This is a genomic window from Micromonospora sp. NBC_01796 (assembly GCF_035917455.1).
GTDB lineage: Bacteria > Actinomycetota > Actinomycetes > Mycobacteriales > Micromonosporaceae > Micromonospora_G.
Window position 1 is genome coordinate 8,184,583 of record NZ_CP109078.1, and the last position, 114,095, is coordinate 8,298,677.

104 protein-coding genes (2 of these 104 only partly in view) are annotated in these 114,095 nt (G+C 70.2%); 52 read left to right on the plus strand and 52 right to left on the minus strand.

Going from position 1 to position 114,095, the window contains the following annotated elements; all coding sequences use genetic code 11:
- The 3 genes from OIE47_RS36415 to OIE47_RS36425 all read left to right on the plus strand — a co-directional run.
- Window positions 1-894: the 3' portion of an MFS transporter gene (locus OIE47_RS36415; protein WP_326559095.1), read on the plus strand. The gene continues 606 nt to the left of window position 1, outside the view; the window shows 894 of its 1,500 coding nt (coding positions 607-1,500); the start codon falls outside the window, past its left edge; its stop codon occupies window positions 892-894.
- A 110-nt stretch (window positions 895-1,004) separates the two neighbouring features.
- Window positions 1,005-1,316, plus strand: a complete 312-nt coding sequence (locus tag OIE47_RS36420) for an EthD family reductase (RefSeq protein ID WP_326559096.1) — start codon at window positions 1,005-1,007, stop codon at window positions 1,314-1,316.
- Window positions 1,317-1,526: 210 nt separating this feature from the next.
- Complete coding sequence (locus tag OIE47_RS36425) at window positions 1,527-1,979, plus strand: hypothetical protein (protein WP_326559097.1); 453 nt, start codon at window positions 1,527-1,529, stop codon at window positions 1,977-1,979.
- Window positions 1,980-2,114: 135 nt separating this feature from the next.
- Here OIE47_RS36425 and OIE47_RS36430 read toward each other — a convergent pair whose 3' ends face one another.
- On the minus strand, window positions 2,115-2,582 hold the full coding sequence (locus OIE47_RS36430; RefSeq protein ID WP_326559098.1) for a nuclear transport factor 2 family protein: 468 nt from the start codon (window positions 2,580-2,582) through the stop codon (window positions 2,115-2,117).
- 221 nt (window positions 2,583-2,803) lie between these two features.
- Between OIE47_RS36430 and OIE47_RS36435 the strand changes: the two genes are divergently transcribed.
- Window positions 2,804-3,082 (plus strand): hypothetical protein, encoded by a 279-nt coding sequence (locus OIE47_RS36435; protein WP_326559099.1) that lies wholly within the window; start codon window positions 2,804-2,806, stop codon window positions 3,080-3,082.
- A gap of 21 nt (window positions 3,083-3,103) precedes the next feature.
- Here OIE47_RS36435 and OIE47_RS36440 read toward each other — a convergent pair whose 3' ends face one another.
- The 4 genes from OIE47_RS36440 to OIE47_RS36455 form a co-directional block, all read right to left on the minus strand.
- Window positions 3,104-4,807 (minus strand): amidase, encoded by a 1,704-nt coding sequence (locus OIE47_RS36440; RefSeq protein WP_326559100.1) that lies wholly within the window; start codon window positions 4,805-4,807, stop codon window positions 3,104-3,106.
- Window positions 4,800-5,060 carry a hypothetical protein gene (locus OIE47_RS36445; protein ID WP_326559101.1) on the minus strand — a complete coding sequence of 87 codons (261 nt, stop codon included), beginning with the start codon at window positions 5,058-5,060 and terminating at the stop codon, window positions 4,800-4,802. The genes OIE47_RS36440 and OIE47_RS36445 overlap by 8 nt, the downstream gene beginning before the upstream one ends.
- Window positions 5,061-5,176: 116 nt before the next feature.
- Window positions 5,177-5,506: a putative quinol monooxygenase gene (locus OIE47_RS36450; protein ID WP_326559102.1), complete on the minus strand. Its 330-nt coding sequence runs from the start codon at window positions 5,504-5,506 to the stop codon at window positions 5,177-5,179.
- Between the two features lie 92 nt (window positions 5,507-5,598).
- Window positions 5,599-5,937, minus strand: coding sequence for a hypothetical protein (locus OIE47_RS36455; RefSeq protein ID WP_326559103.1), 339 nt, complete (start codon window positions 5,935-5,937; stop codon window positions 5,599-5,601).
- 350 nt (window positions 5,938-6,287) lie between these two features.
- Here OIE47_RS36455 and OIE47_RS36460 point away from each other — a divergent pair, with 350 nt between their 5' ends.
- Window positions 6,288-6,596 carry an SRPBCC family protein gene (locus OIE47_RS36460; protein ID WP_326559104.1) on the plus strand — a complete coding sequence of 103 codons (309 nt, stop codon included), beginning with the start codon at window positions 6,288-6,290 and terminating at the stop codon, window positions 6,594-6,596.
- Window positions 6,597-6,600: 4 nt separating this feature from the next.
- Here OIE47_RS36460 and OIE47_RS36465 read toward each other — a convergent pair whose 3' ends face one another.
- Complete coding sequence (locus tag OIE47_RS36465; RefSeq protein WP_326559105.1) at window positions 6,601-8,316, minus strand: IlvD/Edd family dehydratase; 1,716 nt, start codon at window positions 8,314-8,316, stop codon at window positions 6,601-6,603.
- 45 nt (window positions 8,317-8,361) lie between these two features.
- Between OIE47_RS36465 and OIE47_RS36470 the strand changes: the two genes are divergently transcribed.
- From OIE47_RS36470 to OIE47_RS36480, 3 genes are all read left to right on the plus strand, one after another.
- Window positions 8,362-9,162: an IclR family transcriptional regulator gene (locus tag OIE47_RS36470; RefSeq protein WP_326559106.1), complete on the plus strand. Its 801-nt coding sequence runs from the start codon at window positions 8,362-8,364 to the stop codon at window positions 9,160-9,162.
- A complete protein-coding gene (locus OIE47_RS36475) occupies window positions 9,159-10,172 on the plus strand; it encodes a zinc-dependent alcohol dehydrogenase (RefSeq protein WP_326559107.1) in 1,014 nt (337 codons plus the stop codon). Before OIE47_RS36470 ends, OIE47_RS36475 begins: the two co-directional genes overlap by 4 nt.
- A 129-nt stretch (window positions 10,173-10,301) precedes the next feature.
- A complete protein-coding gene (locus OIE47_RS36480; RefSeq protein WP_326559108.1) occupies window positions 10,302-11,060 on the plus strand; it encodes a hypothetical protein in 759 nt (252 codons plus the stop codon).
- A 114-nt stretch (window positions 11,061-11,174) separates the two neighbouring features.
- On the opposite strand, the gene mmsB is transcribed toward OIE47_RS36480, so the two are convergent.
- The 8 genes from mmsB to OIE47_RS36520 all read right to left on the minus strand — a co-directional run bounded on the left by mmsB (window position 11,175) and on the right by OIE47_RS36520 (window position 21,492).
- A complete protein-coding gene (gene mmsB, locus OIE47_RS36485) occupies window positions 11,175-12,437 on the minus strand; it encodes a multiple monosaccharide ABC transporter permease (RefSeq protein ID WP_326559109.1) in 1,263 nt (420 codons plus the stop codon).
- A gap of 5 nt (window positions 12,438-12,442) precedes the next feature.
- On the minus strand, window positions 12,443-13,975 hold the full coding sequence (gene mmsA / locus OIE47_RS36490) for a multiple monosaccharide ABC transporter ATP-binding protein (protein WP_326559110.1): 1,533 nt from the start codon (window positions 13,973-13,975) through the stop codon (window positions 12,443-12,445).
- Window positions 13,976-14,083: 108 nt separating this feature from the next.
- A complete protein-coding gene (gene chvE, locus OIE47_RS36495) occupies window positions 14,084-15,211 on the minus strand; it encodes a multiple monosaccharide ABC transporter substrate-binding protein (protein WP_326559111.1) in 1,128 nt (375 codons plus the stop codon).
- Window positions 15,212-15,353: 142 nt separating this feature from the next.
- Window positions 15,354-16,895, minus strand: a complete 1,542-nt coding sequence (gene araA, locus OIE47_RS36500; RefSeq protein ID WP_326559112.1) for an L-arabinose isomerase — start codon at window positions 16,893-16,895, stop codon at window positions 15,354-15,356.
- 3 nt (window positions 16,896-16,898) lie between these two features.
- Entirely contained in the window at window positions 16,899-17,576 is a 678-nt protein-coding gene (locus OIE47_RS36505; RefSeq protein WP_326559113.1) for an L-ribulose-5-phosphate 4-epimerase, read from the minus strand.
- A complete protein-coding gene (gene araB / locus OIE47_RS36510) occupies window positions 17,573-19,291 on the minus strand; it encodes a ribulokinase (RefSeq protein WP_326559114.1) in 1,719 nt (572 codons plus the stop codon). The genes OIE47_RS36505 and araB overlap by 4 nt, the downstream gene beginning before the upstream one ends.
- Before the next feature lie 325 nt (window positions 19,292-19,616).
- Window positions 19,617-20,603 (minus strand): LacI family DNA-binding transcriptional regulator, encoded by a 987-nt coding sequence (locus OIE47_RS36515; protein ID WP_326559115.1) that lies wholly within the window; start codon window positions 20,601-20,603, stop codon window positions 19,617-19,619.
- Between the two features lie 442 nt (window positions 20,604-21,045).
- Window positions 21,046-21,492, minus strand: coding sequence for a hypothetical protein (locus OIE47_RS36520; protein ID WP_326559116.1), 447 nt, complete (start codon window positions 21,490-21,492; stop codon window positions 21,046-21,048).
- Between the two features lie 204 nt (window positions 21,493-21,696).
- Here OIE47_RS36520 and OIE47_RS36525 point away from each other — a divergent pair, with 204 nt between their 5' ends.
- On the plus strand, window positions 21,697-22,197 hold the full coding sequence (locus tag OIE47_RS36525; protein WP_326559117.1) for a Calx-beta domain-containing protein: 501 nt from the start codon (window positions 21,697-21,699) through the stop codon (window positions 22,195-22,197).
- On the opposite strand, the gene OIE47_RS36530 is transcribed toward OIE47_RS36525, so the two are convergent.
- A complete protein-coding gene (locus tag OIE47_RS36530; protein WP_326559118.1) occupies window positions 22,191-25,370 on the minus strand; it encodes an AfsR/SARP family transcriptional regulator in 3,180 nt (1,059 codons plus the stop codon). The two genes, OIE47_RS36525 and OIE47_RS36530, sit on opposite strands and share 7 nt — an antisense overlap.
- A gap of 178 nt (window positions 25,371-25,548) precedes the next feature.
- Between OIE47_RS36530 and OIE47_RS36535 the strand changes: the two genes are divergently transcribed.
- Window positions 25,549-27,006: an aminotransferase-like domain-containing protein gene (locus OIE47_RS36535; RefSeq protein WP_326559119.1), complete on the plus strand. Its 1,458-nt coding sequence runs from the start codon at window positions 25,549-25,551 to the stop codon at window positions 27,004-27,006.
- 12 nt (window positions 27,007-27,018) lie between these two features.
- Here the strand turns inward: OIE47_RS36535 and OIE47_RS36540 are convergent, their stop codons facing one another.
- Window positions 27,019-27,531: a PaaI family thioesterase gene (locus OIE47_RS36540; RefSeq protein ID WP_326559120.1), complete on the minus strand. Its 513-nt coding sequence runs from the start codon at window positions 27,529-27,531 to the stop codon at window positions 27,019-27,021.
- 54 nt (window positions 27,532-27,585) lie between these two features.
- On the opposite strand from OIE47_RS36540, the gene OIE47_RS36545 reads away from it, so the two are divergent.
- Window positions 27,586-28,086 carry a winged helix-turn-helix transcriptional regulator gene (locus OIE47_RS36545; protein ID WP_326559121.1) on the plus strand — a complete coding sequence of 167 codons (501 nt, stop codon included), beginning with the start codon at window positions 27,586-27,588 and terminating at the stop codon, window positions 28,084-28,086.
- A gap of 12 nt (window positions 28,087-28,098) precedes the next feature.
- Here the strand turns inward: OIE47_RS36545 and OIE47_RS36550 are convergent, their stop codons facing one another.
- Complete coding sequence (locus tag OIE47_RS36550; protein ID WP_326559122.1) at window positions 28,099-29,655, minus strand: DHA2 family efflux MFS transporter permease subunit; 1,557 nt, start codon at window positions 29,653-29,655, stop codon at window positions 28,099-28,101.
- A gap of 149 nt (window positions 29,656-29,804) precedes the next feature.
- Between OIE47_RS36550 and OIE47_RS36555 the strand changes: the two genes are divergently transcribed.
- From OIE47_RS36555 to OIE47_RS36580, 6 genes are all read left to right on the plus strand, one after another.
- Window positions 29,805-30,080, plus strand: a complete 276-nt coding sequence (locus tag OIE47_RS36555) for a DUF6289 family protein (RefSeq protein ID WP_326559123.1) — start codon at window positions 29,805-29,807, stop codon at window positions 30,078-30,080.
- A 116-nt stretch (window positions 30,081-30,196) separates the two neighbouring features.
- The gene (locus OIE47_RS36560) at window positions 30,197-31,408 is read left to right on the plus strand and encodes a glycosyltransferase 87 family protein (RefSeq protein ID WP_326559124.1); all 1,212 of its coding nucleotides are present in this window, start codon (window positions 30,197-30,199) and stop codon (window positions 31,406-31,408) included.
- 61 nt (window positions 31,409-31,469) lie between these two features.
- Window positions 31,470-32,579, plus strand: coding sequence for an endonuclease/exonuclease/phosphatase family protein (locus OIE47_RS36565; protein ID WP_326559125.1), 1,110 nt, complete (start codon window positions 31,470-31,472; stop codon window positions 32,577-32,579).
- A gap of 171 nt (window positions 32,580-32,750) precedes the next feature.
- A complete protein-coding gene (locus tag OIE47_RS36570; RefSeq protein WP_326559126.1) occupies window positions 32,751-33,779 on the plus strand; it encodes a glycosyltransferase family 2 protein in 1,029 nt (342 codons plus the stop codon).
- A complete protein-coding gene (locus OIE47_RS36575; protein WP_326559127.1) occupies window positions 33,776-34,792 on the plus strand; it encodes a lysylphosphatidylglycerol synthase domain-containing protein in 1,017 nt (338 codons plus the stop codon). The genes OIE47_RS36570 and OIE47_RS36575 overlap by 4 nt, the downstream gene beginning before the upstream one ends.
- Before the next feature lie 62 nt (window positions 34,793-34,854).
- A complete protein-coding gene (locus tag OIE47_RS36580) occupies window positions 34,855-35,523 on the plus strand; it encodes a class I SAM-dependent methyltransferase (protein ID WP_326559128.1) in 669 nt (222 codons plus the stop codon).
- A 53-nt stretch (window positions 35,524-35,576) separates the two neighbouring features.
- On the opposite strand, the gene OIE47_RS36585 is transcribed toward OIE47_RS36580, so the two are convergent.
- The 3 genes from OIE47_RS36585 to OIE47_RS36595 all read right to left on the minus strand — a co-directional run bounded on the left by OIE47_RS36585 (window position 35,577) and on the right by OIE47_RS36595 (window position 38,200).
- Window positions 35,577-36,383, minus strand: a complete 807-nt coding sequence (locus OIE47_RS36585; protein ID WP_326559129.1) for an AfsR/SARP family transcriptional regulator — start codon at window positions 36,381-36,383, stop codon at window positions 35,577-35,579.
- Between the two features lie 96 nt (window positions 36,384-36,479).
- Complete coding sequence (locus OIE47_RS36590) at window positions 36,480-37,193, minus strand: polysaccharide deacetylase family protein (RefSeq protein WP_326559130.1); 714 nt, start codon at window positions 37,191-37,193, stop codon at window positions 36,480-36,482.
- Window positions 37,190-38,200 carry a glycosyltransferase family 2 protein gene (locus OIE47_RS36595; RefSeq protein WP_442792204.1) on the minus strand — a complete coding sequence of 337 codons (1,011 nt, stop codon included), beginning with the start codon at window positions 38,198-38,200 and terminating at the stop codon, window positions 37,190-37,192. Before OIE47_RS36595 ends, OIE47_RS36590 begins: the two co-directional genes overlap by 4 nt.
- Window positions 38,201-38,468: 268 nt before the next feature.
- On the opposite strand from OIE47_RS36595, the gene OIE47_RS36600 reads away from it, so the two are divergent.
- The 7 genes from OIE47_RS36600 (at window position 38,469) to OIE47_RS38105 (ending at window position 45,469) form a co-directional block, all read left to right on the plus strand.
- Window positions 38,469-39,782, plus strand: a complete 1,314-nt coding sequence (locus tag OIE47_RS36600) for an aspartate aminotransferase family protein (protein WP_326563336.1) — start codon at window positions 38,469-38,471, stop codon at window positions 39,780-39,782.
- Window positions 39,776-40,795 (plus strand): NAD-dependent epimerase/dehydratase family protein, encoded by a 1,020-nt coding sequence (locus OIE47_RS36605; protein ID WP_326559132.1) that lies wholly within the window; start codon window positions 39,776-39,778, stop codon window positions 40,793-40,795. Before OIE47_RS36600 ends, OIE47_RS36605 begins: the two co-directional genes overlap by 7 nt.
- Before the next feature lie 15 nt (window positions 40,796-40,810).
- Window positions 40,811-41,782 carry a UbiA prenyltransferase family protein gene (locus tag OIE47_RS36610; protein WP_326559133.1) on the plus strand — a complete coding sequence of 324 codons (972 nt, stop codon included), beginning with the start codon at window positions 40,811-40,813 and terminating at the stop codon, window positions 41,780-41,782.
- On the plus strand, window positions 41,779-42,792 hold the full coding sequence (locus tag OIE47_RS36615; protein WP_326559134.1) for a glycosyltransferase family 2 protein: 1,014 nt from the start codon (window positions 41,779-41,781) through the stop codon (window positions 42,790-42,792). The genes OIE47_RS36610 and OIE47_RS36615 overlap by 4 nt, the downstream gene beginning before the upstream one ends.
- The gene (locus tag OIE47_RS36620; RefSeq protein ID WP_326559135.1) at window positions 42,789-43,826 is read left to right on the plus strand and encodes a glycosyltransferase family 2 protein; all 1,038 of its coding nucleotides are present in this window, start codon (window positions 42,789-42,791) and stop codon (window positions 43,824-43,826) included. The genes OIE47_RS36615 and OIE47_RS36620 overlap by 4 nt, the downstream gene beginning before the upstream one ends.
- 283 nt (window positions 43,827-44,109) lie before the next feature.
- Window positions 44,110-44,466, plus strand: coding sequence for a hypothetical protein (locus OIE47_RS36625; RefSeq protein WP_326559136.1), 357 nt, complete (start codon window positions 44,110-44,112; stop codon window positions 44,464-44,466).
- A complete protein-coding gene (locus OIE47_RS38105; protein ID WP_442792027.1) occupies window positions 44,453-45,469 on the plus strand; it encodes a T3SS (YopN, CesT) and YbjN peptide-binding chaperone 1 in 1,017 nt (338 codons plus the stop codon). The genes OIE47_RS36625 and OIE47_RS38105 overlap by 14 nt, the downstream gene beginning before the upstream one ends.
- Window positions 45,470-45,481: 12 nt before the next feature.
- Here the strand turns inward: OIE47_RS38105 and OIE47_RS36635 are convergent, their stop codons facing one another.
- Window positions 45,482-45,982, minus strand: a complete 501-nt coding sequence (locus OIE47_RS36635; RefSeq protein ID WP_326559137.1) for a MarR family winged helix-turn-helix transcriptional regulator — start codon at window positions 45,980-45,982, stop codon at window positions 45,482-45,484.
- 99 nt (window positions 45,983-46,081) lie between these two features.
- Here OIE47_RS36635 and OIE47_RS36640 point away from each other — a divergent pair, with 99 nt between their 5' ends.
- From OIE47_RS36640 to OIE47_RS36665, 6 genes are all read left to right on the plus strand, one after another.
- Entirely contained in the window at window positions 46,082-48,157 is a 2,076-nt protein-coding gene (locus OIE47_RS36640) for an MMPL family transporter (RefSeq protein WP_326559138.1), read from the plus strand.
- A gap of 71 nt (window positions 48,158-48,228) precedes the next feature.
- Window positions 48,229-48,960, plus strand: coding sequence for an ABC transporter ATP-binding protein (locus tag OIE47_RS36645; protein ID WP_326559139.1), 732 nt, complete (start codon window positions 48,229-48,231; stop codon window positions 48,958-48,960).
- Complete coding sequence (locus OIE47_RS36650) at window positions 48,957-51,533, plus strand: ABC transporter permease (protein ID WP_326559140.1); 2,577 nt, start codon at window positions 48,957-48,959, stop codon at window positions 51,531-51,533. Before OIE47_RS36645 ends, OIE47_RS36650 begins: the two co-directional genes overlap by 4 nt.
- A gap of 44 nt (window positions 51,534-51,577) precedes the next feature.
- Entirely contained in the window at window positions 51,578-52,813 is a 1,236-nt protein-coding gene (locus tag OIE47_RS36655; RefSeq protein WP_326559141.1) for a sensor histidine kinase, read from the plus strand.
- Window positions 52,801-53,457 (plus strand): response regulator transcription factor, encoded by a 657-nt coding sequence (locus OIE47_RS36660; protein ID WP_326559142.1) that lies wholly within the window; start codon window positions 52,801-52,803, stop codon window positions 53,455-53,457. Before OIE47_RS36655 ends, OIE47_RS36660 begins: the two co-directional genes overlap by 13 nt.
- Window positions 53,458-53,535: 78 nt before the next feature.
- Entirely contained in the window at window positions 53,536-54,141 is a 606-nt protein-coding gene (locus OIE47_RS36665; RefSeq protein ID WP_326559143.1) for a class I SAM-dependent methyltransferase, read from the plus strand.
- Window positions 54,142-54,236: 95 nt separating this feature from the next.
- Here the strand turns inward: OIE47_RS36665 and OIE47_RS36670 are convergent, their stop codons facing one another.
- The 3 genes from OIE47_RS36670 to OIE47_RS36680 form a co-directional block, all read right to left on the minus strand.
- The gene (locus tag OIE47_RS36670; RefSeq protein WP_326559144.1) at window positions 54,237-56,705 is read right to left on the minus strand and encodes a beta-N-acetylhexosaminidase; all 2,469 of its coding nucleotides are present in this window, start codon (window positions 56,703-56,705) and stop codon (window positions 54,237-54,239) included.
- A gap of 222 nt (window positions 56,706-56,927) precedes the next feature.
- Window positions 56,928-57,626 (minus strand): cation transporter, encoded by a 699-nt coding sequence (locus OIE47_RS36675; protein ID WP_326559145.1) that lies wholly within the window; start codon window positions 57,624-57,626, stop codon window positions 56,928-56,930.
- Complete coding sequence (locus OIE47_RS36680; protein WP_326559146.1) at window positions 57,626-57,955, minus strand: ArsR/SmtB family transcription factor; 330 nt, start codon at window positions 57,953-57,955, stop codon at window positions 57,626-57,628. The genes OIE47_RS36675 and OIE47_RS36680 overlap by 1 nt, the downstream gene beginning before the upstream one ends.
- Window positions 57,956-58,102: 147 nt before the next feature.
- Here OIE47_RS36680 and OIE47_RS36685 point away from each other — a divergent pair, with 147 nt between their 5' ends.
- Window positions 58,103-59,257: a magnesium and cobalt transport protein CorA gene (locus OIE47_RS36685; protein WP_326559147.1), complete on the plus strand. Its 1,155-nt coding sequence runs from the start codon at window positions 58,103-58,105 to the stop codon at window positions 59,255-59,257.
- A gap of 86 nt (window positions 59,258-59,343) precedes the next feature.
- On the opposite strand, the gene OIE47_RS36690 is transcribed toward OIE47_RS36685, so the two are convergent.
- Together OIE47_RS36690 and OIE47_RS36695 are read right to left on the minus strand one after the other, a co-directional pair.
- On the minus strand, window positions 59,344-60,129 hold the full coding sequence (locus OIE47_RS36690) for a peptidoglycan DD-metalloendopeptidase family protein (RefSeq protein ID WP_326559148.1): 786 nt from the start codon (window positions 60,127-60,129) through the stop codon (window positions 59,344-59,346).
- A 105-nt stretch (window positions 60,130-60,234) separates the two neighbouring features.
- On the minus strand, window positions 60,235-61,656 hold the full coding sequence (locus tag OIE47_RS36695) for a short-chain fatty acyl-CoA regulator family protein (RefSeq protein WP_326559149.1): 1,422 nt from the start codon (window positions 61,654-61,656) through the stop codon (window positions 60,235-60,237).
- Window positions 61,657-61,859: 203 nt separating this feature from the next.
- Between OIE47_RS36695 and aceA the strand changes: the two genes are divergently transcribed.
- Together aceA and aceB are read left to right on the plus strand one after the other, a co-directional pair.
- Entirely contained in the window at window positions 61,860-63,230 is a 1,371-nt protein-coding gene (aceA, locus tag OIE47_RS36700) for an isocitrate lyase (protein WP_326559150.1), read from the plus strand.
- An 11-nt stretch (window positions 63,231-63,241) separates the two neighbouring features.
- Window positions 63,242-64,843, plus strand: coding sequence for a malate synthase A (gene aceB / locus OIE47_RS36705; RefSeq protein WP_326559151.1), 1,602 nt, complete (start codon window positions 63,242-63,244; stop codon window positions 64,841-64,843).
- A 418-nt stretch (window positions 64,844-65,261) separates the two neighbouring features.
- Here the strand turns inward: aceB and OIE47_RS36710 are convergent, their stop codons facing one another.
- The 5 genes from OIE47_RS36710 to OIE47_RS36730 all read right to left on the minus strand — a co-directional run bounded on the left by OIE47_RS36710 (window position 65,262) and on the right by OIE47_RS36730 (window position 70,430).
- On the minus strand, window positions 65,262-66,101 hold the full coding sequence (locus OIE47_RS36710; RefSeq protein WP_326559152.1) for an aldo/keto reductase: 840 nt from the start codon (window positions 66,099-66,101) through the stop codon (window positions 65,262-65,264).
- A gap of 314 nt (window positions 66,102-66,415) precedes the next feature.
- Window positions 66,416-67,576 (minus strand): hypothetical protein, encoded by a 1,161-nt coding sequence (locus tag OIE47_RS36715; RefSeq protein WP_326559153.1) that lies wholly within the window; start codon window positions 67,574-67,576, stop codon window positions 66,416-66,418.
- Window positions 67,577-67,670: 94 nt separating this feature from the next.
- Window positions 67,671-68,171, minus strand: a complete 501-nt coding sequence (locus OIE47_RS36720; RefSeq protein ID WP_326559154.1) for an SRPBCC family protein — start codon at window positions 68,169-68,171, stop codon at window positions 67,671-67,673.
- 96 nt (window positions 68,172-68,267) lie between these two features.
- Window positions 68,268-69,278: a mechanosensitive ion channel family protein gene (locus tag OIE47_RS36725; protein ID WP_326559155.1), complete on the minus strand. Its 1,011-nt coding sequence runs from the start codon at window positions 69,276-69,278 to the stop codon at window positions 68,268-68,270.
- A 246-nt stretch (window positions 69,279-69,524) separates the two neighbouring features.
- The gene (locus tag OIE47_RS36730) at window positions 69,525-70,430 is read right to left on the minus strand and encodes a hypothetical protein (RefSeq protein WP_326559156.1); all 906 of its coding nucleotides are present in this window, start codon (window positions 70,428-70,430) and stop codon (window positions 69,525-69,527) included.
- Between the two features lie 170 nt (window positions 70,431-70,600).
- On the opposite strand from OIE47_RS36730, the gene OIE47_RS36735 reads away from it, so the two are divergent.
- The 6 genes from OIE47_RS36735 to OIE47_RS36760 all read left to right on the plus strand — a co-directional run bounded on the left by OIE47_RS36735 (window position 70,601) and on the right by OIE47_RS36760 (window position 75,443).
- Entirely contained in the window at window positions 70,601-71,149 is a 549-nt protein-coding gene (locus OIE47_RS36735) for a DUF4240 domain-containing protein (RefSeq protein ID WP_326559157.1), read from the plus strand.
- Window positions 71,134-72,267: a CehA/McbA family metallohydrolase gene (locus OIE47_RS36740; protein ID WP_326559158.1), complete on the plus strand. Its 1,134-nt coding sequence runs from the start codon at window positions 71,134-71,136 to the stop codon at window positions 72,265-72,267. Before OIE47_RS36735 ends, OIE47_RS36740 begins: the two co-directional genes overlap by 16 nt.
- A gap of 119 nt (window positions 72,268-72,386) precedes the next feature.
- Window positions 72,387-73,523 (plus strand): sensor histidine kinase, encoded by a 1,137-nt coding sequence (locus tag OIE47_RS36745; RefSeq protein ID WP_326559159.1) that lies wholly within the window; start codon window positions 72,387-72,389, stop codon window positions 73,521-73,523.
- On the plus strand, window positions 73,520-74,182 hold the full coding sequence (locus OIE47_RS36750) for a response regulator transcription factor (RefSeq protein ID WP_326559160.1): 663 nt from the start codon (window positions 73,520-73,522) through the stop codon (window positions 74,180-74,182). Before OIE47_RS36745 ends, OIE47_RS36750 begins: the two co-directional genes overlap by 4 nt.
- A 161-nt stretch (window positions 74,183-74,343) precedes the next feature.
- The gene (locus OIE47_RS36755; protein WP_326563337.1) at window positions 74,344-74,997 is read left to right on the plus strand and encodes a DUF2306 domain-containing protein; all 654 of its coding nucleotides are present in this window, start codon (window positions 74,344-74,346) and stop codon (window positions 74,995-74,997) included.
- A 71-nt stretch (window positions 74,998-75,068) separates the two neighbouring features.
- Window positions 75,069-75,443: a hypothetical protein gene (locus OIE47_RS36760; RefSeq protein WP_326559161.1), complete on the plus strand. Its 375-nt coding sequence runs from the start codon at window positions 75,069-75,071 to the stop codon at window positions 75,441-75,443.
- On the opposite strand, the gene OIE47_RS36765 is transcribed toward OIE47_RS36760, so the two are convergent.
- The 6 genes from OIE47_RS36765 to OIE47_RS36790 all read right to left on the minus strand — a co-directional run bounded on the left by OIE47_RS36765 (window position 75,378) and on the right by OIE47_RS36790 (window position 79,768).
- Window positions 75,378-75,887, minus strand: a complete 510-nt coding sequence (locus tag OIE47_RS36765; RefSeq protein ID WP_326559162.1) for a hypothetical protein — start codon at window positions 75,885-75,887, stop codon at window positions 75,378-75,380. The two genes, OIE47_RS36760 and OIE47_RS36765, sit on opposite strands and share 66 nt — an antisense overlap.
- A 63-nt stretch (window positions 75,888-75,950) precedes the next feature.
- Window positions 75,951-77,249 carry a vanadium-dependent haloperoxidase gene (locus tag OIE47_RS36770; RefSeq protein WP_326559163.1) on the minus strand — a complete coding sequence of 433 codons (1,299 nt, stop codon included), beginning with the start codon at window positions 77,247-77,249 and terminating at the stop codon, window positions 75,951-75,953.
- 183 nt (window positions 77,250-77,432) lie between these two features.
- Window positions 77,433-77,570, minus strand: coding sequence for a hypothetical protein (locus tag OIE47_RS36775; RefSeq protein WP_326559164.1), 138 nt, complete (start codon window positions 77,568-77,570; stop codon window positions 77,433-77,435).
- Between the two features lie 17 nt (window positions 77,571-77,587).
- Window positions 77,588-78,322, minus strand: a complete 735-nt coding sequence (locus OIE47_RS36780) for a hypothetical protein (protein ID WP_326559165.1) — start codon at window positions 78,320-78,322, stop codon at window positions 77,588-77,590.
- A gap of 208 nt (window positions 78,323-78,530) precedes the next feature.
- Complete coding sequence (locus OIE47_RS36785; RefSeq protein WP_326559166.1) at window positions 78,531-78,992, minus strand: nitroreductase/quinone reductase family protein; 462 nt, start codon at window positions 78,990-78,992, stop codon at window positions 78,531-78,533.
- Window positions 78,989-79,768 carry an SDR family NAD(P)-dependent oxidoreductase gene (locus tag OIE47_RS36790; RefSeq protein WP_326559167.1) on the minus strand — a complete coding sequence of 260 codons (780 nt, stop codon included), beginning with the start codon at window positions 79,766-79,768 and terminating at the stop codon, window positions 78,989-78,991. Before OIE47_RS36790 ends, OIE47_RS36785 begins: the two co-directional genes overlap by 4 nt.
- Window positions 79,769-79,892: 124 nt before the next feature.
- Between OIE47_RS36790 and OIE47_RS36795 the strand changes: the two genes are divergently transcribed.
- A complete protein-coding gene (locus tag OIE47_RS36795) occupies window positions 79,893-80,531 on the plus strand; it encodes a TetR/AcrR family transcriptional regulator (protein ID WP_326559168.1) in 639 nt (212 codons plus the stop codon).
- Between the two features lie 315 nt (window positions 80,532-80,846).
- On the opposite strand, the gene OIE47_RS36800 is transcribed toward OIE47_RS36795, so the two are convergent.
- The 9 genes from OIE47_RS36800 to OIE47_RS36840 form a co-directional block, all read right to left on the minus strand.
- Window positions 80,847-81,818 (minus strand): RBBP9/YdeN family alpha/beta hydrolase, encoded by a 972-nt coding sequence (locus OIE47_RS36800; protein WP_326559169.1) that lies wholly within the window; start codon window positions 81,816-81,818, stop codon window positions 80,847-80,849.
- A gap of 76 nt (window positions 81,819-81,894) precedes the next feature.
- Window positions 81,895-87,519 (minus strand): ThuA domain-containing protein, encoded by a 5,625-nt coding sequence (locus tag OIE47_RS36805; protein WP_326559170.1) that lies wholly within the window; start codon window positions 87,517-87,519, stop codon window positions 81,895-81,897.
- A 213-nt stretch (window positions 87,520-87,732) separates the two neighbouring features.
- The gene (locus tag OIE47_RS36810) at window positions 87,733-89,034 is read right to left on the minus strand and encodes a low temperature requirement protein A (RefSeq protein ID WP_326559171.1); all 1,302 of its coding nucleotides are present in this window, start codon (window positions 89,032-89,034) and stop codon (window positions 87,733-87,735) included.
- A 50-nt stretch (window positions 89,035-89,084) separates the two neighbouring features.
- A complete protein-coding gene (locus OIE47_RS36815) occupies window positions 89,085-90,854 on the minus strand; it encodes a thiamine pyrophosphate-dependent enzyme (protein ID WP_326559172.1) in 1,770 nt (589 codons plus the stop codon).
- A 103-nt stretch (window positions 90,855-90,957) separates the two neighbouring features.
- Window positions 90,958-91,137 (minus strand): hypothetical protein, encoded by a 180-nt coding sequence (locus OIE47_RS36820; protein ID WP_326559173.1) that lies wholly within the window; start codon window positions 91,135-91,137, stop codon window positions 90,958-90,960.
- A 97-nt stretch (window positions 91,138-91,234) separates the two neighbouring features.
- The gene (locus tag OIE47_RS36825; RefSeq protein ID WP_326559174.1) at window positions 91,235-92,656 is read right to left on the minus strand and encodes a WD40 repeat domain-containing protein; all 1,422 of its coding nucleotides are present in this window, start codon (window positions 92,654-92,656) and stop codon (window positions 91,235-91,237) included.
- On the minus strand, window positions 92,646-93,134 hold the full coding sequence (locus OIE47_RS36830; protein WP_326559175.1) for an RNA polymerase sigma factor: 489 nt from the start codon (window positions 93,132-93,134) through the stop codon (window positions 92,646-92,648). The genes OIE47_RS36825 and OIE47_RS36830 overlap by 11 nt, the downstream gene beginning before the upstream one ends.
- Window positions 93,135-93,217: 83 nt before the next feature.
- Window positions 93,218-94,588: an Nramp family divalent metal transporter gene (locus OIE47_RS36835; protein WP_326559176.1), complete on the minus strand. Its 1,371-nt coding sequence runs from the start codon at window positions 94,586-94,588 to the stop codon at window positions 93,218-93,220.
- Between the two features lie 223 nt (window positions 94,589-94,811).
- Window positions 94,812-95,846, minus strand: a complete 1,035-nt coding sequence (locus OIE47_RS36840; protein ID WP_326559177.1) for a hypothetical protein — start codon at window positions 95,844-95,846, stop codon at window positions 94,812-94,814.
- A 273-nt stretch (window positions 95,847-96,119) separates the two neighbouring features.
- Here OIE47_RS36840 and OIE47_RS36845 point away from each other — a divergent pair, with 273 nt between their 5' ends.
- The 5 genes from OIE47_RS36845 to OIE47_RS36865 are packed head-to-tail and all read left to right on the plus strand — an operon-like array spanning window position 96,120 to window position 101,901.
- Complete coding sequence (locus tag OIE47_RS36845) at window positions 96,120-97,163, plus strand: LacI family DNA-binding transcriptional regulator (RefSeq protein WP_326559178.1); 1,044 nt, start codon at window positions 96,120-96,122, stop codon at window positions 97,161-97,163.
- Between the two features lie 20 nt (window positions 97,164-97,183).
- On the plus strand, window positions 97,184-98,809 hold the full coding sequence (locus tag OIE47_RS36850) for an FAD-dependent oxidoreductase (RefSeq protein WP_326563338.1): 1,626 nt from the start codon (window positions 97,184-97,186) through the stop codon (window positions 98,807-98,809).
- Window positions 98,810-98,821: 12 nt separating this feature from the next.
- A complete protein-coding gene (locus OIE47_RS36855) occupies window positions 98,822-100,096 on the plus strand; it encodes an ABC transporter substrate-binding protein (RefSeq protein WP_326559179.1) in 1,275 nt (424 codons plus the stop codon).
- Window positions 100,097-100,106: 10 nt separating this feature from the next.
- Window positions 100,107-101,069: a carbohydrate ABC transporter permease gene (locus tag OIE47_RS36860; RefSeq protein WP_326559180.1), complete on the plus strand. Its 963-nt coding sequence runs from the start codon at window positions 100,107-100,109 to the stop codon at window positions 101,067-101,069.
- Window positions 101,059-101,901: a carbohydrate ABC transporter permease gene (locus OIE47_RS36865; protein WP_326559181.1), complete on the plus strand. Its 843-nt coding sequence runs from the start codon at window positions 101,059-101,061 to the stop codon at window positions 101,899-101,901. Before OIE47_RS36860 ends, OIE47_RS36865 begins: the two co-directional genes overlap by 11 nt.
- A 51-nt stretch (window positions 101,902-101,952) precedes the next feature.
- Here OIE47_RS36865 and OIE47_RS36870 read toward each other — a convergent pair whose 3' ends face one another.
- Both OIE47_RS36870 and OIE47_RS36875 read right to left on the minus strand, forming a co-directional pair.
- Complete coding sequence (locus tag OIE47_RS36870) at window positions 101,953-102,480, minus strand: GNAT family N-acetyltransferase (protein ID WP_326559182.1); 528 nt, start codon at window positions 102,478-102,480, stop codon at window positions 101,953-101,955.
- 107 nt (window positions 102,481-102,587) lie between these two features.
- Complete coding sequence (locus OIE47_RS36875) at window positions 102,588-103,865, minus strand: MFS transporter (RefSeq protein ID WP_326559183.1); 1,278 nt, start codon at window positions 103,863-103,865, stop codon at window positions 102,588-102,590.
- A 52-nt stretch (window positions 103,866-103,917) separates the two neighbouring features.
- On the opposite strand from OIE47_RS36875, the gene OIE47_RS36880 reads away from it, so the two are divergent.
- Both OIE47_RS36880 and OIE47_RS36885 read left to right on the plus strand, forming a co-directional pair.
- Window positions 103,918-104,793 (plus strand): winged helix-turn-helix transcriptional regulator, encoded by an 876-nt coding sequence (locus OIE47_RS36880; protein ID WP_326559184.1) that lies wholly within the window; start codon window positions 103,918-103,920, stop codon window positions 104,791-104,793.
- Window positions 104,790-105,230: an SRPBCC family protein gene (locus OIE47_RS36885; protein WP_326563339.1), complete on the plus strand. Its 441-nt coding sequence runs from the start codon at window positions 104,790-104,792 to the stop codon at window positions 105,228-105,230. The genes OIE47_RS36880 and OIE47_RS36885 overlap by 4 nt, the downstream gene beginning before the upstream one ends.
- On the opposite strand, the gene OIE47_RS36890 is transcribed toward OIE47_RS36885, so the two are convergent.
- Window positions 105,191-105,943, minus strand: coding sequence for a DUF899 domain-containing protein (locus OIE47_RS36890; RefSeq protein ID WP_326559185.1), 753 nt, complete (start codon window positions 105,941-105,943; stop codon window positions 105,191-105,193). The genes OIE47_RS36885 and OIE47_RS36890 overlap by 40 nt on opposite strands.
- Window positions 105,944-106,100: 157 nt before the next feature.
- Between OIE47_RS36890 and OIE47_RS36895 the strand changes: the two genes are divergently transcribed.
- Window positions 106,101-106,445, plus strand: a complete 345-nt coding sequence (locus OIE47_RS36895; RefSeq protein WP_326559186.1) for a YciI family protein — start codon at window positions 106,101-106,103, stop codon at window positions 106,443-106,445.
- A 17-nt stretch (window positions 106,446-106,462) separates the two neighbouring features.
- Here OIE47_RS36895 and OIE47_RS36900 read toward each other — a convergent pair whose 3' ends face one another.
- The 3 genes from OIE47_RS36900 to OIE47_RS36910 form a co-directional block, all read right to left on the minus strand.
- Window positions 106,463-107,731 carry an RNA polymerase sigma factor gene (locus OIE47_RS36900; RefSeq protein WP_326559187.1) on the minus strand — a complete coding sequence of 423 codons (1,269 nt, stop codon included), beginning with the start codon at window positions 107,729-107,731 and terminating at the stop codon, window positions 106,463-106,465.
- Between the two features lie 110 nt (window positions 107,732-107,841).
- Window positions 107,842-108,312 carry an SRPBCC family protein gene (locus OIE47_RS36905; protein ID WP_326559188.1) on the minus strand — a complete coding sequence of 157 codons (471 nt, stop codon included), beginning with the start codon at window positions 108,310-108,312 and terminating at the stop codon, window positions 107,842-107,844.
- Window positions 108,313-108,338: 26 nt separating this feature from the next.
- Window positions 108,339-109,427, minus strand: a complete 1,089-nt coding sequence (locus OIE47_RS36910; RefSeq protein WP_326559189.1) for an FAD/NAD(P)-binding oxidoreductase — start codon at window positions 109,425-109,427, stop codon at window positions 108,339-108,341.
- Between the two features lie 144 nt (window positions 109,428-109,571).
- Here OIE47_RS36910 and OIE47_RS36915 point away from each other — a divergent pair, with 144 nt between their 5' ends.
- The 4 genes from OIE47_RS36915 to OIE47_RS36930 all read left to right on the plus strand — a co-directional run.
- On the plus strand, window positions 109,572-110,426 hold the full coding sequence (locus tag OIE47_RS36915) for a helix-turn-helix domain-containing protein (protein WP_326559190.1): 855 nt from the start codon (window positions 109,572-109,574) through the stop codon (window positions 110,424-110,426).
- Window positions 110,427-110,557: 131 nt separating this feature from the next.
- Entirely contained in the window at window positions 110,558-111,733 is a 1,176-nt protein-coding gene (locus OIE47_RS36920; protein WP_326563340.1) for an RNA polymerase sigma factor, read from the plus strand.
- Between the two features lie 251 nt (window positions 111,734-111,984).
- On the plus strand, window positions 111,985-113,094 hold the full coding sequence (locus tag OIE47_RS36925; RefSeq protein WP_326559191.1) for a hypothetical protein: 1,110 nt from the start codon (window positions 111,985-111,987) through the stop codon (window positions 113,092-113,094).
- Window positions 113,095-113,180: 86 nt separating this feature from the next.
- Window positions 113,181-114,095, plus strand: partial view of an ABC transporter ATP-binding protein gene (locus OIE47_RS36930; protein WP_326559192.1) — the 5' portion only. Its footprint extends 39 nt past the window's final position; the window shows 915 of its 954 coding nt (coding positions 1-915); it begins with the start codon at window positions 113,181-113,183; the stop codon falls past the right edge of the window.

Genomic DNA, 114,095 nt, shown 5'->3' on the forward strand with positions numbered 1-114,095 from the left:
GTCCTGGCGGGGGGACTGTTCCTCGTCCTGTTCCTGGCAAGCCAGAGGAGCCTGTGGAGCCATCACCTCCGTGTGACGGTGGTCCTCGCCATCGGCGCTGTGCTCCTGCTCTGCATCTGGGTCGCCTCCGAATTGCGCAGCAAGACACCGCTGGTCGATCTCCGGGCCGTACGGCACCCAGCAGTCGCCGGGGCGAATGTCGCCATGTTCGTCGGCGGGAGCGGCATGTATCTGCTGCTCACCCTCATTACCCGGTACGCGCAGACACCGAACAGCGTCGGCTACGGATTCGGGCTGACCACCTTTGCCGCCGGGCTGGTCCTCGTCCCGTTCTCCGTGCTGGGCTTCATCGCCGGCAAGCTCACGCCCCGAGTCCGCGAACGGATCGACGCCCCCCTGCTCTTGGCCGGCAGCGCTGTCGTCGTCGGCGGTGGGTTCGTCCTGTTCGCGGCCGAACGGTCGAACCTAGCCGAACTGCTCACGGCCATGGGCGTGCTCGGCTTCGGCGTCGGCAGCTTCTCGGCTGCCATGCCCGGCGTCATCCTGGCCGTCACCCCCAAGAGCGAAACATCAAGCGCCATGAGCTTCAACTACGTCGTCCGCAGCGTCGGGTACTCCCTAGGCAGCGCTCTAGGCGGCCTGACCCTGGCCGCCGGCACCGAGAGCGGCCATCTCTTCCCAAACGACGGCGCCTACACCACGGCAGCGCTGATCGGCATCGCCGCGATGGCAGTCACGGCACTGACCAGCCTGACGCTCGCCCGCCAGCGCCAGCCCGAAATCAACCAGGGCACCGAACCAGCGTCAGTCAAGTCGATCCGATTACCGGAAGAGAGGCAAGCCGAACAAGAACTCCACACCCAGGTACGCCGAGGCGGCAACCCCATCGCCTGAGGCGGTTGCGCACTCCCACGTATGCGCCGCCGAGTCTCCGCTCGACACGGCAATGACCATACGCAAATTTCCGGCTGGATAGCACGCACCCGTAAGCAAAGGAACCGAACATGCACAAGTTGGTGGTCCTGTATCCCGAGCCCGCCGATCCCGACCACTTCCGCGACTACTACGTGACCCACCACCTCCCGCTGGTCACACTCATGCCCGGCCTGCTCGCCTGGCGCTACAGCTTCGACGTGGCAGCGACGCAGGGACAGGCGCCGTACTTCGCGGTCTTCGAAGCCGAGTTCGCTGACACTGCGGCAATGACCGCGTCGAGGTCGTCTCCGGAAGGCCGGCAGGTGGCCGCCGATGTCGCCAACTACGCCACCGGCGGTGCGGTCGTCATCCACTATCCCGTGCAGGACGGCACCGGCTGAGCCATATCTTCACCGACTCGAACGCATAGTTGAATACGACGCGAATTTACGTGATCCCGGACTCTTCGTGACACGATCGAATGCACTAGCACGCACACACATCGACAGTTCCGTGTGCCGCATAGTGCCGGAACGTACCGCCGTACGTGACGACACATCGCCTGGCGTCGCGCACGGTCGGCAGACCCGAGGACGTCATGCAGGATTTGGATGAGGGTCGGACCGCCGAGCCGTCTCGCTATCGATCACGACGACTATCACGCCGAGCATGTGGGGCGCACCGCTGATGGAAGACAGTTTTTCCTCACCACCCCCTTCGAGCCCGCCATCCGTGGGGAAATAGATGGTCAGGAGTTTGTCGCCTTGTACCTCTTCGACGCCGGTGGCCGGTTTCTGGAGGCCCGGATTGATGCCTTCGGTCCCAGAGCCCGGATGGACCGCGCGGCGCGCCGGGCGGCATACGACGCCCGGCTGAAGGGACTTGGGGAGGTCACGTTCACCCGCATCGAAGTCGAGCCGTTCGCAATCAATCGGTTCGGTACGACCTTCGGCCTCATCCCAAGAGAGCCGGAGGAGGACGACGACGCATGGTGGGTCACCCTGGAGCCCGGCGACTACATGGCCTTCACCGACCCATGGGACAGCGGTGAGTACGACACCTGATGCCCAGTCAGGCAGACGCACTCAACTCGACAGTTCCGGACATCCACCGGCCGGGAAGCGTAGTCACCAAGCATGACTGCTCCGGCTGTGGGCACGGTCGGCGGCAGATGAGCGTGCAGGGAGTCCGGGCGTGAATCAGGGTCGGGCCGTGCTCTCAATGGTGGCGCTTTGTTGCGGACGGAGTGCGGTCAAGAGGCTGTCGAGTTGACCCCAGGCCCGCGCGCTGGCAACGTGGTCAATGTAGTCGCGGGACTCAATGATGAGCCCATTGCGGATACGCATTACGAAGACGCATGGCACCGTGAATGCCTCACCTGTCTCGGCGACCCGCCCCTGATAGGCAAACTCGGCAACAATCACCTCCGGGTCCGCGGTCTCATGAATCGTCACGTCGACCGGCTGACGGTTCAGCGTCCGGGCGACCGGAGGCGGCGCGGTGAAGTGCTCGTGCAGTTCGCTTCGGCTACGCAGCGGCGGCGGGTTGAGCGGGTGGAACGGATGCGTGACATGGGTTTGTTCGGCGTACAGGTCGGCCAAGTCTTCATACGGACCATCGCAGACGCCGTTCACCAGTCGGAGGAAAGTTTCACGTGGACTGCTCATGCCGGGCTTCCTTCGGATCGGTAGATGTCACTTGGGGCACGCCGAGGACTACCTCGGGAGATGGCCGGTACCCTACCGACTCAGCCCCGATTTGACTGCCCCGGAGCGAATTCGACGACCGTATCGAGTGCATTGTCATCGGCAGTAGCGGATGACGAGTGAAGCGTCTTTCAGGATTCCGAGCCAGCGGAGCGGAGTACCGGAGCGAACGGGCCCGCGCCGTGGATGACGACGACGAAGACCTGATGGTCCAGCATCGGCACCGCCCGGACTGGCGCTGTCGTGACTGTCTCGACCCGTGGCCGTGCCGGTTCTTCCGGCGGCGGCTGCTGGCGGTGACGGACGCTAAGCCGCAGAACCTCCGGCCCTACATGGAGCAGTACCGGAGGCTTGAGGGGGCGGAGCTGGTGGACGCGACCCCCGAAGAGTTGGACGAGCGTTTCCTCGGGTGGCTGACGCGCCCACCGGCACGCCGCCTCAGATTGCGATCGATCGGATGAAGAGCACCCCTGGAAGGTCGATCAGCTTTCCTCGGTGGCGTCGTAGTCGGCGGGCACCTTGTACGGCGCGGCGACCCGCGCCCCGGCACCGACCGGTCCGGACGGATCCGGTGGCCGTCGCAGGTGGTGGTCCGTGACCGCCTGGTACGCCGCCACGACGGCGAGCAGCCGCTCCTCCCCGAACGGCGGCGCCGCGATGGTCGTGCCCCTCGGCACGGTCAGCCCGGTCGTCTGGTCGACACCCAGGCCGTAGGGGAACGCCATCATCGGCAGTCCGATCCGGTCCACCGCCGTCCCGATCAGCAGTACGTCGCACTGGCCGAAGAACTGGTCGAGGGTGCGCTTGAGCAGGAGGTAACGCGCCTCCATCGCCTTGAGGTAGCTGTCCGCACTGCGGAACTGGCCGTTGAGGAAACCGGTGAGACGATCGGCGAACAGCCGCACGTCTTGTTGCAGGACCGGCAGGAAGAGGTTGGTGCCCTCGCCGGAGGTGCTGGTCACCGTCCCGGTCAGTTCGCTCCAGCCCTCCGGGTACGGCACCTCCCGTACGATCACGCCGACCGTCTGCATTGCGGCCAGCATGGCCTCGCGCAGCGGCCTGGTCTCCTCGTTGGCGCCGGTGAGGTAGTCCGGCGGGTAGCCGAGGGTGGTCTCCCACCGGACCCGGATCCGCTTCTTCCAGTAGTAGACCTCGGCCGACCTGATGTAGTTCGGCACCTCAGGCAGGCCGAGCGTACGGGGGTCGTTGGGGTCCGGACCCGCCACCGACTGGAGCATGATCGCGGCGTCCATGGCGTCTCGGGCCAGCGGCCCCGGGTGGTCGTGGGTGATGGTCAGCGGCACGATGCCGTACAGGGAGGTCCGACCGAAGGTCGGCTTGAGACCGGTCAGGTTCTGCGCGTTCGAGGGCGAGGTGATCGAACCGCCGGTCTGGGTCCCGGTGCCGGAGGTGGCGAGCCGGGCCGCGACCGCGGTTGCCGTGCCGCCCGACGACCCGCTCGGGCTGTACCGGATGTCGTCGGGTGTCCAGGCGTTGTACGTGGTGGCGGTGCCGTCGGGCAGCCGGGCTCGGCCGGAGGCGAGCGGACCCATGGCCGCCTTGCCGATCATGATCGCGCCGTCGGTCCTGAGCCGGGCGTGCACCGTCGAGTCGTACGCCGGGACGAATCCCTGGTAGACCGGGGACATGGCGGTGGTGGGGATGCCCGCGGTGTAGTAGTTGTCCTTCTCCGCGGTGGTGATCCCGGCGAGCGCCGTCGATCCACTGTGGATCTTCGTACGGCGGGCCAGGTCGAGCAGTTCGGCGTCCGGGCGGCGCCAAAGGAACGCCTGGTACCTGGCCTCGTACCGGTTGATCCGATCGAGGTAGGCGTCCATCAGGTCCACCGGCTTGAGCAGCCTGCGCCGGAAAGCGGCAGCCGCCTCGCTGATGGTCAGCTCGGTCGGGTCGGCCAGCGCCTCGGGACGGATCGTCCGGGCGAACGCGCCGTCCCACCAGTCCTTCGGCGTACCCGGTCCGGAGCGACCGGCGGCGGTCGGGGCCGGGGCCGCGCTGCCCGGGGTGGCCGCGAAGAGCGTCCCGCCGGCCGCTCCGGCGGACGCCGCGGCGGCCCAGAGCCCGGCCATCCGGGACATGAACCAGCGCCGGTCGACGGTGAGGTCCTGCGGTTGCCCGGTGCCGTCCGTGATCCGGTCGGCCCGGTGGGGCACCAGCGGCTCAGTCATCGAGCGCTCCCGTCCACTGGGCGAGTTGGACGGGGTAGAGGGCCGGCACGTCGGCCTGCTGATCGGTCGGGTAGGCATTGATCACGGCATCCTGGCGGATGACGCTGCGGGCAGAGGAGAAGACCCTCGCCTGGTCCATCGGTGCGGCCGGGTCGTCTTCCGGCAGTACCGAGATGTCGATGCCCAGCAGGGCGTAGCGGGTTCTGATGTAGACGTCGAGTTCCTGATCCGTGGGCGCTGGAGGTACGGCCATAACCACCCCTTCGCTCCTTACCGGCGAATACTGGGCGTCAGCCAACCAGCAGATCATTTCTGCCGGAGATCAGATCAGATTCACAAATGTTTCTGCATCAATTCGACCCCTCGGGATCAGCGCTCCGGTACGGCGAGTTCCCCCAGCAGCGACCAGTCGTCCTGCGGGACGGTGGCGTTGACGATCCGGGGCGTCTCGGCCAGATACTGCGGCAGCGTCCGCTGCGCCTGACGGAAGTGCTCGGACTGTACGTGCGCCCCACCGGCGTCGCCGTCACGGAATGCCTCGACCAGGACGTACTCGGTCGGGTCGTCGAGGCTGCGGGACCAGTCGAACCAGAGGCAGCCCGCCTCGCCACGGGTCGCCGAGGTGAAGTCGGCGGCGATCTCGGGCCACCGGTCGGCGTGCTCCGGCAGCACCCGGAACTTCGCGGTAATGAAGATCATCCTGATCTCTCCCCTGGTCACGACGGGCGGGCGGAATCGCCCGGCACCGGGAGATTCTAGTACGCCGTCCCGAGGGAGGTGATCTTCATGGATCAGCGCATCCGGCGTTCGGGGTGCTGGCGGTTCCAGGCCCGCATCCGTTCCGGATAGCCGACCCGGGCCGCCTCGTAGATCGGCACCGAGTGCCGGTGCGCCAGCCGCTGCGCGACCCGGGGCGAACCCGTCCGGCGGCGGATCCACTCGCCGTCGTCGGCGATGGCGACAACGGTCGTGTCGGTCGCCGTCGTCTCCGGTTCGAGGTACAACTCGACGCCGCGCCGGTCGTCGATGAACGCGGACAGCGCCGCGAGGTCGGCGGAGGTTCCCTCCCGGTCGAGCTTGGTGGGCGTGTGATCATCGGCGGGCGACCGCCGCCGGGACAGCCAGCGCATCAGGTGCTCCTTCGGTCCGAGTCCGAACAACCGCCGGCGGCCTACTTCCGGCAGCCCAACCATTGCAGCACCCCTGACCGGGAGAAACCTTCAAGCAACCTGTACGCGAGATGAAAGCCACCCGCCCCGGACATCGATTACGTGAATACGACTCGGAATTGCCCGCCCGTCGGGTGAATTGCCGGCGGTGAATCGGATCGATAGAGTTTTCGCCCATGGGTGACCGGTTCGATGACGACCTGGTGGTGCACGAGACGATGGAGATCGCCGCCCCCGCACCCGAGGTCTGGGCGGCGCTGGTCGTCGCCGAGCGGCGTACCGGCTAGTGGGATTATCTCGAGCTGGAACCGGTGGTCGGCGGCCCGGTGACGGAAACCTGGGCCGGGCCGGACGGGAATCCGGTTCACACCCGGGGTGCGGTGACCGCGTTGGTCGCCAACGAACTGCTGCGCCTGCGCTGGGCCGACGAGGGGTGGGACGACTCCACCGAGGTTGAGTTCCGCCTCCTCGCCGGCGATCACGGCACGGTGGTCCACGTACGGGAGCACGGGCTCGACCGGCATCCGGACGGCGCCCGACTCACCGACGAACACCGGGCCGGCTGGCGCACGCACCTGAGCAACCTCCGCCGCTGCGTGGAGGCACGCTCCGGTCGATAGGAGTTCAGTGGGACTCGCGGGCTACCTCGTCGCCGCTGGACCCGATCAGGAAGTCGAGGTCGGCACCGGTGTTGGCCTGCTGGACGGTGTTGACGTAGAGCCGTTCCCAGCCGCGCTTCGGGTTCGCGTACGCCCGTACCGTTGCCGCGTCCGGCGGGCGCGACTCCCACTCCCCCTCGGGCAGGTCGACGTCCAGGCGGCGGGCTTCGACGTCGAGCACGACAACATCACCGGTACGCAACCGCGCCAGCGGACCACCGACCGCCGCCTCCGGCGCGACGTGCAGCACCACCGTGCCGTACGCGGTGCCGCTCATCCGGCCGTCGCAGATCCGTACCATGTCGCGGACGCCGGCCCGCAGCAGTTTGGTCGGCAGGGGCAGGTTCGCCACCTCGGGCATGCCCGGATAACCGCGCGGTCCACACCCGCGCAGGACCAGCACGGAGTCCGCGTCGACGTCGAGATCCGGATCGTCGATCCGGGCGTGCAGGTCCTCGATGGAGTCGAAGACCACCGCCCGGCCACGGTGGCGCAGCAGGTGCGGTGATGCCGCCGCGGGTTTGATGATCGCGCCGGACGGGGCCAGGTTGCCGTAGAGCACCGCGATCCCGGCGCGCGGGAGCAGCGGCTGGTCGCGTACCCGAATGACCTCGTGGTCCCAGATCTGGGCCTCGTCGAGGTAGTCGACCAGCGGGCGACCGGTCACCGTGAGCGCGTCCGGGTCGAGCAGGTCGCGGACCTCGCGCAGCACGGCGAGCAGCCCACCCGCGCGGTACAGGTCGTCCATCAGGAACCGGCCCGCCGGCTGGAGGTCGACCAGCAACGGCACACCCCCACCGGTACGGTCGAAGTCGTCCTGGGTCAGCTCGATCCCGAGCCGGCCGGCGATGGCGAGCAGGTGCACGACCGCGTTGGTCGATCCACCGATGGCGGCGAGTGCGACGATCGCGTTCAGGAACGAGCCACGGGTGAGCAGGTCGCTCGGGCGGCGTTGCTCGGCGACCAGCTCGACGGCGAGCCGGCCGGTGTCGTGCGCCCGTTCGAGCAGGCGGCTGTCCGGGGCCGGGGTGCCGGCGAATCCGGGAATGGTGGTGCCGAGGGCCTCGGCGACCAGCGCCATGGTGGACGCGGTGCCCATCGTGTTGCAGTGCCCGCGACTGCGGATCATGGACGACTCGGACCTGAGGAACTGTTCCTCGGACAGGGTGCCCGCGCGGACCTCCTCGGAGAGCTTCCACACGTCGGTGCCGCAGCCCAGCGGCACACCCCGGAAGGTCCCGGTCAGCATCGGGCCACCGGGGACCACCACGGCGGGCAGGTCGACCGAGGCGGCGGCCATCAGCAGGGACGGGATCGTCTTGTCACAGCCGCCGAGCAGCACGACGCCGTCGATCGGGTTGGCCCGCAGCATCTCCTCGGTCGCCATCGCGGCCATGTTGCGCCAGAGCATCGCGGTCGGGCGTACCTGTGTCTCGCCGAGCGACACGACGGGGAGGTTCAGCGGGATGCCGCCGGCTTCGTACACGCCCTGTTTGACGCTCTCGGCCACCTCGTCGAGGTGACTGTTGCACGGGGTGAGGTCCGAGGCGGTATTCGCGATCGCGATGTGCGGACGGCCGTCGAAGGCGTGCGCGGGCAGGCCACGGCGCATCCAGGCGCGGTGGATGTAGGCGTTGCGGTCGGTTCCGCCGTACCACTGCGCGCTGCGCTGCCCCGACATGTGACCGCCTTCCAATTATTGGAACCTCAGTCTACGATTCGGAACGTGGCCGAGGCTACCGCAAGATCCGGTACGGCGGAACGGCCCGCCGAGGGTCCGCTCGTCGGCTCCGACCGGGTCCTCGCCGTCCTCGCCGAACTGGCCCGGCACCCCGACGGCATCGCACTGGACGACCTCGCGCGTACCGTGGCCAGCCCCAAACCCACCGTGCACCGGGCACTGGCCGCGCTGCGCCGAGCCGGTTTCGCCACCCAGGACGACCGCCGGCAGTACGTGCTGGGCGACGAATTCATCCGCCTCGCCTTCGCCAACCATGAGGCCCGGCTGGACCACCTCCGGGTCGTCCCCATTCTGCGCGAGCTGTCCGCCCGGCACGGCGAGACCGCGCACTACGCCGTACTCGACGGGCGGTCGGTGGTGTACCGGTCGAAGATCGATCCGCCGAGCGGTGCCGTCCGGCTCACCTCCACCGTCGGCGGGCGCAATCCCGCCCACAGCACCGCACTGGGCAAGCTGCTCCTGGCCCACCACCTCCCCGACGACAACGCCGTACGCGCCTGGGCCGGCTCGACGCACCTCGAACCCCGCACCGAGCGGACCCGGACGGCGGTGGCCGACCTCTGCGCCGAACTGGCCCTGACCAGACAACGCGGGTACGGCGTCGAGGACCAGGAGAACGAGCCCGGCGTGAGCTGCCTGGCACTCCCCCTGTTCCTCTCCTCGCCGACCGAACCCAGCGGTGCGGTCAGCATCAGCGCGCTGACGTACCGGACCCCGTTGCGGGACCTGGTCGAGGATCTGCCGGCGATCCGGGCCATCGTCGAACGGGGAGGGCGGACGGGGTGAGGGCCTTCGTGGTCACCGGCCCGCACCGGTCCGGCGTGCAGGAGGTCGAGCCACCCAAGGCGGGACCGGACCAGGTCGTGGTCGACGTGTCCCGGGTCGGGGTCTGCGGCACCGACGTCGAGTTCTTCACCGGCGAGATGGCGTACCTGCACCAGGGCCACGCCCGGTACCCGATGCGCCTGGGCCACGAGTGGTGCGGCACGGTGGCGGCGGTGGGGCGCGGGGTCGATCCACGGTGGCTCGGCCGGCGGGTCACCGGCGACACGATGCTCGGCTGTGGCCACTGCCGGCGGTGCCTGGGCGGCCTGGGTCATGTCTGCACGGACCGCAGCGAGATCGGCATCCGGGGCGGATTTGCCGGTGCACTGGCCGAGCAGTTGGCCGTACCGGTGAGCGCCCTGCACGCCCTGCCGGACTCGGTGGACGACAGCGCCGGTGCCCTGGTGGAGCCGGGCGGGAACGCGCTGCGGTCCGTACGGGCCGCGGCACCCGCTCCGGGTGACCGGGTGCTCGTCCTGGGCCCCGGGACCATCGGGCTGCTGGTGGCCGAGTTCGCCCGCGCCGAAGGTGCCGAGGTCCACGTGGTGGGGAAGTCGCCCCGGTCGCTGGAGTTCGCCCGCACCCTGGGTTTTGCCGGCGTGTGGGGCGATGACCGCATCCCGGCACTGCCCTGGGACGCGGTTGTCGACGCCTCCAACGACCCGGCCGTACCGGCGCTCGCGCTCGACCTGGTGGAACCCGGCGGCCGGGTGGTCTACATCGGCCTGGCCGGCACCCCGAGCCGGCTCGACACCCGGACCCTGGTACTCAAGGACGTGACGGCGGTCGGGATCCTCGGCGCCTCGGCCGGGCTCGCCGGCACCATCGAGCGGTACGCCGCCGCCACCGTCGACCCCCGGCCGCTGGTCGCCGCCACCGTCGGCCTGGAGCAGGTCGGCGAGGTGCTGGCCGGTGGTCTGCCCGAAAACGCCGGACCGGGTCCGAAGGTGCACGTCGACCCCCGCCGTTGATCGCCGTGGGACGGGTCGCGGTCCACCCGCTGCCGCTCGCCTTCGAGCAGCAGCGACGTTCACGCCCCGGCTGGATTACCCCGGCAGCCGACGGGTAAGCGGCGGTCCTCACCAGGTGGGAGGGATCAGATGTCCGAACGACACACGGTGTTGCGCTCGATGCACGATCTGGGATTGGCGGCCTGGTTCGGCGGCTCGCTGATGGGGGCGGTCGGCGTCAACAGCGCGGCGACCCGGGTCGACAACTCCAAGGAACGGCTCGGCGTGGCCTCGGCCGGCTGGGCCCGGTGGACACCGGTCAACGCCGCCGCGATCGGTGCCCACATGGCCGGCGCCGCGGGCGAGTTGGTGACCGAGAGTCCACGGGTGATCGCCCAGGCCGGGGTGGCCAGGATGAGCCTGGTCAAGACCGGGCTCACCGTGGCGGCGCTGGCGGTGACCGGTTACAGCCGGATGCTCGGGATGAGGCTGCAGAAGGCCGGTGGTCCACCGGTCGACGGGACCACCGAGCCGAACCACGCCACCCCGAAGGACATCGCGGCGAGCCAGCGCCAGCTCCGGGTGCTCCAGTGGGCGATTCCCGCCCTCACCGGCGCGCTGATTGTGATCACCGCGCTCGCCGGGGAGCAGCAGAAGCCCGGCCAGGTGGCCAAGGGGATGCTGCGACGGGCCAGGAGCATGCGGCACCGCCGGTCGCACGTGTCGCGGTACGCCCAGGGGGCGATGCGGCATGTGCCGGGGGCCCTGAACCAGGCGTCGGGTGCGATGCGGCACGTACCGGGCGCAATGCGGCAGGCGTCCGGCGGGTTGCGGTACGCCTCGAAGGGCATGGGTCGGGTGATGGCCGCACGGTCGGCCATGCACGCGCTGTCGATGCTGCGACGCTGAGCGTACGGACGAGTCGCCCCGGCCATGGGCCGGGGCGGGGCCGGTCCCGTGATGAACGCCGACGGCGGTCGGTGCCGGTTCGGCACCGACCGCCGTTACGGGCGGAACCTGCGGTCAGCGGCTGGCGAGGCCGGCGCGCCGCTTGGTCCAGACGTCGAACGCCACCGCCGCGAGCAGGACGATGCCCTTGACCAGCATCACCCGCTCGCTCGGGGCACCGATCAGGGACATGCCGTTGTTGATCACACCCATGATCAGACCACCGGTGATGGCACCGACCACCTTGCCGACGCCGCCCTGAACCGCGGCGCCGCCGATGAACGCGGCCGCGATCGCGTCGAGTTCGAACGAGTTACCCGCGGTCGGGCCGGCCTGGTTGAGCCGGCCGGCGAAGATGACCCCGGCGAGGGCGGCGAGCACACCCATGTTGACGAAGATCCAGAAGATCACCGACTTGACCTTGACGCCGGAGAGCGTCGCGGCCTGGACGTTGCCACCGACGGCGTAGATCTGGCGACCGAACACCGCCCGGTTGGTCAGCAGCGAGTAGCCGAGGACCAGCACCGCCAGCAGCACCAGCACCCAGGGCAGGTTCTTGAACCGGGCGAGCTGCACCACCACCGCCAGGACCACCACGGCAGCGGCGACGATCTTCAGGAGGAACAGCGGCAGCGGGTCCACGACCTGCTGGTAGCCGAGCCGGGCCTTGCGGGTACGCCACTGCGTACCGGCGATCCCGACCACCGCGACCACCCCCACCAGGAGGCTGAACAGGTCCGCACCACCCAGCGGCCCGAGGCCGATGTTGCCGAAGTAACCGCTGGTGAACCCGTTGGAGAGGGTACGGATCTGCTCCGGGAACGGCCCGATGCCCTGGTTACCCAGGACGGTGAGGGTCAGCGCGCGGAAGAGCAGCATGCCGGCCAGCGTGACGATGAACGCCGGGATACCGAAGTACGCGATCCAGTAGCCCTGCCAGGCGCCGATCAGGCCACCGATCACCAGGGTGATGAGCAGTGCGAGGGGCCAGGGGACATCATGGTTGACCATCAGCACCGCGGAGATGGCACCGCTGACCGCCACCACCGACCCGACCGACAGGTCGATGTGCCCGGCGATGATGATCAGGATCATCCCGATCGCGAGGATCAGGATGTACGAGTTCTGCACGATGATGTTTGAGATGTTCTGCGGCTGTAGCAGGTCACCGCCGGTCAGCACCGAGAACAACACGATGATCAGGGCGAACGCGACGTAGATGCCGCTCTGCCGAAGGTTCAGCGAGAGTCGTCGCTGCGGCTTGCCGTCCGGTTGCCGCGAGTCGCCGACGCCGACCACGGCACCGGCATCGGCGCTCGCGGGTGCGATGCTGCTCATCGGGTCTACTCCTGTTCCTTGGTCATGTACTGCATGAGTCGTTCCTGGGTGGCGTCCTTGCGATCGACCTCGCCGGTCACCCGTCCCGCCGACAGGGCGTAGACACGGTCACAGAGGCCCAGCAGTTCGGGCAGTTCCGACGAGATGACCAGCACGGCCTTGCCCTCGTCGGCGAGCCGGTTGATGATCGAGTAGATCTCGTACTTCGCACCCACGTCGATGCCACGGGTCGGCTCGTCGAGGATCAGTACGTCCGGATCAGTGAAGATCCACTTCGACAGCACGACCTTCTGCTGGTTACCACCGCTGAGCTTGCCGGTGATGCTCGCGACGGTCGGCGCCTTGATGTTCATGCTGGTCCGGAAGTCGTTCGCGACCCGGTACTCCTCGTTCTCGTTCACCCACCCCCGGCGGGCGAGCTTGCGCAGCCCGGCAGCGGAGACGTTGCGCTTGATGTCGTCGATGAGGTTGAGCCCGTACCGCTTGCGGTCCTCGGTCACGTACGCGATGCCGTGCCGGATGGCCTCCCGGACCGACTTCAGCTCGATCTCCCGGCCGTCCTTGAAGATCCGGCCGGAGATGTTCGTGCCGTACGAGCGGCCGAAGACGCTCATCGCCAGCTCGGTACGACCGGCGCCCATCAGACCGGCCAGCCCGACGATCTCGCCCCGACGCAGGGTCAGGTTGGCCTTCGAGACCACCACCCGACCGCGCTGGGTCGGGCTGTGTACGGTCCAGTCCTCGATCCGCAGGACCTCCTCGCCGACCCGCGACTCGTGCGGCGGGAACCGGTTCTCCAGTGCCCGGCCGACCATGCCGGAGATGATCCGGTCCTCGGTGACCTCCTCGACGGCCGGATCGAGGGTCTCGATCGAGCGCCCGTCGCGCAGGATGGTGATCCGGTCCGCGATCTCCCGGACCTCGTTCAGCTTGTGCGAGATGATCACCGAGGTGATCCCCTGGCTGCGCAGGCCACGCAGGAGGTCGAGCAGGTGGGCGGAGTCGTCGTCGTTGAGCGCCGCGGTCGGCTCGTCGAGGATCAGCAGTCGCACCCGCTTGGAGAGCGCCTTGGCGATCTCGACCAGTTGCTGCTTGCCCACACCCAGGTCGAGCACCGGCGTCACCGGGTTCTCGGTCAGCCCCACCCGACGCAGCAACTCGGCCGCCTCGTGGTTGGTCCGGTTCCAGTCGATCAGCCCACGGGTCGCCAACTCGTTGCCGAGGAAGATGTTCTCGGCGATCGAGAGCTGCTGGGCGAGCGCCAGTTCCTGGTGGATGATCGCGATGCCGCGCTGCTCGCTGGCCCGGATGTCGCCGAACTTGGACAGCTCGCCGTCGACGTAGATCTCGCCCTCGTACGACCCGTACGGGTAGACGCCCGAGAGCACCTTCATCAAAGTCGACTTGCCCGCGCCGTTCTCACCGCAGATCGCATGGATCTCGCCCCGGCGTACGGACAGGTTGACGTCCTGGAGCGCTTTCACCCCGGGGAACGTCTTGGTGATCCCGCGCATCTGCAGGATGTTGTCGTCGGTCATGCCTGGTGTCCCTCCGGGCTGTGCTGATCGCCGTTGAGCCGCGTCACCCCGCCGGTCCCGCCGCCGGCCCGGTGTTCCCGGATCCGGCGGCAGGACCGCGCGATCGAATTACTTCAGCTGGTCGGCGGTGTAGAAACCGGAGTCGACCACGGCCTTCTGGTAGTTGGACTTGTCCACCACGACCGGCTCGAGCAGGAACGACGGCACGACCTTGTTGCCGTTGTCGTAGTCGGTCGTGTTGTTCACCTCGGGCTTGTCGCCCTTGAGCACGGCGTCGGCCATCTTGACGGTCACGTCGGCGAGCTGCCGGGTGTCCTTGTAGATGGTCGAGTACTGCTCACCCGCGATGATCGACTTCACCGACGCCAGCTCGGCGTCCTGACCGGTGACCGGCGGGTACGGCTGGCCGGCGGTGCCGTAACCGTTGCTCTTGAGCGCGGACAGGATGCCGATCGACAGCCCGTCGTACGGGGACAGCACGCCGTTGACCTTGGTGCCGCCGCTGTAGGTCTTGGACAGCAGGTCCTCCATCCGCTTCTGCGCGGTGGCCGGGTCCCAACGCAGGATCGCGACGGTCTTGAAGTCCTTCTGACCGCTCTTCACCACCAGCGTGCCCTTGTCCAGGTACGGCTGCAGGACCGACATCGCCCCGTTGAAGAAGAAGGTGGCGTTGTTGTCGTCCGGCGAGCCCGCGAACAGCTCGATGTTGAACGGGCCCTTGGCCTCGCCGTCGGTGCCGTCGGCCTTCTTCAGACCCAGGCCGACCAGCAGCGAGGTGGCCTGCTCGACGCCGACCTTGAAGTTGTCGAAAGTGGCGTAGTAGTCCACGTTCGGGCTGTTGCGGATCAGGCGGTCATAGGAGATGACCGGGATCTTCTTGTCCCCCGCCTCCTGCAACTGCGTCGTCAGCGCGGTGCCGTCGATCGAGGCCACGATGAGCAGCTTGGCGCCCTTCGTGATCTGGTTCTCGATCTGGTTGACCTGCGTCGGGATGTCGTTCTCGGCGTACTGCAGGTCGACCTTGTAGCCCAGCTTCTCCAGCGCGCTCTTGACGTTGTCACCGTCGTGGATCCAACGCTCGGAGGACCTGGTCGGCATGGTGACGCCGATCAGGGCGCCGGCGTTGTTCCCGCCCTCCGCACCCTGGTCGACGGTCTTGGTGCTCGAGCCGCAGGCCGTCAGGGCGGCGGCGAGCGTGATGGCTCCTGCCACCGACGCGAGCCGTACGAACCTCATGTTCTCTCCTTTGAGTACAGAGCGCGGGGGCCGACCGTGATCAGTTGATCCGGCTGCGAAGGTCGCCGCGTTTCATTCCTTGGGGTGTCGACCGGCCTCGGGCCCGTCGACGTGATCGTGCGGATGAGGGACGGGATCTCCCTCACCCCCTGCCCGGCAGCCCTTGGGCCAACCGGTAGTAGGCCTGGTTCCAGCGCAGCCGGTCGGTGAAGCCGGTGGCGGTGGTGTGCTGGTCGATCACCAGCAGCTCGGTGCGGAGCATGTTCGCGAAGTCCTGCAGGGTTTCCACCCCGACCGCCTGGGTCAGCACGGTGTGGTGCGGTCCTCCGGCGGTCAGCCACGACTCGGCCGAGGTGGACAGCGTCGGGGCGGGCTTCCACACCGCCCGCGCCACCGGCAGGTTCGGCAGCGGCTCGTCCGGCGGGACGACCTCGATCTCGTTGGCCACGAACCGGAACCGGTCACCGAGGTCGGCCAGGCCGATCACCACGCCCGGTCCGGAGACCGCGTCGAAGACGAGCCGGACCGGGTCCTCCCGGCCGCCGATGCCGAGCGGGTGGATCTCGCACGACGGCTGCCCACCGGCGATGGTCGGGCAGACCTCCAGCATGTGCGCGCCGAGGATCTTCGGCTCGCCGGGCCCGAAGTGGTAGGTGTAGTCCTCCATGAAGGAGGTGCCGCGCCCGGTGCCGACCCCCATCGCCTTCACCGCGGCGAGCAGCGCGGAGGTCTTCCAGTCGCCCTCCCCGCCGAAGCCGTAGCCGTCGGCCATCAGCCGCTGGACCGCGATGCCGGGGAGCTGGCGCAGCCCGCCGAGGTCCTGGAAGTTGGTGGTGAACGCACCGAAGCCGCCGGTGGTGAGGAACTGACGCAGCCCGAGTTCGATCCGGGCGGCGTACCGCAGTTCCGGGTGGCGCTGGCCGCCCGAGGCGAGTTCCGGGGCGAGCCGGTACTGGTCGGCGTACTCCACGACCAGCTTGTCAATCGCGTCGTCGGCCACCTGGTCGACCAGCTCGACCAGGTCGTTGACGCCGTACGTGTTCACCGAGACGCCGAAACGCAGCTCGGCCTCGACCTTGTCGCCCTCGGTGACCGCGACGTCGCGCATGTTGTCGCCGAAGCGGGCCAGGCGCAGCGTACGGAGGTGGCTGTAGCCGGCGGCGGCACGGGCCCAGCCGTCGATCCGGGCCACCAGGGCCGGGTCGGAGGCGTGCCCGGCGACGGTCTTGCGGGCCACCCCGAGGCGGGTCTGGATGAACCCGAACTCGCGGTCACCGTGCGCGGCCTGGTTGAGGTTCATGAAGTCCATGTCGATGGACGCCCAGGGCAGCGCGACGTTGAGCTGGGTGTGCAGGTGCAGCAGCGGCTTGCGCAGGACGTCGAGCCCGCTGATCCACATCTTCGCCGGGGAGAAGGTGTGCATCCAGGCGATGACCCCGATGCAGTCCGGGTCGGCGTTCGCCGCGAGCATCACCTGCCGGATCGCGCCCGCGTCGGTGAGGACCGGTTGCCACACCAGTTCCGCGGCGATCCGGCCGTCGGCGGTCAGGGTCCGCTGGATCTCCTGCGACTGCTCGGCGACCTGCTGGAGCGTCTCCGGGCCGTAGAGGTGCTGGCTGCCGGTGAGGAACCAGATCTGGGGTTTGGTGTCCGGTGTGATGGCGGATCCTCCTGTTCCGGGCATGACTCAGGCCTGCCCGTACACGTTCTGGTAGCGGGCGTAGAGCGAGTCGATGTCATCGGCCGCCAGCGGCAGCGGGGTGCCGAGCTGGCGGGAGATGTGTACGGTCCGCGCCACGTCCTCGCACATCACCGCCGCCTTGACCGCGGCTCGGGCGCTGGCCCCGATCGTGAACACCCCGTGGTTGCGCATCAGCACCGCCGGCGACCGGTGCCCGGTGAGGGTGGCGACGATGCCCTGGCCGATCGAGTCGTCCCCGATCAGTGCGAACGGGCCGACCGGGATCTCGCCACCGAACTCGTCGGCGATCATCGTGAGCACGCACGGAATCGGCTCGGCCCGCGCCGACCAGGCGGTCGCGTACGTCGAGTGGGTGTGCACCACGCCCCCGACGTGCGGCATGTGCTTGTAGACGTAGGCGTGGGCAGCGGTGTCGGAGGACGGGGCCAGCTCGCCGTCGACGAGGTTGGCGTCGAGGTCGGTCACCACCATGTTGTCGGCGGTGATCTCGTCGTAGCTGATCCCGGACGGCTTGATGACCAGCAGGTCCGCGCCGGGGACGCGGGCGGAGACGTTGCCGGCGGTCCAGACCACCAGTTCGTTGCGGGGCAGTTCGGCGTGCAGCGCGGCGACCTGGGCGCGCAACGCGCGGATGGTCCCGGCGACGGATTCGGTGACGGTCACCCGTTCACCGCCCGGGTCGTCGCGGCCTCGGTCGGGGCACCGGCCGCGCTCGCCAATGCCTGTCGCCGGATCGCCCGGAGTCTGCGCATGACGCCGTTGCCTCCCCTGCCGAAGTGGTCGTGGAGCTGCCGGTACTCGTCGAACAGCTCGTCGTAGCGGTCCGCCGCAGCCTCGTCGGGTACGTAGACGGCGCGCTCGACCCGACCCATCCGGGCCGCCGCGGCGCGTACGTCGGGGTAGACCCCGGCCGCGACGGCGGCGTGGATGGCCGAGCCGAGGGCCGGTCCCTGGGTGGAGGTGATCAGCGACAGCGGCAGCCGGGTGACGTCGCTGTAGATCTGCATCAGCAGCTTGTTCTTGGTCAGACCGCCGACCACGACCAGTTCGGAGACGGGTACGCCGGCTCCGGCGAAGGTCTCGATGATGGTCCGGGTGCCGAAGGCGGTCGCTTCGAGCAGCGCGCGGTAGATGTCCTCCGGGCGGGTGGCCAGGGTCTCCCCCACCAGCAGCCCGGACAGTTCGTGGTCGACCAGGACCGAGCGGTTCCCGCTGTGCCAGTCCAGGGCGACCAGTCCGTGCTGACCGACCTGCTGCTCGGCGGCGAGCCGGGTGAGGTACTCGTGCGTGGTCAGCCCCTCGGCCTGCGCCCGTTCGGTGTAACCGGCCGGCACCTGGGTCGAGACGAAGTGGCCGAAGATGTCGCCGACGCCGCTCTGCCCGGCCTCGTAGCCCCAGCTACCGGCGACGATCCCGCCGTCGACCACCCCGCACATGCCCGGTACGTCCCGCAGTTCGCGTCCGTTCATCACGTGGCAGGTGGAGGTGCCCATGATGGCGACCATCTGGCCGGGTTCCAGGGCGTTGCCGGCCGCGGCCGTCACGTGCGCGTCGACGTTGCCGACCGCCACCGGGATGCCGACGGGCAGCCCGGTCCAGGCGGCCGCCTCGGCGCTGAGTGTGCCGGCGGCGGCACCGAGGGCGCCGATCGGCTGGTCGAGCTTGGTGGCGACGAAGTCCGCGAAGGCGGGGTTGAGCGCGGCCAGGAAGTCCGGGCTCGGATAGTGGCCGTCCTGGAGGATGCCCTTGTACCCGGCGCTGCAGGCGTTGCGGACGTAGTTCCCGGTGAGTTGCCAGACGATCCAGTCGGCCGCCTCGACCCAGCGTTCCATGGCGGCGTAGACCTCGGGGTCCTCCTCCAGGAGCTGGAGTGCCTTGGCGAACTCCCACTCGGACGAGATCAGCCCACCGTAACGAGGTAGCCACGCTTCGTTGCGAGCTGCGGCCAGTTCGTTGATCCGGTCGGCCTGCGGCTGGGCGGCGTGGTGGCGCCAGAGCTTCACGTAGGCATGCGGACGGTCGGCGAACCGGGGCAGTTCGCTGAGCGGGGTGCCGTCGTTCAGCGTCGGAACCATGGTGCAGGCGGTGAAGTCGGTTCCGATTCCGACCACCGCCGCCGGGTCCGCCCCGGCGTCGGCCAGTGCGGCCGGTACGGCGTACCGCAGGACGTCGACGTAGTCGCCGGGCACCTGGAGGGCCCAGTCGGCACCGAGCGGGGCCCCGCCGTCCGGCAGCGCGTCGGTGAGCACGGCGTGCGGGTACTCGAAGACCGCGGACCCGAGCTCGGTCCCGTCCACCGCCCGGACCACGACGGCACGGCCGGACAGCGTCCCGTAGTCAACTCCGACTACGAGCGCTTCTGACGGATCGATCGGCATGTCTGGCACCTTCGGGGGTGGACGGACGAGGTCGGGAGCCTGTAGGCGCGGGCTCCGGACCACGAGTGTTATCGCTAACATTCGTGGGGTCAACCGGAGGTCGTAACATTTCAGTAACGAGCGGAGGTGTTTTGGCACACAACCGGCTACATTCCGTTACCCGCTCGCCGCCTGGTAGGCATTCGAGTTGCCCGCCGGAGCAGACGCCGTCCGGGCACATGTCGGGTCGAGCCGGATCGCGGAGGGACATCGGGTCGGGGCATCACGGCGAGACGTCGGGTCGAGCCGAGTCGCGTACGGACGTGGGCTCGGGGTGGTTCGCGGGTCAGCGCGGCGGGGGTGCGACGCTCGCCCGGGACACCAGGGTCGGCGCGACGGTCTGACGGCTGGTCGTCGGCAGCCCGGACTCGATCTGCTCGAGCAACAGGGCGAGACTCGCCCGCGCCACGGCACCGAAATCCGGCCGGATCGTCGTCAGTGGAGGGATGAAGTACGCCGCCTCCGGCACGTCGTCGAAGCCGACGACACTGACCTCCTCCGGCACCCGGCGACCCCGTTCGCTCATCGCCCGCAGGATGCCGAGCGCCAGGTGGTCGTTGGCGGCGAAGATCGCGGTGACCTCCGGCATCCGGGCCAGCATCTGGCCGGCCCGGTAACCCGAGGCGGCGGTCCAGTCGGCGGGCATCAACGGCGGCAGTTCGGCACCGGCGGCACGCAGCGCCTCCCGCCACCCCTCGATCCGGCCGGCGCTGTCGAACCACTCGGCCGGGCCGGAAACGTGCCATACGGTCTGGTGACCGGCGTCGAGCAGGTGGCGGGTGGCGTCCCGGGCGCCGGTCACCTGGTCGACCGTGACCAGCGCGGCCGAGCGCTGCGGATCCCCGTCGATCGCCACCAGCGGAACGTCGGCGGGCAGATCGTCGAGGGCCTCGTTCGCCGAGGTCACCGGCGCGATGACCATGATCCCGGCAACCCGGTGGTCGAGGTGCCGGGCCACCGCCTCGGCGATGGATCGACGGTCGAGCACGCTGACGCTGCCCACACTGACGGCAAAACCGGCCTCCGCCGCGGCCTGCTCGAAGGCGGCGAGCAACGACGCCGGTCCGTAGAGGGTGGAGTTCTGGGTCACGACACCGATCGACTGCGATCGACCGGTGACCAGTGTCCGGGCCGCCCGGTTCGGTCGGTAACCCAGTTCGGCGATGGCGGCACGGACCCGACTGCGGGTCTGCTCGCGGACGTTCGGATGATCGTTGAGCACCCGGGACACCGTCTGATGGGACACCCCGGCAAGACGCGCGACATCGGTCATCGCGGGATTACGCATCATCCTGTTATCCACTTTCACTACCTCACTCGGGGAAAGCTCACATATCGCCGCGTCTGCGCCGAGCGCCCGCCCGGGTGTGCCTGATTATCGTCGGCCATGCCCGACCGATTCACCCACCCACGCGTGGCCATCCCGGGCGGACCGATCGGTCAGCTACCGATCCGGCCGATCGCGGGGATCCCTCGGCGGTGCCGGTCGACACGGTGCGTCATGCCGTAACACGGCGGGCGCGTCGGGTCCGCTCTCCTTCCACCACGGCCGATACGATGGCGACAGCGATCATGTTAGCGATAACATCGCTCCCGTCAAGGGCTCGGCGACGGCCGTACCGCCTCCCGTGGACCCGGTACGGCCGAGCGGGGCGGTTGCCGGAACGCCGCTCCCGGACCGCCCACACTCGCCCCCCACCGGTCGGTGGACACCGTCACCATCGGACCTGCCGCCCGACCGCCGGCACCATCGGGAACTCCGACCGGGCCGGCACCGAGCGCCGCACGAGCAGTCGCGACAACCGCCCCCGGGCACCGAGGTCCCCGGGGCCGGTCCGCCCGTGGATACCGCCCGCCGGCCGGAGCGGCAACTCCGGCGCCGGGCCCGACCCGAGGGCGAGCAGGAACCGAACCGGGCCCGATCCGAGGGCGAGCAGGGATCGGACCGAGAACCGACGCCGGGCGGACGCGTGGTCGTGACGGCGATCCGCCGGCGGCCAGTCCGGCCCACCGGAGGTCGGGGTGCCCAGCCACGAGAACATCGCGGTCCCCTCCACCCGTTCGTGCCCTCCGAACTCCGGCTGTCCGGCCGCCGCCGGGGCCGAGCCCGACCGGACGGCTCCGGTCGGGGCGTGCGGGTGCGGTACCACCACCATGCTCACCCCCCTCCGACCTCCGGTGCGGCGGATGTACCGCCTGCGATCAGGATCGGTCGAGCCGGGTCACAACGGACAGGACCGGTGCCGGGTCCAGTTCCGTACGGCACTGGACCTGTACACCGAAGCCATCGATGTGCGTCACAACCGCGCCACAACCGCGCCAGGGCTTAATGGGAGCTGACACCGGCGACCGAAGGAGAGGATCCGATGACACGTCTGCGCTGGCGAGTCGGCAGTCTTGCCGCCACCGTCGTAGTTCCCACGGCGCTGCTGGGCTTGACCCCGGCGGCCAGCCACGCCTGCTGCGAACCCGAGGACGACCGGGTGGTGGTCTCGATCAACGGGACGATCTGCTGGGAGCAGCCCCCAATCGACGGTCCCCCGGTGACGTACGCGCAGGGCGGTCGGGCCATCGTCACGGTGACCCTGTCGGAACCGGTCAAGACGCCGTTGACGGTGGTGTTCCGTACCGCCGACGGCACCGCCGTCGCACCGGAGGACTACACCGCGGTCCCGCAGCGCCGGGTGACGATCCCGGCCGGCGCCCGTGGTGTCGAGGTGCCGGTCGAGATCCGGGCCGACAGCGTGCGGGAACCGGACGAGTGGTTCACGGTGAACATCTCCGATCCGTCGGTCGGCGTGATCGGGCAGGGACGGGCGACGGTGGTCGTCAAGGACGGGGCACCCCCCAAGGGCGGCGGTCAGTAGGAACGGGGAGCGGCTACCGGTCGTGCGTCCCGATCGAGACGCACGACCAGTTCCTCGGCCTCGGCGGTGGCGTTGGCCCGCCGGTACAACGCCACCGCCAGCCGCCACTGCTGCTCGGTCCCGGCCCGGTCACCGAGTCGCCGGTCCAGGTCGCCGAGATGTCGTCGGACCCGCGCCTCCTCGTACGGATCGGGTATCCGGGTACGCAGGGCGAGCGCGTGCCGGAGCTGGTCGCCGGCTTCGGCGAGGTCCCCCGCGCTCAGGTGCACCTGCCCGATGTTGTGCCGGGTGATCGCCTCGAGGTGCTGGTCGGCGAGGTCACGGGTGAGCAGCAACGCCCGGCGCAACGGGCTGATCGCGGCGTCCGGGTCCCCCCGGCGCAGCAGCGCCAGCCCGAGCCCGTTCATCGTCTCCGCCTCGTAGCGACGGTCACCGATCGCCTGGTAGACCAGCAACGCCTGGCCGAGATGGTCGAGCGCGTCGTCGAGAGCGCCCCGGCCGAGGTCGGCCTCGCCGAGGCTGTGCAGCACCGCGGCCTCCAGCCTCGGGTTGCCGACCTCCCGGCTGATGGTGAGCGCCTCCGCCAGGTCCGGTGAGCTCAGGTCCGGCCGACCCATCCGTACGTAGGTGTGGCCGGTGTTGTTGAGTGCCAGGGCGATCCCCAGGCGGTAACCGCTGGCGGTGTGGATCGCCAACGCGTGCCGGAACGCGGTCACCGCCTCGTCGAACCGGCGCAGCCCGCTGTACGCCGCCGCGATGTTGTTGTACACGTGCCCCGCACCTCGCTGGTCACCGCTGGCGAGCATCAGCGGCAGAGCCTCGTGCAGGCTGGCCAGCGCCGCGTCGAAACGCCGGGCCATGATGTGCGCGACCCCGAGTCCGCTGAGCATCAGGCCCTCGGTGGCCGGGTCGCCGACCTGCCGGGCCGCCGCCACCGCCCACCGGCACATCTCCACCCGCTCGGGCCAGTGCCCCCGGGAGTCGTAGAAGCCGATCAGCAGGTACGTGAGCTGCCAGGCGGTCGTCGGCAGCCCGTGCTCGGCCGCGTACCGGGTGATCGGGAGCAGGTTGCCCCGTTCGGCGTCGAGGAAGGCGAGCGCCGCGTGGTGTTCGGCCGGGAACGGCGGCTCGGCCGGCGGATACCGCAGTACGGGGGTGACCCGGTCCCGCCCCGGATCGAGGACCCGGTTCGCGGCGTAGGCGACGGCGACGTACCAGTCGGCGATCCGTACGGTGGCCTCGTCCCGGTCCGCCGGGTTCTCGTCCACGGTCGCGCACTGCTGGGCGAAGAGGGCGATGAGGTCGTGGAACCGGTAGTGGTCCACGCCGGTCTCGATCGCGAGGTGGGCGACGACCAGCTCGTCGACGATCCGGCGTGCCTCGGCCGGGTCCAGGTCGGCCACGGCGGCGGCGAGCAGGGTGTGGAAGGTCGGGCCGGGATGGAGCCCGAGCAGGCGGAACAGCCGTGCGGCCGGAGCACTCAGCGCCCGGTACGCACTGGCGAAGACCGTTCGTACGCTGCGCGAGTCCCCGTCCACGCTGAGCGCGTCGAGCCGGTTCGCCCCGGCCAGCTCGGTGACCAGCGTGCCGATCGTACGGTTGGGCCGGCTCGCCAGTTTCGCCGCCGCGATCCGCAGTGCCAGCGGCATCCGGTCACAGAGCCGGACCAGTTCGGCCGCCGCCTCCGGTTCGGATTCCACCGCCCCGGCGCCGAGCAGCCGCCGCAGCACCGCCAGGGCTTCGGCGTCCGGCAGCACGTCGAGGTTGACCGGGCAGACCGCGTGATGGGTGTTCAGGGCGGCCATGGTGCTGCGGCTGGTCACCGCGAGCATGGTGCCGGCGCTGCCCGGAACCAGCGGCAGTACGTCGTCGGCGGTGCCGGCGTTGTCCAGCACGATCAGGATCCGACGGCCGTGCAGCAGGGATCGGTAGAGGCTCGCCTGCTCGGTCAGGTCGGCCGGGATCCGGTCCGCCGGTACGCCGAGGCTGCGCAGCATGTGCGACAGCGCCTGCTCCGGTGAGAGGGTCGACTCCCGTTCGTGCCCGCGCAGGTCGACGAAGAGCTGCCCGTCCGGGAACCGGTTCGCGACCCGCCGACCCCACTGCACCACCAGGGCGGTCTTGCCGATGCCGGCGGGTCCCGAGATGAGCGCCAGCGGGAGGTCACCGTCGAGGTCGTCGAGCAGTTTGTCCAGCACGGACAGTTCCGCGCCCCGCCCGGTGAAGAAGCCGACCGGCGCCGGTAGCTGCATCGGTGTCGGCATCAGCGGGGCCGCCCCGGCGTCGATCCGCACCGGCCCGGATCCCGCCGGGGAAACGGCCGGTTCGGCGGGGCTGTCCGGCTCGGGGTCGAGACTCGGGTCGCGGCGCAGGATCCGGGTGTGCAGCCGGGCCAGGTCCGGACCCGGATCGACCCCGAACTCGTCCGCCAGACCGGCCCGGAGTCGCTGGTACGCGTCGAGCGCGTCGGTCTGCCGGCCGGCGCGGTACAGCGCGAGCATGAACAGGCCGACCAGGCGTTCCCGGGCCGGGTACTCGACCAGCAGCCGTTCCAGTTCGCCGACCGCGCTCACGTGCCGCCCCAGCCGGAGTTCGGCGTCCCACCGGTCCTCGATCGCGGCGAGCCGTACCTCGGAGAGACGGTCCACCTCCGCCGCGCCCCAACCGGTCGGGTCGGCGTCGGCGAGGGCGACGTCGTGCCGCCACAGGTCCAGTCCCTCGCGCAGGTGGGCGGCGGCGCGGGCGGGTGCACCGGCGGCGAGTTCCTCCCGACCCCGGCGGGCGTGCTCCTCGAACCGGACCGCGTCGACCGCATCGGGATCCAGCCGCAGGATGTAGCCGGACTCCCTGGTGACCAGCACGTCCGGCAGGCCGCAGAGGGTCAGCGCCTGGCGTACGCGGGCGACGTGGCTGTGCAGCGACTTGATCGCCGTACGGGGTGGGCGCTGTCCCCAGAGCGCGTCGACCAGCCGCCACTGCGGTACCACCGTGTCGGCCTTGAGCGCGAGCAGTCCGACCACGGCACGCTGGCGGGCGCCGACGAGGAGCGCGGGTCCGGCCGGGCCGAGCACCTCCACCGGCCCGAGCAGGCGGATCTGCCGTCGCGCCGGGACTGCCCGGTGCAACCGGGCCTGTGCCGGAGCCGGGACGTTGGGGTCAGGGACCGCCGACATACGCCCCACGGCCCCCCTTCCGCGTGCCGGACACGCGTCACGAAGTCGTCTGTCCAGGCAGCATAGTGGTCGGGGAGGATCGATGGATAGCAATCGTCGGAGATCCGGCCCAGGGCGCGTGACAGGTCCACAACCCACACACAACCGCCCCGCAGCCCGGGTTCCGTAGACAGAGGTCATGCGTCACCAGGCGATCCTCACCATCCCGCTCACCGTGACCCGGCAGGCCCGGCAGCCACTGCACGAACAGATCGCCAGCCAGGTCGGCACGGCCGTGGAGCACGGGCTGCTGGCACACCGTACGCAGTTGCCGTCGACCCGTACCCTCGCCGCACTGCTCGGCGTCTCGCGGGGGGTGGCGACCGCGGCGTACGAGCTGCTGTTCACCCGTGGCTACCTGGAGAGCCAGCCGGGGTCGGGGACGTACGTCGCCGGGCGGGTGACGGCCCGGCAGGAGCCCGGCGGTCCGGGACGAACCGGGACGGGTGCCACCGGACGGCGTCCGCGCGGCCTGCCCGACCGGGCCGCCGCGACCCGTCCCCCGGCTCCGGCCGACCGGCCCGCGGTCATCGACCTGCGGCCGGGGCAGGTCGACATCGAGGCCTGCCCACTCCCCGCCTGGCGGGCGGCCTGGCGGCGGGCGAGCTTCAACCGGCCGCCGGCACAGTCCCTCCCCCCGCTCGGCCTGCCCGAGCTGCGCCGGGCCGTCGCCGAACACCTGGCGGCCAGTCGTGGGGTCCCGCTGGCCGGCCGGGACGTCGTGATCACCGGCGGTACCGCGCACGGGCTCCGGTTGGTGTTGGACGCGCTGGGCCTGCACGGACGCCAGGTGGCGATCGAGGAGCCGGTGCCGCCGGCCCTGCACCGGGCCGCCGCCGGGGATTCGGAGCGGCCGGCCGCGCTGCCGGTCGATGCCGAGGGCGCCCGGTTGGACGCGGTCGGGCCGAACTGCCGCGCCGTCGTGGTCACCCCCGATGCCCAGGTGCCACTCGGTCACGTGCTCTCCGCCGAGCGGCGCCGGGCCGCGGTGGCGTGGGCGGCGAGCTCCGGCGGCCACGTCGTCGAGATCGCCTGCGACCCGGTGTTCCGGCCCGGGGTGAGCCAGCTACCCCGGCTGTACGGCACCGCCGGCGCCCGGTCGATCCTGGTCGGAGGCTTCTGCGAGCTGCTCACCCCGGCCCTGAACCTCGGGTACGCGCTCGTCCCGCGCGAACTCACCGCCACCGTCGGCCGGCAGCTCGGCGAGTACGCGGCGGTGCCGCCGTACCTGACCCAGCTCGCGCTGGCGTCACTGCTGCGCGACGGGGTGATCGTCCGGCTGATGCACCGGCTCGGCCGCCGGTACGCCGCCCGACGCCGGATCGTCGAGTCCGCGCTCGCCCCGCTGCGCCGGATCCGGCTCGGCGCCCCGCACGCGGTCAACACCGAGGTGCTGTACCTACCGGAGCGGTCCGACGCCCAGCAGGTCGCCGACCGGGTACGCCAGCACGGCGTACGGGTGTCGACGCTTTCGCCGTACCACTTCTCCGGCCGGGTGACGCCGCCCGCGCTGGTGCTCGGCTTCGGCCACCTGCCCGACCCGGACCTGCACCGGAGCATGTCCCGACTGGTCGGCGCCCTGTCCGACCTGAGGTAGCCGGCGCCGACCTCAGGCCACCGGTGGTTCGAGGTCGAAGAGCAGGCAGGTGGAGGTGGCGTGGGCGATCAGCCGGCCGGCGCCGTCCAGCACCTTCGCCTCGGCCAGTGCCGTACGCCGACCGCGCTGCAACACGCTGCCCTCGCACCGCAATACGCCGGAGTCGATGGTGGCCGGGCGGAGGAACTTCACGTTCAGGTCGAGCGAGGTGTAGCCGACGCCGGCCGGCAGGGTGCTGTGCACCGAGCAGCCGGCGGCGGTGTCGAGCAGGGTGGAGAGCACGCCGCCGTGGACGCTGCCGAGCGGGTTGTAGTGGAACTCCTGGACCTCCATCTCGACCACCACCCGGCCCTGTTCGGCGGTCATCCGGGACATGTCGATCAGGTGCATCACCGGGGGCGGAGGCAGCTCACCGGCGATCATGGCGGTCAGCAGCTCCAGGCCGCTGCGCCGGCCCAGGCTCGCCGCGTTGATCGTGGGGTCGGACCAGGTGAAGGTACGGCTACGAGGCTGGGTCTGAGTCACAGACGCAGCGTCGCAGGCATTGCTGCGTCTGTCAACGAGACTTAGCCTGGCGGGGTGACGCCGACCGCACTGGACTGGGAACTCGACAACTGCACCATCGCGCGGGCGATGGCGATCCTCGGCGAACGCTGGACCGTGGTGGTGCTCCGCGAGGTCTTCACCGGCGTACGGCGCTTCGACGACATGCGCGAGCGGACCGGGATACCCCGGCAGGTGTTGACCAACCGGCTGGCCAGACTCGTCGAGGAGGGGCTGCTGCGTCGCGAGCCCTACCGGGAGCCGGGCGCCCGGCAGCGACACGAGTACCGGCTCACCGACAAGGGCTTGGACCTCTGGCCGATGCTGGTGGCACTGCTGGCCTGGGGCGACCGGTACCTCGCCGACCCCGAGGGCTCTCCCCTGCTCGCCGTGCACCGCGACTGCGAAGCCCCGGTCCGCGTCGAACTGCGCTGCGCCGACGGCCACGAGGTGACCGCGCCCCGGGACGTGGTACCCCGCCCCGGTCCGGGCCTGCACCGGCATCCCGGACCGGTTACCGCCGACGCCGGCCGGTGAGCTGATCCCCGGTCAGGTCCTCGACGCCGTCGTGCCGGGGCCCGGATGCAGCGGCGGGCCGGCGATGGCGCAGTGGACGCGTACCGGGCTGGTCGGGATCTCCTCGGGCTCGGCGGGTCCGGCGCCGGTCGTCGGGGAGTCTCCCCGGGAGGCCAGCCGGGACGGGATGCCGACCAGGCTGATCGCCGCCCCGAGCAGCAGCAGGCCCGAACAGATCAGCATCGAGACCCGGTAGACCGGCCGGAGGTCGGCCGCGTTCGTCAGGCTCCCGGCGCCGATGCCGGCGGCCAGCGGCAGCACCGCGACGGCGAGCAGACCGGCCGCACGGGCGACCGCGTTGTTCACCCCGCTGGCGATGCCGGCGTGCCGTTCGTCGACCGAACCGAGGGCGGTGGCGGTCAGCGGCGCGACGGTCAGCGACAGCCCCAGCCCGAGCAGTAGCACAGCCGGCAACACACCCGTGAGGTAGGCCGTGCCCGGCCCGACACCGGCGAGCAGGACCAGCGCCACCGCACAGACGATCGGGCCGACCGTCATCGGGATCCGTGGACCGATGCGTTGCCCCAGCGCTCCGGCCCGCGCCGAGAGCAGCAGCATCAGCACCGTCACCGGGAGCATCGCGGTTCCGGCCGCCAGCGGACTGAAGCCCACGACAACCTGGAGGTTGAGCACGACCAGGAAGAACACCCCGCCGAGCGCGGCGTAGACGGCGAACGTCACCAGGTTCACCGCGCTGAACGCCCGGACCGAGAACACCTCCAGCGGCAGCATCGGATGTGACGAACGCCGTTCGTTGAGGACAAAACCGACCAGACCGGCGACACCGAGGACCAGCGCGCCGAGCACGGTCGGCGAGGTCGGCCCGGCCGTAGGCCAGGCGGTGAAGCCGTACGTCAGACCGGCAAGACCGGCCGCGCCGGTGAGCACCCCGACAACGTCGAGGTGGTCCGGCGCGTCCGGGTCACGCGACTCCGGTACGTGCCGGAGCGCGACCAGCGCCACGATCGCGGCCAGCGGCACGTTGATCAGGAAGACCAGTCGCCAGCTCGCGGACTCGACCAGCCACCCGCCGAGGAACGGACCGAGGGCTCCCGCGATGCCGCCGAGCCCCGACCAGGCGCCGATCGCCCTGGCCCGGTCGTCGGGATGGAACGACGCCCCGAGGATGGCCAGCGCCCCCGGCGTGAGCAGGGCGCCCCCGATGCCCTGGAGCACCCGGGCCGCGACCAGGATCTCGACGTTCGGCGCCACCCCGCAGAGCAGGGAGGCCGCCGCGAACCAGACGATGCCGAGTACGAAGACCCGGCGCCGGCCGAACCGGTCCCCGAGCGAACCGCCGAGCAGGATCAGCGCGGCGAGGCTCAGGGTGTAGCCGTTGACGGTCCACTGCAACGCCGCCGCACCGGCGTCGAACTCGTCGCCGATCCGGGGCAGGGCGATGTTGACCACGGTCGCGTCGATGAAGGCCAGGCCGGAGCCGAGCACGGTGGCGAAGAGCACCCAGCGGCCGGCCGGCTGCCCGTACCGGACCAGGTCGCTGGCGGGGCGGTCGGATGTGGCGGCGGTCATCGGTGCTCCTCGGGCGGGGTCTACCAGGCTAGTCCTGCCGATCTTGGCTCGGCCGGCGGGCCGGCTACCCATTGCACTCGGGGGGTCACCGCCGCAGAATGTGGTGACGGTGTCCACCATCCGAAGTGGACAGACGCTGGGGAGGAAACATGTCCCGTCGCAACGTCACCATCCGCCGATCGCTCGCCATGCTGGCGGCCACCGCCGGCGCCGCCACGGCCATCATCGTCGGTCCGGCCACGCCCGCGCAGGCCATCCCGCACTGCCGCGCGGGATACCAGTGCAGCTACGTCTACTACAGCGCCGCCGACCACGAGACCGTCGTCGGAGGGCGGACCATCTTCTGCGACGGCAGCAGCGACTCGTTCGGCGTCACCAGCCGCTACCTGGAATTCGGCACGGCGCAGTGCCCCGACCCGCTCTGACCCACCCACCCGCCGCGGCGGGTGTCGACGCTGGGTAATCCAGGTCGGTTCCAGGAAGGGTAGAGCGCCGCTCGATACCGTTTCCTCGCCCGGCGACGGAGGGAGACACGGTGCTGATGCCTTCTCTGACCACGCAGGCGCCGAGCCGCCCGCGGACCCGTCCGAGGCTCGTCGCGTTCGCACCGGCGGCGCTCGCGGTGCTGATCGCCGCCGCCGCGGTCGCCGTACACCGGGGCACCGGGCAGTTCTGGTGGGACCTCGCCGCATACCGTACGGGCGCGTCGGCCGCCGCGGGCGGGGACGGCAACCTGTACGACGTGGCCGTCCGGGGCACCGACGGCATCGAACTCGGCTTCACGTACCCGCCGTTCGCGGCACTGCTGTTCCAGCCCCTCGCGTACGTCGGACCGGACCTCGCCATCGCGTTCTGGACGTTCGCCTCGGTCCTTGCGCTGGTCGCCGTTGTCCAGGTGACCCTTCGGTCGGCCGCCCCCACGGCCGACCGCCGCATGGTGCCGGCCCTGGTCGCCACGGTGGTCGCACTGCCGATCTTCGCGGTGTCGGGTCACCTCCAGGCCGGTCAGGTCGGCCTCTTCCTCGTGCTGGTCGTGCTCGTCGACCTGACCGGTGATCCCCGACGCTGGTGGTACGGGCTCGGCGTCGGGCTCGCCGCCGGTTTCAAGCTGACCCCGCTGATCTTCGTTGTCTTCCTGCTCGCCACCGGGCGGATCCGGGCTGCCGGGACGGCGGTCGCCGGATTCCTCGCCACCATCGCCGTCGGCTTCGCCTGGCGTCCGGCCGACTCGGCGCAGTTCTGGGGCGGCATGCTGCTCGACTCGTCCCGGGTGACGGGCGACCCCCGTACGATTCTGAACCAGTCGCTGCACGGCGCGCTGGCCCGGCTGGCCGACTCGGCCGACGTGTCAACGGTCTGGCTGCCGGTGGCCGCCCTGGTCGCGGTGGCGGGCATCGTCCTCGCCGCGTGGTGCGTACGCCGGGGTGAGCACCTGCTCGGCGTGCTGGCCTGCGCGGCGACCGGGCTGCTGGTCTCCCCGGTCTCCTGGCACCACCACTGGGTCTGGGTGGTGCCGGCGCTGGTACTGCTGGTCGACCGGGCCCGGAGCACCGGCAACCGGGCCGGGCTCGCGGTCGCGGGGGCGGCCTGGCTCGTCCTGGTGTTGACCACCGCCTGGGTCCTCGTCGGGATCCAGGGTCGGGACCTGCACTTCCGGGGGTTGGGTCTGATCTACAGCAACCTGTACGTGCTGATCGGGCTCGCCGCACTCGGCTACCTGCCGTTTTATCTGCGTCGCGGTCGCCGACCGTAGTCAAGGTTGCATCCAGGGCCGGTTCAGAAGGGGTTCCATGCGGATCGGTACGGTCGATGTCATGACGGTCACTGCGCCGGAGGCGCCGGTCCGGGAGCTGGTCCGTCCCGCCCCCCGGCGAGGCTGGCGCTGGTGGCTCTACTCGGCGCTGGTCGCCGCCGGGGCGGCCTGGTTGGCCTTTGTCGTGGCGCACCTCGTGCTCAGCGGGCAGTGGTGGCTCTGGCTCGCGGTGGACGCCATCCCCCCGGTGTTCTTCCTCGCCATCCCGGTGGTCCTGGCGGTCGGGGCCTTCCCCTGCCGGCGGTCACGGGGGCCGGTGGCGCTGCTCGCCGCCACCGCGCTGCTGCTCGGCGCGCCCCTGTCGGGGATCAACGTGCACCGGTTCGGCGGCGGGGACGGCCCCGCCCCGGCCGATGCCATCCGGGTCTTCACCTGGAACACCGGGTACTGGGACGAGGACGAGGAGACCGAGGCGTTCTACCGCACGCTGCGGGAGGCGGACGCCGACGTCTACCTGTTGCAGGAGTACTGGTACGCGAAGACACCCGAACCGCTCGACCCGGCGGCGACCCGCCTGCGGGCCGAGTTCCCCGGTTTCCACATCGCGATCGTCGGGGAGCTGATCACCGTCTCCCGGTTCCCGATCCTGCGGCAGTTCCCGCTGGACGCACCGGACCTGCCACCCCCCACGGGAGGCAGCACCGACCACTGGCTCTACAAGACGCTGCGTACGGACCTGGATCTCGGGCGGGGACGGGTGCTGTCGACGTACAACGTGCACCTGCCGGTGCAGTTGTCACCGGACGACGGTCCCCTGGACGGAGACTTCTACCGGGTCGTCAAGGACCAGCACGGCCAGCGCGAACCGCAGTTCCGGGCGCTGGCCCGCGACGTAGCGGCGAACGACAACCCGATCCTGCTGGCCGGCGACCTCAACACCAGCCCCGCGATGGGCGACGTACGCAAGCTGCCCGACGGCCTGCGCGACGCCGCGTACGCGATGCCCTCGATCTACCCGCGTAGCTGGGCCGAGTCGTCCAACTGGCCCCGCTGGTGGCGACTCGACTGGGCGTTCGTCTCCCCCGACGTACGGGTCCACTCGTACGGGTTCGGCAGCGCCCACGGCCTGTCCGACCACCGCTCACAGCAATTGGTGATCTCGACCGGATAGCCGGAACGGAACACCGGAAAGCAATGGTCGGGACAATTCCGCACCGGTTCGGGCGGGGAATTCGACGCGCCCTGTCACCGATACAGGGCGCCATACGATCGGCCGACAAAGATATTCGTGGCCATTGTTTTTTTGTCGACCCGCCGCTAGCCTCGAATTGTGCGAGTGTCGGTGGTCATTCCGAATCACAACAAGGAAAAGACGATACGGGCCTGCCTCACAGCGGTTTATGCGCAGACCCACACCCCGGCCGAGGTGGTCGTGGTGGACGACGCCAGTACCGACCGGTCCCGGCAGATCGTCGCCGATTTCGACTGCACCCTGGTGGCGTTCCCGGTCAACCGGGGCGTCTCCGCGGCCCGCAACGCCGGGGCGGCACGGGCCGGCGGCGACGTGCTCCTCTTCGTCGACTCCGACATCGCGCTGGCGCCGGACGCGCTGGCCGTCGCGCTACGGACGCTGCGCGAGCATCCGGCCTGCGGGGTGGTCCAGGGGATCTACGACCTGCACCCGCTCTACGCCGACGGGCCGGTCGAGTCCTACAAGACGCTGTTCGAGCACTTCTGGCGACGGCGTGACGCCGGGCTGGCCACGTCCACCATGTTCGCCCTGACCGCCGTGCCACGTGACGTGTTCGAGCTGGTCGGCGGCTTCGACGAGCGGCTGCGCGACGCCGAGGACATCGAGTTCGGCACCCGCCTGCCGGCGTCGTACGAGATCCGGACGAGCGCGCAGATGGTGGGGCGGCACGACGACGTGGACCGGCTGTGGCCGTACGTGTCCGAGCTGTTCCGCCGCGCGCTGACGTACGCCGACGCGGTGGTGCTGGCCCGGTGGGCGCCCCGGCCGGTCCCCGAACCACCGCCGGACGGGCGGGCACCGCACCGGGTCGACCGCGCCTCGGTCGCGGGTCTGCTCGGCAGCGCGCTCGCGGTCGCCACCGTGCCCCTGTTCGCCGTCTCCCCCTGGCTGGTGGCGGTGCCTCTGGGCCTGCTGACGGTGTTCCTCGTCGCCGACCGGGAGCTGCTGACCTTCGCGCTGCGCCAGCGGGGACCGGCCTTCCTGCTCTACGCGACGGCGATGCGTTTCCTCACCCACCTGACCGAGTTCGCCGGGCTGTCCATCGGGGTGGGCCGGGCGTTCGTCCGGCGGCTGCGGCCCGGCGCGGCCCGTCCGGCGGCGCTGGGAGCGCGGCGATGACGCCTGGGGCCCACGACACGACGCCGCCACCTGCGGCCCGGGCCGGGGTCAACTGGTGGCGCCTGGTCAACCAGGCCTTGGTCGTGGTGTTCGTGGTGGGGCTGACCATCGGCCTGGTCCTGTTCGTACGCGACCAGGACTGGGCGCCGGTCCGGTCCCTGGCAGCCCAACTCGACCCGGTACGGCTCGGCGCCGCACTGGTCGCCGCACTGCTGATCAACGCCTCCGGGCTGCTGCTCGGGATGCTCTCCTGGCGGGCCCTCTTCGTCGACCTGGGTGCGCCGGTGAACCGGTGGACGGCGTACCGCTTGTTCTTCGTCGGGTTCCTGGCCAAGTTCGTGCCCGGCCGGTTCGTCGCCCTGCCGGTGCTGCTCCGGATGGGCAAGGAGATCAACGTCGGGCCGGTCCGGCTGGCCGGCGTTTTCATGCTGAGCTGGGCGGTGGTGGCGCTGACCGGGGCGACCGTCGCACTCGCCGCCGGCCCGGCCGTGCTCGGCGGCACCACCGGCTGGCTGGTGCTGGCCACCGTGCCGCTGGTGGTCCTGTTCGCCCGCCCGGACCTGCTCAACCGGGGGCTGGCAACGGCGGCCCGGCTGCTGCGGCGCCCACCGCCGGAGGTCAGCGCGTCACCGGCCGGTCTGCGCCGGGCGATCACCTCGCAGTCGCTGTCCTGGGTGATCTCCGGACACCACCTCTGGCTGCTCGCGGTCACCGCCGGCGCCCCGCCCGCGAGGTCGTACCTCATCTGCGTCGCCGGGTTCGCCGCCGCCACGGTGGCGGGACTCGTCGTCATGATCGCGCCGGACGGCCTCGGCGTACGGGAGGCGGTGCTCATGGTCGGCCTGGCCACCGTCATGCCGCTGTCGGTCGCCACCCCTGTGGTGCTGGCCAGCCGGCTCGTCTGCGCGCTCAGTGAGGTCGCGATCGGCGCGGGCGGGCTCATGATCGCGCAGTACATGCACCGGCGCCGGACCGTTGTCGACCGCACCGCCGACCCGGCCCTGGCGAGCTGAACTCACCGAAGAACAACGCATTCTCCCTCGACCCGTACGCGACCAGGAATGTCGGTGATCTCATGTCCAACGGACTCCTCCGGGCACTGTCGCGATTGACCAGAATCCCGGTACGCCTTTTCGTCCGCCCCAATCGCAGAATCAACGCGGCGATGTGGGACACCCAGTACGCCCTCGGTCTGTGGAGCTATCTCGACGGCATGTCCGACGGAACCGTACCGCTGTCACTGATCGAAACCTGGGCACCGCAACCGACCATTCTCGACCTCGGCTGCGGCACCAGCGCCAATCTGCCACTGGCGCCCGGGTCGTACCGGCACTACCACGGGGTGGACATCAGTCGTAAGGCCATCGCGCAGGCTCGGGCGCTGGGTCGACCGAACACCTCGTTCGACGTCGGCGACATCCGTACCTTCGACTCGTCGGAGCGGTACGACGCGATCCTGCTGCGCGAGGTGATCTACTACCTGTCCGGTGCCGAGTCCGCGGCTCTGCTGCGCCGGCTGCCCGCGCTGCTCACCCCGCGCGGAAGGATCGTGGTGCAGGTCTACGACGTGTCCCAGACCGGGGAGTTCGTGGAGGTCATCCGGACCTGCGGCGTACCGGTGGTGGCGGAGGTGCCGACATGGCTCGGCGATGGGCCGGCGGGCGCGTTCTTCGTGCTCGCCGCCTCGGCGGAGCACCCGTCCGCGCAGTCGGGTGGGGTGGACGGCAGGGCCGTCGCGCCCTGAACCGGCGCGGTCGCGGGACGGGCCGCCCCCGTACGGCCCGGCGTCGAGGTGGTTCAGACCGAGACGCGGCGGTCCCACCAGGGGCGTACCGCGACCGGTTCGCTGCGCAGGAGCCTGCGGTGCAGGTCCTGGAGCTGGTGTCCCGGCTCCACTCCGAGCCGGTCGGCCAGGGTGATCCGGGCGTCCTCGAAGGCGGTGAGCGCCTCCGCCCGTCGCGAGGTCTGGCCGAGGGCGACCAGCAGCAGTTCCCAGAGCCGCTCCCGCATCGGCTGCTCGGCGAGCATCCACCGCAGCTCGGAGATCAGGTTCTCGTCGTCACCGAGCAGCAGTCGTACGCCGGTGGTTTCCTCCACCACGTCCTGGCGCAGCTCGGTGAGCCGGATCCGCTCGGCCTCGGCGAGCGGGCCGGTCGCCTCCTGGAGCGCCGGGCCGGACCACCGACCCAACGCCTGCTGGAACATCCGCAGTGCCTGCGGCAGGTCGGACTGGGCCCGGGCCGCACGGGCCAGCTTGATGTCCCACTCGAACCGGGTGATGTCGACCGCCCCGTCCGGGATGTCGAGCGTGTATCCGGGGCGGGTGGAGCGCAGCACCTGAGCCAGGGCGGGTCGCCGCCCCGGCGGCTCCAGCACCCGCCGCAGCCGCCCGATGTAGGTGTGCACCATGTTCTCCACCGAGTTCGGCCGCCGCCCGACCCAGATCGCGTCGACGATCTGCGCCACCGACATCACCATCCCGCTGCGCAGCGCGAGCACCGCCAACACCTCACGCTGCCGTGGCGTACCCAGGTAGAGCGCGTACCCGCAGCGTTCGGTCCGGATCGGTCCGAGCAGCGAGATAGAAAGGTCATCGTCCGGCATAGGTCTCTCCCACCCAAGCTGTCGACAGGCGTGGCACCCGGCTTCCCATCGGTGCTGGCCGTGGCTCCGGTGGCGACCGACCCGACACGCTCACGATCACCGGCCGCCCTCGGGGGTGACGAACCGCAGACCCCGGTCCAACAGTCGGGGCAGCACGGTCTCCAGGGCTTCCACGGTCTGCGAGCGGTCGCCGCCGCCGTCGTGGCAGAGCAACACCTGCCCGGCACGACCGCGCGACAGCTTCCGCGTTATCCGGCGTACGCCCGGACTGCGCCAGTCGCTCGGGTTGACCGTCCAGTCGACCGCGCTCAAGCCAAGATCCGCCGAGGTGCGCAGGACGTCCCGGGACCAGTTGCCACCGGGGGCGCGGAACAGCCGGGGGCGCAGACCGGTCGCGTCCACGATCTCGTCCTGGGTACGGGAGATCTCGGCCCGCATCCGCTGCGGGGAGAGCGCGGCGAAGGGCTGCGGGTGCGACATCGAGTGGTTGCCGATGGTGTGCCCGGCTGCCAGCACCCGGCGGGCCAGCTCCGGCTGTTCGCGTACCCGGTCGCCGATCAGGAAGAACGTGGCCCGGACCTGGTGACGGGCCAGCAGGTCGAGCATGCGGGGCGTCCACTCGGGGTGCGGGCCGTCGTCGATGGTCAACGCGATGCCGGGACCCGGCACACCGAACGCCGGCAGGTGGCCGCCGCCGAGGCTCGCGCGCCGGCGCAGGAACTGCTGACCCCTGATCGCGAAGAAGAGATAGTGCAACGCCTGCGCGGACAGGTACGACAGGCCGCGCGTCCCGTCCGCCGTGCCGCTCATCGCCGGGACTCCACGGGTGCCGTCCGGGTCGGCCCGAAGTCCCGGTCGGCCAGGTGCCGGATCCCGCCGACGGCCGCACCGGCGGCGATGGTGAGCTGGACCAGCAGGTGCACGCCGTAGAAGAAGACCGCGAACGCGGGGCCGCGCTGGCGCAGCACGAAACGCAGCAGCCCCGGGTCGGCGGCGGCGAACAGCCCGAAGAGGACCAACGGCAGCACCAGGAACACCGGGCCGAGCAGGACCAGCGGTACGGACAGCGGCACCAGCACCGCGGTGAGCAGGCCGGCCGGCCCGTTGGCGCGGATACCGGCCGGTCCCCGTTCGGCCAGGGCGACCGGGACCAGCATCTGCGAGCGGCCGAACTGCTTGCGCAGCAGCTTGCCGAGGTGGCTGTCGTCGTCGTGCCGGCAGACCACCGTGTCGGTGAGTACGGTCCCGTACCGGTCGGCCAGCCGGTCGCCCCACTCGACGTCCTCGGAGGCACGCAGCTTCTCGTCGAAGAGGCCGACCTCGGTGAAGGCCACCCGGCGGGTCACGCAGACCGCGAACAGGGTGGTACGGACCCGCCCTACGTTGCGTAACCGCCAGTAGTGGCCGTGCAGCAGGCGGTACGCCTCGACCGGTCCGTCGTCGAACATCGGCCGGAGCGCGTAGATGCCGTGTACGCAGGCCACGTCGGGCTGGTCGCGCAGAATCGCCAGGGCGTTGTCCAGCGCCTCGGGTTCGGGCGCACAGTCGGAGTCGAGGAAGAACAGCATCTCACCGGTACTGGCCCGAATTCCCCGGTTGCGAGCGGCCGCCGGTCCCATATTGTGGTCGGCGACGAGCAGTCGGCAAGGGAACTCGCGGGCGATGTCCCGGGTCTCGTCGGTGCTCGCGTCGTCGACCACGATAACCTCGGTGATCGGATGGCGCTGCGCGTAGACGGCTTCCAGGCAGGCCCGCAGGGTTTTCGAGCTGTTGTACACGGGGATGATGACCGACACCGTCGGGCGCATGATCAACACCTCACCGGAGCGCAGGGGCGAATGGTCGGGACATTGACACATCGAAAACGATCGTGCCGCGACTACGCTATCCACCCGCATTGGGACTGGCAAGCGTTGCCTTGAGTAGTCAAGGTTCCGTCCAGGGCCGGTCCAGAAAAGATTCCGGACCGAACTATAGCGTCGCAGTATGTCCAATTTGGTCAGCCTCGACGATTGCGACCGGCTCACTGTTCGTGAGGTTCATGACCTCTATCGCCGATACGTCAACGCCAGCCAGGTCAGCCTCATGACCTCGTTCGGGTTCGGCCGCGAATTGGTCGACCACGCCGAGGGTGCGTACCTGGTGCTGCGCGACGGGCGGCGCATCCTCGACCTCACCGGCGGCGTGGGCGTACTCAACCACGGGCACAACCATCCCCGCATCGTGGCGGCCCGACAGCGGTTCGCCGACCAGCGGCGGATGGAGGTGCACAAGACGTACTTCTCGCCCTACCTGGCCGCACTCGGCCACAACCTGGCCCAGCTCCTCCCCGGCGACCTCTCGATGTCCTTCCTGCCGAACTCGGGCGCGGAGGCGGTCGAGGGCGCGGTGAAGCTGGCCTACAAGTACCACCGGGGGCGACGCGGGACGGTCCTGCGGGCCGACTGCGGATTCCACGGGAAGCTGCTCGGATCCGGCGGGCTCACCGGCCAACCGTCGTTCGCCTTCCCCACGATTCCTGGCATTGTTCCTTTTACCTACGGCGACCTGGAGTCGGTCCGCGCCGCGCTGGCCGCACATCCGGATGACGTATACGCGGTGATCGTCGAGCCGTTCAGCGCGTCCACCATACAGTGGTGCGACGAAGATTTCCTTCGTGGACTCCGCGAGCTCTGCACTCAGCACGACATAGTGCTCATCTTCGATGAGATTTACACCGGGTGGGGCAAGACCGGCAGCTTGTTCTATTTTATGCGCTATCCCGGCCTGGTCCCGGATGTCCTCACCACGAGCAAGTCCTTTGGCGGCGGGAAGTCCTCCATTTCGGCCTTTGTCGCTCGCGAGCCGATTTTCCGCAAGGCGTACGACAACCTGACGGACGCGCTGTTGCAGAGCACCAGTACCACCTACTACGGCATGGGCGAGGAGTGCGTCACCGCGCTCGAGGCCATCAACATCGTGGTGGAGGACGACTATCCGGGCCGGGCCCGGGAGTTGGAACGTGTGCTGGAGCCCGCCCTGCACCGGCTGGCCAAGGAGTTCCCGGACGCCGTCGGTCGGGTGGCCGGCGCCGGCGCGCTGTGGGGTGTGCACATCGACGGCGGGCCGAAGATCCTCGACCTGGTCTCCAAGGTCGCCCCGGCCGGCATGGCCCGCGACCCGAGGTTCAAGGCGAAACTCGTCACCTGCGCGGTGATCAACGCCCTCTACCAGGACCACCAGATCTTCACCTACTACACCCTCAACGGGCTCAACCCGCTGATCCTCGGTCCCTCCCTGGTCACCGAGCCGGCCGACGTGCAGCGCGCCACCGACGCACTCGGCGAGGTGCTGAGCCAGGGGCTGACCCGGCTGGTCACCCGGTTCGTGGCGCAGAAGGTGGGGTCGTCGCTGTGGTGATCACCATTACCGGGGCCGCCGGCATGCTCGGCTCCCGGCTGGCCGAACGGCTCGCCGCGGACGGGCACGACGTCCAGGGGGTCGACCTGCGCTCCGCTCCCGGCGTCACCGTGGTCGGGGACATCCGGGACCCGAGGGTGATGGACCGAGCCACCGCCGGTGCCGCCACCCTGATCCACTGCGCGGCGGCACTGCCCAGCTACCCGGCGAACGAGATCCGCTCGATCATCGTCGACGGCACCGAGAGCGTGCTCGCCGCCGCGCACCGGGCACGGGTGGGGCACGTCGTGCACGTCTCGTCCACCGCCGTCTACGGGCTGCCGAAGCTCGTACCCACGCCGGAGGAGCACCCCCGTACGCCGGTCGACACCTACAGCGCGGCGAAGGCCGCCGCCGAGGAGGTCGCCGAACGTTACCGGGCCGGCGGCACCAAGCTGTCGATCCTGCGGCCGAAGACCTTCCTCGGTCCCGGTCGGATGGGACTGTTCGCCATGCTCTTCGAGTGGGCCGAGGAGGGGCGCAACTTCCCCGTACTCGGCCGGGGTGACGTACGGATCCAGATGTTCGCCGTCGACGACCTGGTGGACGCGGTCGTCACCGTGCTGAACGCGCCGGACGACGCGGCCAACGACACGTACAACCTCGGTGCGGAACGGTTCGACACCCTGCGCGCGGACTTCCAGGCCGTACTGGACGCGGCCGGGCACGGCAAACGGGTCGTCTCCCTGCCGGCCCGGCCCGCGCTCGCCGCGCTCGACCTGCTGGAGCGCACCAAACTCTCCCCGGTCTACGGACGGTTGCTGCACAAGCTGATGGGCGACTCGTACGTCAGCATCGACAAGGCCCAGCAGCGGCTCGGATTCGCCCCGAAGCTGTCCAACCAGGACGCGATCCTGCGCACCTACGAGTGGTGGCGCGAACAGCGTCACCGGACCGAGCCCGCGCAGCGCGGACGGACCAGCCGCGATCCCTGGCGGCAGGGCGCCCTGGCCTTCGCGAAGATCTTCTTCTGACCGGAGGGCCCCATCGTGACCGCCGTCGAGACCACGGTCGAGCGGACCGTCCCCGCCGCCGCACCCCGCGCCACCACCAACGTGCTCGCACTGGCCCGGCACCTCATCACGCTGACCCGTCCCGGCCACTGGATCAAGAACATCCTGGCCGTACCGCTGGCGCTGGTCGACGCGCCGGCCTGGAACGGGCCGACGCTGCTGCGTACCGGCTGGGCGGTGGTGGCGTTCACCCTCGCCTCGTCACTGATCTACGTCGTCAACGACATCGCCGACCGTCGGCTGGACCGGGCGCATCCGGTCAAGAAACACCGGCCGATCGCCGCCGGCCTGGTGCCGGTGCCGCTCGCCTGGTTGCTCGCCGCCGGGCTGGCCGGACTGCTGGTGGCCACGGTGCTCGCCGGGCCGAACATGTCCTGGTGGCCGCTGGTGGTCTACCTCGCGCTCAGCGCAGCGTACAGCCGGCGGCTCAAGCACCTGCCGTTGCTCGACATCTGCGTGATCGCCGCCGGGTTCGTCCTGCGGGTGCTCCAGGGGTACGCGGCCACCGGCGGGGAGGCGTCCGGCCTGCTGCTGACCGCCGTCTTCACCGGCTGCCTGGTGCTGATCCTGGGCAAACGCCGGGCCGAGATCGCGGTCGCCGGGGTGTCCCACCGACCCGCCCTGGCCGGCTACAACGTCCTGCTCGCCGACCACCTGCTCGGGCTCAACGCCTCGCTGGCCGCCGCCACCTTCCTGCTCTACCTCCACACGGAGGCGCCGATCGACCCGCTCCGCCCGGCCGTGCTGATGGTCGTGGTGCCACTGGGGCTGCTCGCCGCCTTCCGCTACCTTCAATCGGTCCTGGTGCTCAGGCTCGGCGGCGATCCCATCCGGGCCCTGTTACGGGATCCCATGATCGTGACCAGCGCCGTCCTGATCGGCACCGCGCTGGCCGTGGCGGAGGTCGCTGCCCGCTATCCGGAACTGCTGACATGGATGGACAGATGAACAAGCCGCTCGTCTCGGTCATCGTGCCGAACTACAACTACGCCCGCGCGCTCGGTATGTGCCTCACCTCGCTCAAGGCGCAGACCTACCCGAACCTCGAGATCATCGTGGTGGACGACTGCAGCACCGACGACTCGGCGACGGTCGCGCGGTCGTACGGCGCCCGTGTGCTCCGTACGCCGGAGAACTCGGGACCGGCGGCGGCCCGCAACCTGGGCGCGGCGAACGCTTCCGGCGAAATCCTGTTCTTCATCGACTCCGATGTGGCGGCCAAGCCGGACGCGGTCGCCAACGCGGTCGAGGTCCTCGCCTCCGACCCCGAGATCGGGGCCGTCTGCGGCAACTACGATCCGGTGCCGCTGATCCGGGACAGCCTGGTCGAGGAGTACCGCTGCCTGCAGCAGTCCTACTGGCTGATCGCCGACGAGGGCCGGATCATGACGCTCTACACCGCCCTGCTCGCCATCCCGGCGGCGGTGTTCGCCGAGATCGGGCCGTTCAACCCCCGGCTGCGCGAGACCGAGAACGCCGACTACGGACTGCGGCTGGCCCAGCGCTACCAGATCTGGCTGACCCCACGGGTACGCGGCGTGCACGACCACGACCACGAGCTGCGGGTGCTGGTCCGCAAGGTGTTCACCCGGACCGCCCTGCACATCCCCATGTACGCCCACAAACCCGAGTTCCCCGGCGGGCTGAGCAGCGGGCCGCGCGCCTGGGTGAGCATCGCCGCGCTGTTCACCGTACTGACGGTGGTGTTGCCGGTGCTGCTCGGACCGGCGTTCCTGCTGGTACCGCTGGTCACCTTCGCCGCCTTCGTCGCCGGGGACCTGCCGATGTACCGGTTCGTCCTCCGGGAACGCCATCCGGTGTTCCTGATCTACTTCGTCGCGATGCACTTCTTCCTCAACGTGGTCATCGCGGCTGCCGCACTGTCCGGAGTGATCGCGTGGCTCTCCTCGGCCCGGTTCCGCCGGCTCTACAACCGACCGGAGGCGGCGACCCGATGAACCCGCAACCCCTCGTCTCGGTGATCGTGCCGAACTACAACTACGCCGAGTCGCTGGACCTGTGTCTGCGGTCCATCCTCGACCAGACGTACCCGAACGTCGAGATCCTGGTCGTCGACGACTGCAGTACGGACCAGTCGATCGCGGTCGCCGAGACGCTCGGCGTACGGGTGATCAGCACCGGGGTGAACGGCGGCTGCGGGCAGGCCCGCAACATCGGCGCCGCGAACACCAGCGGCGAGCTGCTCTGTTACGTCGACTCCGACCTGGTGATGGCGCCCGACGCGGTGGCAAACGCGGTACGCCTGCTCGCCCGCGACTCGACCATCGGGGCGGTGTGCGGGATCGAGGACCCCGAGCCGTTGCTGCACGACACCGCGGTGGCCCGTTACCGGGGTCTGCAGTACCACTACTGGTCGATCAGCTCCGAGGGCGACATCTCGTTCCTCTTTCCCGCGGTCTGCGTGATCCGGCGGGACGTCTTCGACGAGATCGGCCCGTTCAACCCGGCGCTGCGGCAGACCGAGGAGGTCGACTACGGCTACCGGCTGACCCGGCGCTACCGGATGGTGCTCACCTCCGACGTGCACGGCCGACACGACCACGACCACGAACTGCGCGGGCTGCTGCGCAAGCTGTTCCACCGTGGACGCCTGCGGATCCCGCTGTACGCCCGCGCCCGCCGGTTCAGCAAGGGCTTCGAGACCGCGTCCCGGGCCGGTGGCAGCCTGGCCGCGTTCGCGGTGCTCCCGGCGCTGGTGGCGCCGTTGCTGTTCGGCCCGTGGGCGGCGGTGCTCCCGGCCGGTCTGCTGGTCACCTCGCTGGCCCTCGACGCCGGCATGTACGGCTTCGTCCGCCGCCGGCACGGCGTCGCATTCCTGGTCTTCTTCGCCGGGCTGCACTTCGTCGTCAACGTGACCATCACGCTCGGGGTGGCCACCGGCGCACTCCAGTGGCTCGGGTCCCGGACCTTCCGGGGCCTCTACGACGCGTCGTTCCCGGTCGACGGAAGGCAGGTACGGGGAGCGATGTGACAGTCCCGCCCGCACGGGTAGCGCGAACGGCGTGATCGTGCTTACATTATTGGCAGAACGGCCGGTCATCTCCCCCCGTGGATGCCCGGCCTTTCTCCTGTCCGGGGTTCGTCAACCCCGCCCGGTCGGCGTGGTGCGTGTCGCCCCCGCACCAAGATCCGAAGAGACCGTCGGCTTGTCCGGGGCCGCTACCGTTCAGACATGGTCGGCGGCTCGGACGATCGTCAACGCGATCACGACGCCGGGTAGGTAGGCAAGCGACCACGATCAGTACAGTAGGGGCGTGTCTCTATGGATCGCCGCAACTTGGGGACTTGTCGGCAGCGCCGTCTCCGAAGCGCTGAACCTCTACGCCATGATGCGCCCGACCACCGAATCGAAGGGGCGCTGGCAGTGGCCGTGGCGGGACAAACGGGACCGTCCGATCGTGATGTTCGCGGTTGCGCTGCGAGCAGTCGCCGGCACCGGGCTGGCGGCAGCCGCCTCCGCCGGTGGACTGGCCACGACGGCCTTCGCGACGTTCACCTTCGGCGTGGCCGCACCCCTGGTCATCGCCAAGATGTTCGACCAGATCCGGGTGCTCGACCGACCGACGACAAGGGACAGTCAACCGGGAGGAAGCGACGATGACGCCGCCTGACGGTTTCTTCCGCCGGCTGGCCTGGGCGCTGGCGGCCCAGCCGTCCACCACCACCGCCTCCGTGCCGCTACCGACCCGGACCAGACTGGCCGCGGCGCTCGCGGCCAGACCCATCACCCAGGCACGCGGGCTGGTCGACCTGTCCGCCTGGCCCGGGGACAAGATCACCGACCAGGTCAGATGGGTGGTGGCGCAACTGCTCGGCACCACCGCCGACCAGTTGCGCGTCGACTCCGACGGAGACATCGGCATCCGCGCCGGGTCAGCGATCATTTTCGTACGGGCACAGGAGGATCCACCACTGGTGGACGTCTTCTCGCCACTGCTCACCGGGGTCCAGCCGACGGAGTCCCTCTACCGTCGACTCTCCGACCTGACCAACGGCATGGTGATCGGCCGGATCTACTGCACCGGGGACACGATCTGGGCCTCGGTCCCGGTCTTCGGGGAGGACTTCCAACCCACCCACCTGCTGCTGGCGATCCAGGCGATGATCAGGTTGGCGGACGATCTCGACGATCACCTGCACCAGGAGTTCGGCGGCAGTCGGTTCTTCGGGGCGGAGGCGTCCGGTCTGACACCCGTACCGGATCCGACCGGGTACCTGCGCGACCTGGCCGACTCCGGTGAGTCCCGCGCGGGCAGGGTGCTGGCGGACCTGCTGGCCGATCGGGGACGCGTCGAGGAGTTGCGGATCCGAGCGGAGAGCGGCAACGGGCACGCCGCGACCCGGCTCGCGGCTCTCCTCCTCGACCAGGGCCACACCGACGAGGCCGAGCACTTCTGGCGACTCGCGGTCGGGCAGGGCGAGCCGAACGCCCGCCCCGAACTGGCCGATCTCCTGGTCGCGGACGGACGCGTCGAGGAGGCGATCAACCTGTTGCGCGGCGGGCCGGAGGACGACTGGCGCTCGGTCGGTCTGCTGCTCGCCCTGCTCGCCAAGCAGGGCCGCACCGACGAGGCCCTCGACCTGCTCCGGTCCCACACCCCCGAGTCGCCCTGACCGTCCGCCCGGCTACTCCGCCGGGTTCCGGGCGGCGCGTACGGCGTCGCGGTGGTCGCGCATCGAGTCCACCATCATCCGCATGAACCGGTGCACGACCTCAAGCTCGTCGTCGGTGAACCGCTCCATCACCACGTCCGTACGCGCACCGAGCGGACGGAAGAACTCCACCGCGACCCGGGCGCCCTCGTCGGCGTACCGGAGGAAGACCTTGCGCCGGTCGGCGGTGTCCCGGTCCCGGCGGATGTGGCCGGTCCGCTCCAACCGGTCCACAAGTGCGGTGACCGAGCCGGAGGAGAGATTGAGCTGCTCCCCCAGCCGGCCCGGCGTGATCGGCTCACCCCGGCGCTCGGCGTGCATCACCGCGATCAGTGCCTGCAGGTCGGTCACGCCCAGGCCGTGCAGCGCGGCGAACGCGTGGCCGATGTGCTGGGCGTCGACCGTGTAGTTGCGCAGGTCGGAGACGATCTCGCCGGAGAGGACCGCCCGTCGGGTCTCCCTCGGTCGATACATGCCGTCCACCACTGTGCCGATTCCCTCCGCCCAGCTTGCACCTTATCTCACCCGTCGATAATCTCGGCCATCGAGATACTCGACGGTCGGGAGTTACGCATGGGTTCGTTCGGGTCCAGGATCGCGCACGTCGTCAGCGGACGGTGGAGCGCCTGGCTGGTGCTGCTGATCGCGGCGGTGCTTTCCGCCGGTGTCATCGCCCTCGGCGGCGAACCCCACACCGACAACAACCCCACCTCGGCCCTGCCCGACTCCGCCGAGTCGGTACGGGTCGCCACCCTCCAGCGCCAACTGCCGAGCGGACAACTCAACCCGGCCCTGGTCGTCTACTCCCGCGACGGTCAGCCCCTGCGCCCCGAGGACGAACGCGCCATCGCCGACGACGCCCGCGCGTACGCCACCGAGGCGGTAGGTGGGCAGGTCTCCCCGCCGGTCCTCTCCCCCGACCGGCAGGCCGCCCTACTGGCCGTACCGCTCCCGGCCGACCTGCCCAACGACGAACTCGCCGGCATCGTCGACCGGCTGCGCGCGACCGCCCGCGACGGCCTGCCCGACGGGACGATCGCCCAGGTCACCGGAGGCGCCGGATTCACCACCGACGTCTCCTCCGCCTTCGACGGCGCGAACGTCACCCTGCTGCTGGTCACCGTCGCGGTGGTCGCGGCCCTGCTGATCGTCACCTACCGCAGCCCCTGGCTCTGGCTCGTGCCACTGGCCGTGGTCGGTGCCGCCGACGTGGTCGCCAACGCGGTCATCGCGATGGTCAGCCGGGCCGCCGCGCTGGACATCGACGGCTCCACCACCGGCATCGTCGACGTGCTCGTCTTCGGCGCCGGCACCAACTACGCACTCCTGCTGATCGCCCGCTACCGCGAGGAACTGCGCGGCAGCGCCGACCGGCACCTGGCCATGCGCCGCGCGCTCTCCTCGGCCGGACCGGCTATCGCGGCCAGCGCCACCACGGTCTGCCTGAGCCTGCTCACCTTGCTCACCGCGATCCTCGGCAACGACCGGACCATCGGTGTCACCGGCGCGCTGGGCATCGCGGTCGCCGCGCTGTTCGGGCTGATCGTGCTCCCCGCCGCGCTGTCGGTCTGCGGGCGTGGCCTGTTCTGGCCGTTCGTTCCCCGCGAAGGCCAGGCCGACCCGACCCGTACCGGCGTCTGGGCCCGGATTGGCGGCCTGGTCGCCCGACGCCCACGGACGGTGCTCGCCGGGACCCTGGTGGTACTCGCGGTGCTGGCCGCCGGGCTCGCGGACGCCCGGCTCGGGCTGAGCAAGACCGAGCAGTTCCGGGTACAGGCCGAGTCGATCGACGGCCTGGCGACGCTGAGCCGTCACTTCCCGGCCGGTTCCGCCGACCCGACCGTGATCGTCACCCGGTCGGCCGGCGAACGGGCGGTGCTGGAGACCACCGAGGCGACACCGGGGGTCTCCAGCGCCCGGGTCACCGAACGCGCCGGCGACCTGGTCGCCATCGACGTCGTACTCGACGCGGAGCCGGACAGTGCCGCCAGTTACCGGACCATCGAGGAACTCCGCGACCGGGTCCACGCCGTGTCCGGAGCGGAGGCGCTGGTCGGCGGTACGGTCGCGGCGAACCTGGACACCCGGCGGGCCGCCGTACGCGACCTCAGGGTGGTGGTACCGCTCATCCTGGCCGTGGTCCTGATCGTGCTGATCCTGCTGCTGCGTTCCCTGATCGCCCCGCTGGTGCTGGTCGCGACCGTGGTGGCCACCTTCTTCGCCGCCCTGGGGGCCAGCAACTTCCTGTTCACCCGAGTCCTCGACTACGCCGCGCTGGACACCTCCGTACCGCTGCTGGCCTTCCTCTTCCTGGTCGCGCTCGGGGTGGACTACAACATCTTCCTGGCGACCCGGGCACGGGAGGAGACGCCGACCGGGGGCACCCGGCAGGGCATGCTGACCGCCCTCGCGGTCACCGGCGGGGTGATCACCAGCGCCGGCATCATGCTCGCCGCCGTGTTCGCCGTACTCGGGGTGCTGCCGCTGGTCACCCTCACCGAGATCGGTGTCATCGTCGGGCTGGGCGTGCTGCTGGACACCCTGCTGGTGCGAACGCTGCTCGTACCGTCGATCGCGATCACCCTGGGGCGCCGGTTCTGGTGGCCCGGCGCGCCGTCCCGCACAGAGGCGGCGGAACCTCGGAGGTAGGGACAGCCCCACCATCGGGTTCATGGTTCGCCATGTGTTGCCCGGACAGGCCCTGCACCAGGCTGACCACCATGGGAAACACAGCGGTGGTCGAAGTGGTCGAGGTGACGAAGACGTACCCCGGAGGAGCCGGGATACGGGCGCTCGCCGGGGTTTCGGTGGCGTTCGCCGCCGGTACGTTCAACGCGGTGATGGGGCCGTCCGGCTCGGGCAAGTCCACGTTGCTGCACTGCGCGGCCGGGCTCGACACACCGGACAGCGGACGGGTGCTGCTCGCCGGCCAGGAGATCAGCGAGTTGCGCGAGCCACGGCTGACCGAGGCGCGCCGCCAGCGGGTCGGCTTCGTGTTCCAGTCGTACAACCTGCTGGACTCGCTCTCGGTGTGGCACAACGTACTGCTGCCGCAGCGGCTCGCCGGGGTACGCCCCGACCTCAACCGGGCCCGCGAGGTGATGCGGCGGGTCGGCCTCGCCGGACGGGAGAACGACCGGCCGGCACAGCTCTCCGGCGGGCAGCGACAGCGGGTCGCGCTCGCCCGGGCGCTCGCCACCCGACCTGAAGTGATCTTCGCGGACGAGCCGACCGGGGCGCTGGACCTGTCCACCGGCCGGGAGGTCCTGGGACTGCTGCGGGAGGCGGTCGACTCCTTCGGCACCACCGTCGTCATGGTCACCCACGACCCGGCCGCCGCTGCCTGGGCAGACCGGGTGGTGTTCCTCGCCGACGGCCGCATCGTCACCGAGTTGGCGGACCCGACGGCGGAGAAGGTCGCGGCGGAGATGATGTCGGTGAGCGCCCGATGATGCGTCTGGCCCTCGGCACGCTGCGCCGCCACCGTGGCGTTTACGCCGGCACGTTCCTCGCCGCCTTCCTCGCGGTCGCCCTGCTCGCCGGTGGTGGCCTGCTGCTGTTCTCGGTGCTCACCGCGAAGCCGCCGGCCGACCGGTTCGCCGCGACGGACCTGGTCGTCTCCGGTGCACGGGAGGTCAGCCTGGAAACGGTGACCACGAAGGAGAAGAAGGACAAGGTCAAGGTCAAGCGGAAGGTCAAGACCGAACGACTCACCGGTGCCGGTACGCTGCCGGCCGACCTCGCCGGCCGGATCGGGGCACTGCCCGGTGTCGCGACGGCCGTCGCCGACGCCGCGTTCCCGGTCCAGGTCGCCACGCCGGCCGGACGGGTCGTGCGCGGAACGGACGACGCGCCCGTCATCGGCCACGGCTGGGCATCGGCGGCGTTGACGCCGTACACGCTGACCGGGGGCAGTCCGCCCGACGCCGGCCGGGCTGTGGTCGACGCGGACCTCGCCGCACGCGGCGGGCTCGTCGTCGGCGGCGAGCTGGTACTCGCCACCCGCACCGGGGTACGCACCGTGATGATCAGCGGCATCGCCGCACCCGCCGGCCGCTCCGGCCTGGCCGCGCAGGGCGCGCTGTTCCTCGCCGACAGCGAGGTGCCGGCCGTGTCCGGACTCGACGGTCCAACCGCCGTCGGCGTGGTCGCCACGCCCGGCGCCGACCGGGCCGACCTGTTGTCAGCCGTACGGGAACTCGCCGGCGGAGCGGCCGTACTGACCGGCGCCGAGCGGGTACGGGCCGACCTGCCCGGTGCACTGCCCGACTACATCGGACCGATCTCCATCTTCGGCTTTGTCATCGGCATCACCGCGTTCGCCGCGGTGTTCGTGCTCACCGGCACGGTGACCCTCGGCGTACGGCAACGACTGCGCGAACTGGCCCTGCTGCGTACGGTCGGCGCCACTCCGGGCCAGTTGCGCCGGCTGCTCGGGCTGGAGAGCGTCGTCCTGGCCGCCGTCGCGGCGGTGCCGGCCGCCCCGCTGGGCGTGCTCTTCGCGCACGTGGTGGCCGGACGGTTCCGAACCCTCGGGGCGGTGCCGGCACAGTTCACGGTCCAGGTCAACGTACCGGTGCTGCTGCTGGCGGGGCTGGCCGGCGTACTGGTCACGTTCGTCGCCGCCCGGATCGCCGGCCGTCGTGCCGTACGGGTCGCGCCGACCCAGGCGCTCGCCGAGACCGCGACGGCACCGGCCGGCGGCGCGGTGGTCCGGGCGCTGCTCGCCCTGGTGACCGCCGGTGGTGCGGTCAGCGTGCTGACGTTCGTGCCGCTCGACGGGGTGCTCGGCATGGGCATGAGCTTCGTGTCCTGCGCCCTGCTGCTCTGCGCGGTCGCCGCCCTCGGCCCGGTCCTGGTACGGCTCCTGACCGCACCGGTATCCCGACTGGCCGGTCTGGGCGGCGCGACCGGATGGTTGGCCGGACTCGTCACCCGGGCCGAGAGCCGGCGGGTGGCGGCCGTCGCGGTACCGCTGGTGCTGATCTTCGCGATCAACGCCACCATGCTGCTGAACGGCTCGCTGATCGAGCGGTTGACCGGGCAGGAGCAGGCGGCGCGCACGGCCGGCGCGACCGCGCAGGTGACCGCGACCGGCGGGTTGCCGCTGAGCACCGTCGACCGGCTGGTCGCCCTGCCCGGCGTGACCGGTGCCGCGGCCACCCTGCCGACCCGGGTGATCGTGGCGCAGGGCGGCAAGCCCGAGGACTACCCGGCCCAGGGCCTGCTCGTCGCCGGCAGCGAACCGGCACTCGACCTCGACGTGCAGCGGGTCACCGCAGCCGGCGCCGGTACGACCTCCGCCCCGGAGGTGCTGGCCGGGAACGGTACGTTCGCCGCGAGCGTGACCCTGGCCCACCAGTACGGCTGGCGGACCGGTGACCGGGTGCCGCTCTGGCTCGCCGACGGGCACCGCACCGAACTACGGCTGACCTCGGTGTACGAGCGGGCACGCGGGTTCGGCGAACTGGTGCTGCCGGCGGCACTGGTCGCCGCGCACGACCCCCGGGGACTGGCCGGCACGGTGGCGCTGCGCTACCACGGCGACGTGGCCGCACGGATCAACGCCGACTGGCCGACCCTGCGGGTGACCCCCACCGCTTCGGCGGCCCCCGCCGGAGATGCGCAGAACCAGCAGGGCGCCTGGGAGCTGATGGTCGTCATCTCGCTCGGCTTCACCGCGATCGCCGTGGTCAACACGTTCGCCATCGCCACCGCCGCCCGCCGCCGCGAGTACGCCGACCTGCGGCTGGTCGGCGCGACCACCGGCCAGTTGCACCGGCTCGCCGGCCGGGAGGCGCTGATCACCGTCGCGGTGGGACTGCTGCTCGGAGCCGCGGTCACGGCGATCGTGGTCGGCGCGTTCAGCACCGCGCAGGACGGGACCTTCCGGCTGATCGTCGACCCCGGAACGTACGGCGCGATGCTCGGCGGGGTCGCGCTGCTCGGCCTGCTCGCCGGGGCGCTTCCCGCCCGGTTCATCCTGCGTCGGCGCAGCCTGCCGGCCGTTGCCGAGGGGCGCTGACGGTGCCGGTCGGGGTCCGCGCCGTCAGCACTAGCATCCTTGCGATGACAAAGGCGACGGCGCGGGCCCTGGCGTACCTGGTCAGTGGTGTGGTCGCGGGCGTTGCCGGGTTCGCCTTCACCCTCGCCTCGGTCCTCGGCGTCACCCTGCTGGCCGTCACCCAGCTCGGCGGGCCCGCCTTCCTCGGCGCCGCCCGGCTCGGCCGTACGCTCGCCGGCATCGAGCGGCGCCGCGCCGGCTGGGTGCTCGGGGCGGCGATTCCCGCACCGTACCTGCCGGGCACCGGCGGGACGGTCCGCCAGCGGGTCACCGCCGTGGGAACCCAGCCGGCCACCTGGCGCGACTTCGCCTGGCTGGTCCTGCTGTTCCCGCTGGGTCTCGCGGGTGGGTGCGCCGCGATCGTGGTCAGCGCGGTCGACCTCGGTGCCATCGTGGCGCCGGTCTGGGCGTGGGCGGTGCCGAATCCGCACGCGCCGTTCCCGATGAAGCCGCTGATGACCACAACGTCCGGCCGGATCGTCCTCACCGTGCTCGGGCTGCTCCTGGTGCCGGTGGTCGCGTGGCTGCTGCGTACCGTCGCGGGTCTGCAGGCCCTGTTGGCGCGGGCCCTGCTCGCGCCGGGCACCCACCGGCGCCTGGTGGAGCAGGCGGCCCACCTGACCGAAACCCGGCAGCGGGTCGTCGACGCGCAGGCCGCGGAGCTGCGCCGGATCGAACGCGACCTGCACGACGGGGCGCAGGCCCGGATCGTCGCCGCCGGCATGACCCTGGCCCTGGCCGCCCGCAAACTGGGCACCGGCGGCGGGACGACCACCGGCGCGCAGGCCGACGTCGCGCTCGCCCGGCGGCAGCTCGACGAGGCGCTCGCCGAGCTGCGCCGCCTGGTACGCGGCATCCACCCGCCGATCCTGACCGACCGTGGCCTGCACGCCGCCCTCGCCGCGCTGGCCGGCGACAGCCCGCTCACCGTCGAGCTGAACGGCGACGCCGGTGACCGCTACCCGGCCGCGGTCGAGTCGGCGGCGTACTTCGTCGTGGCGGAGGGACTCACCAACGCCGGCAAGCACGCCGACGCCACGACCTGCACCATCGACCTGTCCAGGGTCGCCGACACGCTCCGGATCCGGCTCGCCGACAACGGTCGGGGCGGAGCCGACCCCGACGGATCCGGACTCGACGGGCTGCGTCGGCGGGTCGAGGCGCTCGACGGCGTACTCACCCTGACCAGTCCGGTCGGCGGACCCACCATCCTGGAGGCGGAGTTCCCATGCGCATCGTGATCGCCGAAGACCTGCTCCTGCTGCGCGAGGGTCTGGTGCGGTTGCTGACCGACACCGGGCACACCGTCGTCGCGGCCGTCGACAACGCCGACTCGCTGGTGGCGGCGGTGACCGAGCACCGGCCGGACGTGTCGATCGTCGACGTCCGGCTGCCACCCGGATTCCGGGACGAGGGCCTGCGGGCCGCCCTGCACCTGCGGGCCACCGACCCCGACACCAGGGTGCTCATCGTCTCCCAGTACGTCGAACGCGCGTACGCCGCGGAGCTGCTCGCCGACGGGCGCGGCGGTGTCGGTTACCTGCTCAAGGACCGGGTCACCGCGCTGGACGACTTTCTCGACGCGGTCGACCGGGTCGCCGCGGGTGGCACCGCCATGGACCCCGAGGTGGTCCGGCAGTTGTTCACCCGCAACAGCCGCAACCACGGCATCGACGGCCTCACCCCACGGGAGCGCGAGGTGCTCGGCCTGATGGCGGAGGGACTGTCGAACTCGGCGATCTGCGCGAGGCTGGTGCTGGCTCCCGTCTCGGTCGAGAAGCACATCACCAACATCCTCGGCAAGCTCGACCTCCCACCCGCGGACGACGCCCACCGCCGGGTCCGCGCCGTACTCGCCTACCTCAACGCGCCGGTCCAGGGCTGATACGTGCCCGTGTGCCCTGGGTCGCGGTCGGGGCGGGGTGGGGCGGGAGGCACGGGTGGGGGTGGTTACGGTGGGCTCATGCAACGACCAACACGGTGGGTGACCGAAACCGCACCCGGGCATTCGCAGTGGTACGTCGACCGGTTCCGGCAGTTGGCGGCCGAGGGGGCGGACCTGGCCGGTGAGGCCCGGCTGGTGGACGCGATCGTGGCCCCCGGCGCGCGGATCCTGGACGCCGGGTGCGGGACCGGTCGGGTTGCCGCCGCACTCGCCGTACGCGGTCACCGGGTGGTGGGCGTGGACGCCGATCCGCTGCTGATCGACGCCGCCCGCGTCGACCACCCCGAACTGACCCTGCTCGTCGCCGACCTCGCCGAACTGGACCTGCCCGCCGCCGGGCAGCCGGATCCGTTCGATGCCGTGGTGGTCGCCGGCAACGTGATGCCGTACGTCGCATCCGGCACGGAGGCTGCCGTACTGAGCCGGCTCGCCGCGCACGTACGCCCGGACGGGCCGGTGGTGGTCGGGTTCGGCACCGACCGGGGCTACCCGTTGGCCGACTTCGACGCCCACGCCGACGCCGCCGGGCTACTGGTCGAGCAGCGCTTCGCCACCTGGGACCTGCGCCCGTGGCGGGCTGACGCCGACTTCGCGGTCACGGTCCTGCGCCGCCCGCCGGCCTGACCCGTCACCCCGGCCAGATCCCCCTACCTGCCCCGCCGCCTCGGTCCGAGGGGCGGGACAGGCTGGGCGCGGGGCGGGCTGGATGCGGAAACGGGTCAGAGGGCTCGGCACTGGCCGGTGGACGGGCCGTGCACGGTGTTGGGTAGGCCGCCGTTCACGGGTGCGGGTGTGTTGCCCGTGCAGGCGAGCGGGCCGTTGACGGTGTTCCCGGCGACCAGGGGTGCCGGGACGGTGGCGGTCCCGGTCAGGACGAGCGGACCGCTGATACCGACCCGTTCCACGATCACGTCACCGGTGGTCCCGTTGATGGTCACCGGCCCGCTGACCGACCCGCCGAGCAGTTCGACCGCCGCCGCACCGGTCGCCGTCACCGGTCCCCGGATCGACGTACCGGTGGCGATCAGTGATGCTCCCGCCCGTACCGTCACCGGTCCGGACACCGTGGCGCCGGCCAGGCAGGTCACCCCGGCGGCGACGAGCAGTGGACCGTTGTGGTTGCCCGAGACCGTCGCCGTGCAGGTGTTCACGACCACGGTGAAGTGGGCCGTCGTGGTACCGCCCGGTCGGGTGGCCGTGATCGTCGCCCGGTAGACGCCGTCGCGGGCGTACGCGTGCTGCGCCGTCGCCGAGTAGATGCCGTTGATGCTCTTGTTGGTGCCGGCGGTGCCGCTCAGGGTCGCCGCCGACGTGGTTCCGTCGCCCCAGTCGATCGTCGCCGCCACCTGGTCGACCGCCGCACCCGGAGTGGCGATCGAGGCGATCTCACCGGATACCGTCCGCCGGTCGGTGGTGATGTCCGGGGCTGCCACGTCGACCCGCCAGGGCACCTGCGGGGAGGCGTAGAAGTTCTGGCCCTGCACCTGCCGGCGTGCGCCGTGACCGGCGATCCGGGAGACGAAGGAGGCGAGGTTGCGTTCGGGGTGGACGTTCGGCGACCAGCCGATCTCCGCCGTCGCCGGCATCCGGGGGAAGACCTGGAACTCGATGTCGGCCAGGGTCCGCAGCGTCTCGGACCAGATCGGCGCCTCGACGCCGATGATGTCCGCGTCGGTCACCGCAGGCAGGGTGACCCCGCCGGTGGTACGCGCCGGAATGTAGGCGCCCGGGTCGCTGCTGGTGCCCGACCAGTTGTAGAACTGCGACACGTCCAGCCGGCCCGCCCAGCTCAACCCGAGCGGGCTGCCGACGAACTGCTGCATGTCCAAATAGGTGTGGTTGGCCGGTGACATGACGACCTTCATGCCCTTCTGCACCGCCCGCCGGGCCGAGTCGCCGCCGGAGCCGGTCGGGTTCCCGTTGTTCCAGAACTGGGCCACCGCCTGCGGCGATCCGGGCCGGTCGAAGTTCGCCTGGGAGATCTCCGCCCAGCCCATCACGACCTTGTCCTGCGCCTTGACGATCTGGGACTCGCGGTCGACGAAGTCGACGTACCGCTCGCTGGACAGGGTCGTCGCGGGCACCTCGTCACCGCCGAGGTGGTAGTACGGGCCGGGTGTCATCGCGCTGAGCTGGCTGACGATGTCCGTGATGATCGCCCACGTGTTGGGGCTCTCCGGACACATCGCGCTGTAGCCGACGGCACCGGTGAGGTTCCACTGCGGCGGGGTGCGGTTGGTGCAGTTGACGTCGGGCAGGACCGGGTCGGCCTGCGGTCCGGCGTACGACATGACGATCGCGTTGGTGTGCCCGGGTGAGTCGACCTCGGGGATGACGGTCATGAAGCGCGCGGCGGCGTAGTTGACGACGTCGACGTACTCGGCCTGGGTCCAGTAGCCGCCCGGATCGTTGTTGATGGAGAACTGGGCGCCGATGGTGGTGAGTTCGGGCCGACCGTTGATCGCGATCCGGAAACCCTGGTCGTCGCTGACGTGCAGGTGCAACACGTTCAGCTTGTACGCCGACGCCTGGTCGATCAGCCGCTTGGCGACCTCGGGCGACTGGAAGTGCCGGGCGATGTCGAGCATCACGCCCCGGTAGGCGTACCGGGGGCTGTCGGTGATCCGTACGCCGTCGACGGTCCACGGTCCGGGGCGTACGGTCGGGCTCTCGATCCACGGCGGGAGCAGTTGACGCAGGGTCTGTACGGCGTAGAAGAGCCCGGCGGGTTCGGCCGCTTCCAGCCGTACCCCGGCGGTCGAGGCGTCGAGCCGGTAACCCTCGGCGCCGAGGTCGGCGGTGCCGGTGAGGTGCAGTCCGATGTCGCCCGGCTGGGGCGTGGCCGTCGCGACCGGGAGCGGGTAGCCGGTCGACTGGCGCATGATCGCCGCCAGGGTCTCCGCCACCGGGAGTGCCTCGGTGGCGTCGGGGGCCACCACGATCCGGGTCGCCGGTCCGACCACGAACGACTCCCCTGGCACGTTCACCAGGTTGGCCGGGATCGGTACGAGTTGGGCCGGGCCGGTCGGTGCGGTGTCCGCCAGCGCCGGTGTCGCCGACGGGCCGGCGAGCACCATCGTCTGTACCACCAGCGCGAGCGTCAGTACGGCGCCGCCGAGCCGGCGTCTGCGTACCCGGGTGGCACGTCTGTCCCCTGTGCCTGCCAACAACCGGCCGGACGTCTGCATGTCACGCTCCCTGCTCGGGGTGCGCGGCGCCCGCCCACGCCCACCGACCGCTGGCTCACGGCTCGGTGCGGACGCAGCAGAGTGACGGTCGACCGGCGCGACTTGAGTGATCAACGCGAATGACGCTGGCCGAATGATAGGCACCGATGCGACGTACTGTAAAGAGTCCTTACATTGGGTGACCGGGTCCCGGACGCGCCTGACGGGTCGCGCCGACGAGCTTCAGGACGAGCAGCACCCGTCGGCACAGCCCGAGTTCGCCGCCGGACCCACACCGCCCGTGGCCGGCGGCAGCGGGGTGCAGCAGGTGTCGCCGCGCCATGCCGTTCGGCCCTCCCTGACCGCCACCGCCGCGATCACCAGCGCCGCGACCGGATCCGCCCAGGACCAGCCGAACAGGCTGTTGAGCGCCAGGCCCACCAGCAGGACCGCGGACAGGTAGGTGCAGAGCAGGGTCTGCTTCGAGTCCGCCACGGCCGACCGCGAGCCCAGTTCCCGCCCGGCCCGGCGCTGGGCGTACGACAGGAACGGCATCACCGCCAGCGACACCGCCGCCAGCACAAGCCCGACCGACGAGTGTTCCGCCTCCCCGCCACCGGCGAGGGCGCGTACCGCCTCCACCGTCACGAAGGCGGCAAGGGCGTAGAAGGAGCACGCGATCAGCCGCAGCGCGGTCCGCTCCCGTGCGCGCGGATCGGCACCCGCGAACTGCCACGCCACGGCCGCTGCGGAGGACACCTCGATCACCGAGTCCAGACCGAAACCGATCAGCGCGGTGGATGACGCCGCGACACCCGCGCCGATCCCGATCACCGCCTCGATCACGTTGTAGGTGATCGTCGCGGCGACCAGGAGCCGGACCCGCCGGGTCAGCACCGCCGACCGTTCCGGCCCCGGTCCGAGGGAGATCGCGGTGGCCATCAGCAGCAGTCCTGACTCTCGGACTCCGCACAGGCAGCGGGGTCGACCGCGAGCACCAGGCCCAGCAGGTCACCCAGCGCATGGGCCAGGCGGGGGTCGGCCAACTCGTACCGGGTCCGGCGACCCTCCGGTACGGCCACCACCAGGCCGCATCCGCGCAGGCAGGCGAGGTGGTTGGAGAGGTTCTGCCGGGTCGCCCCGAGCAGGTCCGCCAGGTCCGCCGGGTAGCCCGGTCCGTCACGCAGCGCAAGCAGCAGGCGGGCTCTCGTGGGGTCGGACAGGGCGTGGCCGAACCGGGCCAGCACCTGGCCGTACGTCAGTGCCTCCATGGAACAGCACAGTACAGCATCCGATGTATTCAGGAGTCACTGAACCAAGTTCCGGCCTCCGGATAGCCAGGGGCCGTCCGGCCGTCGGCTAACTCTGCGAGTGTGGAAGACGAGCTTTGTTCGGACCAGCGGGGGTGGAGGCGTGGCATGTCCGATTGGCGGTCCCGCGCCCAGCGTCCGGCCAAGCGCGCCTGGCGCCGGTCGCACGAGCGGTACCCGCAGCCCTCGCCGCCGGAACTGTCGATGGACCCCCGGGCCGAGACCCAGCCGGCATCGGTGGAGGCGAGCGTCGTCACCTCCGGCATCTACCGGGACGGTCACCGCGTCGACGCGCCGCCGAGCGTGACCGGGACCTGCGAGCTGCTGCGCCGGCAGCCCGGCACGATGGCCTGGATCGGGCTCTACCGACCGGCCGAGGCCCAGCTCATGGCGGTGGCCGAGGAGTTCGGCCTGCACGAGTTGGCGGTCGAGGACGCCGTGGTCGCCCACCAGCGCCCCAAGCTGGAACGGTACGGCGAAACCCTGTTCGTGGTGCTGCGCGCCGCCCGCTACCTCGACGAGATCGAGGAGGTCGACTTCGGGGAACTGCACGTGTTCGTCGGTCCGAACTTCGTCCTCACCGTCCGGCACGGCGAGGCCCCGGACATGGGAGCGGTACGGCGCCGGATGGAGGACGATCCCGAACTGCTGCGTCGTGGTCCCGAGGCGGTCCTGTACGCGATCCTGGACGCGGTGGTGGACGGCTACGCACCCGTGGTCGCCGGGCTCCAGCACGACATCGACGAGATCGAGACCGAGGTCTTCGGCGGGGACCCGAAGGTGACCCGCCGGATCTACGAACTCTCCCGCGAGGTGATCGAGTTCCAGCGGGCCTCCCGTCCGTTACTGGACATCCTGCGGGCGCTGTCCGCCGGGTTTGCCAAGCACGGCACCGACGAGGAGCTACGGCGTTACCTGGGTGACGTGGCCGACCACGCCACCACCGCCGCCGAACGGGTCGACGGGTTCCGCCAGATCCTCACCGACATCCGTACGCTCAACGCCACCCTGGTCTCGCAGGCGCAGAACGAGGAGGTCAAGCGCCTGACCGAGGCCAGCTACACGCAGAACGAGGAGGTCAAGAAGATCTCCGCGTGGGCGGCGATCCTGTTCGCGCCGACCCTGATCGGCACCATCTACGGGATGAACTTCGACCACATCCCGGAACTGCACTGGAGCTTCGGTTACCCGTTCGCCCTGGCCCTGATGGCCCTGGTCTGCACCTGCCTCTACCTGGTGTTCAAACGCCGGGACTGGTTGTGAACCCGGCACCCGGACGGCACGGCGTCCAGCGGCGGCGCCGCGACCGGAGGAGGGTCGCGACGCCGCCGGGTCGACCGGGTGCCCTGTCAGCAGCGGGGCACGCCGGGGATGTAACCGTCGTAACCGGTGAGGACGTACGTGTCCGAGATGAACCTGCCGGTGCCGATCCGGTCCCAGATGTTGCTGGTGCCGTACGTGCCGGTGACCGTGGTGCCGGTCGTCTGGCACTGGATGGTCACCCGGGCCCCGTCGGCGACCGCACCCACGATGCCGTAACCGGTCCCCGGACCGGAGCGCACGTTGAGGTCGGTCCCCGACGTGTTCACCGTGCCGGTGGCGCTGCCGCCACTGCCGCAGTTGTTGTCGCTGGTGTACGTCTTCGTCCCGTAGTACAGGGCGAGGGCGCCGTTGAAGCGGACCTGGGCGTACGAGCCGTTGAGCCGCTGTTCGTAGTGCAGGTGCGGACCGGTCGAGCCGCCGGTCGTGCCGACGTACCCGATCACCGTGCCGTACCCGACGGTCGAACCGACGCCGATACCGCTGGCGAAGCTGCTCAGGTGGGCGTAGTAGGTGGTGTAGCCGCTGCCGTGGTTGATCCGGATGTAGCGGCCGTAACTGGTGTTCCCGAGATCCGTCCTGACGTCCACGGTCCCCGGCGCGCTCGCCACCACCGGGTCGCCGTCGTCGTTCGTACGGTTGAAGTCGATCGCGGGCGCCGGGCTGTGGTCGGTCCGGGTCTGCCCGGACCATGACTGTCCACAGGGGAACGGAACCTTGAAGGTGGGCGCGGCCATCGCCGGTGCGGCAGGCACGAGCACCGCTCCCACCAGCAGCAGTACGGCACCCACGGCGGACAGCAAACGTTTACGCATCGAACTTCTCCTCTGCCGAAGCTTGGTGATCGGGGTCACAGCCTGGCAGAGCGATCATGAACAACATAGGTGGACATTGATCTCGGAAAGGTAAACAGCAACGATTCACCGGTCCGGTTCGGCGACCGGGTACGGCGCGAAGGTGCTGTGGTTCTCGTCGATGGACAGCCCGCGTCCGATCTGCGGGAACGCCCGCTGTGGGCAACCGCTGCGTTCGCAGACCTTGCACCCGATCCCGATCGGAACGGCGGCGTCGGCGTCGTCCAGGTCCAGCCCGGTCGAGTAGACGAGACGCCCGGCCTGGCGCAGGTCGCAACCGAGGCCGATGGCGAAGGACTTGCCCGGACGGCCGTACCGACCGGGGGCCCGGGTGACGGTACGGGCGATCCAGAAGTAGCGCCGCCCGTCGGGCATCGCCGCGATCTGGGTCAGGATCCGGCCCGGCGCGGCGAACGCCTCGTAGACGTTCCACAACGGGCAGGTCCCGCCGGTACGGGAGAAGTGGAAACCGGTCGCCGACTGGCGTTTCGACATGTTGCCGGCGCGGTCGACCCGGATGAACGAGAACGCCACCCCGCGCGCCCTGGGTCGTTGGAGCGTGCTGACCCGGTGACAGACGGTCTCGTACCCGATGCCGTAGTGGGTGGCCAGCCGGTCGAGGTCGTAACGGAACTCCTCCGCGTTCGCGTGGAAGTCCCCGTACGGCAGGATCAGCGCGGCGGCGAAATACTTGGCCAGCCCGATCCGGGCCAGTGTCTCCGAGTCCGGGCTGCTCAACGCGGCCGCGTCGACCAGGTCGTCGAGGATCTCCCCCACCTCGGCGAAGGCGAGCTGGGTCGCCATCCGAATGGCCAACGCCCCCGGACGCAGGTAACCCGACAGGTGCAGCAACTGGGTCCTCGGGTCGTACCGGTGCAGCTCGTCGTTCTCGCCGGAGCCCGGCTCACCGACCCGGACCCGGATGCCGTGCATGCCCAACCGCTGGGCCAGCACCGGACGCATGTCGCCGGGACGAATGCCGATCACCCCGGCGAGCCGCTCGGCCGCCTCGTCGAGTTCGGCGATGTAGTTGTGCCGCTGGTAGAAGTAGTCCCGGATCTCCTCGTGCGGTCCGGACCCCAACTCCCCCATCTCGTGTTCCCGGTCGCCGGTCAGGGCGGCGAGCTGTTCGGCGAGCTGCCGGTACCGGCGGTGCACGGTGACCAGCGCGTGTGCGGTGTGCGGCATCCGCTGGGCGAGTTCGGCCGCCTCCTCGGTCGGGATGTCGAGGCGCAGCGTGTCGTCGGAGGAGACCTCCCGGATCTCGGCGGTGAGCCGGGCGGTGTCGTGGGTGGCGAAGAAACCGGCGTCGACGCCGAGTGACTCGCTGATGCTCAACAGCACCGGCACGGTCAGCGGCCGGGATCCGTGCTCGATCTGGTTCAGGTAACTCGGCGAGATCCCGAGCAGGCGAGCAAAAGCGGCCTGGGTCATCCGGCGTTCCTCGCGCAGTCTGCGCAGCCGCGCGCCGGCCACGTCCTTCTGCATCGACCGCCCCCCCTTCCAGGTTGCGCCGCGAGTCCCCGTGCTGGGCTGCCAGTTTGCCAACAGTACCTTCGCAACCTTTGCAATACCGCACCGAAGATTGGCAACTGTTGGCTGATTGGGGCCATCGACCAGCGCGTTCACCTATGTCACGGTCGATCCACAGGCAGTACCGAGTCGAGCAAATCGGATGGAAGGACGTTGGCATGGACGAGTTCACGGGAACGAAGACGTCGGGTACGGCCAACGGCGTAGCGGCCGGTCACGCGGGCGACGAACCGCGCGCGGCGGGGACCGCCTCGGCCGCCGAGCTGACCCGGCGATGGGCGCAGGACCCGCGCTGGCGGGACATCCGCCGGACGTACACGGCCGACGACGTGGTCCGGTTGCGGGGCAGCGTGGTGGAGGAGCAGACGCTGGCCCGGCGCGGGGCGCGTCGGCTGTGGGAGTCGCTGCACAGCGAGGACTTCGTCCCCGCGCTGGGGGCGTTGACCGGCAACCAGGCCGTGCAGCAGGTGGCCGCCGGGCTGAAGGCGATCTACCTCTCCGGCTGGCAGGTCGCCGCCGACGCCAACCTGGCCGGACAGACCTACCCGGACCAGAGCCTCTACCCCGCGAACTCGGTGCCGGCGGTGGTGCGACGGATCAACAACGCGTTGCTGCGGGCCGACCGGATCCAGCACGCCGAGGGCGGCGGTACCGGGCCGGCGGACTGGCTGGTCCCGATCGTCGCCGACGCCGAGGCCGGCTTCGGCGGGGTGCTCAACGCGTACGAACTGATGAGCGCGATGATCACGGCGGGTGCGGCGGCGGTGCACTGGGAGGACCAGCTCGCCTCGGAGAAGAAGTGCGGACACCTGGGCGGCAAGGTGCTGATCCCGACCGGCCAGCACATCCGTACGCTGAACGCCGCCCGGCTGGCCGCGGACGTCGCCGACGTGCCGACCCTGATCATGGCGCGTACGGACGCGGACGCGGCGACCCTGCTCACCACCGACGTGGACGAGCGCGACCGGGAGTTCCTCACCGGTGAGCGCTCGGCGGAGGGGTTCTACCGGGCCCGGCCGGGGATGGCCCCGTGCATCGCCCGCGGCCTGGCGTACGCCCCGCACGCCGAGCTGCTCTGGATGGAAACGTCCACTCCCGACCTGGACGCGGCCCGTACGTTCGCCGAGGCGATCAAGGCCGAGTACCCGGACCAGTTGCTCGCCTACAACTGCTCGCCGTCGTTCAACTGGCGCAAGCACCTCGACGACGCGACGATCGCCAAGTTCCAGCGCGAGCTGGGCCACATGGGGTACAAGTTCCAGTTCATCACCCTGGCCGGGTTCCACGCACTCAACCACTCGATGTTCTCGCTGGCGCACGGCTACGCCGCCGGCGGCATGTCCGCCTACGTCGACCTCCAGGAGCGCGAGTTCGCGTCCGAGGCCGACGGCTACACCGCCACCCGGCACCAGCGCGAGGTCGGCACCGGCTACTTCGACCTGGTCAGCACCGTGATCAACCCGACCAGCGACACGGTCGCGCTGCGCGGGTCGACCGAGGAGGAACAGTTCACCGGGGCGGTGTCCTGATGCCGACCACTATGCGTTCACAGATCGCGGTCGTCGGTCCGGGCGGTGACCGGTACGACGAGATCCTCACCCCGGAGGCGCTGGACTTCGTCGCCCGGCTCGACGCCGAGTTCGCCGGCCGGCGGGCGGAACTGCTGGTGGCGCGGGCGCAGCGGCGGGAACGGCTGGCCCGAGGCGAGGAGTCGCTGGGCTGGCTGGCGCAGACCGCGTCGATCCGGGCCGACGGGAGGTGGCGGGTCGCCGGTGCCGCGCCGGGCCTGGTCGACCGGCGGGTCGAGATCACCGGGCCGCCGGACCAGCGGATGACGGTCAACGCGCTCAACTCCGGTGCCCGGGTCTGGCTGGCCGACTTCGAGGACGCCCTGTCGCCCACCTGGTCCAACCTGATCGGCGGGCAGCTCAACCTCCGCGACGCGATCGACGGGCGGCTCGACTTCACCGCGGAGACGGGCAAGCGGTACCGGGTCGGGCCGGACCCGGCGACGATCGTGGTCCGGCCGCGCGGCTGGCACCTGGTCGACAAGCACGTGATCGTGGACGGGCGCCCGGTGTCGGCGAGCCTGGTCGACTTCGGGCTCTACCTCTTCCACTGCGGGCAGCGACAGGTCGACCGGGGCAGCGGACCCTACTTCTACCTGCCGAAGCTGGAGAGTCACCTCGAGGCCCGGCTCTGGAACGACGTGTTCGTACTCGCGCAGGGGCTGCTCGGGATGCCGCACGGGACGATCAGGGCGACCGTACTGATCGAGACGATCACCGCCGCGTTCGAGATGGACGAGATCCTGTACGAGCTGCGCGACCACTGCGCGGGGCTGAACGCCGGCCGCTGGGACTACATCTTCAGCCTGATCAAGACGTTCGGTGCTCGGCCGGAGTTCGTCCTGCCGGACCGGGCCCAGGTGAGCATGACCGTGCCGTTCATGCGCGCGTACACCGAACTGCTGGTGTCGACCTGTCACCGCCGGGGCGCGTACGCCATCGGCGGGATGGCCGCCTCCATCCCGAGCCGGGACGCCGAGACCAACACCCGCGCTATGGCAAAGGTGCACCAGGACAAGGAACGGGAGGCGGCCGACGGCTTCGACGGCTCCTGGGTGGCGCATCCGGGGCTGGTGCCGATCTGCCGGGACGTCTTCGACCGGACGCTCGGGGACCGGCAGCACCAGCTCGACCGGCTCCGCGACGAGGTCCGGGTGGGCCCGGCCGACCTGCTCGACGTTGCCGCCACCGGCGGCACCGTGACCGAGTCCGGGGTGCGCAACAACATCGCGGTCGCGCTGCGCTACCTCGACGCCTGGTTGGGCGGCAACGGGGCGGTGGCGATCTTCGACCTGATGGAGGACGCGGCCACCGCCGAGATCGCCCGGTGCCAGGTCTGGCAGTGGATCCACACCGGGACCCGGCTGACCGACGGCCGGACGGTGGACGAGGAACTGGTCCGCAAACTGCTGGCCGAGGAGGTCGCGGCGGTCCGGGACGGAACCGATGCCGCCGGGCACCGGTGGGCCGAGGCCGAGGAGATTTTCGTACGCACAGCGCTCGGCGAAACCCTGCCGACGTTCTTCACCACCGGCGCGTACGCGACCCACCTGGTTGGTCGCCGTACCGGATGACCTGCCGCGAGCCTGGTCGGACAGCGACGGGACCACTCCCGGAAGTGGTCCCGTCGCTGCTCCCCCTCCCACGGTCGGGCAACGTTCGTCACTGTCACCCATGGACGACACCGTGGGGCCCGACGCACGGATTCTGGTCACGCTCCCGAGGAATCCGGCGTTGGCGTCGACCCCGAGGTGCCACGCGGTCGCACACCATTCCGACCTGCGGGTCTTCCTGACCTGCTGAACGGATCAGGAGGTCGATCCACTGTTGGATGCGCGCGCCGACATCGAGTAGTACGTGTGCTGGCTCCAGGACGTCCGCCGTTTCCAGCCGTCGACCGTGTCCGCCGTTCGAAGCACTCATCACCGCCGCGCGACGGTCCGACAACCGAGCGACTTCGCGTTGATCGCCATGCCCTCGGCGGCAGTGGCGCTAAAGCATCTCCAGCGGTTGCGGGCCGACCGGCGGCGGGAACGCCGTGTCGAGTGCCGCCACGTCCTCGTCAGTCAGATGCAGATTGCGCGCGTCAGCGTTCTCCCGGGTGTGTTCGGGCTTGGACGATCGGGGGATGGCCGAGACCATCTCCTGCCTCAGCAGCCAGGCCAGCGCCACCTGAGCGGGCGTGGCCCGATGCCGGGCGGCGACCTCCGCGACCTGGGGGTGGCCGAGCAGTCGGCCCTGCTCGATCGGCGAGTACGCCATCACCGGAATTCGGTGCTCGCGTAGCCATGGCAGTAGGTCGTACTCCGGACCACGGCGGGTGAGGTTGTACAGAATCTGATTGGTCGCGCAGGAATTCCCGCCCGCCTCGAGTAGCTCCGTCATGTCGGAAAGATCGAAGTTGCTGACGCCCCACTGCCCGATGTCACCGGCGTCGACGAGTTCGGCGAACGCCTCGATCGTCTCCGTGAGTGGATGCGTGCCGCGCCAGTGCAGCAGGTAGAGCTCGATGTGGTCGACACCGAGTCGTTGCAGGCTGCGACGGCAGGCCTGCACGGTTCCCCGTCGGCTGGCGTTGGACGGCAGCACCTTGTCGACCAGAAAGACGTCGGTGCGTCGTCCGACGATCGCCTCGCCGACGAGTTCCTCGGAAGCGCCGTCACCGTACATCTCCGCGGTGTCGACCATTGTCATGCCCAGGTCGAGCCCGGCGCGTAGGGCCGCTATCTCGTCTTGCCGCCTCGTGGGCTGCTCGCCCAGGTACCAGGTTCCCTGGCCGAGCGCGGGCATCGTCTGGCCGGACGGCAGCTCGATCGCGGCAGCGCGGGTCATGTCGATCTCTCCGGAATCTGGGTACCAGTGTGTTGCCTGCGTTACCCGCTGGGACAGGCAACACACCCTCGTAGCGGGATTGGGCTTCCCCGGGTCAAAGTAGCCGCTGGACCCTTTCACCGGCCGTCGCCGGTCGGAAGCCGCCGGCTGCCGCGACCGCCTTCGGACGGCGGAGCCAACTCCAAGACACCGTCGGCCAGCGGGCCGCAGGACGTGGGGCAGGCCCCGGTGCCGTCGGCGATCGAGGTTCAGCGGCTCGGTCGACCGCGAGCAGCGGCGCCACGGCGGTCCTGACCCTAGCGCCGACCGGGCCGTCAGCCTGCCTCGTCGTTGCGCTCCGGCTCAGGCCCGTCACTGGATATTGGCCCGTCCTCGCTGCTCGGTCCCGGTTCGGCTTCGCCGGTCGGATCCGGCCCATCCTGCTCGCCGGTCAGCTTCGCGTCGGGCTGGTAGCGATATGCCGCTTCCCGTACTGCTGAGTCGGACTCGAGTCCGGCGCCGAGTGCGCCGCCGACGGTGGCCAGTGAGCTGGCGAGCCATCCGAGCTTGGCCTGGTGGGCGACGCCGGCTGGTCGGCCGGTGGATTGGGCGAGCAGGTCCCAGGGGACGAGGGCGATCGCCCCGATGATGGTCAGCGCGGCGAGCGCCACGTACAGCGCGAGGACGCCAATTACCACGGTGAGGACGGTGACCACGTTGAAGAGGACGACCTGTTCCCGGGCTCCCGGGCCGTGCGGGACCCGCTCCCAGAGGCGCGCCCCGAGCACCATGGTCAGCACCACCGCCAGGACGGATCCGGCCGTGAGCAGGGCGAGCCGCAGGTTGCCCGAGGCCGCCGACAGCTGCCAGATGTCGGCGCTCACCAGGGCGAGGACGGCGGTCGCGAAGGCACCGACCAGCAGCCGGGAGAGCCGGACGGCCAGCCGCCAGGGCCGGTTCGCCCGGAGCATGCCGAGCAGGAGCCGCAGGTTGCCGCCGAACACCCCGGTCAGCAGGCCGATGCCGGACGCCTGGTGGTTCACGCGTGCGCCGAGTTCCCGGGCCCGCCGTCCGGTGGCCAGTCGTCGGCGGTACGGGCCGGCCCGTACCGGGTCGCCGACCGCGTCGGCATCGCCGAGCAGCGCCGCGAGGAGCCGATCCCCGGCCTCGGCCAGCCGCCGGGCCCCGGCGACGGGACCGAGCGCGGGCATGGAAAGGACCGCGACGCCATGGGTGCTGCTGGCATGCGCGACCACGGGTCGTCGCGCGGTCTGCAACGGCAGGTCCGTCACGCAGAGGACCAGACTCCAACCCTCGGCCAGCATCCGCCGCCGGGCTGCCTCGATGAGCTGACCGAGGTCGGCCGGCCCATCGACGAGCCGCGCCACCTGGAGGCGTACCGCCCAGTCGACCTCCGGGACCCGGCTGCGGAGCCGGTCGGCGAGTTCCGCGGCGGCCCCCCGCACCAGGTCGGCCGCGGCCCCGGGGGCGGCCACCACACCCACGACGACGGGCCCGCGCCTGGTCACCACACGCCCGGAGCCAGCCCGGCCGCTTGCCCGGGCGTGGCGCCGGTCCGTGGGGCTGACTTCAGCACTCGAGGTCGTCCTTCAGGATGGTCATTGCCGTCTTCAGTCGCTCGGTGTAGATCGGCAGCAGGTTCTCCTTGATGGTCGCCCGGGCGGCCTCGTCCACCGGGTTCAGGGCGTACGTCCACTCGATGCTCGTGGTGCCGTCCTCCTGGTCGCTGAAGTACCAGGACCCCTCGATGCTGTCGACCACCTCGCGCAGCCGCGCCGAGCTGAAGTTGTCGATCCGGTACGAGAACGAGTTCGGCGGCTCTACCGTCAGTAGTTCTTCCTCGTTGGTCGAGCCGTCGTCGGAGGTGTTCGTCCGGCGCAGGCCCGGGGTGTTCCAGCCGGTGGTGACGCTGCTGGCCACGATTGCCGGCGAGTGTCCGGTTCTGGGGAAGATGTGGCTCAGGTCGACGTCGACGACGTACTCGAAGACCTGGCCGATGGGAGCGTTGACGGTACGGGTGACCCGGACGAAGTCGTCCCCCACCTCGGTGCAGTCCCGGTCGACGCCCATCACCGCCTCCTGTGTCTGTCGGTCCTGGTCCAGCTAGTCCCCGGTAGGCGCCGACTCATTCATCGGCGCACGGCGGCAATGCCGGACTCCTGCGGCTCAGGGCTGGTACTGGCTGCGGGTGCGGGGAAGCCACTGGGGGTGCTGGTCGCGTAGGTAGCGGACCAGTCCCTCGCGCAGATCGCAGCGCAGGTCCCAGGCACTGGCACCGTCGGCGGCCGAGGCCTGCACCTGGATGACCACGGTCTGCGGGGTGGCGTCGACCATCTGGAGCACCCACCGGTCTCGATCCCACAGCGGGGAGGCTTCGACGAGTCGGCGTGCCTCCCGCCGCAGGTCGTCCAGGTCGGCCGTGTGGTCGACATGTAACTGGATCTTGCCGATCACCCGTGACTCGTTCCGGGTCCAGTTCTGGAACGGTCGCTCGGTGAAGTACGTGGTCGGGAGGATGAGCATCCGGTCGTCCCAGAGCCGGATCACCACGTTGGTCAGCTTCACCTCCTCGACCCGGCCCCATTCGCCGTCCACGACCAGTACGTCGCCGACGTGCAGTCCGTCGGCGAAGGCGACCTGGATGCCGGCGAACGCGTTGCCGAGCGCGGTTCGGGCGGAGAGACCGATCACCGCACCGACCACTCCGGCCGAGGTCAGAACGGAGATGCCGAAGAGGCGTACCGGCCGGAACGTGATCAGGATCAGGCCGACCGCGAGGACCGTGACAACCGCCACCGTGAGCCGCCGCACCGGACGGATCTGGGTCCGGGCCCGCCGAACCCGCCGGCTCGTGACCAGATCGTCCGGCAGCCGGCTGAACGCGACCGCCTCGGCGACGTGCAATGCCTTGATCATCAGCCACGCCCCGGTGGCGATCAGGACCAGCAGGATCGCGTGCCGCAGATCACGCTGCCAACCGCCCGGTTCGGACGGCAGCGCGTAGTACAGCGCCCCGACCAGCAGGACCACGGCCGCCGGGCGGCGGCAGGCGTGCCGCAGCGGCCCCAGCAGCCACCTGTAGCGGCCTGCGGCAACCCGGCGGACCAGCACGCCGGATACCAGGTCCACGACCACGGCCGCCGCCAGTGCGGCCAACACGATCAACGCGGTACGCATCAGAAGCCGTTCATCGTGATCCCGATGCCGCCTCTCCCGGGCCCGCGACCGCATTCCCCGCGTTCAGAGTCCCATCGGCTGCGGTGGCAGGCGGCGGATATCCAAAATCCCGGACGGCCGTGACCGACGAACGGCGGCTGCCGAACGAGACGGCGGCCGGCCCACAGGCTTCCCGCGAGCCAGCCCGGGATAGGTAGTCGCCACCCCATGGCCGGTCGCCGACCAGCCCGGGCCGCTCACGTGACGCTAACAGCTGCTCTTAGGCGTGCCGGAACGTGCGACCCGATCCCCCGAAGCACCGCGGGCGGCCCAGCGCTGGCCTACCGAACGGAGCTGACGGCATACTTTGCGCGCGAACCCACCTCCACCGAGGCACCACACGACGAGCATTGGCGATTCGCTCCACGGGCTGGGGTCGTCGTAGTGGCTTTTGGTGCCCTTGCGTAAGGCTGTCCGCAGCTGGGCGAGGCCTTCGGCGTCGGCCGGGAGGTGCAGCTGCTCCAGCAGAGTGAGCGCGTCCGCTGGTTGAAGGTCGCCGTAGACCGCGTGATAACCGGCCAGCAGAGCGTGGAGCACCGCCGGATGTAGTTCAACGACCGTCGCGGCGGCCCGGAGGATGTCGTGCTTGTCGGCCCAGCAAACCGTGCCCGAGTCTTCCAGTACGTGGCGGGCGCGGCGGTGCAGCGGACCGTGGGCCAGCTGCGGCAGGCGATCGGCGGCCGCGAGACGACGTACGTCGTCGCCGATCATCGCGGCGAAGGCGGCCGTGGAGGTGTCTCCGAGGAACCAGTACGTCCGTAGCGACAACCGCAAATTCTCGATCGGATCGGCTACTTCCATACGTGCACGGCAGCCGGCCCAGAAGGCGTCGATGACCGCCGGGTCGTCATGGTCGAGGACGTATGCGTTCAAATGGGTCATCACCTCGAACTCACCGGTCAGATCCAGCAGGCCCATCGCCGTTCGAACACGCCGTACCGGGTCCGATTGGTCATCGAAGACCATCGTGTACGCGCAGGCGAAAGCGACGTCGTCGTTCGACATCTCCGTCACGCCCGACGGTTCGCTGACCAGCCAGCGACCGGGGCCGACCGGTGTTATCCCCGCCTCGGCCAGCCACCGCAGGGCCAGGTCCGCATCCCGGGTACGCATGCCGTGGAGTGTGCACGCACCCAGGATGAATCTCCATCGAATAGCGAGGCCCCTCGCGAGATGCGCCGGGCCGATGCTGATCGGCTCCGTCGCCGTCATGACTCGCAAGGCGGGAGACGGCCGTCAGCAGCCAGCTCCTTGTTGTCGGTGGGTCCGGTTACCGTCCGCCGGTGACCGATGCCCACCTTGCTCCTTCCTGCTCGTCGCCGACGCCCAAAGAGGAGGCCCGTCTCTGGGAGGTGGTGGAGCAGGCATGGGCCCGGCTGGGTCCGGAACCGGCGGCGCTGCGCCGGGCCTTGCTCGATCGGGATCCGGACAACGACGAAGACGTCAACCTGTACGCCATAGACACCTGGCTCGAACCCTTCCTCACTGCACTACGCGAGATGTGCCTCGGGCTGTCCGGCCCGGAGTTGGTTGCCCTCGACCGGGTCGTCGAGCGGAAGCTGTACGACATCGACCGCGCCGACATCCATGAGGCGACGGACGGTTCCGACGACGGCTTCCTGTACGCCCGTGGGTACATCGTCGCGATGGGACGGGAGTTCTACGAGGCGGTCCAGGCGAATCCGCGACTGGCGGTGCTCGACGCAGACTGCGAGGAGTTCTGCTACTTCTTCGCGCATCTGTACGAGGAACGCTTCGGGGGTTGGCCGGAGAGCCGCTCCGGCATCTCACGAGAGTCGGTCAGCAATCCCTCGGGGTGGCCGAAGGAGTAGAGATCCTGGGACCGACCCAATGCACTCGTGTATCGCGATCCGTTCGCCTGAGTACGGGGAATCTTCGTCCGTGCTCCGCTGAGTACGATGCCGCCGTGCCTACCGAAGCGAACACGGCAGGACGCAGCCGCGAGCCGGAATCGCCGCCGCGACAGGTGGCCGGTCGCGGATGGGGCTGGTACCGGGGCGACTGTCACGTGCATTCGCAGCTCTCCCATGGTGGTGAACTCACACCGAGCCAGCTCGCGGCCGCCGCCCGTGAGGCCGGACTCGACTTCATCGCCATCACCGAACACAACACGACGGATAGCCACGGTGCCTGGGCATCGTTGGCCGGTGATGATCTGTTGGTGATCCTGGGCCAGGAAATCACCACCGAGACGGGGCACTGGCTGGCGTTGGGCCTCGATCCGGGGCAGGTTGTCGACTGGCGCTACGGCGTCCGGGACAACCTGATCACCTCTTCCGTGGATCAGGTCCATCGTGCGGGCGGGCTGTGCGTCGCGGCCCACCCGCACGCGCCGTACCCGTCAGGGACCTTCATGTATCCGTTCCTGGGATTCGACGCGGTGGAGGTCTGGAACGGACGATGGAGTTCGGACCTGCCGTGGAACGCCGACAACGAAGCGGCACTGGCCGAATGGGGCCGAAGCTTGGCGTTTGACATCCACCACGGACGGTGGCGTCCGGCTATCGGCAACAGCGACGCCCACCTGGATGGCCAGATCGGCATCCCGCACACCGTCGTGATGGCCGACGGACTCGACACGGACGCGGCACTCGCCGGTATCCGCGCCGGACGAAGCTGGATCGCCGAGTCAGCCGAGGTCCAACTCTCGTTCACCCTTTCCGCCGGCGACCGCAGCGCGGGGATCGGTGAACGACTGGTCACCGACGGCAAGCCGGCCACGGCCCGGGTGGAGATACAGGGCGTGCCATCCGGCACGGTCACCTTCCTCACCGAGCAGGGTGGGACACACCGCGAACGGTTGCCCGACCATGGCACGGGTGCCCTGGAGTGTTCCGTCAGCGCAGAGGACTCGGCGTTCGTCCGCATCGAGGTACGCCACCCTGCCGGGCACATGGCCGCACTCACGAACCCAATTCTGCTGGCCTGAGGACAACTGCCGACGGCGGTACGTCTGATCCTGCGGCGTGGATCATGATCAGCTTGATGAGGATTGATTGCGTACGTTGGGACGATCTGAAGGCGCCGCCCCGTTCGTACGATGGTCCTGTGCACTCTCGCCTGCGCGCCGTGTTGGCCGAGCCGCACGCCCCGCACGTCCCGGCCCGGGTCTGGCGCGACTGGGTATTGATCGCCGTCCTCGCGCCGGCGATCGTGTTGGAGGGGATCGCCCGACCCGATCTGCCGTGGCGGGTGGGCTGCGTCGTCATCGCGCTCGCGTTGCTGCCCACGCTGCTGTGGCGGCGCACGGAGCCGCTCGTGATGGTGGCGATCGCGTTCGGCTTCACGACGGTCGCCCCGCTCGTGCTGCCCGGCGATGCCTGTCAGATGTTCACGACGAGCTTTCTGGTCCTGTTGACCTACTCACTGTTCCGTTGGGGCTCCGGCCGGGATGCGATGATCGGTTCGCTCTTCGTGGTGACCAAGGTGGCCGCCGCCGGCCTGGTCGGCTCGATCGACGGCAGCGAGTTGGTCGCCGGGTTCGCGGTGATGTTCGCCGCCGCCACCCTGGGCATCGCGATCCGCTTCGGCGCCGCCGCCCGAGTGCGCGAGCTTGACCAGGCCAAACTACTGGAACGCGAACGGCTCGCCCGTGACCTCCACGACACGGTGGCACACCACGTGTCGGCGATGGCGATCCGCGCGCAGGCCGGCATCGCCGCCTCGGCCGGCCAGCCCGGTGCCGCCGTCGAGGCACTCCGCGTGATCGAGGCCGAGGCGTCCCGCGCGCTCGCCGAGATGCGCACAATCGTCCGCGTCCTGCGCCGCGACCAGCCCGCCGACCTGGCGCCCAACCCACGGCTCGCCGACATCCAACGGCTCGCCGGCCGCTTCCACACCGGCCCGGCCGTCAACGTCGACATCCGCGGCGACCTCGACAACCTCCCGCCCACGGTCGGCTCCGCGCTCTACCGCCTGGCCCAGGAGTCGATCACCAACGCCCGCCGCCACGCCCGCCACGCCACCCGCATCGAGGTCAGCGTCGCGGCCGACGACACCTCCGTACACCTGCGGGTCAGCGACGACGGCGAGGCCGCCGCCGGCCCCGCCGGCTCGCCCGGCTTCGGCCTGATGGGCATGATCGAGCGTGCCGACCTGCTCGGCGGCACCTGCGAGGCCGGCCCCAACCCCGACCGTGGATGGACCGTCACGGCGGTGCTCCCCCGCGCGGGAGTCGGCGCGTGACGGTGCGCGTGCTCGTCGCGGACGACCAGGAAATCGTCCGTACCGGCCTCACCATCATCCTGAACGCACAGCCCGGCATCGAGGTCGTCGGCGAGGCCGGCGACGGGCGCCGGGCGGTCGAGCTCGCCCGCCGACTCCGCCCCGACGTGTGCCTCCTCGACATCCGCATGCCCGGCATGGACGGCATCGAGGCCACTCGGGCGCTCGCCGGTCCATCGGTCGCGGAGCCGCTCGCGGTGGTCGTCATCACGACCTTCGATCTCGATGACTACGTGTACGAGGCTCTGCGCGCCGGCGCCCGCGGTTTCCTGCTCAAGGAAGCCGGCCCCGACCTGCTCAGCCAGGCCGTCCACGCGGCCGCCAACGGGGACGCGCTGATCGCGCCGAGCGTCACCACGCGTCTACTTAAGGCGTTCGCCGACTCGGGTCCTGCTTCGCCGTTGAAGCAGCCGATCGAGGCGCTCACCGACCGGGAGGAACAGGTGCTGCTCGCGGTCGCCCGGGGGCGTACCAACAAGGAGATCGCCGACGAGCTCTACGTCACGTTGAGCACCGTCAAGTCGCACATCACCAGCGTGATGACCAAGCTCGGTGTGCGTAACCGGGTCGAGATCGCGATGTGGGCGTACGAGACGAACCGCACCCGGGGACGCGGGTAACGGCACCTGCCTCCCGGCCGAGCAGCGGGCGGGTCGGCGACTGGCGCCGAAAGTACGACGACGGCGTACGACCATGAGCCGCCCGATCGCGGCCCATGTGTCGATGAACCAGAGTGAGTGCGGCGGACACCATCGATGGCATGACAATTCGCGAGTGGCGGCTGCCGGCCGCGTTGATCCTGCTGAGCCTGATACCGGTCATCGCCGGCGCGGCACGGCTGACCGAGCTGGGCACCGGACCGGAGGTCACCCCGGCGAACGCCCGCTTCGTCGCCGATCCGCTGCCGGTGGTGCTGCACATCGTCGGCGCGGTGGTCTACACGATCCTCGGCGCGTTCCAGTTCGTACCGAGCCTGCGCCGCCGCCGTTGGCACCGCCTCGCCGGCCGGGTCCTCGTCCCCTGCGGGCTGGCGGTCGCCCTCTCCGGCCTGTGGATGACGTTCGCGTACGACCTGCCGGCCCACGACAACGACGTGCTCGCCGGCATGCGACTCGTCTTCGGCTCGGCCATGGCCGCCTCGATCCTGCTCGGCCTCGCCGCCGTGCTACGCCGCGACTTCACCCGACACCGGGCGTGGATGGTGCGCGGCTACGCGATCGGCATCGGCGCCGGCACGCAGGCGTTCACGAACGCGCCGTACCTCCTGGCGACCGGTGAACAGCCCGACGGGAACGTCCGGGCCGTCCTGGTGCTCGCCGGTTGGCTGATCAACCTTGCCGTGGCCGAGTGGTACCTGCGCCGCCCGGCCCGCGCAGCGCGTTCTCGACCGGTCCGTCGGCCACGTGCCGCTGTCGACGACACCGTTTCGCGTTGAGATCGACGCTGGCACCGCGGCCGCAACGGACCCATGCCGGGTCCGGCGGGACGGGCGTCTAGCCTGCGCTCATGCGTACGAGTCGTCGGTGCGTCAAATGTGGGTGCCCGCGTCTGTGGCAGGTCGACCCGTTCATGGTCCCCGACCCCGACAGCGGCAACGTGGTGAAGCTCCTGCCGGGAGTTACCCGACTGGCCTCCGGATCGGCGATCGGCGAGGAGATGCGCAAGCGCATCGAGGCGGGCCGCTTCGAGGTCTGGATATGCGCCGCATGCGGATACACCGAGTGGTACGCCCTCGATGTCAACGACATGCTCGGGTGGCTCTCGCAGAATCCCCGCTCGGGCGTGCGGCACCACGACGCCGACGCCTCGGGGCGGTCAGACACCGTGGGCGAGAAGTTCCAGTCCCACCACGGCAGCGCCGAGGACGAACTCCGCGAATAGTACGACGAGTTTCTGCCAGCCGGGCAGGCGTACTCTGCGCACGGCCAGGTAGCCGATCACCACCAGCGCCGTGACGAGCGCGATCGTCGCCGCACGCAGCGCCGTGGTCACGGGCCATCTGTCGGCGATCGCGAGCCCGATGAAAACGAACGGAACGACGAGGGCTCCCAGTGCACCGAAGCTCACCCGGAGCATCCTGTTCAGTTCATGTCTCGCCGGCAGCGCGGCGTGTACGGCGATGTGCGAGACCACGTCGGCGACGAACACCGCCAGCAGCGTGCCCGTCACGGCGATGAGTAGCGTCACCCCCGCCTCGGCGGCTGTCGCTCCATGCGAGCGCAGTGCCAGCACGACGGCGAGCGCGGTGAACGTGATGTAGACACGCTCCTTCAACCGCTCGGCACGCTCCTGCGCCGCCCGGAAGCCACCACTCTCATCGGTCATCGCATGAGTGTAGGTTTCCGGGCCCGTCGGATGAGTCACCCCGCCAGCCCCAGGGCCGGCAGGCTATCTCAGGGGGCGGAAGTGGTGCCGGACCGCGTAGCGGTAGACCTCCTCACCGAGTTTCGCCCCCTCGTCGTCAGCGGTACGGAAGTGGACGCCGCCCCAGATGCGCGCACCGATGAGCTCGTCGAGCGCCTGCGAGAAGCTGGTGAACTGCCTGGTTGTGCCGGAGGCGACGCTGGATCCACTGAAAGCGATGTCGTCCCGGCCGAAGAAGTACCGGTACAGCGACATCCGCGCACCGGTGCCGCAGGCGTGGCCGGAAGGGTACTCGGGGAAGGGGGGCGTGACGAGGAGCGACTGCCAGCCCGGGTCAGCGGCCGTCCTCGGGTTCCCGTCCGTGTCGGCCAGTTGGATCGCCGTTACCGGGCGCCAGTAGCTCCAGAAGTCCTTCTGGCTGAAGCACGCCACTCCCGAGTCGGCCACGATGAGGTCGGTCATCGCAAAGAAGCGCGCGGTTTGCAGGGCGTTCAGCCGTTGGGTGGTGGCGAGCTGTCGCTTGATCTCCCAGGAGGCGGAACGTCGGTCGTGCCACCAGATCGCGGCCTCCGTCTGGTCCCGGGTGCGCACCGTGCTCGTCGCCGAGCCGACTTCCTTGACCTCGTTGAGGTCGCGGGCGTACGCGCTGCTGGTCAGGCGTGGCGGCTCGGGAATGCGGAACATCGACGCACGGGGGATGAGGAACGGCCGCATGTGTCCGGTCCATGCGCCGTCGGAGAGGAACAGCGGCGGCGTGGGTCTCCACTGGCCGGGCCTTGTCCCGTTGCGCCACTGCTGGTCCCCGAACGCGCCGTCGTCCTGCCGAGCGGCGACCATCGCAGCCGCGGCTCGCGCCCCGATCGTGATGCCGCCCTGCTTCGACCGCCCATCGGGAATCACGGCGAGCGCGGCGTCGTACTGTGCCCGGAGCCGCTCCTGCTGATCGGGGAAGAGGGCGGCGAGTACGCCGTGGGCGGCGGCGGCGACGGCAGCGTCCGTCGACTCGGTCCCGCTCGACCGCGGTGCGGCGAGGTACGGCTGGTACGGGGTACCGGCGATCGCGTTCACCGCGTCGTAGACGGCCCCGCTCACCATCGCGAAGCTGCGTACCTGCTCGTTCGGTTGCTGGGCGGCGACGTCCCAGATCGCCGTCTGGGCGTTGAGGTCCCAGGTGACCACCGGATTGGGGCCGGTGCCGGAGATCGCGGCTGCGGCGGAGGGCGCCGGGAAGGTCACCGTGGACGCGACCAGCGCACCGAGCGCGAGTGTCGCGGGAATGATGCGCGACCAGGACGTACGGCGTGTTTGGTTGCGGCTCGTCATGATCTCCCCGTCGGTAGGTAATCGATGCTGGCTGTCGAATGCACACGACACAGACCGAAATCGATGACGACCGAATATAACATCGTCGTGCCTCGATGGTTGACCGTCCGACGGCAGGTCGGGTCGCGACAGGGTGGGGGAAGGCTGCCGAGGCCGGCGACCCTCCCCCCACCTGGCGATCGACTACAGCTTGCCGTCCTTGGCGACCCTGCTGGTGTCACCGTCGGGGCGGCCGGTGCCGCCCAGTTGCCGGTCGCGCACGGCCACGGGTACGCGTCGCGCGCCGACAGGTAGGAGGGGCGCCGCGTAGGAGCCGATCACCGCCGAAGGTCCGCTCTTCAGTCGGACATCCGAACAGGCCGATCTGGGCGCGTCGAACGGATGGAGCTCAGTACGGCGGGGTCGACGTACTGCGGACGGATGGAGCTCAGTACGGCGGGGTCGACGTACTGCGGGTCGAGCGGAACAACGGAATCCTGCGGATCCTCGACATCGAGATCCTCGTCGAGCGCTTCGGCCAGGTCCGCGAAGGCGTCCTCGGCGGGCTTGAGCTCGGCGAGCAGTTCGACCAGCGGCCGCTTGCCGACGAAACGTACCCGGCCCTTACTCACCGCCAGCAGCGCCAACGGTGAATCCGGATCGCGTCGGGGCAGCATGCCCACAGCGTCCTCCCAGAACAGGACGTAGTCGTCCGGGCCGTCGTCCTTGACTTCAGCGGCGCCGGCCAGCATCAGCAAAAGGCGCCGCACGGTTGTCTCCCAGGCACCGGAGTAACCAACCGTCCACAGAAATGCCTCCAACGCGCCATCCCGATAGCGCAGCACAGTGAGCACCTCGTCGCCGTTCGCAGTGCAACTGGCAGCAACCCGCCCCGCGAGGAGCTGGCGAGGAGTCAGATCGGTCTCGGTGTCTCCCCAGTCGGCCTGCCCCTCGCGGTCGCCCCAGTACCAGCCGACAAACGTGTCAGCCGGGTTCTCGATGACCGCCGCAGACGTTATCGGGACGTCAAGCCACGAGTCGAAGCCCTTCCGGGGCATGGAAATCCGCGCCGCAGTGACAAACGTAAAGGACACCAGGGACTCCTGACATACCGAGCGACCGTGGTCAAGAACCTAACAAGGCAGCCCCGGACCGACCTCACAGCGCATGATCAGACGCCCGGATCTGCCGCTGGCCGTGCGCGTAGGCAAACGACGAGCCGTCACGCTCGGTGTTCGGCGCCCCGTGTTGCCGGCATCCTGATCTGTCGATGACAGTCCGCCGCACAGCATGCGGGGCGGCTCAGTCGAAGGCGATTCGCATCAGCCTGCTGGCGGCCCAGTCGTCCAGTCGGGTCGGCCTGATGGTGCCGGGGTCGTGGGGCTGGTTGAGGTCGTCGACGATGGCTGCGATCACTGCGGCCCGTTCGGTCGGATCGGTGACCGTTGTTGCGTGCGCCGGCAGGTCTGCTCTGGTGCCGTTCTTGAGGTGGAAGGTGAAAGCGGGATTCGCTCGTAGGTTTGCGTACCAGCCGGTCGCGCCGCCGCCCGCTCCGCTGCAAAGATAGGTCGCGCCGTTGGCGCGATAGAAGAAGATCTCAATGCGCCGGTGTCGTCCGGTACGCCGCCCGGTGGTGGTGATGTCCACGATTCGTTCGCGGGTTCCGGCCGCGGGTGTGATCTCGATGGCGCGCCTGATCTCGCGCGGCAGGTGGGCAAGTGGATCAGGCGCGCCGCGCTCACCGCGCTGGTCTGCGATCCTCATGCGGCTTCCTTCTGCAAGGCGGGGCCGAGGAGCAGCCCCCCGTCGATGACATACTCGGCGCCGGTGATGAAGGCCGCGTGCGGCGAGGTGAGGAACAACAGCAGCGCAGTGATGTCGGCGGGCTGCCCGAGTCGCGGTACGGCGAACGGCTCGGGCGAGTAGAAGTCGGCGATCGGGGCGTCGCTGCCAGCCGCTGGCTCGGTGATGAACGGGGTGGCGACAACGCCGGGGTGGATGACATTGACGCGGATGTTGTCACGGCCCAACTCGAGGGCAGCGGTCTGAGTGAGCCCTCGAATCGCCCACTTGCTGGCGACATAGGGCGCGTAGAAGGCAGTACCGCCGAGGCTCATGGTGGAGGCGATGTTGACGATTACCCCTCCACCTGCGCGCCGCAGCGCCGGTGCGGCCGCTTTGATGCCGAGGAAGGCGCCGGTGAGATTGATGTCGAGGATGCGAGCCCACGTAGCCCGGTCGGTGGACTCGATGAGGGCCGGCGGGTTCTGTACCCCGGCGTTGTTGACCAGGACCGTGAGCGCACCGAAGGCCGTCTCGGTTTCCGCGATGGCGGCGGCCCACGACTCCTCCCGGGAGACGTCGAGGCGGACGAAATGTGCCCCGTCTCCCAGTTCGGCGGCGAGGTCGGCGCCACGCTCGGCGTTGATGTCGCCGACGACGACGTTGGCGCCTTCGGCATGCAGGGCGCGAACGTGGCTGGCTCCCTGCCCGCCGGTGCCGCCGGTCACGAGAACGGTCTGATTGGCGAAACGGGACATTCGATCCTCTGAGTGCGAGAGACGACAACCCGTAGAACCGGGTGGTGAGTCGCGCGACTCACCACACCGAAGCTACGCCGCCCGGCGTGGTGAGTCAACCCACTCACCTCGCTATCATGGGTGCATGACCCCAGCGCCGTCGGCCTATCACCAGCGCGTGGCGGAGGAGAAGCGCGCGCTCATCGTGCAAGCCGCCACTGAGCTTTTCCTCGAGTTGGGCTACGACCGGGCATCTCTGGCGCGTGTCGCCGACGGCGCTGGTGTCTCGAAAGCGACGCTGTTCAAGCAGTTTCCGACAAAGGCAGCGTTGTTCGATGCCATCGTCATCGACTCGTGGGCCAAAAACGACGTCGCCGACGTTCCGCCCGCCGGCGATCTGACGGCCGGCCTGACGGTTCTCGGACGGCGCTACGCGGCGCTGTTGGGCCAGCCGGAGATGACTGACCTGTTCCGCATCGTCATCGCCGAACTGCCACGCTTTCCCGAACTGGCCAAGGCACATTTCTCACAAGGCAAACTGCCGTACTTCGAGTCCGTCCGGATCTACCTTCTGTCCGAGCACGACGCGGGAGCCGCAGACATCGCTGATCCGGAGATGGCCGCAACGCAGTTCCTCGGGATGATCTCCAACTACCTGTTCTGGCCGAGTCTGGTGCTCCCCGACTGGACGGTGACCCCTGCCCGCGTGACCGCGGTCGTGGACGAAGCCGTCCGCACCATGGTTGCGCGGTACGGTGTCGATATTGACCGTCCGGGCTTGTGAAGTCCTTGCCGCATCTGCCGCGGACAATGCACAGCTCGGGTCGGTACCTGGCATGGGGTCAAGTCGATGAAAACCGAGGGGCGCGGACGCGTAGCGGTAGTCCCCTGGCGTGGGCCTTTGATGTTGATCTTTCACTTTCGCGCAGGAGGGCACGAGCCCACGGCGACGCCGGATCGTCGAGCTGCACCGCGGGTCGACGCCGATGCTTGACCGAGTCGACCCGTACGGAACTCCGGACTCTCCTCGGACGAGATGCCGCAGTTCGTGCAGTCGGTGACGGTGTTCGGACTGCGAAAGACCACGACTGCAGTGGCGTCAGCGGTGTTGAGGCTGTACCGGCTGGGTCAATGATCGAACCAGGCGCTCGCCGTCGGGCCACGCGCCGAACCCGGTCTTGGAGTCCAGGTGCCCGACCGCGCCCGCGTCGAACAGTTCCGAGCCCCAGTCTCGCGCGTACTGCTCGAACTGCTCGAACGTCGTAATCGGGTCGTTGCGGCTGGCGACCAGGATCGAGCGGAAGGGCAGTGGCTCGCGTGGCACGTGGCCGATGAAGACATCGACCGTCTCGTGCGGGTCGGGAGTCCAGTCCGGATCCAGGTACGGTGGCGTGACCAGCAGGGTGGCACGCACAGGACCGACGTGCTGACTAGCCCACACTGCGACGGTCAGACAGCCCGCACTGTGCGCGACGAGGATCGCCGGCTCACTGTCGGCGCTGATGGCAGCGTGCAGCGCGGCGACCCGTTCGGCGGCGACGTACGGTGGCCCGGGCGGTTCGGGCGCCCATTGGTATCCCGGATAGTCCCTGACCCAACTGCGCGACCAGTGGTCGGGCAACGGGACACCTCGACCGGGCACGACAAGGTACCGCGTCATGTTGGGGAGGGTAGCGACGGTCCTCTGGACTCGTCCAGATGCCACAGGTCGTGGTTGAGTCCCCGGCCGGAGCGTCATGACGAACGCGAGGATGCCGAGCACCACCACTACCACTCTGCGGCTGCTGCCGGACCACCGCCCACGAAACGGACGCCTCCAGAGCCCTTCCCTCCGCGACGCCGCCATCCCTCCGCGCACGACCGAGATCAGGTGCACGCTTCTGGCACCCCTCTGTGTCAAGGCGGAGGACGAACCGTCACTCTCGGTGTTCGCCGTCCCCCGGTGCCGACGTCCTGACTCATCGCGAGGACGCGGGGTTATTCGGCGACGTGGGCGGAGGCCGCCGACCGAGCGATGCTGGGCGCGGACCTGCGAGCGCCTCTGCAGCGCCCGGTCATCCTGATCCCACATCCTGTGCACGGGTCGGGGTGGGGGCCGGGTGGGGAACAGTAGTCAGCTCGGCTGCTGTCCCCCACCCGACTGTTGATTACAGGTTGCCGTCCTTGGCGACCCTGCCGGTGTCACCGTCGGGGCGGCCGGTGCCGCCCAGTTGCCGGCCGTCGTTCGCGGCCACACCGGCGGTGCTGGCCACTCCACCGAGCGACACGATCATCGCGTCGGTGTCGCGTACGAGCACGCCGCGTACGTCGGCGTCGGGCACCAGGGCCGGGTCCGAGGCCAGTACGGCGAACGCGGCGAGCTGCTGCACCGCCCGCTTGTCGTTGCCGGCCGCCTCCGAGTCACGGGCCGCGGTCAGCTTGTTGGTGAGCTGGCGGTGTGACTTGGCGGACAGCCGGTTCGTCGCCTCGAACCGGTCCAGCAGGTGCTGGATGTCCCGGAACGAGGTGGTGACGAAGAACCGTACGGAACTGGTGGTGCTGTTCCCGGCCTTGTCGGTGGCGGTGACGGTCAACTCGTGCAGGCCCAGGCTGAGGTCGTACAGGGCCTGCAGGGTGTTGCTGGCGTACGGCGTACCGTCGAGTTTGCCGATCGTGGCGGCGACCCCGGAGGTCGGGTCGATCGCTTGGAACGTGACGCGGACCTCGCCGCTGTCGCCGTAGAGCTGGCCGTCGGCGAGCCCGGAGACGATCACGGTCGGCTTCGTCCCGTCGATCCGCACCAGGGCGGACTTGAGGGTCTCGGCGTTCCCGGCCGCGTCCTTCGCCCGGTAGAGCAACTCGTGCTGCCCGTCGCCGGTGACGTCGACCGGCGTCGAGTACGCCGTCCACGGCCCGCCGTCCAGGGACCATTCGATCCCCTGGGCGCCCGATCCGGCGTCGGTGGCGGCGAGCGTGACCGGGATGGCCCCGGCGTGCCAGCCGTTGTCGTTCGCCGGGGCGAAGGTCGCGGAGGTGACCGGCGCGGTGGCGTCGACCTTCACCTCGACCTGGCCCGGTGCGGACAGGTTCCCGGCCCGGTCGGTGGACCGGTACCGCAGCACGTGCTCGCCGTCGCCTGCGACCGGAACCGGCCCCGTGTAGACGGTCCACGCGGGATCACCGTCGAGCTGGTACTCGGTGGAGCCGACCCCGCTGCCGCCGGCCTCGTCGGTCGAGGTCAGGGTGACGGTGGCAGGCCCGGTGTACCAGCCGGCGGTGACCGGTCCGGCGACCTCGGCCCTGGTCGTCGGGGCAGTGGTGTCCCCGGCAGCCGGGGTGCCGTAGACGTTGATGTCGTAGAGCGAGTAACCCCATTCGGTGGCCCGTGCGGTGCCGTAGACCCGCAGGTAGCGGCCGGTGCCGGTGACCGCGAGGTCGTCGACCCCACCGTCACCGCTGGCGGTGCCGTGGATCCGGGTCCAGGTGGTGCCGTCCGTCGAGGTCTGCACCTCGTACGCGCTGGCGTACGCCGCCTCCCAGGCCAGGCGTACCCGGTCGAGGTTGTACTCGGCGCCGAGGTCGACGGCGAGCCACTGCGGGTCGACCAGGTGCTCGCTCGCCCACCGGGTGGAGGGGTTGCCGTCGACCGCGTTGCCGGGCACGTGCGACGAGTTCGGCTCCACCGATGACGCCGTCACCGGGCGATCCCGGGCCAGGTCCTCCCCGGTCGGGGAGTCGTCGGTCCGGATACGGATGTTGCGGTAGTTGATTTCCAGTCCTGCGCCGTCGTTCTGCACCCCGAAGTGACCGTCGGCGATGTTCCGGCCGGAGGTGTAGTCGGTGATCTTCACCCCGTTGAGGTAGATCTCCACGTGCTGCCCGTGCACCCGGACGTCGTACGTGTTCCACGAACCCGGCGGGTTGAGGTTGGCCTCGCGCAACGCCGTGTCCGGCGCCTTGAAGCTGTACACACTGCCGGTGGTACGGGTCGGGTCGTTGTCGGTGGCGTCGATCTGGATCTCGTGCCCGGCGTCGACCGGCTTCCACGGGTCACCCTGCGGATCCGGGAACCCGATGAACACCCCGCCGTTGTCGTCGCCCGGCATCATCCAGTCGACCTTGAGCGAGTAGTTGGCGTACGTGCGCTGCGGGTACCAGAGCAGGCCCATCCCGCCGAACGAGCTGATCGTGCCGTCGGCCAGCGTGAACCCACCCGGACCGGCCTGCTCCCACTGGTCCAGGCTGGCCTGGGTGCCGTCGAACAGGGCGGTGTAGCCGGTCTCCGGCCGGCAGTCGGCATCGGCCTGCTCGGCCGCGAGCCGGATGCCGCCGAGCAGCATCTTCGTGTAGTTTTCCTCGGCGAAGGACTCCACGGTGTGGCCCATTCCGGTGTACCAGGCCCGGCCGCCGTCGTACTCCTGGCACCAGGTGATCGGGTGGTCCGCGCCCATCCCGCCGCCGCTGTAGGTCGACTCGTCCACGGTGGCGAGCACCTTCACGTTGGCCCGTGGGTTGGTGCGGTAGTTGTACCACTCGTCGGTGTGGTTCCAGGTTGGGGCGAAGTGCGAGGTCGACGGGTTGGCCCGGTCGGAGAACCGGACCGTGGCCGGCTGGGTCGCCGGGTGCGAGTCGAACCAGGCGCCGACCAGGCCGCCGTACCAGGGCCAGTCATACTCGGTGTCGGCCGCCGCGTGCACGCCGACAAAACCACCACCACCCCGGATGTACGCCTCGAACGCCGCCTGCTGCTCGCCGTTCAGCGCGTCACCGGTGGTGGAGAGGAAGACCACGGCCTCGTACTGGGCCAGGTTGGCGGCGGTGAACGCTCCGGCGTCCTCGGTGGCGTCGACCCGGAACCCGTTCTCCCGCCCGAGCTGTTCGATCGCGGAGATCCCGGCGCCGACCGAGTCGTGGCGGTACCCGGCCGTCTTGGAGAAGACCATCACCTGGTACGTCTCCGGCGGGTTCTCCTCCTCCGACGGCCCGTAGACGTTGAAGTCGAACAGCGAGTAGCCCCAGGCGGTGGTGCGCTGGGTGGCGTACATCCGGACGTACCGGCCGGTGCCGCTGATCTGGATGTCGTCCACCCCGCCGTTGCCGTTCGTGGTGCTGTGCACGGTGGTCCAGGTGTCACCGTCCGGCGACGTCTGGATCTCGTACGCCTTCGCGGCGGCCGTCTCCCAGTTCAGCCGGACCCGCGCCAGTTCGTACGAGGCACCGAGGTCCACGCTGATCCACTGCGGGTCGGTGTACTCACTGGACCACCGGGTGCTGGAGTCGCCGTCGACCGCCAGCCCCGGCACCCGGTACGCCTCGTACGTCGACGACGCCGTCACCGGCCGGTGCCGGGCCAGGTCGCTGTTGGCGCTGCCGCCACCGGTGAAGGTGAAACTGTCGACGTTGAACAGACCCTCGGTCGGATCCCCGGCGAAGGTCAGGAACAGCGTGTCGGTGCCGGTCGACGCGGTGACCGGGCCGGTCACGTTGACGAAGTTCTCCCAGCCGCCGGTGCCCGGCACGGTTGCCGAGCCGACCACCGGTCCGGTCGCCGACCCGGTACGCAGTTCGAGCACTCCCCCGGCGTTGGCCGACGAGACCCGGGCGGTGAAACCGGTGACCCCGACCAGGTTGTACGGGGTGAACGACACCCACTCGCCGTTGTTGATCGCCCCGACGTAGCCGCCCTCGGTGGCCGGGCTCTGGTAGATGGTCACGTTGCCGCTGGAGTCGGCGAAGTGCTCCGCCTGGCGGTGCCGGGGTTGCAGCACCACCTGGGCGTGTCCGGCCAGGCCGGAACGGTCGGTGTAGGCGGCGTCGATCACGCCGAACAGGTTGTCGCCCGGACCGTGTTCGCTGTTGGCGGTGGTCTGGAGCACGCCGGTGCAGCCGGTGGCGCTGGTCATCGGGTGGCCGTGCTGGTCGTGCCCGAGGACGAAGTTGACCGCGACCCTGGTGCAGTCGATCGTCCCGTCCTCCGGATCGGTGACCGTGACCTGGTACGGCACCGCGTCACCGAAGTTGAACACCGATCCGGCGGCCGGTCCGGTGATGGTGATCGTCGGTGCGGTGTTGCCGACCGTGATGGTCACCGTCGAGCTGCCGAAGTTGCCGGCCGGGTCCTGCACGGTGAGCTTGGCCGGGTAGGTGCCGTTGGCCGCGTACGTGTGGGTCGGGTTCGCGGAGGTCGAGGTGCCGCCGTCGCCGAACGTCCACGCGTAGCTCAGCGCGTCGCCCTCCGGATCGCCGGATCCGGCGGAGCTGAACGTGACGGTGAGCGGACCGGGTCCGGAGGTCCTGTCGGCTCCGGCGACCGCGGTCGGTGCCCGGTTGCCGTTCGGGGCGGTCTCGATCCGGTAGAGCGCGGAGTTCTCGTCGCCGTTGAACCAGCCGGCGCCGTAGTCGAGCACGTAGAGCGCGCCCTCCGGGCCCATCGCCAGGTCCATCGGGTGGGTGTGGGTCCACGGGAAGTCGCCGATCGTGCCGCCGCTGCCGTCACCGTCGGCGGTGATCGTCCTGATCCAGTCCTGGGTGAACTCCCCGGCGAAGAACTTGTTGTCGAAGCTGGCCGGCAGCTTGGTCGGCGAGTCGAGTGCCGGGTCGAAGTGGTAGACCGGGCCCGCCATCGGGCCGCCGCCGTTGCCCAGCGGCGAGGACAGACCGCCGTCGTACGCGATCCAGGCCGGCTGGGCCGGCGGCAGCTCGGTCAGGCCGGTGTTGTGCGGTGACTGGTTCACCGGGGCGGCGCAGTCGAACTTCGGCCCCGACGTGTTCGTGGCGAAGTCGAAGTCGTTGTAGGGCGAGTTGTAGCCCTGGCAGTACGGCCACCCGAAGTTGCCGGGGCCGGTGATCCGCTCGAACTCCTGGTGCCCGCCGTCGCCCCGGTTCGGGTCGGCGACCTCGGCGTCGGCGGCGTACGTGCCGACGTAGACCACGCCGGTGGCCCTGTCCACGGACATCCGGAACGGGTTACGGAAGCCCATCGCGTAGATCTCGGGGCGGGTCTTCACCGTCCCCGGCGCGAACAGGTTGCCGGCCGGCACGGTGTAGGTGCCATCGTCCTCGGGGTGGATACGCAGCAGCTTGCCGCGCAGGTCGTTGGTGTTGCCGGAGGTACGCTGCGCGTCGAAGGCCCAGGTGAAGCCGTCGCGCTCGTCGATCGGGGTGTACCCGCTGGACGACCACGGCTGGGTGTCGTCGCCGGTGGTCAGGTAGAGGTTGCCCCGGGCGTCGAAGTCGAGGTCGCCGCCGACGTGGCAGCACATCCCCCGGTCGACGGGGACCTGGAGCAGCTTCTTCTCACTCACCAGGTCGATCGTCCCGTCCGCCCGTACGGTCAGCCGGGACAACTGGTTGTGCCCCTCCCACCGGGCGAAGTCGGCGTCGGTGCCGTTCGACGGGGCGTCGCCGGCCGGGGTGGAGGCGAGCACCGGGGCGTAGTAGACGTACACCCACCGGTTGGTCGCGAAGTCGGGGTCGGCGGCGATGCCCTGCAACCCGTCCTCGTCGTGGGTGTAGACGGGGATGGTGGCGGCGAGCTTCGTGTTGCCGAGCGCGTCGGTGGAGAAGATCCGCCCGTCGCGCGAGGTGTGCAGCACCGTACGGTCCGGCAGGACGGTCAGGGCCATCGGCTCGCCCATCGCGACCGGCCCCTTGGCGAGGGTCACCTCCTGCAGGACCTCCGCGGCGGCCACGGCCGGTGCGGCGGGCGCGGCGGTGGCGGGCGGGGTCAGGGTGACCAGTGAGGTCAGGACAAGGGCAGCACTGGCGGCGGACGCGATGATGCGTCGACGCATGGGTGCTCCTTCCGGAGGTCGGGAGTGAAAGGAGCGCGCCGCCGCACCTGGTCGGTCACCGAAGGGCCGCCGAGCCGTTCGGTATCGCCCGGACTTTGCCGGCCGGTTTCGGGGGAGTCAATCCCCCCGGCCAAAGCGTCTCCCGATCTTTGTCTTCTACTGTGGATCAATGGGTTTGAGCTGGAGGAATCGGGCGGGGGTGGGGGCAGCTGACTATTCGTAGCGGTCGCGGCGCCACTCGGTCTCGCGGTCCTCGTGCGCCGTCGCCTCCTGCAGGGCCGACTCCCGCAGCTCGTGCCGGGAGTCGGCGAAGATGACCACCTCGCTGACGACCATGACGAGACACACCAGCGCTAGCAGGCCCAGCGCCGCCAGCGCGGGGAGCCGGACCGCCAGCGGGATCAGGGCACCGAGTACGACGATCGCGCCCGCCCGGGTCCAGGCGACCGTGCCGAGGATCCGGGCCTGGAAGGCCATGTGCCCGAGGAGGAACAGGATGACCCCACCGAAGGCGAGATAGACACCCGGACCCTGCTGGGGCTCGGACAGGCCGAGGTGTTCGCCGCTGAGCTGGTGGACCATCTCCTTGTCGCCGAGGGAGAGCAGGATCAGCGCGGCGATCATCGGCAGGTGCAGGTAGACGTACGCGTCCCGGGCCAGCCGGATCCGGGCCAGGTCGTGGGTGCCGTGCATGACCTTGTGCGCCGCCGGGGCGACGATGTCGAAGTACGCCCACCAGAGGGACGCGGTGATGCCGATGCCGAGCGCGGTCCCGATGAACATCGCCCAGGTCTCGGTCCGGTCGGTCAGGCTGGTGCCGAGCCCGACCGAGATGATCGTCTCCCCCAGCCCGACGATGATGATCAGCTCGAACCGTTCCACCCAGTGACCCGCCGAGGCGAGCCCCCAGTGGGAGACGCTGAGGAACCTGCCGGCGCCGTACTCGACCACGACCACGATGGTCCAGAGCAGCGTACGGAAGGTCACCTCGTCGAGGCCGTGGAACTCCGACGGGATCAGACCGGCGATGAACAGCAGGGTGGTGGCGCTGACCAGCGGCAGCGCGTAGTGCAGGATCTGCCGGCGCAGGACCGGATCGTCCCCGGCCGAGTACCAGTGCAGCACCACGTGCAGCGCCCGCACGACGAGGTAGCAGACGGCCAGGACCAGCGGGGCGTCGAATCCGCTGGTCTCGCCGACGAAAGCCTGCGGGATGATCAGGGCGATCGTGAAAGTGGCGATCATGACGGGGAAGACCACGAGCGGCCCGATCCCCTCGCCGAGGCGGAGCCAGTTGGCCACCACCATGTGCGAGCACCAGCACCACCAGAGCAGGGCCAGGATCAACAGCCCGTGGTAGAGCCCGACCGGGGTCAGATTCTCGCTGGTCACCCGGGCGATACTGAAGAACACGAAGACGAAGACCAGGTCGAAGAAGACCTCCAGGCTGTTCGCCCTGGTCCCGGGACCGGCCCGGCGCAACTGCCCGAGCAGCCCCCGACGGCGGTTCACCATCCGGCACCGTCAGTCGGCCGCATGTCCCGGGCACACGGGGGCGGCCGGGCTCACGAGCGCAGCTCGTTGAACTTGTCGCGGGCGACCGTGGCCAGGGTCGACACCTTGTGCGGTTCGCCCCGCAGGAACGCCTCGGTGAACTCCTTCGCCTGCTCGTACCGGATCTTGCCGGGCATCGGCGGCTCGTCCGGGTTGACCCGGCAGTCGACCAGCGCCGGCCCCGGGTACGCCAGTGCCTCACGGATCGCCGACGACACCTGCCCCGGCTCGGTGACCTTGCAGCCGTAGCCGCCGCAGCTCGTCGCCCAGGCGGCGAAGTCCGCCTCCGGCTGCCGGTGGCGTACGGCGTACTCGGGGTAGCCGAGGATGATCTGCTCCCAGAGGATCTGCCCGTACGCGTTGTTGTTGTTGACCACGACCTTGATCGGCAGCTCGTACCGGGCGGCGGTGAGGAACTCGGCCATCAGCATCGCGAAACCCCCGTCACCGACGTACGCGATCACCTGCCGCCCCGGGTGGGCGAACTGCATCCCGATCGCGTACGGCAGCCCCGGCGCCATCGAGGCCAGGTTGCCGGAGAGGTAGAACTCCCGGCCACCGCGGATCGTCCAGTGCCGGGCGGCCCAGGTGGCGATGGTGCCCGAGTCGCAGGTGAGGATCGCGTCGTCGGCGGCGAGATCGTCGACGCACCCGATCAGGTACTGCGGTGCGACCGGGTGGCGGGCGCCGTCCTGCAACGCCTTCATCTCGTCCCGCCAGGTGTCGCGTTTGCCCTGGTACTTGCCGAGGAACGACCGGTCGTCGCGGCGGCCCAGCAGTGGCAGGAGTTGCTTGAGCGTGAGCCGGGCGTCCGCGCTGATCGCCACCTCCACCGGCAGCCGTACCCCGATCTGGCTGGCGTCGTGGTCGATCTGGACCACCCGGGCCTGCCCCGGCGACGGCAGATAGCTGGCGTACGGGAACGAGGTGCCGACCATCAGCAGCGTGTCGCACTCCTCCATCAGCTCCTCGCTCGGCTTCGTGCCGAGCAGGCCGAGGCCACCGGTGGTGAGCGGGTGTTCGTCGGGCACGACCTGCTTGCCCGGCAGCGTCTTGACGATCGGGGCGCCGAGGGCGTCGGCAACGGCGATCACCTCCTCGCGGGCGTCCCGCGCACCGACCCCGACCAGCACCGCCACCTTCCGTCCCGCGTCCAGCACCTCGACCGCCCGCTCGAGCTCCTCGTGCGCGGCGGGCACCGGCGGGCGGGAGAGCACCGGGCTGCTCTTCGGCGGCGCTCCCGGACTGACGTGCCGGTACGGGTCACTGGCGGTCTCCGCCACCTGGATGTCGTTCGGGAGGCTCAGGTGCACCACGGTCCGCTTGGCCAGGGCGTGCCGGATCGCGATGTCGACCACGCCCGGCACCTGCTGCGGGTTGGTCACCATCAGGTTGTAGGCGCCGGCGACGTCCTGGTAGAGCTGGGTCGTCTGCACCTCCTGCTGGTACTGCGTACCGAGGACCGAGGTTTCCTGCATGCCGGTGACGGCCAGCACCGGGATGTGGTCCATCTTCGCGTCGTAGAGCCCGTTGAGCAGGTGGATCGCGCCGGGACCGGAGGTGGCCGCGCACACCCCCAACCGGCCGGTCGCCTTGGCGTACCCGGTGGCCATGAACGCGGCCGCCTCCTCGTGCTGGACCAGCACGAACCGCAGCCGGTCCCGTTGCCGGCGGAAGCCCTCCATCAGCCCGTTGATGCCGTCGCCCGGCAGCCCGAACACGGTGTCGACCCCCCAGTCGACCAGGCGCTTGGCCAGAGCCTCTCCGACGATCTCCTGCATCAGTGCTCCCCCGTGTCTGGGATGGCGCCCTCGGCGGGCGGCCGGCGCGGTTGGCGGGGCGGCGCGACGGCGCTGACCCGTCACGCGCCACCGCCAGGCTTACTCAGCGCCGGGACCGGCGACCGATCAGGTAGCCGACGACGAGGGCTGCCACGACCACGACCAGCGCGGGGCCGCTCACGGCGCCCCTGAGCCGGTGGATCCCCTGTGCAGGGTCCATGATCGCTCCGGCGGTGTCACCGATCGCACCCGTGGCCGCGTCGGCGATGCGCCCGTGCGTCATCTGGCTGTTCTCCTCCCGGGAGCGGATCAGCGCCGGGCAGTCACCCAGCCAAGCCGACGATAACCGACCATAAGTGGAATATTGGACATACAGCTTGTCATCTATCGACCCGGTCCGTGCGGCCGGTCGGGCCCGGCCCGGTGGGTCTCCCGCTCCCGGAGACAGTCGACGACCGAACCGCCCGACGGCGGACCGCCCGGTGGACCAGCAGGCCAATGACCACGACGAACGCCACGACCAGCGTCAGCCACCACCTCGGCCAGGGACCCCGGTCCACCTCACCGACCTCGGTGATCCGCAAGTCCGGCACCAGTCCGCCCGCGAGTTGCAGCCCGCTGACCCTCGCGATCCGGCCCACCCCCTGCGACAGCCGGGCGACCGTACGGGTGGTGACCCCGTCCACCGACCGCTGCACGATCTCGTAGTCCGAGCCCTCCACCCCGACCAGGACGGTGGTGTCCGACGTCCAGCCGAGCAGTTCGGAGGGGTGCTCCGGGCGGCTCAGCGGGGCGGGTACCGGGCCGCCCGACCCGGTCGTGTCGACGAAGGCGAGGCCACCCCGTACCGCCCCGAGGTACTGCACCGCCAGGAGCCGACCGTCGGGTGACCACGCGGACGGGCTGTCGAGGTAGTAGCCCTCGGGCAGGGTGAGGCTGCGGCGTACGGCTCCGGAGAAGTCGACCAGGTCGACCCGGCCGGTCCCCACCGGTACGGCCAGCATCGTGCCGTCGGGTGAGACCGCCGCCTGCAGCATGACGTCGGTGAGCTGCTCCGTGCCCACCGGTTGGACCCGCCCGTCCCGCAGGTCGAGCACGGCGAGCCGTCCGGTGACCGGCGACCCGTCAAGGGGACCGTCGAGCATCGCGATGGCCAGCCGGGTTCCGTCCGGGGCCCAGGCGAGCAGTCGTACGGCGGCGGACCGGCCGAGCGGGATCGCCCGCGCCACCCCGGACCGGAGATCGACCAGCTCCAGGTGGTCGGCGAGCCGGTCGGCGCTGGCGACCGCGACCTCGGAGCCGTCCGGCGCGAGCAGGGCGCCGGCCGCGCTCCACTCGCCGTCGTCGCCCACGGCACCGCGCTTCTCGGCCAGGTCGAGCCGGCGGTACGTGTGCCCGTCGGCGCCGAGCACCACGACCTGGGTGGTGCCCCGCCGGGTACCCAGGGAGCCCTGGTGGTAGAGGGCGACCGCCGGCCCGGGCGGCGCCGTCGACACCGGCGCGGTCAGCAACGACATGCCGGCGAACCGGGTCGGCAGCGTCGGCACGTCGACCGGACCGGCCGGCGCGGCCCCGCGACCGCGTACGCCGAGACCGGGCAGGAGTGCGATCGTCGCCATCACGGCGAGCACCGCGACCGCGGCGAGCACCGGCCACTGCCAGACGGCGAACCGGGGCGTACGGGGCGGCAGCGCGGCGCGGGCACGGAGCTGGTCGGGATCGGGTGGGCTGACCGTGAGCGCGTCGGCGACCCGCCGCAGCCCGTACGCGATCCGGCCGTCGCGATCGTGATCAGTTGTCATCGAGGTGCTCCTGGAGAGCGGCGAGCGAGCGGTGGAGCAGGGACTTCACGGTTCCCGGCCGGCACCCCAGGGTCACGGCGATCTCGTCGACCGGGAGGTCCAGGTAGTAGCGGAGGAAGACCACCGACCGCTGCCGGGGGCTGAGCCGGGCCAGCGCCGCGCGTACGGCGGTGGTGGTGCCGTCCGGTGGGAGCAGCGGTGGCGGTCCACCGGATGACATGGCACCGTGCCGGCGCTCCAGGATCAGCCGACGCAGCCAGGACGTGCACCGGGACACGACCGCCCGGCGCAGGTACGGCACCGGGTCCCGGACGGTGTCGAACCGCCGCAGCCACTCGATGAAGACCTCCTGCACCACGTCCTCCGCAGTCTGCTGGCTGCCGGTGGTGACGTAGGCCAGCCGTACGAGGAGGACGTAGTGGGAGGCGTACACCTCGTCGAAGGTCGCCGCCGCGCCCACGGACGTCTGTACCAGCACATCCCTAGGGCGCACAGGGGACGTGTTTCGTTGCATCCATGACGCCCCCGGTTCCGTCCCGTGCCCGTCGGAATCGCGTTCGGTCAGCGTAGCCAGTCGAGCAGCCGCTCACCCTGCTGCCAGACGGTCAGCGCGGAGAAGACCCCGAACAGCAGCACCGCCCAGATCAGCGCGACCACCCGGTAGGACCGGGGCCGGATCTGCGGCGGCAGGACCCGCCGGTTGAGCACCAGCAGCAGGATCGAGTAGATGAACATCATCAGCCCACCCACGCAGGCGGAGATCACCAGCAACACCAGCGGCTGGTCGAAGCCGGCGAGCAGGATCGCGCACCCCAACCCGACCAGACCCCAGACCAGCACGAAGTAGATCGTGCTCTCGGACCGGCGCGGCAGGTACGACGTCTTGATCACGTCGGCGGCGAGGCGGCTGGTGTAGTCGACGATGCCCATCGCCGCGGCGAACAGCGAGATCGCGCCGATCGCCCAGAACAGGGTGCCGAACCACGGCCCGACCAGCTCGGCGAGCCGGTCGCCCTCCACCTCCAGGAAGGAGACGCTGTTGGCGAGACCGGGTACGCCGTGCACGGTCGAGAACGCGAGCATCGACATCAGCACGATGGTGACGAACGAGATCAGTACGAACGTGACGAGCTGCTCCCGGTTCGCCAGCCGCCACCAGCGCCGCCACCGGCCCAGGTTCTCCTCGGTCGGCTCGAACACGAACCCGGCCGTGTCCGGCGCCGCCTCCGGCCGCCCGGTGACCGGGCTGACCAGCCGGGGAACGTACCGGCCCATGCCGAATCCCTTGTCCCTGATCCAGTTCGACTGCACCAGGTTCTGCCCGCCGCCGGCACCGGCGAAGACCAGCGCGGAGAGGATCAGCGCGAAGCCCAGCTCGGTCGGGAACTCCGGCGCGGTGACCGTACGCGGCAGTTCGCTCCATGCGTCCGCGCCGACCGCGAACAGCAGGGCCACCACCAGGAAGACCACGACCAGGCCGACCTTGACGAACTCCACCCGCTCCAGGGCCGTGTAGATGACCGGCGCCAGGGTGAGCGTCATCCCGATGATCACCAACATGCCGATCGCGATCCAGGTGGCGTCCCCACCGAACAGGTACGTCACCATCGTCGCCGAACTCGACGCCCATCCCGGCCAGAGGTTCGCGAAGTACACCATCACCGCGAAGACCAGCCCCCAGTGACGCCAGAACCGCGAGAACCCGGTCAACGCCGTCTCACCGGTGGCAAGCGTGTACCGCTCGATCTCCATGTTCAGAAACCACTGGGTCACGATCCCGATTGCGGCGGCCCACAGGAAAACCAGCCCCACCTGCGACGCGATGTACGGAAACAGGATGAACTCGCCCGAGGCCAACCCCACCCCGGCCGCGATCACCCCCGGCCCGATCACCGGCCACGCCGACCGAGGCGGCTCCGGCAGATCCCGCACACTCACCCCCGGCAGATGCCGGGTAGGAAACCGATCAGCAGCAGTCCGGGTCATCGTCGACCTCCAGGAACGGGACCCCACCCATACCCAGAGCAGAACGAAGCAAAACCACCACTGTGGACAGGGTCGGGCCGACCGTGCCCGGCGAGCGGATCAAGCTTGACGGCGCTCGCCGGGCACGGTCGGCCCGACCCACCCCGTCAATCAGGCCCGACCCACCCCGTCACACAGCCCGAGCCACGCAGATCCGAGCATCCAACCGAGGCCCAGCCTCGTACACCATGTAGGACACCCCGCCGTCCGTACCGAAGCTCGGCGACGCCACCCGACCGTTGTCCGAAGCGATCGGCGTGTGGAACACCCCCAGATGCACCTCACGATCGAAGTTCAGACCAACCTCGGTGAGGTGCATCCGCCCGTCACCCCCGTGGTAGACCACGTACGCGGTGCCGTTGCGGGTGAGCAGGTGTGGTGCGGCGATGTCGGCCAGCCCGTCGCCGGACGGTGAGATCAACGGGTTCGGGGCGAACTGCCACTGGTCCCACCCGTTCGGCGACCATCCCCAGAAGATCTTCCGAGTCCCCGGCCGTACGGTGTGCGCGCCCATGAACAGCATCACGTACTTGTTGTTGCGGCCGGCGATCCGGTGCTCGAACACCCGGGCGTAGGAGGTCTCGGTGGTGTTCGGGACGAGGTTGGTGCTCAGGATCGGCGTCTCGTTGGTGAAGGTGATCCCGTCGGTGGACCGGGCGACCCGGGTGGTGGTGTTCTCGCCGTGGAAGTAGAGGAAGAACTCCCTGCTGGAGGCGTTCCAGACGACGTGCGGTGAGGAGACGTGGCTGACCGTCGTGGTCGGCAGCACCCGGTCGACGATCGGGTTGCCGGGGTGCTCGGTGTAGGGGCCTTCGAGCCGGTCGGCGTAGGCGAGGCAGATCCCGCCGGGTGCGTCGTGCGGGGCGTAGTAGAGGTAGTAGCGGCCACGGGCCCCGGAGATCTTGTCGTAGACCCCGCGTACGCAGGGGAAGATCGTCTCCCCGGTCGGGTTGTAGACCAGCGGGCGGTCGAACGCGTCGCGGACGTACCGGTAGCTCGGGAAGCCGGCCGGGCCGGCGAGCGCCGGACCGCCCGCGACCAGGGCGCCGAGGCCGGCGCCGGTCGCGGTCGCGGTGCCGAGCAGCGCGGCGCCGCGCAACAGCCCGCGCCGGCTCAGGCCGCCGTCGGGCCGCTGCGGGGTCGGATTCGGGTACGGGTGAACCATGGGTGTCTCCGATCGTGAGGGGACGCTCGTCGATCGTGCAGTGGCCGCTTGACGTCACCTTGGGTAAGCAGGCCGTCCGCCCGGGACAGTGGGTTGTGGTCGATGAGTCTGCGCCGGGGCGGTACGGCCGTCAAGGCGCTAATACGAATTATCACCGCGAGTTTGTCGCGAACGAATCCTGCGCGAGGTCTTGACGTGAGCGGTTGGTCGGCCGCAAGATTTCACCTCGACGTAGCTAATGCGTATTAGCCCAGAAACGAATGGACACGCACAGTGACCGGACCCCGTAGGCGAGTCACCCAGCAGGACATCGCCCGGATGACCGGCGTCAGCCAGGCGACCGTCTCGCTGGTGCTGAACGGCCGCGACGACGGCACCGTACGGATCGCGCCGGAAACCCGCGAACGGGTGCTGCACGCCATCCGCACCACCGGCTACGTCGCCGACCCGGTCGCCCGGCGCCTCGCCGCCCGGCACAACCGCATCCTCGGCGTCTTCACCTACGAACCGGTCTTCCCCGCCGGCACCGGCGACTTCTACCACCCGTTCCTGGTCGGCATCGAGGAGTGCGCCGAGCGGCTCGGCTGCGACCTGCTCCTGCTCACCAGCGCCCCGGTCGCCGACGGCCACCGGCGGATCTTCCACGACGACAACCGGCTGCGCCTCGCCGACGGTTGCGTCCTGCTCGGCCGCTCGCTCGACCGGAACGAGCTGGCCCGGCTGGTCGCCGAGGGGCAACCCTTCGTCTCGGTCGGCCGCCGCGACGACGCCGGCGGTCCGGTGCCGTACGTCGGCGCCGACTATCCCGAGGCTACCTCGGCGGTCGTACGCCGCGCCCTCGACGCCGGCCACACCGCGCTGGCCTACCTCGGGCAGGGCGCGGGCCCCGAGTCGCACGCGGACCGGATGACCGGCTTCCGGGCCGCGCTCGACGCCGCCGGCCTACCCCTGACGCACGAGCCGACCGCGGACCGCTCCCCCGCCGAGTTGCTCGACACCCTGCTCGCCACCGGGATCACCGCCGCCGTCGTCGAGGAGTACGCCGACGGCGTCGCGATCGCGCAGGTGGCCCGCGAACGCGGACTGGACGTGCCGCGCGACCTGTCGATCCTGGCGCTCGGCGACCCGACCCGACCCGCGGCCGCCACCGACCTCGACTTCACCGGCTTCCGGATCCCCCGCCGCGAGATGGGCTGGCAGGCCGTCGAGGTGCTGACCGGGCTGATCGAGGGCGGCCCGGAGGGCGCGCCGCAACTGCTGGTGCCCTGCCAGCCGGTCGACGGCGCCACCCTGGCGTCCCCGGCGGCACCGAAATGAAAGGACAGATCTTGTCAGACATGCGGGCCGAGGTACTGATCGTCGGCGGCGGGCTCGGTGGCGTCGCCGCCGCACTCGCCGCGCTGCGGGCCGGCCGATCGGTGGTGCTGACCGAGGAGTACGACTGGCTCGGTGGCCAGCTCACCAGCCAGGCCGTCCCGCCGGACGAGCACTCCTGGGTCGAGCAGTTCGGCGTGACCGCGAGCTACCGGTCACTGCGTGACGGCATCCGGGACTACTACCGCCGCTACTACCCGCTCACCGAACGGGCCCGGAACACGGTCGCGCTCAACCCCGGTGCCGGGCACGTCAGCCGGCTCTGCCACGAGCCCCGGGTCGCGGTCGCGGTGATCGAGGCGATGCTCGCGCCGTACCTGGGTGCGGGGCGGTTGCGGCTGCTCCAGCCGTACCGGCCGGTGGGTGCCGACACCGACGGCGACCGGGTGACCGGGGTGACCCTGGCGCACCGGGACAGCGACGAGCGGGTGCACGTGACCGCCCCGTACGTGCTCGACGCCACCGAGACCGGGGAGTTGCTGCCACTGACCGGCACCGAGTACGTCACCGGGTTCGAGTCGCGGGCCGAGACCGGTGAGCCGAGCGCACCGGACGAGGCCCAGCCGACCAACATGCAGGCGGTCTCGGTCTGCTTCGCGATCGACCACGTCGACGGCGACCACACCATCGACCGGCCGGCCCGGTACGACTTCTGGCGCGCGTACCAGCCGGCGTTCTGGGGGGACAGGATGCTGTCGTTCCGCTCCCCCAACCCGCGCACGCTGGAGATCTCCGAGCGGAGCTTCACCCCCAACCCGGACGACGACCCGTGGCTGGTCCAGGCCGACCAGCGGGTCAGCGCCGGTGACGGCAACCTCTGGACGTTCCGCCGGATCGCCGCCCGGCGCTCGTTCCGGCCGGGCGCGTACGACAGCGACATCTGCCTGGTCAACTGGCCGATGATCGACTACTTCGAGAGCCCGGTGATCGACGTACCGGACCCCGAGCGGCACATCGCGGCGGCCCGGGAACTCTCCCTGTCGGTGCTGTACTGGCTACAGACCGAGGCGCCCCGCGCGGACGGCGGGGCCGGGTTCCCCGGGCTGCGGCTGCGCGGCGACGTCACCGGCAACGGGGGAATCAGCAACGGCGGCGACGTGACGCACAGCGGGCTCGCCCAGGCCCCGTACATCCGGGAGGCCCGGCGGATCCGGGCCGAGTACACCGTGGTCGAACAGGACCTCTCCCTGGACGTACGCGGTGACAAGGGCGCGGCCAGTTACGCGGACTCGGTCGGCGTCGGCATGTACCGGATCGACCTTCACCCCTCCACCGGCGGGGACAACTACGTCGACGTGGCCTCGTGCCCGTTCGAGATCCCGCTCGGCGCCCTCATCCCCCGGCGGGTGGAGAACCTGCTGCCCGCCGGAAAGAACATCGGCACCACCCACATCACCAACGGTTCGTACCGCCTTCACCCCGTGGAGTGGAACGTCGGCGAGGTTGCCGGCCTGCTCGCGGACTTCTGCCTGGCCCGGCGGGTCACCCCCCGCGCGGTGCGTTACACCCCCGGCCTGCTGGCCGACTTCCAGAACCGCCTCGCCGAGGACGGTGTCGAGCTGCGCTGGCCCGACGTCGCCGGCTACTGAGGGAGGACCTTGATGAAGAACCGGTTGACGGCCGTCGTCGCGCTCACCGCGCTGCTCGGCCTGAGCGGCTGCGGAGGCGGCGACAGCGGCGGCTCCGACGGCCCGGTCTCGCTGCGGATGACCACCTGGTCGGCGAACGAGGCCCACCTGAAGCTGTTCAACGAGATCGCCGCCGAGTACCGCGCCACCCACCCGGACGTCACCGCGATCACCTTCGACCCGATCCCGTTCGAGAGCTACACCACCACCCTGACCACCCAGATAGCCGGCGGTAACCCGCCCGACCTGGCCTGGGTGCTGGAGAACGCGGCCCCCGACTTCGTCTCCTCCGGTGCGCTGGTGCCGCTGGACGACACCCTCAAGGGCACCGACGGCTACAACTTCGACGAGCTGACCCCGGCCGCGACCAAGCTCTGGCAGCGCGACGGCAAGCTCTACGGCTACCCCTTCTCCACCTCGCCGTTCGGCATCTTCGTCAACACCGACCTGGTCAAGGCCGCCGGCGCGAAGAGCCCGGCCGAGCTGATCGCCACCGGCACCTGGAACTGGGACAACGCCATCGCCACCGCGTCCGCCGTGGCGTCCAAGACCGGCAAGGCCGGTCTGGTCGTACGCGACTTCGACTACAAGGGCTGGGACAACCTCTCCACCGTGTGGACCGGTTGGGGTGCCCAGGCGTGGAGCGCGGACGGCAAAACCTGCGGTTTCAACGCCCCGGAGATGGTCGAGGCGATGACCTTCCTGCACAACGCCATCTTCACCGCCAAGGCGCTGCCCGGCCCCGGCACCGCCGCCGACTTCTTCGCCGGTGAGGCCGGCATGACCATCACCCAGATCTCCCGGGCGTCGCTGCTGGAGAAGCAGACGTTCGGGTGGGACCTGGTGCCGCTGCCGGCCGGGCCGAAGGGCGGCTACTCGGTGATCGGGCAGGGCGGCATGGGCGTGCTGAAGAAGGGCAAGCACGCCGACGCGGCAGCCGACTTCCTGGCGTACCTGACCAATCCCACGAACTCGGCGAAGCTGGCGCAGTTCTTCCCGCCGCCGCGTACGCCGCTGCTCACCGCCGAGACGCTGGCCAAGACCAACCCGCTGCTCAAGCCGGAGCAGTTGCAGAAGGTGGTGATCGACGGGATCGCCAACGGGGTGGTCAAGCCGAGCCACAGCGGTCAGGCCGAGCTGAGCCAGGCCGTACGGGCGGCGCTCGACCCGCTGTGGAAGGCCGACGCCAACGTCGAGGGTGTACTCGACGGGGTCTGCTCGGCGATCAACCCGCTCCTGGGCAAGTAGGGGATCACCGATGCCGGTCCTGACGGACAACGCGGCGGGCCGGGTCGACACCCGGCCCGCCCCGGGCGAGACCCCGCCGCAGCGGCGCGCGTGGTGGACGTCGCGCCGGCGGGACCAGCTCGCCGGCCTGCTCTTCGTCACCCCACAGCTCATCGGTACGGCACTGTTCGTGCTGCTCCCGCTGGGCCTGGTGGTCTGGTACAGCCTGCACGAGTGGAACGTGCTCGCCGACACCTTCGACTTCGTCGGTACGGACAACTACCGCAAGCTCGTCGACGATCCGAACCTGCCCTCGGTGCTGCGCTCCACCGCGTACTTCTCCGTCGGGCTGGTCGTGCTCAACCTCGGGCTGGCCCTGCTGCTCGCCGTACTGCTCAACCAGAAACTGCGCGGCACCGTCGTGTTCCGTACGCTGTTCTTCTCCCCGGTGGTGGTCTCGCTCGTCGCCTGGACCATCGTGTGGGGTTTCCTGTTGCAGGACAACGGCGGGGTCAACGGCGTCGCCGGGATGGTCGGCGCGGACGGCCCCAACTGGCTGCGCGGTGAGTGGACCGCGATGCTGTCGGTGATCGTGGTGCAGGTGGTCAAGAACGTCGGCCTGAACATGGTGCTCTTCCTGGCCGCGTTGCAGGGCGTTCCGGCCGAGTTGTACGAGGCGGCGACGGTCGAGGGCGCCAGCCGGTGGACCCAGTTCCGCCGGATCACCGTGCCGCTGATCAGCCCGACCATCCTGCTGACCTCGATCATCACGGTGGCCGGCGCGTTGCAGGTCTTCGCCCAGATCGCCGTCCTGACCCAGGGCGGGCCGGGCACCTCGACCACCGTGCTCGTCTACTACCTCTACCAGCAGGCGTTCCAGTTCCACCAGTTCGGCTACGGGTCCACCCTGTCCGTGCTGCTGTTCGCAATCGTGTTGACGCTGACCGTCGTGCAGTGGCGGATGCGCAGGAGGTGGGTCTTCCATGAACAGTAGGCTGTCGCTGCGGGCCCGGTTGACGCTCTACGGCGTCATCTGCCTGCTGGCCGTACCGTTCGTCTTCCCGACCTGGTGGATGATCACCTCGTCGTTCAAGCCGGTCGCCGACATCTTCGCCTTCCCGCCGTCGCTGATCCCGACCGAGTGGAGCTTCTCGGCGTACCGCCGGGTGTTCGAGTTGCAGCCGTTCGCCCGGCAGTACTTCAACAGCGCGTACATCGCGGCCGTGGTGACCATCGGCACGCTCGCGGTGTCGGCCCTGGCCGGGTACGCCTTCGCCCGGATCCGGTTCCGTGGGCAGCAGTTCCTGTTCCTGGTGGTGCTCGTCGGCCTGCTCATTCCGAGCGAGGTGACGATCGTGCCACTGTTCCAGCTGTTCAACTCGCTCGGCCTGGTCGACACCCACTGGCCGCTGATCCTGGTGCCGATGCTCGGCGCACCGAGTGTGCTGGCGACCTTCATCATGCGGCAGTTCTTCATCACCCTGCCGGCGGAGTTGGAGGAGGCGGCCCGGGTCGACGGGCTCGGCCGGCTGGCGACGTTCTGGCGGATCGCGCTGCCGCTGGCCCGGCCGGCGCTCGGCGCGGTGGCGATCTTCACCTTCCTGCACAGCTGGAACCTCTACCTGGAGCCGATCGTCTTCCTGTCGAGTCCGGAGAAGTTCACCCTGCCCCAGGCGCTGACCCAGTTCGTCGACGCGTACGGCGGCCCGATGTGGGACGTACAGCTCTCGGCGGCGTCGATGACCGCGCTGCCGGTACTGGTCGTCTTCGTCCTCGCCCAGCGCCAGTTCATCGAGGGGTTGGCCCACACGGGGCTCAAGGGCTGACAGCCGGCGGGGTGCTGGCGCGGCGGGCCGATCCCGCCGCGCCAACACCGGTCAGCGGAGTTCGCCTTCGAGCAGGCCCATGGTGAACTTGTCGTGCCACTTGCCGTCCCGGCGGAACGTCTGGCGCAACCTGCCCTCGTCGACGAACCCCACCTTCCGGTAGACGTGGTGGGCGGCGTGGTTCTCGGCCACCACGGTCAGCGTGATCTTGTGCAGGCGCATCTTGTCGAAGCCGTACCGGCAGACCGTACGCATCGCGTCGGTGGCGTAGCCCTTTCCCCAGTAGTCCTTCTCGCCGAGGTAGATGTCCAGGTCGGCACAGCCGGTCTCCGGCTCGGCGCCGTGCAGCCGGACCAGGCCGATGAGCCTGGTGTTCTCGACGACCTCGATCCCGAACAGGACGTCACCGTAGTCGTTCCGCGGGCGCTCCTGCATCCACGTGGTGACCCGGGTCAGCGTCTGGGCGTACCCGTCGTCCATCCAGCGCATCACCTCCGGATCGTGGTTCCACCGCCACAGCGCCTCGGCGTCCGACGGCTCCATCGCGCGCAGCTTCACCAGGTTCCCCAGTACGAACACACCCCGGCCCTTCGTCCACTTCGATGGTTGGTTCCGGAAACCGACAGTGGTAGCCGGAAACCGCCAGTGGTAGCAGGAGGCCGAGGTGGCGGTCAACGCGAATAGCGTCAACGGGCCCCGACGACACCCCCCGACACCGGGCTCGACGGCAGTTCGTCCGCCCGGAAGTCGGTGAGGTCGCGCAGGTGCCGGATCGGTGAGGCCAGCAGGATCAGTGGCATGCAGAGGGCCGCCAGCACGAAGATCATCAGGGTGGCGCGACCACCGAGCACCCCCGCGACGAGTCCGGCCACCAGGCCGCCGATCGGGATCGCGCCCCAGGAGACGAAGCGGACCGTGGCCATCACCCGGGAGAGCATTTCCGGTGGGCTGGCGATCTGCCGGTAGGTCCTGGTCACCACGCTGAGCACCACCACGCCGACGGAGAAGACCACGTTGCCGACGGCGAACGCCACGAAGGCCAGCCAGCCCGTACCGAGTGGAACGACAACCGCCCCGGCGACCGAGACGAACCCGACCACGATCAGGGCGCGGGCGGTCCCGAGCCGGGCCGTTATCCGATTCGTCAGCGCGGCGCCGATCAGCGTACCGACGCCGTCCGCCGCCAACAGGAGGCCGACCAGGCCGGGCTCGGCGTGCAGCTCGCGTACGAGGTAGAGCGCGTAGAGCGCGTGCTGGGCCCCGCAGACGGTGTTCGCCGCGGTGGCCACCCACATGCACGGGCCCATCACCGGGTGGTGCGCCACGAACCGCCAGCCCTCACGGATCATCGCGCGCACCGGCGGCCAGCGGTCGGGCGCCTCGGCGCGCCGTTCGGGCAGCGTACGCAGCAGCAGGGCGGAGGCGAGGTAGCTGACGGCGTCGACGAGGAGGGTGGGCACCGCGCCGAGCACCTGGACGATCAGGCCGCCGACGGACGGTCCGCCGAGTTGGGTGGTGGCATGGGTGCCGGAGGTCAGGCTGTTGCGCGACTGCAACTGCTCCCGACTGACGATCGACGGCAGGAAGGTGGAGTTGGCGACGTCGAAGATGACGTTCGCGAAGCTGGTCACCAGGGCCACGACGACCAACTGGGCAACCGTCAGGCGGTCCGCCCACCAGGCCACCGGGATCGAGACGACCGCCACCGCACGCGCGAGGTCGGCGACGATCTGGGTCCGGCGCATCGGTAGTCGCTGCACCATCACCCCGGCGGGTAGGCCGATCACGATCCAGGCGACGTAAGTGGCGGCGACGATCAGGCCCATCTCGAACGCGGAGGCGTCGAGCACCGTCAACGCGGTCAGGGGCAACGCCACCGCGCCGACCGCCGAACCGAGCCCACTCGCGGTCCCTGCCGTCCACCACCGCCAGAAGACACCGCCACCGGCACTGTCGACCGTCATCCCGCACCCTCCCCGAGTGAGTTCCAGAATGAAACGCACTATAGTCGAGGGCATGAAGCGGGCGGATCTGGCCGATGCCGACTGCGGTATCGCGCAGGCGCTCGGGGTGATCGGCGACTGGTGGACCTTCCTGGTCGTACGCGACATCGCCGGTGGCACGACCCGGTTCGACGCCCTCCAGCGGGAACTGGGAGTCAGCCGCCGCGCCCTGGCCGAGCGCCTGGCCAGCCTCGTCGCACACGGGGTGCTGGAGAAACGGGTCTACTCCGCCCACCCGCCCCGCTACGACTATGTGCTGACGAGCAAGGGCGAGGGGCTGCTCCCGGCCCTCATCGCGTTGCAGGACTGGGGCACCCGACACGTGATGGGCGACGGGACGGTGACCGCGACCAGCGAGGACGGTTCCGCCGAGAGCCGCCGCGTACACGATCTGATTGGTCGGAGAATGCCGGACGTCGTCCTGGACCGGCACGACGGCGAGCGGGTCTCCCCCACCGGACCGGGCGACGTCTGGACGGTCCTCTACTTCTTTCCCGGCGCCTTCGCGCCCGGCACCCAGGGCTACCCGCCCGGTTGGGCCGACATTCCGGGTGCGAGGGGCTGCACCCTGGAATCGCTCACCTACGCGTCCCGGTTCGCCGACTTCGAGTCGGCCGGCGCCACCGTCCGGGGCGTCAGCACGCAGCGACCCGACGAGTTGGCCGCCTTCGTGACGCACGCGAGGTTGCCCTACCCGCTCCTGTCGGACCAGGACAGCAAGCTCGCCGCCGGGCTGCTGCTGCCGACGTTCCGGGCGGCCGGCGTCGACCGCTTCAAGCGCTTCACCCTGCTGGTCGACCCCGACTCGGTGATCCGCGCGACGCAGTTTCCGATCACGGACCCGGCCGGCTCCGTCGCGGAGATGCTCACTCTCGTGCACGACCGCTGAGAGCGGCACGGCCCGGCGTCTGGGCCAGCGTCACCGAATCCGAGCGCACGGCCCGCTGGTTCGGCCCGTGGCAGGGCGACCCTGCGCCGGGCAGGACAATCAAGGTCCAGATGGCGTACGAGGAGACCGCTCCCTGGTCCGACATGCTCATCGAGGCCTGCGAGCCGCCGCGCCGGCTGGCCGTGTCGACCGTGGACGAGGCCGGCCCGTGGCGGCTGGAACTGCTCCTGGCCGAGATCGACGGCAGCACCGAACTCACGCTCGTGCACCACCTGGAGACCGAGGACGGGGTGGGCGAGGTCGGCCCCGGCTGGGAGTACTACCTGGACATGCTCGCAGCCGCGCGCGACGGATCGCCCACGCCCGTGTTCGACGACTACTACCCGGCGATGAAGCCCTACTTCGACGGACTGACCACCCCCGCCGCCCCGAGCTGAGCGGGGGCGTACCTGTCGTGGTGGCGCAGCCAGCGGCTCAGCTCGTCCAGCCGCGGCCTGCCCTGCGGGGTGAAGTCGAGCAGCGTGTCGGTGCCGTGCAGCACGGTCGGGCCGTCGCCGTATCCGGAGTACGTGTGGAAGACCGTCGCGTCGTGCTGGACGAAGACGCTCAGGCCGCTCTGCTCGCCCCGGGTCACCCACTCCTCGCCGTTTTGCAGCAGGGTCTCCCTGTCCTGGTAGTTGTACTCGACCGGGGCGACGCTCTCGTCCTGCGTCACGTGGAAGTCGTAGTTGAAGTCGCTGCCGAAGGACGAGTACCAGGGCATCGTCCAACCCATCCGCGCCCTGAACCTCTCGATCCCGGCGTACGGGGCACGGGAGACGAGGGCGAACGTGGTGTCCCTGCGGTGCAGATGGGACAGGTTGCCGATGCTGTCCACCAGGTAGGAGCAGAACTTGCAGCCGGCCTCCCACGCGGGGTCGAACATGAAGTGGTAGACGATCAACTGGCTTCGCCCCTCGAAGAGCTCCGGCAGGGTCACCTTGCCGTCCGGCCCCTCGAACACGTACTCCTTGTCGACCTCGACCACCGGCAGCGCCTGCCGCTCGGCGCTGACCTCGGCCAGCACCCGCGCGGCCTGCTCCTCGTTGGCGAGCAGCCGTCTGCGAGCCACCAACCAGGCGTCCCTCGACACCACCTGGATGTCACCCATGCCGCTTTCCCTTCTCGACGTGCCCCCGGTGGAGGCTCCGTAGACAGGTCGGAGCGGAGATCCGGTCGGCGACACAGGGCGGGGAACTTTCCGCCGACGCCCTGGCCGGCTGGTACATTCCGGTCGGTTACCGGCCCCCGAACAGGTAGGACGGACGTTGAAGTACCTGCTGATGGTCTGCGTTGACGAGTCGATCGAGCTGACCCCCGAGGAAGACGCGGCCGAGATGGAGGCCGTCGGCGCCTGGGCCCGGGAGATGGACAACCGTGGGGTACGCGTACTCGGCGATCGTCTGCGCCCGGTCAGTGATGCCACCTCGGTCCAGTTGCGCGGCGGCGAACTGCTGATCTCCGACGGTCCGTTCGCCGAGACGAAGGAGCAGATGGCGGGCTTCGACGTGATCGAGTGCGCCGATCTGAAGGAGGCGATCGAGGTGGCGTCGAAGCACCCCGGCGCCAAGCTCGGCACCATCGAACTGCGGCCGTTCTGGCCGGAGGAGTGAGCGCGGGTTGACCGGGGTCAGCCGCCGGCCGCCCCGACGGTGTCGGTGACCACCCGGTCGGCGCGCTTCTCGAGGTAGCGCCGCTCCAGCACGTTTGTCGTCAGAACGGCGGCCAGGGCGTACGAGGACCGTGCCGCCACCGGCTCGCCCGCCAGCTCCAGCAGATGGGCACGGGTCGCCTCCAGCCGGTGATGTCCGGCCAACCGGTCGTCCATGGCCAGTTTCCGGAGCAGGCCGAGTGCGGCCCTCGGCCCGTGCACCATGGCGACCGCCACCGCACGGTTGAGCGCCACCATCGGGCCGAGCGACATCCGTTGCAGCAGGTCATAGAGGCCGAGGATCTGCGGCCAGTCGGTGTCCTGCGCCCGTTCCGCCTCGGCATGCACGGCCGCGATCGCCGCCTGCAACTGGAACGGCCCGGCCGACCCGCGCGGCAGCGTACGGGTCAACAGCGCCACTCCCTCCCGTACGGCCTGCCGGTCCCACCGGCTGCGGTCCTGCTCGTCCAGCGGGATCAGGCTGCCGTCCGGCCCGGTACGCGCCGGCCGACGGGCATCGGTGAGCAGCATCAACGCGAGCAGACCGGCGACCTCGCCGTCGTCCGGCTGTAACCGGTGCAGTTCGCGGGTCAGCCGGATCGCCTCACCGGTCAGGTCGTCTCGCTGCAACCGGGGACCCGACGTGGTGGTGTACCCCTCGTTGAAGATCAGGTAGAGGACGTGCGTGACCACCCGGAGCCGGGCCGGCCGCTCCTGCTCGGGCGGCAGCTCGAACGGCACACCGCTGGCCCTGATCCGCTGCTTGGCCCGGCTGATCCGTTGTTTCATCGTCGGCTCGGCGGTGAGGAACGCGCGGGCGATCTGCTCCGTGGACAGCCCTCCGACGGCGCGCAGGGTCAGGGCGGCCTGGGAGACCGGTGACAACGCGGGGTGGCAGCACAGGAACAGCAGGATCAGCGTGTCGTCGGAGTCCGGTGGTTGATCCGTGTCCGGACCCGGCACCCACTGCCGGTCCGGTGGCCGCAACGCCGCGTCTGTCACCTCCCGGCGCCGACGGGCGGCGTCGCTGCGGTACCGGTCGGTCAACCGGCGCGAGGCGACCGTGATCAACCAGCCCGGAGGATTGTCGGGTATGCCGTCCGTGGACCACTGGACGGCCGCCGCGAGCAGCGCGTCCTGGACCGCGTCCTCGCACGTGTCGATGCCACCGTGACGCCGGACCAACGTGCCGAGAACCTGCGGCGCCAGCCGGCGGAGCAGATCGTTGACCTCGTCATCGGTCTTCATCGTCCCATCATGCAACGCCCACGCGGGACTTCCCGGTCACCGACGCCGGTCTTCGTCCCGCCACCCGGCCCGGCTCCGGCGGCTGGTCGGCGGAGCCGGGCTCGACGTCGTCAGGAACTTCCCTCTTCGGCCTCGACGAGCCGGGCGAGATTTTCCAGCGCCATCCGCGTACCGGTCTCGTTGTCGGCGGCGGGAATGCTGTCCGGCAGGCCCTCGTGCGCGATCCGCACCTCGGTTCCACCGTCCGCGTCGACCAGGGTGGTGGTCATCGTCATCGTGCCGCGCAGCGCCGGGTCCGTGGTCTCGAACTCGAACACCTCGACCACCTGCTCGTCCGGCACGAGCCGGACGAAGTGCCCGTGGTACGTGTCGGTGTGCGCCGCCGACTTACCCACGCCGTCCGTGGTGTCGTACGTGAGCGAGACGCGGAACGAACCACCCTCTCTCGCCTCGAACTCGTGCACCTGGCTGCTCATGCCGACCGGAACCCGCCACTTCGCGATCGCGTGGGCGTCCAGCAGTGCCCGGTAGACGGCCGGACGTGAGGCCCGCACATGCTGCGATACGTACGTTGACTGCATGGGTCGAACCTAACGTCGGCGGATGGTCACGGGGTCACGGTCAGGCCGAGAAGTTCGAGGTAGTTGTCGACGAACAGGTCGCCCTTGATGTCCGAGGTGGGTCCGGCGCCGAGCACGCCGACCTCGGGTGCGTACGAGACACCGCCCTTGGGGCCGAGCGGGAGGACGATGGCGTCCGCCGCCGGCAGGTAGGTGGTCAGGTCGGTGCCGCCCCCGATCAGGGTCCGGATGTTGGCGGCCACCACCTCGGCGTGTTTCTGGGCGGCGCGGGCCATCTTCATCTCGGGTACCGCGGTGACGTCCCCGATCGCGAACACGGTGTCCTGGCCGTGCAGCCGCAGCTCCGGTGTGACGACGAGCAGGTTGTCGGGCCGCCGGGCCGCCCGCAGGTCGGCGTCGAGATAGTCGGTGTCGGTACTCACCCCGTAGCAGGGGAACCAGATGTCCGCGGTGATCTCCGTACCGGATCCGGTGGTCACGGTGACGGTGGCCGCCCGACCCGGCTCCGACCGGGGCAGTTCCCGCAACGACGTACCGAGCAGGACCTCGACGCCCAGTTGGTCCAGTTGGGTGCGCAGGATCGAACGGAACTCGTCCGGAAAACGTCCGGAGACGAGATCCGTACCGGGGTCCACGACCGTGACGGTCTTCCCCGGCCACACCGACTTGATCTCGCCGGCGAACTCCAGCCCCACCGGTCCGGCGCCGAGGAGCAGGACCCGTCGGGCCCGGTGCAACGCGTCGCGGGTGGCCCCGAGCTTCGACCGGGCGGACGTACTGTCCTCCACATCCATCCTGGCCGGGTACGGGTAGACCACGCCCGTGGCGAGCACGACGTAGTCGGCCCCGATCACCTCTCCGGAGCCGAGTTCGACGGCGGTCGCGGACACCCGGACCGCCCGGTCCCGGTGCACCCGTCCACGGGTCAGGAGCCGGTCGTACGGGAGGAAGATCCGATCCGCCCAGTCCGGGTCCACGGCCGCGCGCAACCCGGCGACGGTGTGCACGAACGTGTCGCGGGGCTCGACCAGGACAACGTCGGCGACGTCGTCCAGCGCCTTCGCCACCGTGATGCCGCCGTACCCGCCGCCCACCACGACCACTGTTGGAACCACAGCACACCTCCGGGACGAATCACGAGGTGGCCCGGAAAGGCCACGCCCCCACCCTGGCGAGGCCCGCGACGACCAGGGAGTCCGAGCCGAGGGTGGTAGCGGTGGGGATACGATCCGATGACCGACTGCTGTTAGGTTCGGGACGTGAGCGACAACGAGCTGGGTATGTTCCTGCGTATCCGCCGTGAGACCGTGACGCCCGCCGAGGTGGGACTGCCCGCCGGACCCCGCCGCCGGACGCCGGGACTGCGCCGGTCGGAGGTCGCCGTGCTGGCCGGCGTCAGCGTCGAGTACGTCACCCGCCTCGAGCAGGGGCACGACCGGCGGCCGTCCGCCCAGGTGCTGTCGACCCTGGCCGACGCGCTCCGGCTGACCGGACGCGAACGCGTACACCTGCACCGCCTGGCCAAGGGGGTCGAGGGCGGTTTCACCTGCCGGGGCGACGCGGGACCGACGCGCACCGTACGACCCACCGTGCAGAGCCTGATCAACCAGCTTGAGCCCGCGCCCGCCGTACTGCTCAACCACGTGAGCGAGATCCTCGTCTGCACCGCCGGTTACCAGCGGTTGGCGGGACCGGTCGGCCTGCTGGACGGAACACCACCGAACCTCGCCCGGTTCGTCTTCACCGACGACCGGGCCCGCTCCGCGTACCCGGACTGGGACCACGTCGCCGACGAACACGTCGCCGCACTGAAGCAGGGGCCGTTCCGGGCGGACCAGGCCGTGGCGGAGCTGGCGGACGAGTTGACCATCACCGCCGGGGAGTCGTTCACCCGCCGGGTGGGCACCGTACCCGGGCTGCCGAGGTCCAGCGGGATCATGCGGCTGGTCCACCCCGAGGCCGGCGAGCTGCGGCTGGCCTACGAGACGCTCGAACTTCCGGTCGACGACAACCAGCGGCTGATCGTGTACCTCCCCGCCGACCCGGCGACGACCGCCGCGCTCGACCGACTCGACCTACGAGGGTCACGCGCGCTGCGCGCCGTGGCCGGCTGACAGACAGGACAAACCATGACGCGGTACGCGACACCGATCGTGGACGGCACCGTCGGGGTGCGTCCACCGCTCCCACGGTGACCTCGGTCGGTCGGGCGGTCGACGAGGCGCACCGCCGGGAGTGGGCCAACGTGCTCGCCGCGACGGTCCGCATCACCCGTGACCTGGACCTGGCTGAGGAGTGCGTCCAGGACGCGTACGTCGCCGCGCTCGACGCGTGGACCCGTACCGGCGTACCGAGCAGTCCGGGTGCGTGGCTGACCACCGCGGCCAGGCACAAGGCGCTCGACGCGCTACGCCGGGCCGGCACCCTCCGGTCGAAGCTGCACCTGCTGGTGGAGCCGGTGCAGGCCGAGCCGGAGGTCGCCGACCCGGTCGACCACGACGACCCGCTACGCCTGGTCTTCCTCTGCTGTCACCCCGCGCTGGCGACCGAGGCCCAGGTCGCGCTGACCCTGCGGCTGGTCTGCGGCGTGTCCACCCCGGACATCGCGAGGGCCTTCCTCGTTTCCGAGACGACCATGGCGGCCCGGATCACCCGGGCGAAGAAGAAGATCACCACGGCCCGGATCCCTTTCCGGATGCCCCCGCCGGACGAACTGCCACAACGGCTGGACAGCGTCCTCACCACGATCCACCTGCTTTTCACCACCGGCCACACGGCACCGAGCGGACCCACCCTGACCAGGGACGACATCGCCGGGCGGGCACTCGACCTGGCGCGTCTTCTGCGCGACCTGATGCCGGAGGAACGCGAGGTCCGGGGGCTGCTCGCGTTGCTGTTGGCCAACCATGCCCGTCGGGCCACCCGTACCGGGGTGGACGGGCGCCTGCTGCTGCTCGAGGAACAGGACCGGTCGGCGTGGGACCGGCAGAGCATCGACGAGTCGCACGAACTGGTCCTGGAAGCACTCCAGGGCGGGAGTCCCGGCCGGTTCGCCCTGCAGGCCGCCATCGCGGCCCTGCACGCCGCCGCGCCGACGTACGGCGACACGGACTGGGGCCAGATCCTGGTGTTCTACGACGAGTTGCTGCGGGCGTGGCCGTCGCCGGTGGTGGCGCTCAACCGGGCGGTGGCGGTGGCGATGGTCAGCGGACCGGCGACCGCGCTGGCCGAGGTCGACGCCCTGGACGACAGCGGATCCCTCGCCCGCTACCACTACCTGCCGGCGATCAGGGCCGACCTGCTGCGCCGGCTGGGGCGCAACGCCGAGGCCGCCGCCGAGTACGAGCGCGCCATCGCGTTGACCGACAACAACGCCGAACGGGACTTCCTGACCGGCCGTCTCGCCGAGACCGGACGCTGACCTGACCGGTCCGGTTGCCGCAGCGCTCCGCAGCCGATCGCCAGGCCGCCCCGCTGTACGTCGAACCGGTCGTCCTGGCAACCTCCGCCGGGAAAACGGGCACCACGACCAGCCGCCGATGGTGCATGATCTTGCGGGCACGATCATCGGATCGCGACAACGGGAGAGCGGCGAGCATGACCTGCGCGACATGCGGTGTGGATGACGTCCCCAGCGGTGACGGCCACCGTTGCACGACCGACGTACGTCCGGTGCCGACGTACCGACCGGGCCGGGCGCCACTGAGCTGGCGGGTCCTGACCCTGGCATTCTTCGGTGTCGTCGCCGTGCACCTTGTCGCCACGATCGTCAACATCCTGCTGCTGGTGCAGGACTACCGGATGGTCAGGCGGCTGCAGACCGACCCGGACGGCGTCGATCCCAGCGAGATCACGGACCTGGTGCAGCGCGAGGCCGTTGGCTTTGCCGTGATCCAACTGATCTTCATCGCCTACATCGCCGGCTACGTCGGCTGGTTCGTCCTCAGCCGAAAAACGGTGCAACGGTACGGCCGGGACCACAAGCCGGCGCTCACCCACTGGACCCTCACCGCCTGGCGGGTCGCGATCGTCGCGCTGGTCCTGTTCTCCATCGCCGTCGGCAGCAGGTCCACCCGGGCCGGCGAGGGCATCGACCTCGTCGCCGCCGCCGAAAACGACCGGTACGCGATCCTCGTCACCGCACTGCGGATCCCCATCGTCGGGCTCCTCGTCGCCGGCGTCTGCGTCGTGGCCCGCCGGATAGACACCATGGCCAGGAGCAGCCCGCCGCGCCCCGGCCGCTACCGACCGGAACCCTCCGACCTCGGCGCGTTGGCCCCGTCACCGACCCCGCAGCACCGGCAGGCCGGCGACGACGCCTTCTGGCAGGCGGTCGCGGACGCTACGGCACGATCCGAGGGACCACTACCGCTCCTGGAGGCGTGGGCCGACACGCCGCGCGCCCGTCGCTGGCACCTGCTCACCGATGTGTCCACGATCGCCGCCGTGCGCACCCGGCTGGCGCCGGCCGCCGGGGTGACCGTCTACGGTCAACCGCCGCGCGATCCCGACGAGGTGACGCTGGGGCAGCTCGCCGACGAAGCCCGGCGGTTGCACGACGATCCGTCCTCGGGTGGGGCGGTCGGGCTCATCGAGGAGAGCGCCGGCGGCATGCTGCGCTTCGACCGGCTCACCTCCCAAGCCGCCCTGCTGGGCTGGCTGACCCGCGCCCGTTCGGCCAATCGGGTCGGCGTCTATCCGGCGCACGCCAGCGCCGATCCCGTGGCGCTCAGTCCCGCTGGGACCGGCGCCGGTGTCCCCGCCCCGGGCGGTCAGCAGTAACCCGTCCCCCGTCGAGCAGTCCACGCTTCTTGCAGAGTTCTGTTTATTAATTGCGTCCTGTTGTCAGATTTTCTACGCTCGGCTCCGTGACTGCTCCCCTCGTGGAGGCTGCCGGCCTCGTCAAGCGCTACCCGCCCCGCGACCGTCGATCCACGAGCTTCACCGCGGTCGACGGCATCGACTTCACCCTGCACCGGGGCCAGGCCTTCGGGTTCCTCGGCCCGAACGGGGCCGGCAAGTCCTCCACCATGCGGATGATCGCCTGCGTCTCCCCACCGACCGCCGGCACGCTGCGCGTACTCGGGATGGACCCGCGTACGGACGGGCGCCGGATCCGGGCCCGGCTGGGCGTCGTACCCCAGGACGACGCCCTGGACCGGGAGCTGACCGTACGGGAGAACCTGCTCATCTACGGCCGCTACTTCGGACTGCCGAAACAGGTCATCGCCGAACGTACCGACCGGCTGCTGGAGTTCGCCCAGCTCGACCAGCGCGCGGCGGAACGGGTCGAGTCACTCTCCGGCGGCATGCGGCGACGGCTCACCATCGCCCGGTCCCTCATCAACGAACCGGAGATCCTGCTGCTCGACGAGCCCACCACCGGGCTGGACCCGCAGGCCCGGCACATCCTCTGGGACCGCCTGTTCCGGCTCAAGCAACAGGGGGTGAGCCTGATCCTCACCACCCACTACATGGACGAGGCCGAGCAGCTCTGCGACCGGCTGGTGGTGATGGACAAGGGACGGATCGTGGCGGAGGGCTCGCCCGCCGAGCTGATCGCCACCCACTCGACCCGGGAGGTCCTCGAACTGCGGTTCGGCACCGGCGAACAGGGCACCGCACTGGAGAAACTGCGCAACGAGGGCGTACGCGACCGGCTGGAGGAACTGCCCGACCGGCTGCTCTGGTACACCGGCGAGGGCGACGCCGCGCTGGCCTCCGTACACCGGTTGGGTCTGCGACCGGTCACGGCCATGGTGCGACGGGCGAGCCTCGAGGAC

Coding starts and splice junctions, on each gene's coding strand:
- OIE47_RS36680 (WP_326559146.1), bottom strand. CDS start 57,955: ATGGAGGCACTGACGTACGGCCAGGTGCTGGCCCGGTTCGGCCACGCC.
- araB (WP_326559114.1), bottom strand. CDS start 19,291: ATGCCGATCGATCCGTCAGAAGCGCTCGTAGTCGGAGTTGACTACGGG.
- OIE47_RS36575 (WP_326559127.1), top strand. CDS start 33,776: ATGACGCCTGGGGCCCACGACACGACGCCGCCACCTGCGGCCCGGGCC.
- OIE47_RS38105 (WP_442792027.1), top strand. CDS start 44,453: ATGACGCCGCCTGACGGTTTCTTCCGCCGGCTGGCCTGGGCGCTGGCG.
- OIE47_RS36900 (WP_326559187.1), bottom strand. CDS start 107,731: ATGAAGACCGATGACGAGGTCAACGATCTGCTCCGCCGGCTGGCGCCG.
- OIE47_RS36450 (WP_326559102.1), bottom strand. CDS start 5,506: ATGATCTTCATTACCGCGAAGTTCCGGGTGCTGCCGGAGCACGCCGAC.
- aceA (WP_326559150.1), top strand. CDS start 61,860: ATGGACGAGTTCACGGGAACGAAGACGTCGGGTACGGCCAACGGCGTA.
- OIE47_RS36590 (WP_326559130.1), bottom strand. CDS start 37,193: ATGAGCGGCACGGCGGACGGGACGCGCGGCCTGTCGTACCTGTCCGCG.
- araA (WP_326559112.1), bottom strand. CDS start 16,895: ATGCCCGGAACAGGAGGATCCGCCATCACACCGGACACCAAACCCCAG.
- OIE47_RS36560 (WP_326559124.1), top strand. CDS start 30,197: ATGCCTTCTCTGACCACGCAGGCGCCGAGCCGCCCGCGGACCCGTCCG.
- OIE47_RS36550 (WP_326559122.1), bottom strand. CDS start 29,655: ATGACCGCCGCCACATCCGACCGCCCCGCCAGCGACCTGGTCCGGTAC.
- OIE47_RS36670 (WP_326559144.1), bottom strand. CDS start 56,705: ATGCAGACGTCCGGCCGGTTGTTGGCAGGCACAGGGGACAGACGTGCC.
- OIE47_RS36770 (WP_326559163.1), bottom strand. CDS start 77,249: ATGACGAGCCGCAACCAAACACGCCGTACGTCCTGGTCGCGCATCATT.
- OIE47_RS36445 (WP_326559101.1), bottom strand. CDS start 5,060: ATGGCCGTACCTCCAGCGCCCACGGATCAGGAACTCGACGTCTACATC.
- OIE47_RS36805 (WP_326559170.1), bottom strand. CDS start 87,519: ATGCGTCGACGCATCATCGCGTCCGCCGCCAGTGCTGCCCTTGTCCTG.
- chvE (WP_326559111.1), bottom strand. CDS start 15,211: ATGAGGTTCGTACGGCTCGCGTCGGTGGCAGGAGCCATCACGCTCGCC.
- OIE47_RS36525 (WP_326559117.1), top strand. CDS start 21,697: ATGACACGTCTGCGCTGGCGAGTCGGCAGTCTTGCCGCCACCGTCGTA.
- OIE47_RS36640 (WP_326559138.1), top strand. CDS start 46,082: ATGGGTTCGTTCGGGTCCAGGATCGCGCACGTCGTCAGCGGACGGTGG.
- OIE47_RS36810 (WP_326559171.1), bottom strand. CDS start 89,034: ATGGTGAACCGCCGTCGGGGGCTGCTCGGGCAGTTGCGCCGGGCCGGT.
- OIE47_RS36515 (WP_326559115.1), bottom strand. CDS start 20,603: ATGACCGATGTCGCGCGTCTTGCCGGGGTGTCCCATCAGACGGTGTCC.
- OIE47_RS36425 (WP_326559097.1), top strand. CDS start 1,527: ATGAGGGTCGGACCGCCGAGCCGTCTCGCTATCGATCACGACGACTAT.
- OIE47_RS36650 (WP_326559140.1), top strand. CDS start 48,957: ATGATGCGTCTGGCCCTCGGCACGCTGCGCCGCCACCGTGGCGTTTAC.
- OIE47_RS36865 (WP_326559181.1), top strand. CDS start 101,059: ATGAACAGTAGGCTGTCGCTGCGGGCCCGGTTGACGCTCTACGGCGTC.
- OIE47_RS36690 (WP_326559148.1), bottom strand. CDS start 60,129: ATGCGTAAACGTTTGCTGTCCGCCGTGGGTGCCGTACTGCTGCTGGTG.
- OIE47_RS36890 (WP_326559185.1), bottom strand. CDS start 105,943: ATGGGTGACATCCAGGTGGTGTCGAGGGACGCCTGGTTGGTGGCTCGC.
- OIE47_RS36615 (WP_326559134.1), top strand. CDS start 41,779: ATGAACAAGCCGCTCGTCTCGGTCATCGTGCCGAACTACAACTACGCC.
- OIE47_RS36815 (WP_326559172.1), bottom strand. CDS start 90,854: ATGCAGGAGATCGTCGGAGAGGCTCTGGCCAAGCGCCTGGTCGACTGG.
- OIE47_RS36655 (WP_326559141.1), top strand. CDS start 51,578: ATGACAAAGGCGACGGCGCGGGCCCTGGCGTACCTGGTCAGTGGTGTG.
- OIE47_RS36875 (WP_326559183.1), bottom strand. CDS start 103,865: ATGACGGTCGACAGTGCCGGTGGCGGTGTCTTCTGGCGGTGGTGGACG.
- OIE47_RS36675 (WP_326559145.1), bottom strand. CDS start 57,626: ATGGCCACCGCGATCTCCCTCGGACCGGGGCCGGAACGGTCGGCGGTG.
- OIE47_RS36565 (WP_326559125.1), top strand. CDS start 31,470: ATGACGGTCACTGCGCCGGAGGCGCCGGTCCGGGAGCTGGTCCGTCCC.
- OIE47_RS36620 (WP_326559135.1), top strand. CDS start 42,789: ATGAACCCGCAACCCCTCGTCTCGGTGATCGTGCCGAACTACAACTAC.
- OIE47_RS36795 (WP_326559168.1), top strand. CDS start 79,893: ATGACCCCAGCGCCGTCGGCCTATCACCAGCGCGTGGCGGAGGAGAAG.
- OIE47_RS36825 (WP_326559174.1), bottom strand. CDS start 92,656: ATGACAACTGATCACGATCGCGACGGCCGGATCGCGTACGGGCTGCGG.
- OIE47_RS36645 (WP_326559139.1), top strand. CDS start 48,229: ATGGGAAACACAGCGGTGGTCGAAGTGGTCGAGGTGACGAAGACGTAC.
- OIE47_RS36725 (WP_326559155.1), bottom strand. CDS start 69,278: ATGCGTACCGCGTTGATCGTGTTGGCCGCACTGGCGGCGGCCGTGGTC.
- OIE47_RS36860 (WP_326559180.1), top strand. CDS start 100,107: ATGCCGGTCCTGACGGACAACGCGGCGGGCCGGGTCGACACCCGGCCC.
- OIE47_RS36455 (WP_326559103.1), bottom strand. CDS start 5,937: ATGCGCTGGCTGTCCCGGCGGCGGTCGCCCGCCGATGATCACACGCCC.
- OIE47_RS36555 (WP_326559123.1), top strand. CDS start 29,805: ATGTCCCGTCGCAACGTCACCATCCGCCGATCGCTCGCCATGCTGGCG.
- OIE47_RS36440 (WP_326559100.1), bottom strand. CDS start 4,807: ATGACTGAGCCGCTGGTGCCCCACCGGGCCGACCGGATCACGGACGGC.
- OIE47_RS36465 (WP_326559105.1), bottom strand. CDS start 8,316: ATGTCGGGGCAGCGCAGCGCGCAGTGGTACGGCGGAACCGACCGCAAC.
- OIE47_RS36580 (WP_326559128.1), top strand. CDS start 34,855: ATGTCCAACGGACTCCTCCGGGCACTGTCGCGATTGACCAGAATCCCG.
- OIE47_RS36665 (WP_326559143.1), top strand. CDS start 53,536: ATGCAACGACCAACACGGTGGGTGACCGAAACCGCACCCGGGCATTCG.
- OIE47_RS36850 (WP_326563338.1), top strand. CDS start 97,184: ATGCGGGCCGAGGTACTGATCGTCGGCGGCGGGCTCGGTGGCGTCGCC.
- aceB (WP_326559151.1), top strand. CDS start 63,242: ATGCGTTCACAGATCGCGGTCGTCGGTCCGGGCGGTGACCGGTACGAC.
- OIE47_RS36710 (WP_326559152.1), bottom strand. CDS start 66,101: ATGACCCGCGCTGCCGCGATCGAGCTGCCGTCCGGCCAGACGATGCCC.
- OIE47_RS36420 (WP_326559096.1), top strand. CDS start 1,005: ATGCACAAGTTGGTGGTCCTGTATCCCGAGCCCGCCGATCCCGACCAC.
- OIE47_RS36585 (WP_326559129.1), bottom strand. CDS start 36,383: ATGCCGGACGATGACCTTTCTATCTCGCTGCTCGGACCGATCCGGACC.
- OIE47_RS36760 (WP_326559161.1), top strand. CDS start 75,069: ATGCGTACGAGTCGTCGGTGCGTCAAATGTGGGTGCCCGCGTCTGTGG.
- OIE47_RS36530 (WP_326559118.1), bottom strand. CDS start 25,370: ATGTCGGCGGTCCCTGACCCCAACGTCCCGGCTCCGGCACAGGCCCGG.
- OIE47_RS36730 (WP_326559156.1), bottom strand. CDS start 70,430: ATGCGTACCCGGGATGCGGACCTGGCCCTGCGGTGGCTGGCCGAGGCG.
- mmsA (WP_326559110.1), bottom strand. CDS start 13,975: ATGACCGACGACAACATCCTGCAGATGCGCGGGATCACCAAGACGTTC.
- OIE47_RS36765 (WP_326559162.1), bottom strand. CDS start 75,887: ATGACCGATGAGAGTGGTGGCTTCCGGGCGGCGCAGGAGCGTGCCGAG.
- OIE47_RS36720 (WP_326559154.1), bottom strand. CDS start 68,171: ATGGGCGTCGACCGGGACTGCACCGAGGTGGGGGACGACTTCGTCCGG.
- OIE47_RS36535 (WP_326559119.1), top strand. CDS start 25,549: ATGCGTCACCAGGCGATCCTCACCATCCCGCTCACCGTGACCCGGCAG.
- OIE47_RS36855 (WP_326559179.1), top strand. CDS start 98,822: ATGAAGAACCGGTTGACGGCCGTCGTCGCGCTCACCGCGCTGCTCGGC.
- OIE47_RS36430 (WP_326559098.1), bottom strand. CDS start 2,582: ATGAGCAGTCCACGTGAAACTTTCCTCCGACTGGTGAACGGCGTCTGC.
- OIE47_RS36685 (WP_326559147.1), top strand. CDS start 58,103: ATGTCCGATTGGCGGTCCCGCGCCCAGCGTCCGGCCAAGCGCGCCTGG.
- OIE47_RS36480 (WP_326559108.1), top strand. CDS start 10,302: ATGTCCGAACGACACACGGTGTTGCGCTCGATGCACGATCTGGGATTG.
- OIE47_RS36820 (WP_326559173.1), bottom strand. CDS start 91,137: ATGACGCACGGGCGCATCGCCGACGCGGCCACGGGTGCGATCGGTGAC.
- OIE47_RS36840 (WP_326559177.1), bottom strand. CDS start 95,846: ATGGTTCACCCGTACCCGAATCCGACCCCGCAGCGGCCCGACGGCGGC.
- OIE47_RS36790 (WP_326559167.1), bottom strand. CDS start 79,768: ATGTCCCGTTTCGCCAATCAGACCGTTCTCGTGACCGGCGGCACCGGC.
- mmsB (WP_326559109.1), bottom strand. CDS start 12,437: ATGAGCAGCATCGCACCCGCGAGCGCCGATGCCGGTGCCGTGGTCGGC.
- OIE47_RS36905 (WP_326559188.1), bottom strand. CDS start 108,312: ATGCAGTCAACGTACGTATCGCAGCATGTGCGGGCCTCACGTCCGGCC.
- OIE47_RS36635 (WP_326559137.1), bottom strand. CDS start 45,982: ATGTATCGACCGAGGGAGACCCGACGGGCGGTCCTCTCCGGCGAGATC.
- OIE47_RS36800 (WP_326559169.1), bottom strand. CDS start 81,818: ATGTGGGATCAGGATGACCGGGCGCTGCAGAGGCGCTCGCAGGTCCGC.
- OIE47_RS36600 (WP_326563336.1), top strand. CDS start 38,469: ATGACCTCGTTCGGGTTCGGCCGCGAATTGGTCGACCACGCCGAGGGT.
- OIE47_RS36660 (WP_326559142.1), top strand. CDS start 52,801: ATGCGCATCGTGATCGCCGAAGACCTGCTCCTGCTGCGCGAGGGTCTG.
- OIE47_RS36880 (WP_326559184.1), top strand. CDS start 103,918: ATGAAGCGGGCGGATCTGGCCGATGCCGACTGCGGTATCGCGCAGGCG.
- OIE47_RS36785 (WP_326559166.1), bottom strand. CDS start 78,992: ATGAGGATCGCAGACCAGCGCGGTGAGCGCGGCGCGCCTGATCCACTT.
- OIE47_RS36695 (WP_326559149.1), bottom strand. CDS start 61,656: ATGCAGAAGGACGTGGCCGGCGCGCGGCTGCGCAGACTGCGCGAGGAA.